Source organism: [Mycoplasma] phocae (genome assembly GCF_003332325.1).
Classification (GTDB): domain Bacteria; phylum Bacillota_I; class Bacilli_A; order Mycoplasmatales; family Metamycoplasmataceae; genus Metamycoplasma; species Metamycoplasma phocae.
Genome location: NZ_CP029295.1, coordinates 57,672 through 173,014 on the forward strand (window position 1 = coordinate 57,672; position 115,343 = coordinate 173,014).

Sequence of the window (115,343 nt, forward strand, 5' to 3'; positions counted from 1 at the left end):
TCTCCTGATAATTTACAGGATTATATCGACTCTGATCTTTATAAACAATTTGAATTAGATAATAAGAAATACATTGATAATTTCTTGAGAAACGCAATTAATTTCTACTCTAATGGTGATATTAGTAAGTGAAGAGAAAATATTAAAAGGGATCCCAAACTAATTTCAAAATATGATGAAATTGCCAGGGAACTTCACTTGGATGATTTTAATAGTGCATTATTAAAAGGTTTTGCCTTACCACAAAAAGAGGGCAATCAAAAGAAGATAAGTTTATATGATGGTCCTGAAGTACCAAAAGCTCCAGGTTGATCTGATATTGCTGGTCGTGATGTTAATAAAGCCTATGGAGTACCAAGAATTCTACCTAACCAAAAATACAAAGATTATGCTCTAGATACCTATTCGGTTACATTTACATGACCTGATGAGAAGAAAAATCAAGAGACAAATTCTAAAAATAATTTTAGACAAACCCATGGAACAATGTGGACAATGGATTTTGTTAAAAGAGATGACGGAAAATATCCAACTAAGTGATATTTTGGAACTAACATGCACGTTGCCGATACCTTTGTTGACACAACAGTTAGCATTTCATTAACGAACATAAAAAAGGAAGTGGGATTAAATACTAAATTACCACTTTTAAATGGTGATAGATTTAGAGAATTCTTTAATGTTAATAACTTAAAAATAAATGATGGTAATAAAGGGGCAGCTAACGTAATTTTTGAGGCTAAAGATTTTTTAAATATAGACCCAGCAAATTATTTAATAAAAGAACAACAAGATAAATATAAAGATTTTAAGGAAATGTTAGATTTTGCTGTTATTGAAATAGATTTTGAAAAATTTGAAAATTCTAAACCAAAAGAATTTCCTGATGTAGAGTCTTGAGTTAAAGAAATAACTCATAATTACGCAAATGAAACAAAAAGACATATTAAATTTTTATCAAAAACTTATCTGACAAATTACGATAAGGCCAAATTTAGTTTGGATGCTAAAAAAGCAATAACAGAAAATAAAGATAATTTTTACATCATCGGATATCCTATTAGTACATTTGACTGGGGACTTGATATGTATGAAGATAAAGATTATGATGTAAACACAAGAAAATTTAAACAAAGTTTATGAATTAATGGCGAATCATCATTATTTAATACAACAAATGTTACAAATCAGGATTCAACTCAAAAATTTAGACAAGAAAATGGTAATAGATTATCAAGTAATTTAGGATTTAGAACCTTTGGCGATAAACCCGGACTATTAGATGCTTTTATCGGTTTTCCAAAAATATCAAATGAAAAACGTGATGATTTTTATACAAAAACTGATAAGGATGGCAAAAAATCGTACTTTATTAATTTTGGATTAGAATATTCACCAAGACACTTTTCTCCAGAACCAGGAGCATCAGGTTCAGTTATAAGAAATCAAAATAACGAATTAGTTGCTGTTTTCCATTCAAAACACGCACTAACTAATTCGGGTCTTGCCGCAGCATTTAGATCTGAAGGGTATGATTATAAAGGATTATATGGTAGTTATAATCTCCCACAATATGATTTAATTTACGGTGGTGGAAAAAATCAAAGTAACTCATTTAGACAAACATTATTTAATAAATATAAGGGCGAAACTAATTTTAAAACTAATTTATTTGAATCTGATTCAATTCCTGATTCTTATAAATTTAACAATAATAAATAATCAACTAATTTAGTTTACATAATTTAAACACTCCAAGATAAGGGGTGTTTTTATGTTAAAATAATTTTCATTTGATAAAAAATAAATACTGCAAACTAATTGTAAAAAATCAATTTGAAATTACTTTAATTCAGTTTATTATCGATACCAAATATTGCTATTAAAAATATAAGATATGTTAGCTAGATATGAAAATAAAAAACTTTCTAGAAAAACATAACAACCAATAATCAATGTCAACTAAAATCTGCTCATTTGGCAATATGTGGTCAAAATATTTAATTGCGAATTTTCAGTAATTAAATATTTATCTTATAAAATAAAATAATTTTGATTTTGAAATCATATATAGTAAAAATGGAAAGCACATAAATTTAGGAGGAGTACAAAAAAATAGATTATAAGACTTCGAGCTATGTTTCCATTCCATGCAGTGTGAATTTAGCTTTTAAATTATTTTGCTTTCGTTACATTTTGCTAATGCTTATTTTTTATAACTCTAGGATAAAATGTGTATTTGAAATAATATAAATCAATATTTTCTTTGATAAAATCAATAAATTTATTGAAATATAATAATTATTATTAATAATTCCTAATGATCTAAAATCTTATAAAAATCAAAATATTGAAATCTCAAAGTAATTTAAATGTATAAATGAGAATTTAAAACGAATTATTAATTAAAAAGTTATTGTAAAAAATATAAAATTTAAATATAAGGAAATAAGGGATAAATATGAGAAAAATATCAATAATAGTTAGTAAATATGACATGGAAGATATTAATAGCTTCATAAAAAAATATCATTCTTCAATGATGGAGTATAGTGACAATAAATGATATTTCATGAGTAAATTTAAAGATAATCCTGAAGAAATAAATTTTAATATACAGGTTTTAGACTTTAATCAATTAAATGAAGAAGACATTTTAAAACATATGGAAATTAATATTTTAAAAGCAACTGAAATTGCGAAAAAAATTTCAACTAATCAAAAATATAGCGATGATTTTATTTTAGTTAATGAAGATCATGCTGTTATCGATAAAATTAGAAATCATTTAATTAAATTTCAATATGAGAAAAATTGGAGCATTATTGACTATTATGCCGATATATTTTCAACATTATTAATGTCACATCTATTCAAAAATGGAAATAAGCGATTTGCTTATTCTTTTCTTAGGGTATTAATGAATAGATCTGGTTTTTATGTTAAATGAACATATTATCCTTATAACATTGATTTACTTGACAAAATGAATAATTCTATAGAAGAAAAAATTGCTTGTTTTGAAGTTTGTTTGTCAAATAGATCAACTCAAGACTCAATTTGTACGCTAGAACAACAACAATTAGAAGAAAATGAAACCAATAGAGAGTATTGTTTAAGCAAATTACAAAAATATAAAAATGAAGATATAAAAACTCGTAAGGAAATGGTTAAAAACGAAATAAAAGAATGAATTAAAGAATTAATATGTATTAGTTATTAATTAAAAAAAAAAAAAAATAATGTATAATAATAGGAAATTTAGAAGGAAATAATATGAAAAATAAAATTACTTTTATTAAATGAAGCGAAAAACCATTAATTAGTGATGCTGAACTTGCAAAACGTGAAAAAAGATGAAAAAAAGAATATCCTGAAAGTGAAGCAATTTTTGTTAATACAATGAAAGCCTTAGCAAAAATGTAATCATATGCTAATAATTAATTAAATCTCTAGATTAACCTTTAGAGATTTTTTTAATATAAAAAACAAGTAGTTTAATTTAATTTAACTGACTTATTTTAATTATGAATGAAAAGTTTTTTTCTAGTAATGCTGTCGACTTTTGTCTGCATAATGGTAATTGATTTTGAATTTTCTAAATAGCTAAAATCTAATTTAATCATATAAAAAAATTAAATTATATCCTACGCTATGCTTTCATGTAATGTGAAATTAATGTTTAAATTACTTCGCCTAAGTTTCATCCCCAAGATGTAATTTTTATCAAAAAAATGAAATTAAATTAATTTAATGTTAGTTAAAAATAGCTAATATTTTGAGAATATAATATTTTTAGGAATTTTATATTAAAATATTATTTATTTTTTGATTAATTTAGATATATTTGACATTTTTATTTAAATAAATAAATGCGTAATTATTATCAAAAACTATTTTTGGCATTTTTTTGCTAATAAATTACTAATATTTTTGCAATTTTTATTTATTTTAAAAGAAAATAAAAAAAAATACTTAAATTAGTCAATAATAGAAGTAATAAGATAAAAGTAAAGAGGAATCTATGAAATTTTTTAAAAAGAGAAAAAACAAAATCTTATTTGGAGTTTTTGCGTCAACTATTGCAGCATCTGTCGTTTTAGGTGCGGGATTATATTATTTAAATTCGGATTCTAGAAGCAAACTTAGAAGTTTTTCTTCTACAACTGTAAATCCAAATTTAATAAATAATAATAATTTAGATCTAAGGGGCGTAGATTCCTCAATTACCGACCAAAATTTAAAAGAACTTGATAAAAAAGAAGAACAAAAAACCGAAGATAATGAAATAAATACTAAAACCGAACAAAAACCGGACGAAAAAGATTCTAAAAAACCAGAAAATGATACTACTGATAAAAATCAAAATGCAAATGGTGGATCTCAAAATACGAATGAAAATGTTGAAATTGGTAAACAAAATAATGACAAAAAAGATAACATTATCGCAAACAATGATGATAAAGTTGATATAGCTAAGATAATAAGTGAAGATTTCTATTTTAAAGGTCTAAAATTTAAAATAAAAGTTAATAAATTACCTCAAAATAATCAAAACCCATCTAGTCGTGGTCAAAGTGGTAATCCATCGATTAAATTAATTGATATTGAAGTAACCGATCAATTAAGAGAATTAAACAGACAAAATATTAAAAGCGCTTTCGAAAGAAAATCCCCAAAAGACGTATTAGAGGAATTAAATCATCGTGATGAACAAGAAGAAGCAAATTATATTCAAGATAATAAAATTTTCTTCAATGATTTGTTTGATAAATATCACCGCTTATTTGATGCCCCTAATGATAAGGTAAAAGAATTTTTAAATGAAGATGGTCAAAAAATCTACGATTCTCAAATTAGAGATCACTACAGCAATACTATTAAGTCACTTGAAATATCCGAAAAAAACACTAGAAATAGCGAACGACTACAAGATATCCAAAGAAAAAAGGTTAATGCTAAAAATCACAAATATATTCAATTGCTTAAATATTTAGATTACTCAAAATTTAAGGTAACAGAAAAAGTTCAAGAAAATTTAAGAAAAGGCATTTTAATCGATGAAAACGAGCAAAATGTTTATGTTAATGAAAATGGAGAATTAGAATCTAATTCTACCTCTTCATCACTTTTAAAAAATATAGAATCAGGAAATAATAAACAATAATCTACCTATTAATTTAAAATAAAATGCTACAAAATTCTCCTATTAATTAGAAGTTGATGTAGCATTTTTATTTTTTAAATTTGCATATTATTTAAATAATCATTAAGTATGAAATTAAAATTTTTATTTTACAAATATTTTTTATATTTCAATATTTTCAATGATTTATTCAACCTTTTTAATATTTATCATTAAATAATTTGTTTAGCAGAACATTAAATTATTATCATGACACAGAATTTTAGATGATAATAAGCCTTAATACCGCATAAAATTCTAAATTGGCCCTTAAATTTTTTAATTTATTCTATTATTTTCCATAAATTTTTTTGAAATATGCTAATAACCACTAAATTTTATAAAAATTTTGTTTTTACAAATAAAATCATTATTTTTTTATTTTTTATTTAAAATTCCTTATTTTCTATGTAATTTGTATTTATTTTTTAGAAAAAAATAAAAAAAATGGTTAAATATATTAATCAATGATATAAGTAATTGTGCAAAACAAAGGAGGGTCTATGGGATTTATTAAAAAAAGAAAAAATAAAATTTTGTTAGGTGTTTTTGCGACCGTTATTGCAACATCTATTACCGTAGGAACAGGATTATATTTTTTGAACTCAGATTCTAGAAATAAGTTTATAAGCGTTGCATCAGCAAGTGTTAATCCAAATTTAATAAACAATAATAATTTGGATATTAGAAATGCCAATTCCTCAAGCGTTGATCAAAATCTAAAAGAGAATAACAAAAAAGAAGAGCAAAAAGAAAACAAAAAAGTTGAAAAACCAGATAAAAATATTGAAATTAAAAATGAAGATAAAAATAAAAAAGATGAAAACAAAAGAAATAACGATATAGCTAGCGATTCAGAAAAAATTGTTGAGGAATACATCGATTTTAATGGATTAAAAGTAAAGGTAAGAATTAAAAAAATAATCAGAAATATTGATCCAAAATATAAACATTTAGCAAATCGGGACCCATATATTAATAACACTCTTGGTAAACTAGTTAGTGTTGAAGTTACTGATGAGCTTAGAGAATTAAATAAAAATAATGTTCAAAATTCTTTTAAAAATAAAATTCCAGAAAATGTTTTATCAGAACTTGCTAATAGTACCGAAAGCCAAAATAAAGCTTATATTCGCCAAAATACATTTTATTTCGAAAATTTATTTGATAAATACCGTCGTTTATTTGATGCGCCTAATGACAAAGTTAAACAATTTTTAACTGCACATGGTAAAAGCATTTATGATGTAGAAATTAAAGGTCATTATGAAAAAACCATTGCTGAACTTAATAACAAAATAGCAGAAATAGAAAAAAAACTTTCAGAGCATGAAAATAAATTTAAAGGAAATGATGATCCTGGTTTTGATGAATATTCAAAAGAATTTCAAAGAATATATAACGAAAAGAAAGAACTTGAAAATCAAAAAATTGATGCCAAAAATCATAAATATGTTCAATTAATTAAAAATCTAGATTATACAAAATTTAATGTAAGCTCACAAATTCAGCAAAATTTAAGCAAAGGTTTAGTTATTGATCAAAAAGAGCAAAACGTTTATGTTAATGAAAACGGCGAACTTGAATCATATGCAACATCACCACTTCTAAATGAAGTTGTCGCTAGAAATTCTCGTGATAATGCACAGAAAAGAGTTTTCGGTATACCCGGTCCTTTTGGGAGAACTCCTGATTCTATAGCAGAAGGAAATTATGAGGGATGAATTAAAAATGATGTAACGACATCACCGGAATTTAATTTCTTAAATATTAAATCAGGCGAGGGAATTAAAATCGAACAATTAACTAAAGATCCAAATTCAAAAGTTGAAACTAAAATAAAAAGTGGTTATGTAGTTACTATTGATGCTTCAAATCCAGTGGCATATAACAAAACCTTAAAAGTCATTCAAGATTTAATTGCAAATAAAAAAGAAATTACTTCTTACCGTATTAAAAATATCGGTTTAACCAATAAAAATCAAGAATTTTTTGAAATATTCAAAGCGTTACCTGAACATTTACCACAATTAGAATTGTTTTTTGAAAGCACAAATACTTCAGCGCTTTTAGCACTTGAAAGTAAAAAAATTGATGAGTTAAGTATTTATACAACTGGTAACTCACTTTTAGATGATTGAGTTTTAAATCCTTATGCATTTTTAGGTGTTGCGTGATATAACAACTTAGACTATAACGTTAGCAAAGATTTCCAACGAAATATAAAAATTACTACAAGAGTAACCTTTAATAGTATTGGATTTGAGGAAAGTGATTATAAACCAGATTTAAAAAGAATTAATGATGGTCTAAAAATTGCATATTGAATTAGAAATAATGAACCCCTATATCAAGGTAGTCTTGGTCCTGGATTAGATCCTGATACTAATGAAAGAGGAAATAGCTACCCAACTGGTTTAGATTTAACTAGAGTAACTTCTATGAAATCGCTACGGGGCTTAGAATTTAAAAAAGAACCTACCGATCCTGAGAATACTCGTCGTCGTCTAAGAAGAATTGGACTATATAATGATAGTAGCGTTTTCACAATTGACGCTGATGAATTAAACGAAGCTCAATTTGATATTTTGGATACTAATCCCGATCTTAAACCAAAATCAAAAATATTCTTTAGCAATGGTTTTGAAACTAGAAGAATTAAAGTAACAAATTTAAAGAACACACAATTAACATCTACTGGTAGAACTAATTTAAATATATTACTAAACTTTAGTGAAGATAATTTCTCTAGAGACACCGAAATTGAAATTGATACAAATGATACTAATTTAGTTAATTCGCTAACTGGATTTAAGATTTCACAAGACAAAATAGAAATAGCCTAATATACAAAGGAATATAGATGATGAAAAAGCGTAATTTTAAAAAATATTTATTTGCCCCAATAGTACTACTCTCTCCATTTGCTTTAATTGCTTGCAAAGTGGAGAGCAACAAAGCTGGCGATAAAACTCAAATTCAGCTTAATGAAAGTTTAAATGCTGATCAAATTAGAGAAAAACTTAATAGTATTGAAGATTTTGATTTTGTACAATTTGATCAATATCAAAGCAAAAAAAGAGATCTTAAACCTTCAGATATTATAAGTTATGTTGATGTAATTGCTAAACCACAAGATGCTTCGTTAAGGGATAAGGTTAAAGTTGAAGTTAGCGAAATTAAAGAAGTTAACGATAGAGATGGTGAATTAACATTTAACTTGAAACTTTCATACAATGAAACATCAATTAATAAAGATATTAGAGTATCTGGTTTTAAAAAATATGTAAGTAATATTATCGATCTTCGCCACGAAGAGAGATTTGCTCCCAATTCTAATAAACTACAAGACTATATAAATTCAGATTTGTATTCACAATTTAAATTAGATAATCAAAAATATCTTGATAATTTCCTAAAAAGGTATATTGATTATGCAACTGATAAAAAACCTGAAAATTGAAGAAAAGACATTGCACGCGACAGCGAATTTATTGAGGAGTATAATAAGCTTGCTGAAAAACTTCACTTAGATGATTTTAATAGCGCTTTATATAAAGGATTTGCTTTACCACAAAATGAAGATGGTAAGAAAAAATTAAGTCTATATGAAGGCACCGAGGTTGCAAAAGCTCCTGGCTGATCTGATATTGCCGGCCGTGATGTTAATAAGGCCTATGGTGTTCCAAGAATTTTACCAAATGATACTTATAGAAAATATGCCTTAGATACTTATTCGGTTTCATTCCAATGACCAGATGAGAAAAAAAACAAAGAAGAGAAAACATTAAATAAATATTTAAGACAAGCACACGGAACAATGTGAACAATGGACTTTGCTAAAGAAGAAGGCAAATCTTATCCAACCAAATGATATTTTGGAACTAACATGCATGTGGCTGATGCCTTTAATAATAATGTCATATCGTTGTCCTTATCTAATATTAAAGATAGTGTAGGAATAAATACAAAATTACCATTACTAGGTGGAGATAGATATGCCGATTTCTTTAATTCTTATTATATAAATGGTGACATTAAAGACGCTGTAAATGTAATTTTTGAAGCTAAAGATTTTCTAGATATTAGTCCTGCTAATTATTTAATTAAGTCACAACGAGATAAATACAAAGACTATCAAGAAATGCTAGATTTTGCTATTATTGAAATTGATTTTGAAAAATTAATAAAATCGAAACCAAATGAATTTCCTAATGCGGAATCTTGAGCTAAGAAAATTACCCATGACTATGCTAATCAATCGGACAGACATGTTAAATTTTTATCTGAAACTTACTTAAAAAATTACGATAAAGCTAAATTTAGCTTGGATACCGAAATAGCTAAAAAAGAAAAGAAAGATAATTTTTATATTATTGGTTACCCTATCAGTACAAATGACTGGGGACTTGATAGATATGAAGATAAAGATTTTGATCCTAAAACAAGACCTTATAAACAAAGTCTATGAATTAATGGCGAATCATCATTTTTCAATGCTAAAAATATAAAAATTAATCCTGACAAAAATAATCTTACTACTCAAGAATTTAGACAATTAAATGGTGATAGATTTTCAAGTAATTTAGGTTTCAGAACTTTTGCTGATAAACCTGGTCTATTAGATGCCTTTATCGGTTTTCCAAAAATTTCTAATCAGGAAAAGAATCAATTCTATACTAAAAATAACAGTGATGGAACTAAATCTTATTTCATTAATTTTGGACTTGAATATTCACCAAGACACTTTTCTCCAGAACCCGGAGCATCAGGTTCAGTTATAAGAAATCAAAAAAATGAATTAGTCGGTGTATTCCATTCTAAAAATGGTGCAACTAATTCAGGTCTTGCTGCCGCATTTAGATCTGAAGGATATGATTATGAAGGTTTATATGGTGATTATAAATTACCACAATATGATCTAATTTATGGTGGCGCAACAGGTCAAAAAAATTCTTATTTAGATGAATTGAAGAAAAAATATACCGGATCATTCAAAACCAACTTATTTAAAAATGGGTTCACCATACCTGAAGAATTTAAATTTAATAAATAGAATCACATTTTTTGTGATTTTTTTATATAAATTTTTCTAATATTTTATTTAATTATTCTTATTATATTTCTTTGTTTTAAAGAAAAATTAAATAAATTTATTGAAATTAAAGATTATATTAGCAAACTAAAATTCATAAAATTACTCTCATGCTCTTGTTATTTAATACTTATTATTAGCATTATTTTATATTTAAATAAGAATGCTTTTTCTAATAAATAATTAAAACATAATATTTTTTAAATAATTAAGTAATTCAAAGATTAATTTTCTTTAAAATCTATTAATTTTTCAACAAAAAACAAATTTATAATAATAATTATTTTAGATACTTAACTGCTAATATTTGCTATTTATTTGATATTTAGACACCAAAATTACAAATATTTTGCTAAAAATATGCAAAAACTACATATATATAGATAAAATTTTAAAAAAAATTATATTTTTTAAAAATAACTATATAATTTCATAATCATTAAATTAAGGCAAAATCTAATAATAATGAAAGAAAAAAACATTGAATTTCTTTGGAAAGGAGATCTATTATGTCATTTATAAAGAAAAGAAAAAATAAGATTTTAATAGGGATTTTTTCTACCATTAGTGTAGCATCAATTGCTATTGGAACATCATTATATTTCTTAAACTCAAATTCAAGGAATAAATTTAATAGTATTTCATCATCTGAATTGAATGCTAATTTAATTAATAAAAATAATCTAGATATTAGAAATGCCGCTGATTCTAATGTTGATAGAAATTTAAAAGAAATTAAAAACGAAAAAACTCCTGAAAAAATTTCTAAAAAACCTAATATCGATTCTAGAGAACCGCAAATTATCAAACCAAAGAAACCAAAAGAAGAAATTTTGCCTAAACCAAAACCTAAAAATGAAGATAAAAAAACTCCACCAACTCCTACTCCCCGTCCAATTCAACCAGACCCTTCACCTAGACCTCAGAAACGAATTGAAAAAAGAAAAGTTAAAGTTAATGGAATAGAAGTTGATGCATTAGTGGAAGTTTACCCAGAGCGAACTTATTCGGAATATGATAAACGAAACAGATTAACAAACTTAGATCCATACGTTAATCATATGGCTGGAGATGTTATTAGCATTGAAGTTACTCAAGAACTTATAGATAAAACTACTGATCAATTAATTACTGGAGGATTAATTAATTCTACTGAAAGAAAAGGATTAATTGATATATATGAAAACACTCCAGAGGATAAAGTCGCGGAGCTTTATGCAAGAAGTCAGAACCGAGATCCATGAGAGAGATTACTTTACAGATTTCATAGATTAATCGATTCTGGTAATTTTCGTAAGTTTCTAAAAGAAGGAAAAGAAGCAGAATATGATAAAAAAGATAGAGCCAAGGAATGAAAATCCGATGAACATAGGCGTTATTGAATAATAAAACACCTAGACCAAAGCAAATTTTCAAAATTATCAGCTAACGCTTCTTCTTATTTGAAAAAGGGTTTTACTCCTACATCTAATAATCTTTATGTTGATGAAGAAGGAAATTTAGATTCACATACCTATGATCCGCCAAAAGGGTTTAATCACGTTACTTCAAGAATCCAAAATGATAACTTAAATCGTCGAGCTTTCTCTTTTGATTCAATTTATCCAAGAACTTCTATTGATGTTGAAGCAGGAAATTACCCAGGATGAACAAAACGAGATGTTACTAATGATTTTTCTAAATACGGTATTTCACCTGGTTATGGCATTAAAGTGACCGAACTAACAAATGACAAAGGTATTAAAAGAAAAAAAGGTATTGTAATTGATATTGACGCTTCAAATCGTGATGGTTATAATCATACAAAAGAAATCATTGAAAAATTAAAAGCAGAAAATGTTGATATAACTGGTTATCGAATTCATAACATGGGTAAAGGTGATGCATCTCAAAGCTTTAAAGATATTCTTAAAGCCCTACCAAATAAGTTGCCACTATTAGAATTATTTTTTGACGCAAGTTCAACAAATACTTCTTCTCTTATCGGATTACAAGATAAAGAAATTGACGAACTATCATTATATACACTCGGAAATTCACATTTAGATAGTTGATCTATAAATCCGAACTCTCTAAGAAGTGTTAAATGAGTTAATACTAATGATTATAATGTTAGCTTCGAATATCCCGCTAATTCAAAAATTGCAACAAGAATTGTATTTAATTCATTAGGATTTGATCCTGAAGATTATGTCAAAGATGCAACTACATTAGAAGAAAAGCTTAAGAAAATTAACGATGGTTTAAGAATTGCCTATTGAGTTAGAAATAATGAACCATTTTTCCAAGGGAGTTATGGACCTGGACTTAAACCAGATCATAATGAACAAGGCAATAGCTATCACCAAGGCTTGGATTTAAGTAGAATTCCTGAAATCAGATCATTAAAAGGTTTTATCTTCTATGATAAAGAAAAACAAGCAAACTCAATTCAAAGAAAAATTCGAAGATTGAAGTTTTATAGTAGTGGATCTGTTTTTGAAATTTCAGGTGATGAATTATCAGATGCTGGCTTTGACAGAAATATTGTAATGGGTGAACCTGGATCTAAATCTAAAATTTTATTCAGTGATCCGACAACAAATAAAGTTAAAATCAAGGGTACGGATAAATTATCATCTGGAGCAGTTAATAATTTAAAAGTTTTATACGAACTTGCTGAAGATTTATATAAAAAGGAAATAATTGTACAACCAGGAGCAAGTGAACTTAAAAAACAACTACAAGATTTAGGCTACGTTGTTGAAGAATCAAATGACAGTGGTACCATATTTGTTTAAATTTAAGGTTAGAAATTAAAGGAGGCACAATGAAAAAAAATACGAAAATACTTTTAGCATTTGCATCGGTATCAATTTTACCCATTTTACCGTTAGTAGCGGCAAGTTGTAGCAATGACAGAAAACAAGATGATAAAAAAAGTGAAGATAAAACCGGTGGCAATGAAAAATCTAAAGGTAAAAACCAAGTACCTATTGATAATAAATTTTCAAAAGAAGAAGAATTAAGCGCGGAATTTAAAGAAATTATTAATAATTCTAAATTAGGTGAAACATTTGAGTTAAAGTTTAAAGACTCTCTGTTATCTAAACGAAATATTTCTGATATCTTTCCAACTGAAGTAGCAAATAATAGCCAAATTGCCTACATTGAAGTTGGCGATAAATATAAAGATAAAATTAGGATTCAGTTATATAGCGCTGAATTTCCAAACGGAAAAAGAGACGCTAATGTTACTGGAAAATTTTCACTTAGCCTAGCATTTTCGGATAAAAAAACTGGAAAATTATTTCAAAAAACTATTGCAGTTGAAGGTTTTAAGAAGAATCCGCTAGGAATTGATGAAAATGGTGTTTTCCTTGACGGACCAACCAATAGTTTTAAACCAGCGGCATCTGAATTAGAAAAATATTATAAAGAATACAATCAAAACACTCGTTTTGAGAAAGATAACGAAAAATACGTTGGTCGTCTAAATATAGAAAATAAAAAATGAAATGAAGTTAGAAGCGAAGTTAAAGCCGATGAATCTAAAATCAATGAATATAATGAAAAGGCTAAAGAATTAAATCTTGATACATTCGAAAATTCAGCACACAAAGGTTTTACTTTACCAAGTTATAAAGAAGATGGAACTCTTGATGGACTTAGTTTATTTGAAGGTCAAGAGCGAAGAGGACCATCATGAGTTGACGCACTTGGCAGAGATGAATATAAAACCGATGGGTTAGCAAGACTTTTACCAAATGAAAATTATAGAAGATCTGCACGACAATCATTTAGTGTTTCATTTAGTAATAAAGGCGATGAACCAAATACTTATTCAACAACATCAGGTACCATGTGAATTATGGATTACCAATTAAATCAAGGTATTGATAAGAAATATCCAACCAAATGATATTTTGGAACTAATGCCCATGTTGCCGATGCATTGACAAACAAGACTCATCGATTTGGAATTATTAAATTACTAGATTCGGCAAAAATTTTAACAAAATTTAGATTAGCTGGATTAGATGACAATTTTGTTAACTTAACCTTTAAATCAAAAAAGAATAATGATAATGTCAAGGACAATGGAATCAAAACTGTTTTTAGTGGAAAAGAATTTCTCTCAAAAAACCCAGTTGAATACTTAACTCCAACTCAAAAAGAAAAATACAAAAATGCTAAAGATTTTATTGATTTTGCCGTGCTTGAAATTGATTTTGAAAACATAGAACTTGTATCAGCTTTAACAAGTGATACTAGCGTAACTTCAAAATACCCTCTAACTGGAGAAAAATTAGCAAAATTCATAACAAATGACTATGCCGACGATGTAAAACAACAAATTAAATTTAAAGCAAATTCGTATTTAAGTGATGAAAATTACAAAAAAATTGATTTTCCACTTTCAATTGATGCCAAAAACGCAAATGATTGGTGAAACGGTTATGATGAGTTATTTATCACTGGTTATCCTAGTGCTAGAAATGATTACTTTTTGAAACCTTACGTTGATGATGATCAAAGAAAAAGAGCAAAATTTGATTTCTCATTATGAACAAATTCAGATTACCGCTTTTATGATGGGCTAGTGCCAAATGATTCTGGCGTGCCTTCAATTCCAACATCTAGAACAGATCGGGGAAATTTCTTATCATATAATATTGGTTACCGTACCTTTAATAATAAACCAGGTTTAACTGATTCATTTATTTCTGCTAATCGTTTTGGCTCAAAATTATATGCCGATAATGAAGGAAAAGAATATATAGCAATGGGTTTGGAATATAGTATGCGTCATTATGCACCAATTGGTGGGGCATCTGGTTCAAGTGTAAGAACACAAAATAATGAACTAGTAGCAGTTTATCACGTATCTAATACCTTCGCTCATACAGGTTTAGCAGCCGCATTTAGATCAGAAGGATTTGATTACAAAGGATTATTTGGACAATACAATTTACCACAATACGATTTAATCTATGGTGGTGGTAAAGATCAAAAAAATTCATATCGTAAATCTCTAAAAAAATTGTATAAGGATCAAGGAATTAAAACTAATTTATTTAAAGATGGATTAGATGATGATAAAATTCCTCCACAATTTAAATTTACACAGACACCTACAAATACTAATAAGTAATATTGACTAATTAGTTACACGCTTTTTTAGCAAAATTGTAGTTTTTTCACTAAAAAACTGAATAATTTCTTTTTGTTGTAACTAAAAAAAACATTTTTCAATTTACTATATATAATTATTTTGTCTTATTAAAAAAAGGAGAGCATGATATGCAAAAACAAATAGTTGAAAAGCAAGAAATCTTTGATGATTATAATGGCTTTTCATTAACCAAAAAAATTAATAGAACTGCAAAAATTCTTAAAATAGTAACATTTGCTTTATTTATTACCATGAGTGCTTTGTTGTTATTTTTTGCGCCACGAGCACTTTTTGCCCAAAGTCTATTACCGTTTCAATCGTTACGATTTTTCTTTAATTTTGACAGTTTTGGAATTCAACAGCTTAATATCTTAATTCTATTTCGGTTGTTTCTATTAGGTTTTGTTTTTATTTTCAGTTTTTATAAAAACTTTATAAACCTAAGTCTCAATCAGCATTATATAAAAAAATATTCTTTATGATACACAGCTTATCTACTACTATCAATGGCAAGTTTTTTCTCATTCTTTTTATACTTTGAAAGACTACCAATTAATCTTGTACATTTATCACTTATTTTAGTGTTCGTATACTTAATTAATTTAGGTTACTCAATTCAAAATATTCACACTAAAATGAAAAGTGAACCATTAGTTTATAAAAACAAAAATATTTTAATTATTACTTCAGTATCACAATTAATTAGTTTAGGAATATTCCTTGGAATTGCTTATGGATGAACTTATTCATCAAGAGTTCCCAACTTATTATTTCAAGGTAATAGCTTCTATACTAGAATGATAAACTTATTTACAGTTAGAAGTTTTGTTAATCTTATATCGATTATTGGGATTTCATTATTAATTGCAGTTTTATTAGTTGGCAATAATTTTGAAAGAATAAATCTATTAACACAAAAAGGAAACGCCAAAATTTATCTAAAGAATTTAATAATTTTAAATTTAGGATTAGTTTTTGTTGCTTTTCTATGATTAATTAGAATGTTTGCATTAACATTAGATGATACAAATGTTCTAAAGCTTGAATTACAAAGAAACTATTTATATTTACTTCAAATCATAATTCCATTATCGGTTGTTGGAGTATATTCATATCTAGTCTACTCGAAAAACAAAAAAATTCAGGGAGTGCTAAAACATAATTTATTTTTAGCTATTGCCCAAGTAACAATTTGATTCTCATTACTAATTGTTAATATTAGCAGTCAAGATGAAAAAATTAATATTATTAACTTATTCTTTTCTGGTTTGGGTGCTATTGTTGTAATTACTCTATATTTTATTAGAATTAAATTAGCAAATAATTTTAGTAACATTTTTGTAATTATTCTACTAGTATCAATTATTACCACATTATTAATTTTTTCAACTAATCATTTACTAATTGAAAAGAATAATGCTAATTATCTATTCTATGTAATAAATAGTAACATTACGATTCATGCGATTATGATCATGGTAACATTTATTATTTCATTAATATTCTTATTAGCAAATATCTCTTATCTAATCTACATTATTTTTAAAGTAAAAAATAATCAACTTTTAAATCAAAGTGAAATAAAAATTTCGAAGGAGTTTACAAATGAAAAATAAGGCACAACAAATAAAAAACGAAGAAATATTCAACTTCTATGCTGAATATGAGAAACTTACTCAAAGTGAAAAATTTATTTCATTTGACAAATTTTATGCGACAATTCTTTTAAAAATTAATGAAAATTTTGAGTCAGAATTATTCGAAAAATTTAAACGCGATTTTCAATTAGCATTAACAAATAAATATGAATTAATTTTTGAAAAATTTGTTATCGGATTTAATATTGATTTGAAATTTAGTGTTAGTGCCTTGATTCCGATTCTTACTGATAAAGAATCTTCTGCAACATTAGCGATTAATTTTGCTAAAGCTGACAATCCTACTTATCAAGAATTTCTTAATTTACTAAATGAAAAATTATTTGCGTTAATTGAGAAAGGATTTTATGTTGAACTATTTCCAAATTTAGTTATGTTTTTAGCAGATAATACCAAAACACTAAAATTATTCTTTAGTAAAAAATGAGTAACAACATTACCTTCAAAAGCAGGAAATAATGCACATTAAAAAACTGCAACAAAAACTTTCTAGTTTACAAAATATTTCACTAAAAGTAAATAATGAAAAGAATATTTACTTAATAAATATCATTAAACTAAATCAAAAATTATCATTTTTTATTAATAATTCATTAAGCAATAAAAATAACATTGTTTTAATGAGACAAAAATTTGGAATTAAAAACGAATTGACATCGAATATCTTTTTACCTAAAGGTTTTCAGCGATTAGCGAGATTCTTTCAAACTCATCGTGAGCTATGAATTTATCTAACTGAAGAGCAAAAATATGGAACTGATTCATACACTCGTTATGAAAAAACTATTTTAGCTTCTGCTAGACGTAATGTTTCAGATTTTATTGTTATTGGCAAACGTGCGAAACAATTTTGCGAAGAAAATAAATTTAATATCGTTAAAAGCTTTTCAGAAGAAGAATGTGATGATCATTTAGCTGAACATATTGCTAGAATAATCAAAATTCTTTATCATCAAAATAATTACAAAAATGTTTTCTTTGTCATTAATTCAAATAAAAGTTACGATAGACCATTTCAAATTTTACCAATTGAAAAATTTAGTTTAGGCGAAATTATTCATGAGTTTAGAGGCAATTTAAATACTGAAAAAGATTTTGAAAATTTTAGAATTTATCCTAATATTTCCAATTATTTTGAAACTGAAATTAATATATTTTTAGAAAATGCTCTTAATTCCCTAATTGTTGAATCAAATTTCTACAAAGCAAAAATTGGTTTAGTTACAACTAACCGAATGATTAAAGAAATAGATGAAGAATTAGTAAAAATTAATAAAAAAATTCTTAAATCAAAACGTGAAAAAGAAATTGAAGAAATTGTACTTATTACACGTAATAATAAAAACTTTAGTGTATAAGGGAATGGAAAATTAATATGAAAAAAAATAATTACAAGATATTAATTAATTTTCTTAAGAATCAACCGATAGAGATTGCTTTAGGAAATCTATATATTAACATCTCTGATGATGAAGATTGGGTAATGTTGAGCAATAATTCCATTTCTAACTTTGAACATAGTATTATTAAAATTTATGATGTTTTAGACAAAAAAGAATTTTTTATGTTTTTAGCAAATGCATCAATCACCATCAAAAACAATATTGCTCATGTTAATACCTTTTCTAATTCAAGAATTTTTATTAGAGATTTAAAGAAGGTTAATTATAAAGAACAAATTCAAGCAGTTAATAAAAAAATTGGTGATTTGGAATTGCTAAAAAACATTGGTATGGGAATTGATGATTTCATTACTTTAGAGAAATATAAATCAGAATTATATGAGCTAAAAATGATGCAATTTCTTAACTTAGTGGAGGAGAATAAATATGAGTAAAAAAATATTATCTTTGATTTTATCACCAATTTCAGTTTTACCAGTTGTTGTTGCTAGTGCGACCGTTAATCGTCCTGATGATGAAAAAAATCAAACTAAGCCACAAGATCCAAATAATCAAACTCAAACACCACCAGCAAAACCTGAGGATAAAAAGGATAAACCAAAAGAAATTTCACCAGCCTTCTCTGATTTCAAGGAATTAGCTAATAAAGAAATTGAACTTGCGGTTTCAAATGTTATTAAAGAAGGTAAAAAAATTCTACAAGCATTACATGATACCGCTAAAAAAGAAGAAAATCCTAAAGATTTTAAAGCAAATCTAAGAAAAATTATTTACTTAAAAGAATTAATTAAATATTTAAGTAAGGAAGATAATATTAAAAAAAATCGTTTTGATAATGGTCTTCCACTAATCTTTCCAAAAGTAATTGGTGAAAATAAAGATCTAATTACATCTGAAGCTGATTTTAATAAAAATGTTTACAACAATTTTTGAACCGGAAAAGAAGATTACACTGACTATAAAGAAGCAATTACTGGTGCTGGAAATAAAATAAATTTTTCAGAAAAAAATAAAAAATTTATTACCGATACTAAGGGAACTATTAAAACCGATGCTAAAAAATCTGAGAAAAATGTTTTCACAAAAGAAGAATTTACAAAACTTATTAAAAAATATAGTTCTGATTTATTAAAAGAAAGTCGAAAATTATTTTACGATGAAAAAGATATTCCTGAATTTGAATTAAATTATGATAATTTAGAAAATCTAACTTGGGGAAATCCAAAAAATTTTGCAAGTTGAAGCGATTATATTTTTACAAAACTATATCCAAGAATTCTAGATTTTGACTTAAAACAAAATCAACAAGCTGTTCAAGAGAAAAATCAACAACAAAATAAGAAAAATCCAGTTAACCCTCCTAACATACCACCATTGGTTCCAGGTAAACCAAATAATAAACCAATCTTTGATGATAGCACTGAATTAGAAAAAGCTATTCCATCTCTACCACCATTTGTTAGCCCTGAATATGCAATAAGAAGTTCATCACAATTGAGCAGCTTATTTAGAAGCGCGAAAGAAGAAGATAAACAAAAAATATTCTTCTTTAATAACCCTATTAATACAAGATATGAATATAAAGTTGTAAGCTTTGATTCTGGCGCTAGTGATGAAATTAAAAATATCAAAATATACATAAGTGATAGAGTAGTTAAAAATTTATCAAGAAGTTATACAATTGAAACAACTAAATTACTTACCTTAAGTGAATCAACTTTGAAAAAAGCTGAAGTGGAAAGCTTAAGTAAAATATTTCAAGGAGTATCAAGATCAGTTGGATACGATGAAAAATTAGACTATGGACAAATTAACAACGCGACACTCCAACTTGCGATGTTTAATATGGTTAAAGCTGCTAATGAAAGAATTTTAAATAATGAATCTCCAAGTTTCAGAGAATCACAAGATAAGTTACAAAACTCTTATTTAAATCTTTGAAAAGAAGGTAATGATAATGGTGATTTAGTTGAATCATATAAATATTTAACTGAACTTAATTTCTTAGGCGAGCTTTCAGCTACTAAAATCGACAAAGGAATTTTTTGAGCACATTTAGCTGATGCTTATGTTGAAGTTCTTGAAGATCTAAAAACCGTTATTGAAGGCAATAAAAAAATTATTGAAGAAAATATTGATGAAATTAAGGGCGATAAAATTTTAATTAATCAATTATTTAATATGTCAAGACAAGAATCATTTAAGTTCAAATCATTATCAAATCAAATTCCTATTGATAGAAGTAAATGATATAAATCATATATTTCTCTTTCGACAAGTATTAAAAATAATATTAGCTTACTAAGTTCATTAATTGATCGTGAATTAATCAAAGGTAAAGAAGAAAATAAGAAAAAATATTTAGAAAATTACAATAAAGCTCAAGAAGTAATTAATCTAAATCAACAACAAAAAAACGGTGTTAAAAATATTATTTCATATGTAATTGTGGCAATTGGTGTTTTAATTGTTGCTATCAACACTGTGGCTTTAATCATGAAGCGTAAAAATTTAAAAAATAAACAAATCTTAGCATTAATAATAATTATTTATTTATGCTCATTAGTTTTAATAGGTGCTGGAATTGCCTTATTATTGATATAAAGTGAAAGGAAAATAAAATATGGATAAAAATATTACAAATCCAAAAGTTTCCGCAGTGTTTGATTACATAGTCAAAGTTGAAGGAAAACATAATTATGAACAAAGGAAAGTGTTTCATTTAGAAGATAATAAGAATATAAAATTGTTCTTATTTAACGCAACCGAGGACGAAGCTTATTTAATTTCAAATGCAAATCCAGGCGAAATTCAAATTGGAGCATCAATCATCGAAGATAGTGAAAAACAATCAGTTTTTAGTTCAAAAGATCATTTTGGCAAAATTATTGATATTCATGGCAATACCTACTATCCTAAAAAAGTTGATATTAAGAAAAAACCCGAAGATTTGGAAAGACCAATTTTTGGACTTACTCACAATTTAATGACTGTTAAAAAATTAAATGAACAACTTTATACTGGAATTACTGTCATTGACCTATTAATTCCAATCGGAAAAGGACAAAGAGAGTTAATTATTGGTGATCGTCAAACTGGTAAAACTCATATTGCAATTAACACAATTATTAATGCGGCAAAAAAAGGTGTTAAATGTGTTTATGTAGCTATTGGTCAAAAACGTGAAAATATTACTAGCATTTATAATAACTTAGTTAAATATGATGCTATGAAAAACACAATTATTATTGATGCTTCTGCTACAAGTGTGTATGAACAGTATTTAGCACCATATGTTGGAATGGCCCATGCTGAAAATATCTCTGAAAAAGATGATGTTTTAATTGTTTTTGATGACTTAACAAAACATGCTAATATTTTTAGAGAAATTGCGCTATTAACTGATAAACCAGTTGGTAAAGAAGCGATGCCCGGTGATATGTTCTTTGCTCACTCATCACTTCTTGAAAGAGCCGGATCATTTGTTAATCGTAAAACCATTACTGCTCTTCCAATTCTACAAACAATTGATGGTGATATTACCTCGCTAATTTCATCGAATATTATTTCAATTACCGATGGACAAATCGTAACAAGTACTGATCTATTCTCAGCTGGAAAATTACCTGCGATTAATATTGACCTGTCAGTTTCGAGAACAGGTTCTTCAGTTCAAAGCCGTTTATTAACTAAAGCAGCTGGAGAAATAGGAAAAATTTTCAGAGCTTATAAAAGACATTTAAAATTGGCCATGCTAGATTATGAACTTAATAAAGAAACATCAGTTCTATTGTATAAAGGTAAAATGATTGATAAATTGTTTAATCAAATTGGATTTTCAATTCACTCTGAAACCATCACTATTTTCATGACAAAAATAATTTCATGAGGAATTTTGAGAAATATCAAAGATGAACAAAAGGCTTTAAAATTCTTAGATGCTTTAATTGAAGATAGTTTAGAAGCTAAAAGTATTTTTGAACACATTAAAAATAACGAAAAATATGATGATAAAATTAGCAAAAACTTTTTTGCATATGCTTTAAAACAATATTCTGATTATATGAATTTAAATTGAAAAGTTGAATATGAACACGGTTTTATTCCGTTTACCAAAGATATATTAGAATCAATTGCTAAAAGAATAGGAGATAAATAATGACTGGAGTTGTTAAAAAAATCTGATCAGATATTATTGAAATTAAATTTCCCAAAAAATCGCTACCTACAATAAACTCGCTTCTAACTTTGCACAAAGGTGAAACATTTTTATTGGTAAAAAGAATTATTGATGAGGAAACTATTCGAGCAATTATTGTTTATAGTGCTAAGGATATCGCTATTAATGAAAAAGTTGAAGATACTAAAAAAACATTTTTAGTTCCAGTTGGAAAAGAATCGAAAAATAATATTTATAATTTTTGAGGTAATCCGTTACTTGAAACTAAAGTTAAACCCAAATATGTTGAAATGAATTCAACTTTAAATTCAACAAGATTTTTAGATTCAAAAATTGAAATTATTGAAACCGGAATTAAAGCAATAGATTTCTTTATGCCAATTATTAATGGGTATAAATTAGGAATTTTTGGTGGTGCCGGAGTTGGTAAAACCGTTTTAATGAAAGAAATTATCTTCAATGTTAACCGTCATAAAAAATCAACTGCTAACATTTTTATCGGTTCAGGTGAAAGATCACGGGAAGCTATTGAATTATATGATGAGCTTAAATCATCTAATTTAATGGGAAACTCAGCAATGTATATTTCTAAAATGAATGAATCACCAGGCGCGAGAACTTCAATTGTTCCAATCGGAATTACTGCCGCTGAGTATTTACGAGATGTTGAAAAAGAAGATGTTTTATTATTTGTTGATAACATCTATCGTTTTATTCAGGCTGAAAATGAAGTTAGTGCATCACTTGGAAAAAAACCATCTGTTGGTGGATATCAATCAACTCTTGAAAGTGATGTTGCTAAAATTGAAGATCGTTTATTTAAGAATCAAAATGGTTCAATTACCTCATTTCAAACAATTTTTCTACCAATGGATGATTTAAGTGACCCTTCTGCTGTTGCTGTTTTCAATCACTTAGATGGTAATTTAGTGCTTTCTCGTGAACAAACCGCAAAAAATATTTTTCCCGCTTTTGATCCACTAGCCAGTTCATCAAACTCAATTAGTAGCGATATCATTGGTAAACGTCACTATGATGCTATTGTTGAAACAAAGAGAATTCTAAAAGCATACAAAGATCTTGAAGATGTTATTTTGATTTTAGGTTTTGATGAACTTGATAAAGAAAATAAAATCATTGTTAAAAAAGCACTACAACTTGAAAACTTCTTTACTCAAAACTTCTTTATGACTGAACAGTTTACTAAGGCTTTTGGAGTTTATGTACCACTAAAAGATACCGTAGAAAGTGTTATTAGAATTTTAGAAGGTAAATACATTAATCAAAGTCCTGAAATCTTCTCATATGTTGGATCTAATTTAGATATTCCAACTGATGAAGAACTTGCTAAAAACAATTAATGAAATAAAATGAGCCGTTAAAGGCTTTATTTTTATTCCTTTCATGATTAATGCTTTATAATATTTAAATTATGAAATTTGAAAAAACCATGTGTAAAAAAATTGTTGATAAAAAAAATCCATATTATTCAGCAGCATTAGTTTTTGGACTTCTTCTTCTCTTAACTAATGCCTGCATTTTATGTTATTATTTTTATTCTTATGGAATTCAACCATTATTAAAAAAATATAGCAACCCTGAAATTCGTGACATTGTTCTAAAAAATGGAATTTTTCCTGATGCCCTAGCTGCAATGTGAAAACAAGCTGGTTCATTTACGATGTTAAGTAATTTTATTTTATCATTTGCTTTTATTGTATTTGCTTTACATCATAAATCACAACGTGTTCAATATTTCTTCTTTTTTGCAGTTGTAAATATTTCAATAACATTTTTAATTTACTGAACATTAATTTTCTTTACTATTTTAAAAAGAGGTGGATGAAATAACCTAGGAAGTGCGATTCCAAGTTTTATTCTTCATGCCATTAATCCAGCCATTGGAATGATCTTTTTAATAATTGGAAGAAAAGAAATTCGTTTAAAAACATCAGATTTATGATTATCTAACATAATGGGACTAGTTTACTTCTTTTTTGCCCTAATAACATTTTTTATGGGAAGTCAATTATTACCTGATAAAAATAATTCAGAAGCTTATATTCAATATAATATAGTTGTTTACAAATTTTTAAACTTTATTCAACCATTCTTTTACACCGGAAGAAATCTTGGAATTATTATTACCCTAGATGTGCTACTATTTGTTTTAGGAGCATCACTTCCAATCGCTATTGCTTGATTTTGGAAAGGTGTTCTTAGAATTAAAAAAGCAGAAGCTATAGTAAAATTTAAACATTACGATTAAATATAAACCCGGGTGGTTTATTTTTTATTACTAAATTTTTAGAATAGTATAATTAGAATAGACGTCAATTTTTTTAAGGAGAACATATAATAATGAAAAAATGAAAATTTATATTAGGAGCAATGTCGCCATTGGCAGCATTGCCACTAATTGTCGCATCATGCACAAATAAAACAACAAGCAACGAATCAATCGAAGATATCAAGAAAAAATTAGAAGATAACATTAGCCAATTAAGTAAAGAACAAAAATTAGATTTGATTAACAAAATCGACATTAATCAAACTCTTGATGCTGATCAAAAAGCTGAATTAATCAGCAAATTTAATAGTGGTGCTGGAATTGTAGCTTCAATTGTATGATTTATGAATTCAGCTGAAGCAAGAATTGCCCAAATTCAAGCATATCAACTAGCAACTATAGCCTTTGATAATTTAAAGAAAAAAGCTGCTAATGATAAAATGGATTATAGCGCTTTAAATAGTGACGGAACAGTTAAAAATCCCGAAACTGGCAAATTTGTTCCTGTAGTATTTATGGATATTGATGAAACTATATTCGTCAATGAATATACTGAAAGTTGGTCGGTTGTAGAAAATGGCGGAAGATTTTCAGAAGATAAAAAAGATTCAATTGATGCCATTGGTAAAAGAAGAGCAATTCCCGGATCAATTGATTTCATAAATCACGTATTTAAAGAAGGTGGAATTGTTATGTTTAATTCCGGAATTAGACAATTAAGACCTTCAATTGATGGAATTAAGAAAAATTTAATTTCAGCTGGTATTGATAAAAAATATATACAAGATTGAATGTTTTGAACATCAGGAGTAAATCCACTAAAAGAAGATGGAAAAACCTATGATCCTACTCCATGAATAACCGGAACCAAAAATTCAGCTTCAGAAGTGGATAAAAATTTCTGAAAAGTAACTTCTAAAAATCAAAGAATGAATGGTGTTAGTGATAATCCAAATGGTTGAGATTTCTCAAAATCACAAGCCGGTTCTGGAAATGCCGTTAAAACTAGAGTTATTATGAAAATCGGTGATGACTTTAATGATTTCTTTGATGATGCTTATAAAAGTGAAAGAAATAATGCTAAAAATATTGAATTTTTCAAAAAACCAGAAATTGAAAAATTATTTAAAGATGTTACAGGTGCTACTGGCATAAAAGTTGTTAAAGAAAAAAACTCTAAAGAAATTAAAATTGAAAATTTAGCATGACATCAATTTAATTTGCAAGTTCCAGGCAATGCAATGTATGGCGGTTGAAGCAGTGGTTATGGATATGCTAACTACAAAAAATTATGAGATGCTTTGAAGCAAATAAATCAAAATTCTAATGATAATAAAGTCCAATAAAAAAGATTATTATTTAAACTCAAAAATGAACCGCACGGTTTGTTTTTATTTATATTAAAATATGCTTATCTATCTAAAATTAGGTTGTTTAAGTAAAAAATTATTGTATAATTTTAACGTGTTTAAAACACTTAATTAATATAATATATGTGTATACATTTATTACTATTTTTAAAAAAGGAGAGCAAAAAATGCCAATGAATTTAAAAGGGCGTAGTTTAGATACCGCCTTAAATTTCACAACAGATGAAATTAATTATCTATTAAACTTATCTCTAGACTTAAAGAGATCAAAAATGCAAGGATTACACGTAAACAGTCGTCCTTTAGTTGGAAAAAATATTGTTATTTTATTCCAGAAAGACTCAACAAGAACACGTTGTTCATTTGAAGTAGCTGCTGCTGATTTAGGAGCAAGTTGTACATATATCGGACCATCTGGTTCAAACTTTGGAAAGAAAGAATCAGTTGAAGATACTGCAATGGTTTTAGGAGAAATCTATGACGGTATTGAATTTCGTGGTTTTAAACAAAGCGATGTTGACGCTTTAGTTAAATATTCAGGTGTTCCAGTATGAAACGGATTAACCGACGCTGAGCACCCAACTCAAATGTTAGCTGACTATATGACAGTTATGGAACACAAAGGAACAGACCTAAAAGGTAAAAAGATTGTTTTTGCCGGTGACATCAAAAATAACGTTGCTCGTTCATTAATGATCGGTGCCGCATTTGTTGGTATGGACATTGTTTTATGTGGACCAAAATCTCAATGAGACATTGTTAAAAAAGCCCCAACTCACAAACCAGTTTATGATGCAGTTCAAAAATTATTTGAACGTAATGGTGGTTCAGTTTCATTTTCAGATAATAAATTAACAGCTGCTAAAAATGCTGACGTAATTTACACCGACGTTTGAGTATCATTAGGAGAAGATTTCTCATTATTTGAATCAAGAATCGCTGAATTAGGTGCTTTCCAAGTTGATATGCCTATGATTAAAGCTGCTAAAGAAGATGTAATTTTCTTACACTGCTTACCAGCATTCCACGATGACCACACATTATTCTCAGCAGAAATCAAAGAAAAATTTGGTGAAAAATTCCCAGTTGTTTCAACCGGTGCAATGGAAGTAACTGATGAAGTGTTTAATTCAAAATACAACAAATCAATTCAACAAGCTGGAAACCGTATGCATACAATTAAAGCTGTTATTCTAGCTACAATGGGATACTAATTATGAGTAGAATTGTTATTGCTTTAGGCGGTAATGCCTTAGGAAATAATCCACAAGAACAAAAAGAACTTGTTAAAGTTCCTGCTAAAAAAATTGCTGAATTAGTTAAAGCAGGACATGAAGTTATCGTAGGTCATGGTAACGGTCCACAAGTAGGAATGATTTTTAACGGTTTTGTTAGTGCTCACTCAGTGAATGCTAAATCACCATTAGTTCCTTTACCAGAAGCTGGAGCAATGAGTCAAGGATATATCGGATATCATATGGTATCAGCAATCTCTAATGCTTTTGTTGATGAAGGTTTAACTGAAAATGAAGTTTTATACATTTTAACTCAAACTTTAGTTGATCCTAAAGATCCAGCTTTCAAAAATCCAACCAAACCAATTGGTCCATTCTTCAGTTCAAAAGAAGAAGCAGAAGCTGCAAATCCAAATAGTGTTATTGTTGAAGATGCTGGTCGTGGATACCGTAAAGTAGTTGCTTCACCTAAACCAATTAACTTTGTTGGAATTAATCAAATTAAAAAAGCGATTGAATCAGGCGCAACAGTTATCGTTGGTGGTGGAGGGGGAATCCCAACCGTTAAAGGTACTGATGGTTATATTGATGGTGTTGATGGAGTTATTGATAAAGACTTTGCTTTAGCAAAAATGGCTGCTTTAGCAAAAGCTGATTACTTTATCGTTCTAACAGCCGTTGACTATGTTAAAGTTAACTATGGTAAACCAGATCAAAAAGATCTAAAAGCTGTTAATAAAGCTGAATTAGAAAAATACATTTCAGAAAATCAATTTGCTCCAGGAAGTATGCTTCCAAAAGTACAAGCTGCAATTAAATTCGTTGAAGAAGGCGGAAAAGCAGCTTTCATCGGTGATTTAAAAGACTTAGAAAATATCATTGCTGAAAAAATTGGAACAAAAGTTACATTAAATTAATCAATAATAAAAAAAGTCCAGAATTAAGTTTCTGGATTTTATTTTTTTGTTATCTCATATAATAAAATGCTAGTAGCGGCAGCCACATTAAGTGATTGAACAGAGTCTTCACTTTGTTGAATATAGACAAGTTCATCGGTATGTTTAATTAGTGTATTTGATACTCCTGTTTCTTCATTGCCAACAATTAAGCAAGTTGGTTTAGCAAAGTTAATTTTATGAAGTGCTTTTGCTTTATCGTTTAGCACCGAAGCATAAACTCAAAAATTATTTTTTTTAAGTGTTTGAATTGCTTCGAATAATGAGGCCACCTTAATAACTTTAAGGTCTTTAAATCCACCTGATGAAATTTTTAAAACAGTTGCAGTTACTTCACAAGCTCGATTTTTAGGAATGATAAGATGTTTTATTCCAAAAACACTAGCTGATCGCATAATGGCTCCAAAATTTTGCGGGTCTTGGATATGATCTAACATTAGCACAATTTCTGGCTTATCTTTTAGTACAGTTCCCAGATCATAGTATTGATAGTCATTAATTTCAGCAATATAACCTTGATGATTACCCTTTACCATTTTATTCATTTCGACCATATCTAAATAAATAATATTTTTAAATTTTATTTCTCGATTTACTAGGCCTTTTTGGAGATAAAGTTTTTTAATAGGAAAATGGTTTTTTAAAGCTTCAAGCACAGAATTTTTACCAAAAATAAAATTTTTCACTAGATAATCCTTTTCTTCTTTAGCTCATCTCTCATTGAATCAGCTTCTTGATAGTGCTTGTTTTGAACAGCATCTTTTCAACTATTGTATAGTTTTTTATCTTCATGACTAAGCTTATTAAGCGGAAAAATAAAACCTAAAAGTTCAGCAATTTTAATAAAATTACCATAACTATTTTGACTTTTGGCTAATTTAATTCATTCACTATATCCATTTGCAAAATCAAGATTAGCAAATAACTTAATGATTTTATTAATTATTTCACTGTCATAATTTAAGTTGATTTCTTCTAGTTGAATCTTATTAGCAATTAATCTAAATTTATTGATTTGTATTTGATTGTTATTAAGTAGTTCATCAGTAATATTGATTGGCTTACTATAGTTTGTTGTTAGAATTAAAATTCGATAAGTGTCAGCATCATATTTTTCTAAAAATGTGTGAGGATAAATAATATTACCTAATGATTTTGACATTTTTTGATTCTTATAATTAAGAGTTCCGAAATGCAATCAATCCTTAGCGATGGGTTTGTTGTGTAGAGCGAAATGTTGAATATTTTCATTTTCATGATGTGGAAAAATTAAATCAATTCCGCCGCCATGAATATCAATTGTTTCACCATTAAAGAAACTATCAATAAAACAACTACATTCCGTATGTCACCCTGGACGTCCCTCACCAAATGGACTATTGTATTTAACTCCTTGATTAGTCTCTTTTCATAAAGCAAAATCTAAAATATTTTTTTTACCATAGTCATTACCTTCACTCGCAATTAAATTGGCAATTTTTTGATTACTAATGCTACCATATTCATTTTTAAATTTCATTACATCAAAAAAAACATTTTTATTAACTTGATAAGCCGCATTAACATCGATTAATCTTTGAATATAGCGATACATTTGATCAAGCGAATCGGTTACTCTAATTCATTTATCAGGTGATTCTAAATTAAATTTTTGATACTGTTGTCGATAATAATTTTCATAGAATTGTGAGATTTCGAGCTCACTTTTTTTCTCTTCAATTGCTTTTTGGATAATTTTGTCATCAATGTCAGTAATATTTTGAAGAAAAAAGATTTCTTCTCCTAAATATCTTTGGGTTCTAATCATGATATCAAAAGTCATTGCCGGTCTTAAATTTCCGATGTGTGGGTAATTATAAACGGTGGGACCACATAAATATATTCTTTTCATAGTATGAATATTATATTAAAAATAGCAAATATATTATAATTTTAAGTATGAACATGACAAAAGATATTATTATAGCTTCAATTGAAGAAGCTCTAAAAAAAATGAACATTAAAAAGCCAATAATTTTGACAGAATCCAAAAGTTATGGAGACTACTCAACAAATATTGCTTTAACTTTACAGAGGGAGATTGGCAAAAAAGCAATTGATATTGCAAACGAAATTAATCAAAATATTGATTTAAAAAATTATCCAGAAATTAAGGAAATCAAGGTTTCAGAGCCTGGTTTTATCAATTTCTGAGTATCAAATTCTGTCTTTGGAGACACAGTTAATCAAATTAATAAATTGGGAAATGACTACGGTAGTATTAAAGATAAAAATCGTGGTCCAATTAATGTCGAATTTGTATCAGCAAACCCAACTGGATATTTACACATCGGACATGCTAGAAATGCCGCAATTGGTGCTACATTATGTAACATTTTAGAAAAAGGTGGTTATAAGGTTACTCGTGAATATTTAGTTAATGACTACGGAAATCAAATGAACAGATTGGCAATTTCGGTTTTCTCAAGATATCAACAAATTTTTGATAAAGATTACCAAATGCCTGAAGATGCTTACCGTGGCGGAGATATTATTCAATTTGCAGAAGAATTTCATAGGCAAAATCAAGACAAATATAAAGGTGTTGAATACACAGAAGAAATGGAGGCATTATTCAAAGAATTTGGTAGAAAATTTGCCTTGAAAAACATTGAAAGTGATTTAAAACGTTTTGGCGTATGATTTGATTTATACACCTCTGAAGCTGAACAGTATAAAAAGAATTTAGTTTGACCTACTATTAAGAGGTTAAAAACTACTTATGTAAAAGATGGAGCCACATGACTTGCAACCACTAAAGGTGGCAAGGACGATAAAGACCGTGTTATTATTAAAAGTAATGGCGATTCAACTTATTTATGTGCTGATATTGCCTACCACGAACAAAAGTTTTTACAATTAAATGATAAAGAAAAAGGAATTATCATCGACGTATGAGGAGCAGATCACTCAGGTTACGTTGAAAGGGTTAAATTTTCATTTGAGGACTTAGGTTGAAGAAGAGACCAATTAGAAATTATTTTATTCCAATTACTAAGAGTTGTGAAAAATGGTAAAGAGATAAAAATGTCTAAACGTTTAGGAACTTCACTAACATTAAAAGAATTACTTGATTTAGTAGGTAAAGATGCAATTCGTTTCTTCTTAATTGAAAGATCATATAATTCAAAAATTGATTTTGATATTGCAAAAGTTAACAAACCAGATGAAACAAACCCAATGTATATTATTAAATATGCCCATGCTCGTTGTGTTCAATTACTAGAAAAATCGGCAAATAAAAATCCAATTGCCAAAACATTAGATAATGAATATGCTCAAAAATTAGTTAATGAATTAAAAGAATACCCTGACTTAATTGCTACTATGGCAAAAAATTACAAAGTTAATTTACTTCCACCATTTTTAGTAAAATTAGCTGGAGCATTTAACTCATTTTATTCAAATACTAAAGTTCTAGGATCAGAAAATGAAGAGTCATACTTGGCATTAGTTAAGGCAACTAAAATTGTTTTAGCAAATGGTATGCAATTAATGGATCTAGATATTCCAGATAGAATGTAAAATCAATACAAAAAAGTAAAAATTATTAGCTTTTTTAACTAAGTTAATAATTTTTTTAATAACCCGTTATTTTTTTGTTATAATAAAGTTGCTATTTAATTGATTAAATAGCATTAATTTTTTAAAATACATAATATTTTATAAATTAAACTTTTCTTTCTTACAATACAAACAGGAAAATAAAAAAGGCAGGATAAAACACCTGCTTTTCATTTTTTATTCTTCAAAATTTTTATTTATTTATTGTCATTATAGAGATTCAATCATCGCTTTAAGTTTAGTTATTTGCTCTGTGCTTAATGACTTCTTTTTAGAAATTACATCTTTGAAAATTGTTACTATAGCTTCAGCCTGAGTTTTTTTGGCTCCATCATTTTCCTTTAATTGAGTGTATTCTTCTAGTAAATCATTAATGTAAAATAATGACCAGTAATCGTATTTTGATTTACTTAATAAAGTTCAATAAACTTTAGCTATTTCAAGATGATTAGCCGGTAGTGGTTGATTTTCTTTAATACTTCTAAATGAAGAATTTATATCAATTAATAAGTATAAATATTTCTCGTATTTTTTAGCATTTAGTAATGCTAGTGAATCAAGATAATCTTTAGGGAAATTTTTAGAGCCTTGGTCTTTTGCGATATATTTTGTGTAATCGTTAATGAATAAAATTCCGTTTTCAATTTCCTCTTTATTTTTTGTAGATGATGCTAAAAATTTTTCAAGAATTTGCTTTGTCTCATCCGCATAAGCAAATTTTGATTTATCTGTTAGTTTGTTAAATTCAACTCTACTTAAGTAATATAGCGATAAATATATGGCTCTTTCATCATAATTTGATATATCTATTGGAGTTTTATCCTTTTGATTAGATCCACCATTCATACCTCCCTGATTTTTGCCCTCGTTTTGATCTTTACCTTGGTTTTGACCATTGCCGTTCATGTCATCTTTTTTCATCATGTTGCCGCCTTGGTTTTGACCATTACCTCCTTTATCAGTGGTTGTACAAGCAGCCGCTAGTGGCAGTGGTATTACACTTAGTGCTCCAATAGCAAATAGAATGATTTTTTTATTTGGTTTTAAACTTTTCATAATTTCTCTCCTTAACAAATATTTTAATTTATAAGCAATGAAAAAACAAAATTAAATATATTTTTGTATATAAAAAATCGCTAATTTTAATAATGTTTTAACAATAAAATTAATGTGAGCGTTTTGAATAAATTTAAATTGTTACGTGTTTAATTAGTCTTTTTAAGATTTTTCCATCCAATTTGAATTTAAAAAACTAAAATAATTTCATTTCTATAATAATAAATTAATGATAATTAATTTACATAAATATAGAAATTTTAGTTAATTTTTTTTGTTTTTTTCTATTTTAATTATAATTTAGATATGTCATCAAATAAAAGGCGTAAATAGTACTTTTATTTTTGAAATAAATCTATTATTTTAAAGAAAGTGTGACATGTAAAACATTATGTTTATAAATTAAAAAAATGAATTTTATATAACAAATAAGGAAAAAATATGAAAAAATCTACAAAATTAATGATTTCTTTAGGATCAATTTCATCTGTTGTGGTTTTACCACTAGTTGCTGCAGCTTGTGGCAATTCAACTGATAGAGCAAACAGAAAAACTAATCAATCAATAGATTTTACTAAGTATGGAGTTGAATCTGCCACTCTTAAAAAAGAAAGAGTGTTAATTCACCCAGCTGCTAGAGACGCCAATAAATTGGATGATAATGGCGTGTTTACATTTAGTTTACATCTTGAACCAACAAGAGGAGTAACTGGAGAATGATTAGGTTTTGCTTCTGAAGTTAGATCACTAAATGACAATACTTTAGTTGAACCAGAAACAGTTAAAGTTGCTACAACTCAAGCTGATACAACTGCGGATCCAGAAAAAGGCTTTCCATTAGTATTTAAATGAGATGGTAATAATAAATTAACTGAAGGAAAATACTATACATTCGTGTTCTGGAAAAAAGACGGAACAGAAAAAATTGTTTTCAAACAAGAATTTATTAACTCAAGTCAAGATACTTTTAGAGCAGAAAAAAGAAGAAAAACCAATCAAACATTAGACTTTACAAAATACGGTATTACTAAAGCCGCTACTGTTAAAGATAGAGTTTTAATTCACCCAGCTGCTAGAGATGCAAATAAATTAGACCAAGACGGAGTATTCAAATTTAGTCTACACCTTGCTCCAACAAAAGGAGTAACAGGAACATGAATAGGTGTTGCTTCTGAAGTTAAATCATTAGAAGATAATACTTTAGTTGAACCAGAAAGTGTTAAAGTTGCTGAAACTGAAGCTGATACAGCTGCTGATTCAGAAACAGGATTCCCATTAATTTTTAAATGAGATAAAGAAAACAACAAATTAACTGAAGGTAAAGCATACACATTTGTATTTTGAAAAAAAGACGGAACAGAAAGAATTGTTTTCAAACAAGAATTTATAGATTCAAGCAGAGACACATTTTTAGCAGAAAAAGCTAGAAGAACTAATCAAACTATTGATTTTACTAAATACGGTGTTGCTAAAGATTTTCCAGAAGGTAGAGTTTTAACAAGAACTTTAATTCACCCGGCGGATAGAAGATCAAATAAATTTAATGCACAGGGAAATTTTAGATTTGCTCTACATTTAAAACCTGTGGAAGGAGCTACCGGAGAATGAATAGCACTTGCAACTGAAGTAAATTCATTATCAGATAATACCTTAAAACTTGATTCTAATGGTAATCCAATTGTTAAAAAAGCGACAACTATTGCAAAACCAACTGAATCATTCCCATTAGAATTTATTTGAAGTGAAAATGGTCAAAAATTAGAGGCAGGGAAATTCTATACATTTATTTTTTGAAAAAAAGATGGTTCAGAAAAAATTGTATTTAAAGACGAATTTATTAAAACTAGTCAAGATACATTTAAGGCAGAATAAAAATCAAATTTTTAAAAGTCAAACACTAGCTAATGTGTCTGACTTTTTTAATTTAAAAAATAAAAAAAATGGCGGGTAAGAGAGGATTTGAACCTCCGCGGGTGTTTTATCACCCCTACAGTCTTAGCAGGACCGCCTCTTCGACCACTTGAGTACTTACCCATTTTGCCATTAAGCAAAAAAATTATATAATAAAAATTAATATTTTGGTAAATATGATTGTTATTTAAAAAAAATAATCAAACTAAAAAAGTTTTATTAATTTTTTTATAAATATTATCACCTTAAACTAAGAGTATATTTTTAATAATTGGAAATTTATTAATTAAAATAAAAACATACTATTTTTTAAAAAAGTATGTTTGATTATTTAATTATTTATTTGGATAAATCTCAGCAATGTCTACACTTTTTGCATAAATTCCAAGGTGATTATCAATTGCGTGTTTTTGAGCATTTTCTAAACTTTTGAAATATTCAACATTATCAGTGTAGAAAGAACTGCTCTTACTTAATGAAATATATTTCATTTTAGCATATCCATAATATACCAATTGCTCATTAAGGCAATAAATTTTACCATCGCTATCTTGATAGTAAACTATTCCAACGGTTCGACCATATCGATCAAGATATTTTTTGTCATTTTCTAGATGTTTATTGGCACTATTTTTAGTTCTTTGGGGGACAATGTAAATTTTTTTAGCTTCTTCTAAGATACGTTTTGTATAATGTTCCGCTATTTTTCCATATTTGTACTGAATTCCGGTTGTGTCATAGAATTTGCCATTTTTATGTGAATGTGTTTCAGGAGTATCAACTCCAGCAAAGCGAAGCACTATTTTAGAATCTGGCAAATCTTTTTTATTTTCAGAAAAGGCTTCTAAAGTATCACCATCTCTTACGCGGATATTTCAGCTTTTTATTTCTCTAGCTTTATTAATTTTAAATTCTCCTTCGATTATTTCGAATTTAAAATCACTCGCATTTAAATTGTTATTTTCGTATTTCTCTAATGTTTGTCTAATTTCATCAATTTTTTCTTGAATTGATTTGTCATTAAGATTTTGGCTTTTAATTTGAGATTCAAGAATATTAATATCGTTTTGAATATTTTCATAATTTGGAATATAAGATTTTTGTTTGGCTATTTTTTGCTTAAGTTCTGAAATTTGATCTTGGTATGCAGATTTTTGCTCAAAGGTACATGAAATAGCGGCTATTGGGATAAAGATAGAACTTAAAGCAAGTGCCGGGATTATTATTTTTTTATTTCTCATAATAATAATTTTATTCTTTTAAAATAAAAAAAAGTTAGCATTGATACTACTAACCTTTAATTTCTGGTCTTAGAGCTGTTCATGTGCCATCTTCATTGTGAAAAAATCTTCCATCAACTGTTAATAGCCGAAACAACTCGCCGCGTTTTGCTTCTAACATCTTTTCATCGGATATTTCTAATGGTGTTTCAGAGCGTCATCTATCGAAAATTTTTTTTGTCACCCCATCAAAAATTTCTCTAAATTCCATTCCTTCACTATTTCCTAGTGTCTCCTTAGCAATATCAACAAGAGTTTTGTATTCCATATTATTCTCCTTTATATGATGATCTTAAAATTATTTCTAAAGCTAAATTTAGATATAACTTAATTAAACATTTAAATCTAACTACAAAAATCACTTTTATCCACTAGACTTACATAAAAAAGTATAACAAAATAGTATAATAGAAGTGTATAAATAATATTAATTTGTAATTATATTTTTCTTATTTAAAAGGAATTCAATTATAACCAAAAAGAAACCTATTTATACGCTTAAATATAACATCTTAATTTGAAAGGAATAAAAATGTCTGTATTTGACAGTAAATTTAAGGGAATTCATGTATATTCAGAAATTGGAGAACTAGAATCAGTTTTAGTACATGAACCAGGGCGTGAAATTGAATATATAACTCCAGCCCGACTAGATGAGTTATTATTCTCAGCAATCCTAGAAAGCCACGATGCTCGTAAAGAACATCAAGAATTTGTTGCTGAACTAAAGAAAAACAATATTAATGTAGTTGAGCTAACAGATCTAGTATCTGAAACATATGATATGGTTTCGAAAGAAAAACAAGAAAAATTAATCGAAGAATTCTTAGAAGATTCTGAACCAGTTCTATCTAAAGAACACAAAGAATTAGTAAGAAAATTCTTAATGGGATTAAAATCTTCAAAAGAACTAATTCAGTACATGATGGCAGGAATCACTAAACACGATTTAATGATTGAATCAGAACATGAGTTAATCGTTGACCCAATGCCAAACTTATACTTCACTCGTGACCCATTTGCATCAGTGGGAAATGGTGTAACCATTCACTACATGAGATATAAAGTTAGACAGCGTGAAACATTATTCTCAAGATTTGTTTTCGCAAATCACCCTAAACTAATGAAAACACCACTATACTACAACCCAGAAATGAAATTATCAATCGAAGGTGGGGACGTATTTATTTACAACAATGATACCCTAGTAGTTGGTGTTTCAGAAAGAACTGATTTAGAAACAATCACCCTATTAGCAAAAAATATTCGTGCAAACAAAGAATGTGAATTCAAGCGTATCGTTGCTATCAATGTTCCTAAGTGAACTAACCTAATGCACTTAGATACATGACTAACAATGTTAGATAAAGATAAATTCTTATATTCACCAATTGCTAACGATGTATTTAAATTCTGAGATTATGATCTAGTTAATGATGGAGATGAACCACAACCAAAAGTTAATGGTTTACCACTAGAAGAATTATTGGAATCAATCATTCACAAGAAACCTGTTTTAATTCCTATTGCTGGAACTTCAGCTTCAGATATCGATGTTGAAAGAGAAACTCACTTTGATGGAACAAACTACCTAGCTATTGCTCCTGGAGTTGTTATTGGATATTCACGTAATGAGAAAACCAATAAAGCTTTAGAAGATGCTGGAATCAAAGTTCTACCATTTAAGGGAAATCAATTATCACTTGGTATGGGAAATGCACGTTGTATGTCAATGCCTCTATCACGTAAAGATGTTAAATGATAATTTAAATATTCATTAAAGAATATGGTCAAGTGTAAAGCACTTGACTTTTTATATTTTCTAATTGCATTTTAATACTACACGGCGACATAATGTTAATTAAATTCTTTTTTAATGTTTTTCATTTGATTAAAAAATTAATTTCAATTTTTGTAACCTAGATTTAATATGTTAATTACATAAGATTATTCAACATATGATCAACGCAAGTATATTATGAATATTTAATTTTTATTTAAGCTTCTACTTTTATATAAATAATCAAAAAATCATATTACAAAAACACTCCATTTTGGAGTGCGAATTTTGTACAAATTGAAAGTTTGAACTATTAATATAATTCTTAAACTTTATAATTTGAAATTATCAATTAAGATTTTTGTTCATTATAAACTATTCTTTTATTGATTTTTCTGGGAACACAAATATTGGTATAAAAGCATGTAAATATTTAATTTTGCTTTTTTCTTTTCTCATTACAATTAAAACAGTAATAAATTTTCCAATATAGAAAATTGGAATTGTAAACAAGGTTGCATATTCTAATGAAACTATTCCAAATATTGAATATTGATTAAATGCGGCAAAGTAGCTGATTAATAATAGGATACTTCCGAAAAATACAAGATAAATAAAAATGTATAAATAGTTAATAAAATTACCTAATTCGGCATTAATTTTGTATTTACTTTCTTTACCAAAAATGTTGATATTAATAATATACGAGCATAATAGATCAATTATAAGTAGTTTAGATAAAAATACTATGCTGTAATTGTATACAATGCTCAATAAATCACCACTTAAATTTTGCCTTCAAATGAATGGTATAACTGATAAAAACAAATAAGCTGAAATTAATAGCATATTTAAAATCTTATTTATAACATAACTTCTACTTAATTTTTGTTTATTGATATAGCGATTAATTAAATAATATCCTTCGCAATTACAATAAGAAAAATCTTGATTTGTGCACCGGTTAAGTTTCTTTGCTAATATTCGATTAACTTGAAATTTATTAAACATAAAAATGCTAAAAACTAATAATATCTTGATTAATAATTGTCAAGTAAATGCATCAATATTTAGCTGTGTAGATAAATAAAATATAATATCGGATATTAGAATTCCAATAAAGGAAATAATGCTAATAATATTAATGGCTAAAAAAACTTTTATTGTCACATCTTTTTTTCAATTTTCGCTGCGACTTAATCTAAATAGAATTTTAAAGTTATCAGCCACTGTAAAATTAGGTGTCATATAAAATCCTTATCATAATTTTAAAGCAACAATATAGTATTTGACACCTATAGCATCAATACTATTAATTGCTTTTAAAATTAGTGTTATTTAGCTTATAGTTTATTTGCTTAACTATTCAATTTATAAATAACTTTTTCACAAATTGTTGTAAGTTCTTACATTTGATTTCATGATTAAGTTATTTTCATTATTGAATGTTTTAAATACAATTTGTTAAGCAAAATTTAATTTTTCAGCAGTTTTAAATTTAGATAAATTTTGAAAAATTGTAAATAAATTTTCTAAATTGGAAAATAGTAAAGGGTTTTAAATAAAATCTAAGTAACGATCAAAGATGACAACATTTTTCTAGTTTTCACCATAAGGAATATATATTTTAAACTTTTAAATTGACTAAAAATAATATTCAGTTTACCATAAAATAATGCTGTAATTTTATGGTAATTTGAGATTTAGCTAATTTTTAAAATTAATGTTATTGATATAAAATAACTGCTAAATTCAAAATCAAAAGAACAATTTTTAGAATTTTAAAAAAATGTAGAAAAAAAATTAGGTTATTTTTTACCTAATATTTCTATTTTTTTAATTCCTTTGCCAAAATAAAATATCAAATTCATTTTAAATAATTTGTAATTTATTTTGTCGCTATTAAATTGGAAATTAGAAATAACTAAATTTTGATTGATATTTTTTAGACAGTGTCAAAAACTAGTTTCAAGATCATAATTGTAGTCATTTACATTCGATTTTATTTTATTTTGCAAAAACAAATAAGCGCTATTTAATGAATTATTTTTTTCATTAAGCGACACATCACTTATTTTGTCTATCCATTGCAATATTTTTTTCATATTTTCCATAATAATTATAAATCAACAATAACATAGTCATACCAGGAACAATAAAAAATATTAACTTATTAATAATCTAAATAAAAATTAGGCGCTAGCAAATTGCATCTAATTAAATTGAATAGATGACAAACGTTTATAAAATTTGAAAAAACCTTAAATTTGTTTATTTAATTTTACTTTCATTAAGGAATTCATCAAACTTTTTTCTGCCATATTTTTCAATATATTTAAATATGGTTTATCAACATTATTTATATCATCTTCAAAAGTAGCACTATCAGCTAATTCTAAATCGAAAGGGTTTTTATTCTTGGACAATGATTTAATATATCATTATAGTTTTTTAGCCATTTACTTAATAGTTTTGTACTAGTACAAAAGACAAACCTTATTGATGTAGTAGCAGTTGCAACAACTAAGAGAATAGTAAGATTTTTTCATCATTATTTCTTTCCTTAGTATTTAAAACACTAAACTAATGTATTCTATTTATAGAACAACACAACCTCTTATATAAGCGTATAATAATTACTTTTACATAAAGAAATCCAAAAAAATATAATTAGTGAATTTGTGTAGACAATTAAATTCAATTAAATTTAAATTGATTTTAAAATATGAAATCATATAAAATCATAAAAGTATTTAATAAATACTTCTATTAACTAAGGGTACTACGCATATTGTTTTTGCAAATTTTAGGGGCATAAGATTTATTTAATAATTTTAATTAATTTCAACATTGCTTCTCTAGATTTGAAATACTTTATTATAGTATTTATTATTTTATTTTTGTGCGAAATATGTTTATTATTAAATGATTATTTAAAACTCAATTAAGTTTAATAAAATCAAACAATTAAAAAATACAAGTTTACCTTAGATCACTTGCTATTTTCTTAAAATTACTTTAATTTAAGTTAATAATTATTTTTAATTCTTTCGAAATTTTTTTGATTTTTCTTATTATAAGATTCAATAATATCATCATATGAAATTTTCATAATTTGACCAAGACCTAAGTAAGCTCCATAAGCTTTTTTAATATTTGATTTTTTCTCTGATTTAAATAATTTTGTAAAACATTGGTATGTATAAATAAGCTGCATATTAAAATCTTGATGTTTTATAATAATGGGAATTTCAGGATCTAAATGGTTGCGGTAGGCAATACTTGTTAGAAAATGAATACCATCAGCAAATTCCTCTAACATGGCGTCATGGTTAATTTTAATTTGTTTTTTTCAATATTTGAATGTCATGACTTCATTAGCGAATTCGCCAAGCTCAACAAGCAAAGCGATAACTCTTTTTTTATCAATATTGTTAGGATTAACTAACGAATTACTAATTTCCTCATCTAATTTAATTTGAGTATCAAAGATATATTTTAAATTCATAATGTTATTATAGAACTTTATTCGCCTTAAATTTTTAATTTTGTAAAAAAATATATATAATAATAATTGTATCTGCTCCAGTGGCGAAATGGTATACGCAGTTGACTCAAAATCAACCGATGAAAGTCATGCTGGTTCAAGTCCAGTCTGGAGCACCATATGATCATAATCACTAATTTAAGGACTTAATTATTTAAGTTACTTTTTTATTTATAATTATAAGGTATAGGAGGAGCATGAATAATCGAAAAAACGAGCTTAAAAAGCTTAAAACAATAGAAATTCATTCCATTTGATATCGCGCACTTTGAATTGCGGCAATTACCATTGCCTTAGTTTTCTTAATTTATATTAGTGCGGTATTTCAAAATAAATATGAAAATGTTCTAAGAATTGTTAACGATGTTATTGTCAGCTGCCTAGTTGGACTTCTTTCGGCTATTTTGCTAATTTTAGCTGCCTTCATTTTCTTAGATCTTTATAAACGCCGAAAAATCAAAGATTTCTTTGAATACTATGCGTATCTTAATTCTCTAAGATCACAACAAAAACAATTTATTTTAAAAGAAAAACGTATTAAAGAGGTCTTTGATTTAAAATCGGCAATGACTAAAACTCAGTTTATTGCTTTTGTTGCTTCATTACTTGAATATTCAGAAGCGTCAATTGATTACGCTAATTTAATTAATGAAATTAATGCTGATTTTGCAAAACATAGCTTTTTAGATCCTGATTTTAACATTCAAAGAAAAAACGCACTCATAAGAACAACTCTTTTCAATATTGTTATTCCAACAGTAATTAATGCTTTTATTATTCTTGCGATATTAATCTTTTCTAATGATCCAACTGAGGATTTAAGAGCAGTTGTTAGATTATTTATAGTTTTAATGGTCACAATTTATGGAGTTAATATTTCAGTTTTTGTTTATGAGCTTTATATTTTAAATCGCGTTAAGAATTATGAATCTTTTAATAATTTTTATATGCTTTCGTTCAATAATTACAATTACAAATTTTTGAACTCAGCATTAGTAAAAAAATAATTCTCTAAATTCATTGCTTAAAATGTTTTATTTTGTATTCATAAACACAAAAAAATACATTTTTAAGCATTTTTTAATTTAATTAGTTTTATTTCTATGTTTACTATTGGTTTTTAGTTTTAAAAAAGCCAAAAAGAAAAATATTTATAAAAATATATTAAAATATTATTGTGAAAAAATTAGATTATTTTAATAATTTCATAGTATTATAACAAACCAATTTAGCATGGTGCTATTTTGGTTTGTTTTTATTTAAATAAAGAATTTCAAAACAAAGAAAGGATTCTTAAAACTATATATGAAAAAGATAAATAAAATTATATTAGGAGTTGTTCCGTTTGCTTCTGCTCTAGCAGTTCTTCCAATTGCTGCAGCATGTAATAGTAGCAGAAGGTATGATCAAACCGAACAATCAAAACTTAGAATTGCCTCTGGTTTCTCAACAAGCAATTCACAAGGACAAGCCCTACAAGGTATTGTTGACACTTACAATGAATGAGTAAAAAAGAACAATAAAACAGCTGAGGGGCATAAAGAAGTTGAAGTTGTAGTTCTACCAAATGGTTATAACACCGACGTGCTTTCTTCAAAACTTCAAGCACAAGATACAGAAAAATTCTGAAACTTAGTTGTTAACTATCCATCAGCAGCTTCATTAATTGCTAAATATGAAATGAATTTAGCGGTTCCTGAAGAAGATTATAATTCTTTTGGAATTTCAAAAGCATTTAAAGATGTTAACAAGCTAATTGCTGGTAACTTCCAAAATGAAAAATGAGTTGTACCTCTATCATGTTCATCAGAAATGGCAGCGATTGCAAAACCTCTATTGGGAAAACTTTTAAGTGAATTAACTACTGAAATGGGCGTTACAATAGATGCTAACAATAGTAAACAAATTAAAGCATATATGGAATATTTCAAAAAAGCAGATGCTAAACAAAAAGATTACATAAATGGCCTATGAAATGGTGGAAAAGTTAAAGCTGAAAATAAAGATAAAGTTAAAGAAGAAATTCTTAAATTAACTCCAACTATTTCTGATAGTATGTTTGAAAATTATGAAGATTTAATTAATTTGGCAATTTCACTGAAGAAATTATACCCATCTTCTGTTACAAATTATGTTTTAGGTTTTGATTCATTACCAACCGCTATTAATATTATGGCAAGTTCACTTGCAAATGGTGATTTAAAAGAAAACTACATTAACCCAGATCCTAGCGTTACGATTACTGGTGGTTGAGACTTTTCTTCATTTATAAAAGAAGGAACAAAACAATATAACCTTTTCAAAAAAATTTCTGATTTGTTAATTAGGGGAATTGATGAAGGTGCTATTTGAGTTGGTGGTGGTGGTAGATATGGATCATCTGCGTTAGTTAACTACCAATTAGCAATAAGCATTGGTTCAACCGCTGGTTATTTTCATACTTATATACGGAATTCGAATGATCGTAAAAGATACTTTGTTAAAGGAACAAAAATTACATTAGAGGATAATTCACTTGAACTAGTGGCTGAAAATGATAAGGACAAAAATGCCGACACAACTGCATTTTGATTTAAAGCATTAAATAATTCAAATGTAAATAGTGTTAAATTAAGCACTCTAGAGAAAGTTGGTAGTAGATTTGATAAACAACTAAAAGATGCGGCAGCTGACGAAAAAGCTAAACAAATCAAAGGTAAAGATGGTTGATTAGTTTCTGGACCTGCATGATCATTTAAGAGCAATAAAGTTGTATTTAAATATGCTGACGAAAACAAACAAGAAAAAACCATTGAATTTGAAGGTATGAATTTAGGAGATTTATTTAAAGACAATAATAGCGACGATAAAAATGTTTACTTTTTAGAAAAAGGAGCTATAGATGTTAAAAGTGTTGATAAATCTACTGTTGTTGGTAAAAATGATGCTGCTTGAATTTCTGCACCAGAAATATTTGATAAAAATAGCAAAAAACACGGCATATTTTCACAAGGCCCTTCTTTAGTTGGGATTCATGCTAATGAAAAAGAAGATAATGCTACAAGATTATTTATAAAATGATTATTTACTAAATATGAAGATGAAATTTCATTAAAAACCGTAATTGGCCGTAAAGAAACAATAGATAAATATACAAATGTTAGTCCATTAGATGCATTTAACTTTACAGCTAACTATGTTTCTCCAACAGAAGAATACTTCACAAAAGATATTAACTCTGAAGAAATTAAAAAATTAAATCCAGCAAATAAACTTGCTTTCGAAAACTTTAAGAAAACAGATTCAGATCCAAGTAAATATATTGCTGTTGAAGATGTTGCCGCCGCAGAATCAGATGCGCTAAGAAGAGCAATTACAACAGCAGCTGGTGGTTTAGTAACAGCTGCTCAATCAAGCAAAGAAATCACATTTAAAACATTCTTAGACGGTATTTTAAAATCATTCAAGATTTAGAAAAATAAACAATGAAAAAGAAAATAATTTTCGGAATAGCAGCCCCTATCGCAATGATAGGGTTTCCTATTTTTGCGATTTCTTGTGCATCAAATAAACTAAATAGTGAAATAATAAAATTAAATACCAAGGATAATCTTTATCAAAAATTTGATGTTACCGATTTTCATAATGTTGGCAAAATTTTTGACACAAAAGTTAAATACAATATTAGAAAAGATGGAATTAGAGTTCCTGTGGAACAAACTTTATGGGAATATTTCAATTATGCTGAAGGTGAAATTGTTAATTTAGCTGATGGTGACACAATGACGGTTAGAATAACTCAACAACCAAAAATATTACCTAATGGTTCAACTATTACTTTATCTAACACTATAAAAATAAGAATACCACTAATTGATACTCTTGAGGAGAATACTTCAAACGTTGGAGAAGAAGAAAAACGACTTGCGCATATAGATAGTGAATATGCTAGAAGTATGCTTCCAGTAGGAGCAAAAGTTAGAATGATATCAAAAAATTGAAACGATAAATCTTATGATAGAGTTGTAGCATCTGTATTTTTTGGAGAAAATTTCACAAGAAATTTTGCTATTGAAATGCTAGCAGCCGGGTACACTTTGGCGAAAATAGAGAAAGTAAACGTTATTGATTTTTTAGCCGATTATAACAAACCAGAAGATGAAGCAAGAGAACTTTATTCATACACAATACCATATGCCGCTTATGCAATCAACTACGGTATCTTAAATAAAAAAGGTTTTTATGGGGAACCACATAATTTTAAAGATCCATATGTTTTAGCATCTAAATATTTAGAACATGGAGAAGCCCTAATTAATTCGTCATTGTTTATTTTGCATCCATCATTATGAGCTAAAAATGCTATAAAATCAAATTCAGAAAATAATATTTACAAATTTTTAGAATCAAAAAATCAAAATAAGGAATAACTATGAAAAAAAATATTACAACGAATTCATTATCACAAGAAGATATTCATAGTTTCTCTAAAAAACGTTATGAAATGAAGAAAAACATTCATGCCATTGAAATAAAAGATTTAGTAATTGACTTCGGTGAATCACTAGCAGTGGATAATGCTTCATTTACCATAGAGAGAGGAGAATTGGTTACCTTACTGGGGCCTTCAGGTTCGGGAAAAACTACAACTTTAAATGCTATTTCAGGACTTTTAAGACCAACAAGTGGAAAAATATTTTTCTCAGGTCTAGATGTTACTAAATTTTCTCCGCAACAAAGAGAATTAGGACTAGTTTTCCAAAATTACGCATTGTATCCTCACATGACTGTTTATGATAATATTGCCTTTCCACTTTCGAATGATAAACATTGGAAAGAGGAAGTATTAGAAAAAACAAGGACATCGCAACATAAAATTTTTGAAATTATTTTAAAACATTATGGTGTTGATGGTTCATCTATAGAATTATTCAATAAAAAGTTTTACTATTTGATTGACAATCCAAAAGAAACTATTAAATATCTAAATGAACTTATCGCTGAGAATAATAACGTTATTGATAACGAAGTAAATAATTATAATTTTTTGGTTACTAAAAGTATCGCCGAAGGTTCATCACTAACCAAGAAAGTTCTAAAAGATCTAAAACATCTAAAAGAACAAAAATATGCCGATATTAAAGAAGCTGAAATTCAAATTGCTCACGAAAAAGCAGTGATTAAAGTTGAACATGATAATAATGCACTTAAAAATGGTGGCAAATACGATTATAGTTTTGTTAATCCGGTTATTTCAAAAAGTAAAGAAAATATTTCTAAACTAGAAGAAAAAATCGAGGAAATTAAAAATAATTATAAAACTCAATATGCCTTAATTAAATCAGAATATGAAAGTAAGTATAAAGAAGCAAAATCAAGAAACGCAATGGCATTAAAAAATGCCAAAGAAGAATTAAAATACAAGAAAAAAATTCAAAAGTTATCTCCTCTTTATGCAAAATTACTTGAAATTGAACTTAATAGAAATAAAGAACTTCAGAAAAATCAACTTGAATATAAAAAATTCCTTAATGATTCCAAATTAAGTGCTGATGAATCTGCTAAACAAAAAATGCAAGCAGAATTCTTAGCTAAAAAAGAAGAAATTCTTAAAAAAGAAGTTTATGAAAGCAATTTAGTTAAAGAAGAAATTTCAAAATTAGAAAATTATTCTAAAGTATCACCATTGCTTCAAAAAATTGCTGAAATCAAAGCTAGATACAAAATGACTTTGAAAGTTACAAAAAGAGATTATCGTGAAGAGTGTCTAAAATTGTTTGAACCTCTATTCGAAAAAAATCAAATTACAAAGGGATCATTTAGCAAGAAAATTCAAATTTTAATTTCAACATTACCAAATGATTTACAAGAAAAAGTAAAAGTCTTATCAAAAGATGTACTAACTATTCAAGAGGCAATTATTAGAGATGTTCTTGAAGTTGCAAAGAGAGTTGAAATTACCAAAAATTTAGCAAAAAGACCAACACAACTTTCTGGTGGTCAACAACAACGGGTAGCTATTGCTAGAGCCATTGTTAAAAAACCAAAAATTCTTTTATTAGATGAACCGTTATCGAACTTGGATGCAAAATTACGTATTTCAACTAGAAAATGAATACGTTCAATCCAACAAGAACTTGGTATTACAACAGTCTTTGTTACCCATGACCAAGAAGAAGCTATGTCAATTAGTGATAAAGTTGTATGTATGTCAACTGCTAAAGTACAACAAATTGGTAGTCCAATTGAATTGTATTCAAAACCTAAAAATGAATTTGTTGCTAAATTTCTAGGTGTACCAGAAATGACCATTTTTGAAGCTAAGGTTGATAGCAAAGGTTATGTTAAATACAATGGCAAGAATTTATTAAAAGTACCTTCAACCTACAAAAAATCAACAATAGACGTTGGTTTTAGAGGTGAAGCTTTAACAGAAAGTGATATGGGTACTTTTGAAGGAGAAATTAGAGTAGTTGAATATCTTGGAAAAGAAATTCAAGCTCAAATATACATTAAAGAAATGGACAAAATTTCAAATGTATTTCTATCATCAAAATTAAAATACGACATTGGAGAAATGGTTAAATTAAATATTAAAAATAATGATTTATATCATTTATTTGATGTTGATACAAAAGAGCGAGTATAAATTATGAAAACTTATTTTTGAAGAAAATACCGTCTTAAAAATACTGGTTTAGCTCTAAGTGTTTTAAATAGTAGAATATCGTTTTGAAAACCTTTTCTATTAATGGTACCGTCACTAATTACGATTCTTCTACTAACGGTGATTCCATTTATATTAGTTATAATTGGTTCATTTAGAGTTCAAGTTGGATTTACAAGAAATGCTGTTATCTTTGGATTTGGAAATTTTCAAAAACTTTTTACAGATAATACATTTATCATAGCAATTAGAAACTCACTTGTTTTTGCTTTAGTAGCACTACCAATTAGCTTGTCAATTTCGCTACTTATAAGTTCGGCGATTAGTCAAGTTATTAAAAAATGAGCTAGAGGATTCTGACAAACAGTATTTTTCTTACCATATGTAACATCAGCTATTGCGGTATCATTAGCATTTGCCTTTATATTTAAATCTCAAGGCGGATTAATTAATAAAATTTTATTGGATTTAGGTTTAACTAAAAATCCGATTAACTTCTTAGATGATGGAAGTTCTGGCAGTTGAAATGCATTCTTCGTTATTTTAATAAGAGGTATTTGAGGAAACTTAGCATTTCAAGTTCTACTTCTAACAACCGCTATGTTATCAGTTAATCAAGATTTGTATAAATCAGCATCAATTGACGGTGCATCATCTACAAAACAATTCTTTACCATTACACTTCCTGCTATTAGCAAAACAATTTCATTTTTATTCACAATTGGAATTATCGGAGGAATAAAAGTCTTTCCATTAGCGCTATTTAACAATGATCCAGCGCAAGCATTACAATACAATGGTCAATCTATTATTCTTTATATATTCAATTATGCAAGACTTGATTTTGCTAGAGCTGGAGCAGCATCGATTATATTATTTTTAATGGGATTTGCATTATCATTTGGCTTAAGAAAATTAGTATTTGTGACTTTCAGAGTTACAAGAAAATTAGGAGAAAAAAATGTCGTTAATAAAATTAAAAACGCGTCAATCGTGAGAAAATCGCTATTTAAAATCTAAACAAGATTTAATTTCTAAGCCATATTCTTCAACAAGCATTGGTTCTAAAGCTGCTTCTTGAATATTCAAAATAATAGTTTTGGGATTTTTCTCATTACTTATCATTTTCCCATTTTACTTCATGATAACTCAATCATTAACTGATAAGTTATGACAAACAAGGCAAACTACAGTTGTACTATTTCCAATTCCATTTGAAGAAGGTGGCAAAGCATTTCATTGAAATAACTTTGTGGCCGCTTTAGAGCAAGGTTATTTACAATCACTTGTATTTACCCTAGGTATAACCTTCATTTCTATTTTAATTAGATTATTCTTTTCAATTACTCTAGGATATGCCCTATCACTTAAAAATTGAAGAGGAAAAGCCGCATTTTTTGGATTCTTTTTATCATTATTAATTCTTCCAGAAATTGCGCTACTAACAGGACAATATACTGTTATTGTTAGAATGGGATGACATGTTGGGGCATGAACAATTATTGCCTTAATTATTCCATTCGCTGCATCAATCTTTTTCTCATATATGTATAAAAACGCATTTGAGGCTATTCCTAATTCAGTTAAAGAATCATCAATGTTAGATGGTGCTAACGGATTTAAATACTTCTTTAATGTAGCTCTACCAATGGTTAAATCAACAACATGAACGGTGGCAATTCTAACCGCCTTTGCTTCATGAAACTCATATACTTGACCAGCATTAATTTTAGCGGGATCAAATTCATTATGACAACCAATGAACTTATGAGTATTTACAACTGGTAAAGATGCTAGTGCTGAACTTCAAATACTTTATACAAGTATTCGTATGGCAGCTACAATCTTAGCAATTCTACCTATGCTAATTATTTACTTTATTTTAAGAAAGAGAATCATGAGTGCAATTTCTAGAAATGGAAATGCAACAAAAGGATAAAATTATGGATAATAATAACGAAATCACATTATTAAAAATACAAAAAAGCCAAAGAAAAATTGCCATTTTAAAAATTCTTGGAATTGTTGGAATTTCTTTGTCTGTTGTTGCAGGATTAATATTGGCAATTTTAGGAGCTATGGGATTAATTTTAGTTCCAATAAGAATTGCTGAAAGAGGATTATAATACATAACATTAACACTATATGTTATATTGTTATAATTAAAAATTTTATATTTATATAAAAAAAACTATGAAAGTGATAAGTCATAGTTTTTTTCTTTATAATTTATAGTTATCATGAAGCCTTTTGATAAATATAAGATTATTTCTATTGTTCCGGTTATTTCACTTCCTATTACAATGATTAGTTGCATAAACAATAAGGATAAAGACACTTTAATCTTTAAAATTCCATATTATAAAAATAATGATATTAAACCATTTTATAATGTTATTGAAGTGTATAATACATATTTAGAATCAAAAAACGATCCCCATTTACCCGTAGCAATTGAAGAATCTAAAAATCGTAATTTAATTTACCAGAAAATTAATTTAGATTTAAGTTCACAAAATGAATTTATTCCTAACTTAATTTTATACTACCCGAGTTTAGCTAATATTTTAAATAGTTATCATCGAAGTTTGAATTTTCACGAAATTATTGATGATAGTAATATTGATAAAAATTTTTTAATTACTGAAAAACAAGTAAATACTTCAAAAGATGAAAACATTTTACTACCATTTTCCGTGAGTGGTGAATCACTTGTAATTAATAATATATTATTTGGAATGTTTTTAGATCAAGCGCTAACTTTTTTAAATAATGAAAATGAGCAGCAAATCTCGCTAGATTATTACAAACACCGAATTTTTATTAATGCTCTAAACTGTTACCAAAAAGCTAGTGGACCACTAAAAAACACAACCGAAAAATTCTGAAAATCTCAAAAAATAGTTTTTAATAAAAATAAATTACTGGATTTATTTGCCACTATAAATGATCAACAATTTCGGAGTAATTTTGGATTAATTAATTTAGCTAAAAAAATATCGGATACTTTTAGCCAAGAAGAAAATAAAATTTCAATTGAAACATTACACATTCGAAGCATTAATAATTTTGTTTATTCACTACTTTTCAATTATAGTAAAACTTCATATGATAATTATTTTCTTAAAAGAAAGCCAAATGGACTTCTAGACTATGACAAAATTTTTGAAATTGGGAGTGAAGAGAATAATCAACTTAAATGAGTTTTTGAATATATCAAGTCAAGTCTTATGAATTCAAAAATTTCATTATACAATAGTGCCAATGATAGTAGTCCATTCATTAGCACAAAAATGTTTGCTTTAACTTCAACTCGTTTTTATCAACTAATAGAAAATGATAAAAATAAAAAAATTAAGGAATTTCAATTTCTACCAGCTCCTACTAAAAATGATATTAATGATAAAGTCGGTTCTTTTTTAGTTCAGGGCAACAATCTTATCGGAATTAAAAAAAGTAAAGTTCAGGATGAGAGTACAATTAATTTTGTTAACTGAATGTACAATAAGAATAACATTATTAATTGAAAAATTGGTCCCAAAATTTTAAAACTAACACCTGTAGAGTATATTGCCTATAGTTTGGGATATATTTTTCCAAGCGAAAATTTTATAAAAGAATTTCCAAAGATGAATAAAATAAATTTAGCTAACCAAAAGTTTTTAGTAAATGCAAAACGCAAAGATCTTTCACCATTTCAAGAACCTGTTGACAAACAAAGTGATTCATTGAGAAAGAATATTGCACTTGTCTTTAGTAATTATTTGTATAATAATCTTGAAACAGCAAATTTTTCAGAGTTTCTGTTTAATCTAAAAAAAGGAATATTTGGTGAATAAATGATTGATTTTAAACAGTGAGAGATTTATTTTATGAAAAATAAAAAAGTCTTAAAGACTATTAATAATCTCTATAGAGAAGATAAGAATTTTTTAAATTCATTTTCGTATATTAACAATAGTTTTGTTGCAACTTTGGGATTTGGAAATTATAAATTCAATGAACTTACTATTAAATTATGAGCGCAGGCATTAGCTGATGAACTTAAAGGACAAAATTTAAAAATTTTAATTGCTCATGATGGTTCTAATGATAATTTTAGTAGTTATACAAATAGCATATCTAATATATTTAAAGCAAATAAAATGCAACCTTTTGTTTTCTTTAAACAAGCACCAATATCAAAAAATTTTATTAAATTTGTTTTAAATAAAATTGATGGCATTAATTTAGTTATTTATCTTTCAAAATATACCTATGATAATAATTATGCTATTTCTATTTTTGATGGACGAGGAATGCCAGTGGCTTTTAAATTTCTTGAAAAAATTGTCAATAGGTTAGATTCAACTACTCTTAATGATATTAATGAATTTGAGGATGAAGCTAATTTTCTTGATTTTAATAAATTGTTAAACGAATATGTGGCTGAAATTATTAAATACAACCATACTCAAAGCGGTAATAAATTGATTACAATTGGGATTGTTTTAGATAATCTAAGTGAGAGCTTTATTAAACGGATAATGGGTAAAAATGATATTGGATATCAATTTGTCAAAAATAAATTTTTAGAGGATAAACCAAAAGTTATTAATTTACCACTAACATCAACGGCTAAATTTAAAAACATTAATTACATATTTAAATTCTCATATGATTTTCAAAAATTGTATATATACAAAAAAATTCGAAGATTTTCATTTGTTCCACGCTACGAATTAATTGATATTAATGAACTAATCGCAAATTATTTAATTTTCATTAATAGCATTTTAAAGACAAATGATCTTGCTAAGAATATTCAAGCCATTAAATCAACACTATTTACTAAAAATAATTTATTTGAATCTATTGCTAAAAAATATGACCTATCATATAATGTCGGATTTTTCTATGAAGGATCACAAGATTCGGAGATAATTAATTTATTTTTTAACGAGAATTATGAAATCAACTTAGGATTTTCACATTCTCGTTATGGCGATGCTTTTTTAGCGGCCTCTATCTTTACTGATATGTTTAACTACTATGAAACTCAACATATGAAATTTGATGATATTAAAAATCATAATTTGATACAAATTGATGATTTATTAATTAGTAATTTTAGTTTTGTTTGTGACCCTAAAAACTTAGAATCATTTGAAACTAAAATTTTCTCTCAAGTGACATTAAACCAAATTCCTGTAACCAAAGTTGATGACTTACGTGAGAATATTTTTAACAAGGAAAAATATTTGGCAAAAATTCACTTTGAAAGTAACGAATGAATTGGCATTAAATATTCATATGAACTTAAACGACTATTATTTGTTTGCCAAGAAAACAAAAAAACTCGTGGAAATTTATCGCAAAATTTAAAAAAATATTTTGCGACAACATTACGAAATTATGTAAAACCAATTATTCCTGAATTAGATGAAAGTGAATAATTATTGCAACATTAAAATTTATTTTAATAAATAGGGTAAAATAATAAACGCATTGACACAGCATTATAATATTTTACAAACCGCTTTTATTTTGTTTTAAATTTGAAAGTAAGGAAGCTGTTATTCCGAAATCATTAGAATAAAAACCTTGTAAGAGAATTATATAAATTGTCTTTGCATATTGAAAGGAAAAATATGTCAAGATTTACCGGTTCTATTTTTAAGAAAAGTAGAAGATATGGCATTTCATTGCTAGAAAATAATAAAGAATTCACCAAAGGCAAAAAACGTACTACTGCCCCAGGTCAACATGGAGCAAAAAGATCAAAACCATCTGATTACCAAATTCACATGTACGAAAAACAAAAAGTTAGATATATGTACGGAATTAATGAACGTCAATTCAAAACATTGTTTATGGTTGCTTCAAAAAAATCAGGTGTTACAGGTACAAATTTACTTCAATTAGTTGAAACAAGATTAGATAATCTAGTTTTTAGAGCTGGTTGAGCACGTACAAGAGCACAAGCTCGTCAATTCGTTAACCACGGTCATTTTACATTAGATGGTCACAAAGCAAATATTCCATCAATGCTTATTAAAGTAGGATCAGTTATTGAAATGAAACCATCATTACAAAATAACAAAGATGTTAAAGAAGCAATTGAAATTATGACTACTGCTGACTGATTGAAAAAGGATAACTTTAAAGTTACATTAACAAGATTGCCAGAAAGAAATGAATTTGCTAAAGATATTAACGAATCACTAATTGTTGAATACTACAACCGTTAATTAGCACAAAAAAAGACCTTGAAATTAGGTCTTTTTTTAATTAATATTTTGTAATTTTTCTTCAAGTATCTTAATATTTTTTTCAGCATATAGACCAATTTGATTAGTTAAGTATAAATGCGAAAGATCGTTTGGGTCAAAAAACTTTTTATTTGCAATTGGTAGCTCTTCAAATAATACAGATGATGCATTAATTAGCAGTGCATCACGTTTAGAAAAAAATTCAAATAAATAATCAAGCTCCTCTTTAGCAATTTTGGGGTCACAGTATACATAATACGGTTTTGCTTGATGGGGTTGTATGTCCATAATAATTAAAGTGGCATTTTCCAGTTTTTTACGGTTAATAATGGCTTGAAAATCTTTTAATGTATTTAAAATAAAATTACTTGGTTGATAATTTAGTTCATCATTTTGATAATTTCAATGGGAATAAGCATTTTCGGTGAACTCATCAAATTCACTAGTTCTGACAAGATAGAATTCATGCTCTTCGAAGTATAAATTTTCAAAAAAATCACGATCATATTTACTTGGCTGTTCAATATTTTCTAAGCATTTTATTGCATTGCGAAATGGTTTTTTTGATAATTTAATATAAACTGTCATATCAAGTGTTCTTAAAATTGGAAATGCGATCATATCATTGAAATTATCAATCGGCATTAAAAGGCGTGAGCAAAACATTTATTTACCTCCATAATAATAAAAAACCACAAGACACAACACTTCTCGATATGGCTGCTATATTTCTATCCTGACCAAATTACAAGGTTGTCGTTCTCATGGCAATAATATTATATAATAATTTAAATGATATTTGTGATATAAATAAAAATTCAAATCAATATCGGAACTTAAAATTATCTCCCTTACTTTGGTATAATTTTCATACTAAGTAATTGTGAGGTTGTTATGGAAAAAAAATATTATATCTTTAGCTATGATAGTATGCAAGATCCAATTTTTTTTGAAAATTTATTTGCTAAAGATACAAAAAGAATGGCCGCTACTTTAAATGGCTATGTAAAATGTGTTGATGAGTCACGCTATTTTCTTTTAAAAAAGGATTTATCAAGTCAAGTGCGGGGAACTGTTTTTGAAATTACTAAAGAGGAATTATTTATGGTTGATAGATGAAAAATGTTTCCTCAATATCAAAGATTTACCGCCAATGTACATCTAAATGATAAAAATGAAATTTTGGAAAATGTTTTTGTTTATACTAAATTAGAATTAGGAAAATATTATCTCGCATCAGATGATATGGGATTTTTTAAAGATCCGAGTTCTTCAGAGGATAATCTTCGAGCATTTATTGAACTTGAAAAACAGTCAAAAAAAATGCCAATCAGCGATGCAATATTTTTATATGAAGTTGATGAAAAAAATTATGAACTAATTAGAAATTTCACACATCCATATGTAGCTTTAATTTTAGAAGACAAAGAAAATAAATTGTTCTCGATTCAATCGTGTGCATTATTTGCTATTCATGAAAATAATAAATACTACGCCGCATTGACATCATTTGGAAACAAAGTTGGAATGAATAGTATTATGTACTATGAAGTTTTTAATGATAAAATTCCTAATTCACATTCTGAAATTACTATTAAAACTTTATACGATATGGATATTGCGTTTTTAAATAATAAAAAACCCGCTTTTTATTTAACACATCGTGAAGATAGTGAAGAAAAAAATGGCAAAATGGGATGATATAAAGACGTTGCTTTTGAACTTGTAACACCTGATTTTAATTTAGATCCAATGCTACGTTTTGATCAACTCCTAACAGCTTTCTTTCGAAGTGTAAAATAATATGATAAGTAGAGATTTAATTAAAGATGTTCCGGCTAAACCCGGTGTTTATTTGTGAAAGGATAAAGACGGCAAGGTCATTTACGTCGGTAAGGCTAAAAATCTAAAAGCAAGAATGAGTCAGTATTTTGACAAAAAAATGCTCAACTCCTATAAAACACCAAAAATGCTAGAAAAAATAGCCTCATTTTCAACTATTATTCTTGAAAGTGATCGAGAGGCTTTTATTCAAGAAAGAAAATTAATTGATCAATATCGACCTTTTTATAATGTTTTATTTCCAGTAAGAAATTCTTTTCCATATATTAGAGTCAAGTTGCAAAATAGTGGACATTTAGAAATAAGCATTAAAAATAAATATGAAAAAGAAAAAAATGCTATATATTATGGTCCACTACCCAACAATAAAGATTTCAAACCACTCATTCGCTATTTAAATCATCTTCTTTTATCTGAAAATGGATTAATTGTGACAAAACAAAGTAAGGAATTTGCTGAAGCAAAATTTCAAGAAGCTAAAAAAATCATGAATTTTGGAAGACAATTTAAAAATTTATTAGATAACAAAATTTTGATTGCAATTGAAAATAACATGTTTGAGCAAGCTAAATTTTACAATGATATTTTAGAGTTATTAAACTATAATTCACAAGATCAACACATCTTCATTAAATCACAAAAAGCAATTGATGTTTTTGGATTTTATCAACATGAGGATATCATTTTAATTCATGCAATGCTATATCGAAATGGTGTTTTGATTAATCAAGAAGATTTTTCATTTCAAATTAAAACCTCATTTGAAAATGCAATTAATGAGTTTTTTTCGGATTTTTACATTCATCAATTAATTCCTGATCAAATTATTCTTCCCGAACAATATGCAAATATGAATTTAGAATTTTTTGATTTAATTTCTTTTAATGACAAGGAATTGAGTATTAAAGCTGAACAAAATGCTAAAAATAACACCACTATTAAAATTCAAAACTACAATAATCTAATTTCAAGAACTTCGATTGCACAAGAATCCTTGAGTATGTTTTTTAAATGTCCAACAAATAAAATTGTGATTTTCGATAATTCTTTTTTAAAAGGTACAAATGAAGTAATTGGCGGCGGAATTTTATTTATTAATGGTCAACCCTCTAAAAAAAGTTACCGATTTTATAATTTGGATAATTCTAAATCACGGCATGCTGATGTTGAATACATGAGGCAAACTTCATTACATTATCTAAAAGAATTTGGTTCTGAAATTGATGTTATTCTAGCTGATGGAGCCATTGCTCAAATAAAAGAAATAAAAATTTCATTAGAATCTCTTGATTTGAATGTACCAATTTTTGGATTAATTAAAGATGAAAAACATGAAACGAAACATATAATTGATGAGCATGGTAATTTAATTTTAATCACTGACAAGAATGCTTTCGATTTATTAGCTAGAATGCAAACCGAAATTGATCGTTTTGTTAAAACCATGTATAACAAAAAGCATTTAAAAACTCTAATTAATAACCCACTTCTGAAAATAAATGGTATTGGCAAAGCAACCTTACAAAAACTTTTGACAAGTTTTGGCACTTATCAAAATATTTTAGGTGCATCATTTGAAGAATTAAGCGAAATTGTAAGTCCTAAAATTGCAAAAAAAATTATTGAAGAAAAATGGTAAATATTTGATTTTAGAGCTTTTTTATTTTGGCTAAAAAAAATAATAATAAATAATACATTTTTTCATATTATTGGCAAATATATGCTAAAATATTAATAGTGATGGTCGTGTAGCTCAGGGGATAGAGTACGTGCCTTCTAAGCATGTGGTCGCAGGTTCGAATCCTGCCACGATCGCCATTTTTTTTATTTTATTTTTGACTAATCATAATTTATTACTTCGGTAAAACCTAGAGCATAAATTAATGAAAAAATATTGATTATTTTTTGTTGTTTCTATATATTTATTAATAATCTCAAATTTATTCATTTGAAATAACAATTTTATTATTAACTTATCTTCAAAATATATTTTCTGTGATTTTGTTTATAATTTATGGGTCATTATAATAATTGCATCAATTCGTTCAAAAAATATATTTCTTTTTTGCATAACATTTTTAAAAAAAATTTAAACATTTTTTGGTTTAATAGTATAATAATAAAGCACGTAAGAACACAAAAGCGAGTGTAGTTTAATGGTAGAACATCAGCCTTCCAAGCTGAATACGTGGGTCCGATTCCCATCACTTGCACCATGCGGATGTAGTTCAATGGTAGAACATCAGGTTGCCAATCTGAATACGAGGGTCCGATTCCCTTCATCCGCACCATTTGCACTAAGTTAAACTAAGGCAAAATGCCTTTTAATTGCGCCAATTAAAACTTAATGTCATAGTTAAGTTTTTTTATTAACAATTTTTAAAATCAATAAAAATATTTAAACCAATTTATTAACCTATAAGTTAATTGAAACAACTTGTTTTTATTTTTTGCTTTATAATATGAAACATAAAAAAATAATGTAAGGAGGCCTCTTGGCAAAATTATTAGTTTTAAATGGTTCGCCAATACCAAAATCAGACTCAAATTCTTATAGATTATTAGAATTTTTTGTAAATGAATACCGTAAAAATAATCCTAATGATGAAATTATAGATTTGGATTTAAATGATCTAGAAATGTCAACTATAAGTTTGACATCAAAAAATATTGGTGAATTTTTTAATGAAAAAAATTCAGCTCAATATATTAGATTATTAAAAGAAGTTAATAAAATTGTAATATCAGCTCCGATGATTAACTTATCTATTCCAACTATTGTAAAAAACTTTTTTGATCGAATTATTGTTGCTAATGAAACATTTACTCACAAAGAATCTTCAAATGGCAAAGCAAAAGGATTATTAAAAAATTTAAAAATTCAAATTATCGCAACCCAAGGTTCACCAACAACACTAGAACCCAAACATATTCAAATGATGGAAATGATATGAAAATTTTTAGGTGCTGAAATTAGTCCAAGTTTTCTTGCAGCCGGAATAAATATAGCACCGCTCAACAGTATGACAAAAGATGAATTAGTTAATTATTTTAAAGATGAATTAATTACAAAAGCAAAAGCATTTTAATCAAGAGTAGCCAATTAGGCTATTTTTAATTTGATAATGCTATAATAAAACTATGATTTTACAAAATTAGGAGGATAATGTCAAAAATAATTGTAATTTATGGGTCACCAATTGAAGAAAACTTATCAATATCAACAATGCTAACAAAACGTTATGTTGAAGAGTATAAAAAAGCACACCCTATGGATGAAATTCAAGAACTTAATTTAAATGATCTTGATATGTCGACAAATCTATTAACATCAAAGAATAAAGTAAATTTTTTTAATGAAAAAGATTCTGATTTTTATATAGAATTATTAAAAAAAGCTGATAAAGTTATCATGAACAGCCCAATGATAAACTTTAATGTACCAGCAACTATTAAAACTTTCTTTGATCGAATTGCTGTGGCCAACAAAACTTTTTCATATAAATATGCAAAAAAAGGCGCAGCAATTGGACTTTTGGACAATTTAAAAATTCAAATTATTGCAACCCAAGGGGCACCACTTGGCTGATATCCATGGGCAAGTCATATTAATTATCTTGAAGGAATATGAAAATTTTTGGGAGCAGAAGTTAGTGAAACTATTATTTTAGCCGGAGTTAAAGCCAATCCACTTAAAAACTATACTATGGAAGAGCTACTAGAATCAAAATTAAGCGAAATTATAGAAAAGGCAAGCAATTTTTAGTTTCTGATAAATTATTGAAATCACAAATTGATGTGATTTTTTATTTATAAAAAAATCTTTGCTATAATAGTTAATGCAATATTAAATTGCCTCTTGCAAGTGGGAGAATTTATAAAAATTCATTTGCACCACAATAATCGAAAGGATTTTATAATGGCAAAAAAAATTGTTAAAAAAGCCAAGTTACAATTTAATGCTGGGCAAGCTAAACCCGGACCATCTTTGGCTGGTGTTGGAATCAACATGCCAGAGTTTACAAAAGCATTTAATGACAAAACTAAAGACAGAGGATCTGAACCAGTTCCTGTTTTAATTACTGTATATGAAGATAAATCATTTACATTTAAATTATTTACTGCACCAACTGCTTATAAATTAATCGAAGCAGCAAAAATCAAAAAAGGTAGTGGTAAACCTAATAAAGAAAAAGTTGGTTCAATTACTCTTGATCAACTTAAAGAAATTGCTGAATACAAATTACCTGATTTAAATTCATCAAAAATTGAATCAGCAATGAAACAAATTGCTGGAACAGCTAAAAATATGGGAATCACAGTTGAAGGCTATGAAGAATGACTAAAAGGCGGTGCTAACTAATGGCAAAAAGAATTTCTAAAAATGTTAAATCGGTAAAAAGCCTAGTTAACAAAAAAGATGTTTATCCTTTAGTGGAAGCAATTAATTTAGCAAAAAAAGCTTCATTCGCTAAATTTGATGAATCACTTGATATAGCTATCAAATTAAACCTAGATACCAGAAAATCAGAACAACAATTACGTGGATCGGTTCTACTGCCACACGGAACTGGTAAAACTGTTAAAGTTTTAGTTGCAACTGATGAAACTTCAGCACAAAAAGCAGCATTAGAAGCTGGAGCTGATTATGTATACTCAGCTTCTGAATTACCAGAAGTTTTAAACAAAGATAAATATGATTTTGATGTTATAGTTGCGGATCCAAAAATGATGTTAGTATTAGGAAAATATGGTAAAAAATTAGGACCTAAAGGTTTAATGCCTAACCCTAAAACTGGAACTGTTACAACAAATCCCGCTAAAGCAGTTGAAGAACTTAAAAAAGGTAAAGCTAATTACCGTGCTGATAAAGGTGGAATTATTCATGCTTCTGTTGGTAAAAAATCAATGGATTCACAAATTCTAGCTGAAAATGCCGAAACTTTAATCAATACTGTTAAAAGATTAAAACCACAAACTGTTAAAGGTGTATACGTTTTAAATATTACTGTATCAACATCAATGGGTGCATCAGTAAGAGTAAAAATAGATTAATAAAATAAACATTATCAATAGCGATAATGTTTTTTATTGCAATTTTTAATTATTTATAAATAATGTAATAAAAAAGCATTGATGTTAAACACACAATGCTTCCTTTATTATTTTAAATTATGAAATGCGTCAATACCTTCGTATTTTGCATTTTTATCTAATTCCATTTCAATTTTTAATAGTCGGTTATATTTTGCAACTCTATCAGTTCTTGACATTGATCCAGTTTTAATTTCGCCTGTGTTGAATCCAACAGCTAAATCAGCAATAAATGTATCTTCAGTTTCACCTGAACGATGTGAAATGATTGGCACTAAATTTGCTTCCTGTGACATTTTAATAGCAGCAATGGTTTCTGTTAGCGAACCAATTTGATTAATTTTAATTAATGATGCATTAATAGCTTTTTTATCAATTGCCATTTTGATGTATTTTGGATTAGTTACAATCAAATCATCTCCAACAAGTTGAACTTTTTTACCATATTTTTTATTCATTTGTTCAAATCCAACTCAATCGTTTTCATCATGTGAATCCTCGATTGAAATAATTGGATATTTGGCAATTAGTGTTCCATAGTAATCAACAAATTCCTCTGTTGTAAATGAGTATTTAAGATTTGAATATTTCTCAAATCCTGCTCTTTTTTCATCAATAGCTTTTTTAAATTTCTTGAAAACGTATGTTTGTGTTTCTTTATTATAAAGCTCTGAACTTGCAGCATCTAAACAAATTGCTATTGCTTTCTCTCCAGATGTTGCAGCTTTAAATCCTGCTTTTTCAATAGCCTTAACTAAAAAGTCTAAAGCTTCTTCATGAGTGTGGAGATTTGGAGCAAATCCACCTTCATCACCAACTTGAGTTCCATGACCCGCTTCTTTTAATAATTTAGCAAGTGTATGGAATACCATGTTTGCCATTTGCATGCTTTCTTTAAAACTTTTAGCTCCCAATGGCATTATCATAAATTCTTGGAAATCAATAGTGTTTGAAGCATGCTCTCCACCATTAATGACATTAAGCATTGGAACTGGTAATTTGTATGCTTTACGCTTGTCAAGTGATGCCAAGTATTCATACAATGGCAATTTAAGTTCTTTAGCAGCTGCACGTGCCACTGCGAGTGAAACAGCTAGAATTGCATTCGCTCCTAATTTTGATTTAATTGGTGTTCCATCAAGTTCAATCATCATTTGATCAATTTTTTCTTGGTTTAGAACATCCTCATTAATTAATTTGGGTGCGATAATGTTATTAACATTATCGCATGCGGTTTGAACACCCTTGCCGCCATATCAATTTTTTTCATATTTAGTATTTTTGTCCCTTAATTCAACAGCTTCTTTAGAACCGGTTGAAGCTCCCGAAGGAACTAAAGCTTCTGAATATGCTTTTTCGGTATTTAATTCTACTTTAACTGTTGGGTTTCCACGACTATCTAAAACTTCATATGCATTAAGTTTTATTATTTTTGACATATTTACACCTCAATTATTAATTATATATATAAATAAAAATAAGTATAAAAATATAGAACCTTTATATTTATTTGTAGCATTATTTATTTATTTTTTTAATCTTAATTTTTGTAATTTTTAACATAAATATTTTATTAAATTAGGTTTTTTAAAATATTAGATCTCTTACAAAACATATAAATATTAAACTTACATAAAACTATTTATATATAATATGTAAAATAAATTAGCAAATTTATCGGTGCAATATTAGCAAAATAGTTTTTAAAAATTTATTAGTAATATCCCCTGAACAAGAGTTATTGTGAGATTTTGTTAAATAAAAATTCTAGAATATAATTTTATTGATTTTCTAAACTTTAATTTATTTAATATGTGAAATTTAATAAAATTAACCTATAAATTAATATTACTGAAGTTATGTAAATATAGCAATGAAAAAGCAGGGTAATTAATCCTGCCTTTTTTATTATATGTTTTTAATGTAATTTTATGTTTTCCTGTTTGTTTACAAAAATGAATAATCCTATAAAAAAATCTTATGTTTCCTTAAAAAAATAATGTTTGTTTATTGCTATTTAATAATTTAAATAGCAATTAAATTATATAAAAAAAATAGCAAAATTTTTTATTTTTTTAAAAAAAATTATGAGATATCTAAAAAATTACATTTTTTTTAAAAATTAAACTTAATTTAATGTGGATTTTTATTTTTTAATTTTTATATATTTTTTAAATAATTTTAGATTCTTCTATATTTGAATATAAATTAGTTAAATTTACCTTAGTAAAATAATAAAAATTCCCTTATAAGATTGTTTATGAATTAAAATAAATTATTTTTTAAAAATATATGTCTCATTTTTTACTCTAAAATTTTTTATTTGAATAGTAAATATGTTAAATAAAAATTATTTTTAAATTATAATATATTTGTTATATATGCGCTCTTAGCTCAGCTGGCAGAGCAAAGGACTCTTAATCCTTGGGTCGTGGGTTCGATCCCCACAGGGCGTACCAAATAAAATAATCAGGTGATGAGCCTGATTATTTTTTATTAACTATTGACTAATAATTTCAATTTGATTGTTTTCATTTAGAGATATTTGAATAGCTTGATTTTCATATATGTGTTCACTAATCATAAAAATTGCTAATTTATTCTCTACATTTTTTTGAATGTATCTTTTAATTGGTCTTGCTCCAAAAGCTGAATCATAAGCATTTACGGCGATATATTTTATAAGATTATTTGTGTATGAAAGACGAATTGGGTGATTGTTTTCGACACGTTTAATTAATTTATTTAATTCTAACTTAACAATTTCCTCAATTATATTTTCATCTAAAGCATTAAAAATTACAATTTCATCAATTCTGTTAATAAATTCAGGTTTTAAACTTTTTAGCAACAAAGGACGAATATTATTTTCATTAACTTTCTTTTCTATAATTTCTGTACTTCCTAAATTTGAGGTCATAATAATAATTGTATTTTTGAAATTAATTTTTTTACCATGACTATCTGTAACTTGACCATTATCAAGAATTTGAAGTAATAAATTAAGAACATCAGTATGAGCTTTTTCAATCTCGTCAAATAATACTATTGAATAAGGGTTTTGTCTAATTCTTTCAGTTAATTGACCACCTTCATCGAAGCCAACATATCCTGGAGGCGATCCAATTAATTTTGAAACCGCATGTTTTTCCATGTACTCTGACATATCAATTCGAACAATTCGGTTATCATCATCAAATAGTGCTTCTGCTAATGCTTTAGCCATTTCGGTTTTACCAACCCCTGTTGGACCTAGAAATAGAAATGAACCAATTGGTCGGTTTGGGTCATTAATATTAGCTTTTGATCTTTGAATTGCTTCAGAGACTAATTTAATTGCATTATTTTGTCCCTTTACCCGTTTTTCTAGTGTTTGTTCTAAATTAAGAATTTTGTCCTTTTCACTTTGTAATAATTTTGAAACTGGAATTTTAGTTCATTTACTTACAATGCTTGCAACTTCTTCTGCATCGACAGAATCTTTAATAAGTCGTTCTTTTCTTGCTAAAATTTTGTTCTCCAATTGGTCACGAGTTTTAGTAAGTTCTGGCATTAGTACATACATAATTTTTGACGCTTCGGTATAATTACCTTCACTTTGTAGAATTGGTAATTGGCGATTCAATTCTTCAATATGTTCCTTTGTTACTGCCAATTTTTTAACATCAGATTTTTCTGAAATTCAGTTATTTTCAATAGTTATTTTATTTTCTCTTAACTCTTTTAGTGCTTTTTCAATTTCTTCTAGACGTAGCGCATTTTTTTTGGTATTTGCTTTATCTGTATTTTTTAAAGCTGCTTTTTCAATCTCTAATTTAGTAATTTCATTAATAATTTTTTCAAGAGATTCAGGTAAATAATTCATTTCGGTTTTGATATTTGATGCTGCTTCATCAATTAAATCTATTGCCTTATCAGGTAAAAATCGATCAGAAATATATCTATTTGATAAATTAGCTGCCGCCACCAAAGCATTATCCTCAATTTTTACTTGGTGAAATGATTCAAATCTTTCTTTAATTCCTCTCAAGATGTTGATAGTATCTTCAACTGAAGGTTCAGAAATCATTACCTTTTGCATTCTTCTTTCAAGAGCTGAGTCTTTTTCAATGTATTTGCGATATTCGTCTAATGTTGTTGCACCAATTAAATGAAGTTGTCCTCTAGCCATCATAGGTTTTAGTATATTGGCTGCGTCCATACTTCCTTCACCAGTTGCTCCTGCTCCAACGATGGTGTGAATTTCATCGATGAATAGAATTATTTCACCATTAGATTTTTCAACGCGTTTAACTAATGATTTTAGTCTTTCTTCAAATTGTCCACGATATTGTGTGCCCGCTACTAGCGATGCTAAATCAATTTCAATTAGTTGTTTGTTTTTCAAATTTTCGGGAACTTGATTTTCAACAATTTTACGAGCAAGTCCCTCTACAATTGCTGTTTTACCAGTGCCGGGCTCTCCCACTAAAACCGGATTATTTTTGGTCTTACGACTTAAAATTCTAACTAATGATCTAATTTCCTCATCACGATTAATAACTGGTTCTAGCTTATTTTGTTGTGCCAATTCGGTAAGGTCTCTTCCATAAGCCTTTAGCGGATCTTTAATTTCTTCATTTGGTGTAAATGATGCTTGCATTTTATTCCCTCCTTAACCTATTTTTCTAAAATCATTATAGCACTTTTTTAGCACTCTCACTCGTCAAGTGATAAAAATATTACTTTTTTCTTAATTTATTAAGAAACACCTCAATAAAAACTCTAGAAAATTATTGAAAATTCTAAATCTTTAAAAAAATATAATTATTTACCTTTATTAAAAAAAGTCATATAATAATTATGGTTATTTGATTAACCGATTTAAGTAAAATGAAAGAAATATTGAATAGAAGATTTTGAATAATCAATATCACACTTAATGCCGCAATGATGATGATGTATTTGGCATTTTCATTTATAAGATATGATTTAGCATTAGGCCATATTGTTGGGATAATTAGTTTTTGTCTGTTTTTGACATCAATTTATTTGCCTATTAAGGTAATAGCTAGCAAAAAACCACAAAAACAAATTACAAAAGTTAGGACATTAGGCGTCGTGCTTTTTTTAATTATAGAGTTTTGCAATTTTTTGGTAATTATCTTATTTGCAATATTCAATTATCTATTCAAATTAAAGTATGGATGAAATAATGTTGGGCAACAGCCTTTTAATATTTTTACCATTGTTAGTCCGTATTTAATTTTTATGATTCAATCAATCACAACAGTGTTAGTTGAATATTTTAAAAATAAAAAAAATCTTGGAAAGGGGGGATATGGACAAAATACTCAAACTTAATTGATGAGGAGCTCCTGAAAATGGCAAGGCATATGCTAACAATAATTTAATATTTAGCATGATTGTTTTAATATTTATAACATTAGTTTTATCAATATTAATTTATATTGCTATTCGTCGTCAAAAAACAATAAAAGCTCCTAATGCTCCACTTATGTTAGTTGAAACAATAATTATTTCAAGTGATGATTTCATTAGTGAAACTCACGAAAGAAAATTTGATCGCGCAAATCCTTATTTGATTTCATTATTTGTCTTTTTCTTTTTTGGAAATGTTGTTTCATTATTTGGGTTTGCCCCTATCGGTTCAAGTATCTCTGCGGTTTTAGCGGCCACAGCAGTTACCTGATTAGGAACATTAACGGTTGGTTTTATTTACAATAAATTTAGACACTTAGCAAAACTACTAAACCCATTAGAAATAGTCTCAACTATTTCGCCAATTATTAGTTTAACCTTCCGTATGTTCGGAAATATTTTAGGTGGTCTTGTGCTAATAACCTTATCGAGTCTTTTCTTAAATAATATTTGATCAAAAATTTTAGGAGTGCCTTCTGATTCAGCAGCTGCTGAAATTAATCCATTTGGAGTCTTGATATTACCATCATTTAATTTATATTTTGATTTATTTGATGATTTAATTCAAGCAGGGGTATTTATGATATTGACAATATCTTATTGACAAGGCGCCTCTGAGGTCGAAGTAAAAGAAAAACATAAGAAAAAAATAAAAGAACTAAAAGAATTAATTGTGGAAAATAACAATCAAGAAAATCAAGTTGATACAAAAATAAATCTTACAACTTAAAGGAGAAGAAAACATGAATGAAAAATTTAACTTATTAATTAACGCTTTTAATAAAGATACAGCCAGTGCAGGAAATGGTAATTACCCATTCGCTTATGGATTAACAATGTTAGGAGCTGGTCTTGCCATTGCTGGAGCTGGTCTTGTTTCAATAGGACAAGGTGTGGCCGTTGCTAAAGCTTGTGAGGCGATTGGAAGAAATCCTGAATCAGTTTCTAAAGTGCGTGGTGTTTTAATTCTAGGATTAGCAATTGTTGAAACTGCTTCAATTTACTGTTTAATTATTGCCCTATTATTAATATTTGTATAATATGGAAAATTTAATAGCTAACTATTCTGAAGTTAGAAGAGCTGATGTCAGCGAAGAATTAAATAAGGCATTTTCTGGATTAAGTTTTAACTGACCATATTTTGTCTTCTCATTAATCACATTATGTATTATTGTTTTAATTATTACCTTTTTGGTTTATAAACCACTTAAAAAAATGGTGCAAAAACGTCAAAAATTTATTCAAAATAATATTGACGACTCAATCAAGGCAAAAGAAGATGCTTTAAAAATTCGTGAAAAGAATGATAAGGCAATCATTGATGCTGATTTACAAGCTAATAACATTATTTCACTTGCAAAAATTGAAGGTGAAAAAATTATAGATAATAGTACAATACAAGCTAAACGAAAAGCGGAAATAATTATTTCCCAAGCTGACATTTTAATCAACAAAAAACAATCCGAATTTGAAAAAAAACAAAAGAAACTAATTATTGAAAGTGCTGTAGCATTATCGGAAAAAATTTTAGGCAGAGAAATCAAAAACAAAGATAATCTAAAAATGATTAAAGATGTTTTGGATGAAAAATAGATTATGACTAATTTAAATGAACTAATTTACAATTGATCATTTGCCCTATTTGATTTGGCAAGAAGTAGTGATAATTTACCTGAAATAGCTAACCAAGCCGCCGAAATTGTTAAAGTAGTTAAAAAAAATAAATCATATTTATCATTTTTAAACTCATATGATATTAGTGATGAAGAAAAATTTAAATTAATTGATAAAGCCTTTGGACAATATCATGAATATTTAATTAATATCATTAAACTTGCATCCAAACAACATACGATTAAGTATTTAATCGAAATTCTTAACAAATTTGTTGAACTTGCAAACGAAAAATTAAATATTAAATATGGAACGATTTTCACTGTTAAACCATTGACCGATGCTGAAATTAGAAAATTCGAAATTAAAATTTCAAAAAAATTAAATTCAGATGTTCATTTAATGAATGAAGTTACACCAGAAATTATTGGTGGAATTAAAATTAAAGTTGATGACTTTTTAATTGATAATTCAGTATTGGGTCAATTAAACAAAATAAAAAAACAAATTAATTAAATGAAAGGAGAAATATGCCATTAAAACCAACTGATTTGTCAGCCATTATTAAATCACAAATTAAAAATTTTACTCAAGACATTTCATATGAACAAATTGGTAAGGTTATCACTGTTGGAGATGGAATTGCTCTAGTTAGTGGACTAACTAATGTTGAACATGGTGAACTTGTTAAATTTGAGTGTGGAATATTTGGTATGGCTTTAAATCTTGAAGAAGATTTAGTCGGAATCGTTGTTATGGGGGACGATAGAAATATCGTTGAAAATAGTTTGGTAACTAGAACCAAAGAAGTTATCTCATCTCCTGTCGGTGATAATTTATTGGGGAGAGTTGTAAATGCGTTAGCTGAGCCAATTGATGGAAAAGGCAAAATAGTATATGAAATAAGACGCCCAATATTTAAAATAGCACCTGGTGTTATGACCCGTCAAGAAGTAACTGAATCTCTTCAAACTGGTATTTTAGCAATTGATGCAATGATTCCAATCGGAAAAGGACAAAGAGAATTAATTATTGGTGATCGTCAAACCGGAAAAACCGCAATAGCGATCGATACCATCCTAAATCAAAAAGATAAAAATGTATATTGTATATATGTTGCTATTGGTCAAAAAAATTCAACAATTACTCAAATAGTTGATCAATTAGATAAACATAATGCGCTAAAATATACAACAATAATTGCCGCATCAGCTGCCGAAAGTGCTCCGCTTCAATATGTTGCACCATATACTGGAGTTACTATTGCTGAAGAGTGAATGTCTAAAGGTCGAGATGTTTTAATTGTTTATGATGATTTGTCAAAACATGCTGTTGCATATAGAACATTATCACTTCTACTAAGACGTCCACCAGGTCGTGAAGCATATCCAGGTGATGTTTTCTACCTTCATTCACAATTGCTAGAAAGAGCTGCACGTTTAAATGCGAATAATGGAGGTGGTTCAATTACCGCTTTACCAATTATTGAAACACAAGCTGAAGATATTGCTGCATATATTCCTACAAACGTTATTTCAATTACTGATGGACAAATTTTTACCAAGGAATCTCTATTTAACTCTGGACAAAGACCAGCTATTGATATTGGATATTCAGTTAGCCGGGTAGGGTCAGCTGCTCAAACTAAAATGATGAAAAAAATTGTTTCTAGTTTGAAATTAGAATTAGCACAATATAATGAAATGTTATCATTCGCGCAATTTGGTTCTGATCTAGACCAGGCCACAAGAATTGTTTTAGATCATGGGGCAAAAGTTTTTGAATTGTTAAAACAACCTCAGTACTCGCCTTATTCATCTTTCGAACAAATTATTATCTTATTCTGCACCAAATATAGATTAATTAATGTAATCCCTAAAAACCAATTAAGCAAATATGTTTCTAGTGTTGTTAATTATTTTAAAAATAATGCCGAAGCAATTAATATTGCCAGAGATGTTCAAGCAGCAAGTGATTGAAATAACGAATTAATTGAAAAACTATACAATAAAATTATTGAATTTAACAATGATTTTGTAAAAAATATCCCGCTTTATAATAAAGAACTTTATTCACCAGTTCCAGAATTGCCATGGAAAGCTTACAAAAAATAAAGCACCGGATTAATTCAATTAATTCTACTAAGAAAATAACAAAAGCAATGCAACTTGTTGCTACTGCAAAATTTTCAAAAATCAAAAATAAATCAGAAAATGTTGATATTTATTATCAAAATGTCCAAAAATTATTTATTAATTTAATTCAAAATTCAGATCAAAATATAGACAAGTTATTGAATACAAATTCCTGAGATTTTCACCATAAACGCAACTTATACATTGTTTTCGGAAGTGATTTAGGTCTTTGTGGAGCATTTAATTCAGAAATGTTTAAAACCATTAAAAGAGAAGTTCAACCTGAAGATATGTTAATAGTTATTGGAAGCAAGCTACTAAGCATCATCGGTAGAGATAAATCATTTCGAATAATTCAAGCTATTACTCAAGTTGGTGATGATCCTGGATATGATATTGCTAAATTGATATCAAAAAAAGTTTATGACGTATTAGAAATTTCATTACTTAAATCAGTTAAACTAATATACACAAATTATGTAAACCCCATTAAATCAGATCCAGTAGTTCAAGAAATATTCCCAATTTCAAAAGAAACAATTTTAAAATTAAATTCATCACATATGATTGAGGAAATTGATTCAGATAGTTTTGAAACCAAACCAGAAGAAATCTTAAAAAATTCTTTTTCATTATTTTTCGAAGCATCTATGTATCACGCTTTGACAAGTTCTAAATTATCAGAAGTAAGCGAAAGAAGAACAGCAATGGAACAAGCTAGTGACAATGCAGAAGATTTAATTGATAATCTTAAAGTTGAATACAATAGTTCAAGACAAGCAAAAATTACTCAAGAGTTGACAGAAATTGTTAATGGAGCAAGCTAAAAAAAGAAAGGTTAGAAATATGCCAAGAAAAAAAGTTAATATTAGTGAATCTGAAACAATTATTTCTAGTAAAAGTAATAAAAAAAATTATGGAGTTATTACCCAAATACTAGGTTCAGTTGTTGATGTTAGATTCGAAGAAGGAAAGAGTCCTAAAATCTTAAATGCTTTAAAAATTGTTGATGAAGAATTAAAAGACAAATTTCAAGGGGAACAAATTCTAGAAGTTGCTCAACATATTGGAAATGATACAGTTCGAACTATTGCTATGAATTTAACAATCGGACTAAGAAGGGGAATGAAAGTACTTGATCTTAATTCACCTATTATGGCCCCAGTTGGTAAAAATGTTTTATCAAGAATGTTTAATGTTTTAGGAGAACCAATTGATCTACTCGGTGGAACATTTACCGATAAACTCCCAATCCACCGTTCTGCACCAAGTTATGAAGAACAAAAATCTACTTTAGAAATTTTCGAAACAGGTATAAAAGTTATTGACCTTTTAATTCCTTATATAAAAGGTGGAAAAATTGGGTTATTTGGTGGTGCCGGAGTTGGGAAAACCGTTCTAATTCAAGAACTAATTAACAATATTGCTAAACAGCATGGTGGGTTGTCTGTTTTCGCCGGAGTTGGTGAAAGAACTCGTGAAGGAAATGACTTATATCACGAAATGAAAGCTAGCGGCGTTTTAGATAAAACTGCTTTGGTGTTTGGTCAGATGAATGAACCTCCAGGAGCCAGAATGCGTGCTCCTTATACCGCACTAACTATGGCTGAATATTTTAGAGATTCAATGGGACAAGATGTGCTATTATTTATTGATAACATATTTAGATTTACACAAGCTGGATCAGAAGTATCTGCTTTGTTGGGACGTATGCCTTCAGCAGTTGGATATCAACCAACATTAGCTGTTGAAATGGGTCAATTGCAAGAAAGAATAACTTCTACTAATAAAGGGGCAATTACTTCAGTTCAAGCGGTTTATGTGCCAGCTGATGACTTAACTGACCCGGCCCCTGCAACAACATTTACTCACCTAGATGCTAAAACAGTTTTAGATCGTGATATTGCCGCACTTGGAATTTATCCAGCAATTGATCCATTAGGCTCAAATTCAAGAATGATGGACCCTAATATTATTGGATTAGAACATTATAATACTGCTCGATCAGTTCAAAATATTCTACAACGCTTTAAGGAACTTCAAGATATTATTGCAATTCTTGGGATGCATGAACTTAGTGAAGATGATAAAAGAACTGTCGCAAGAGCAAGAAGAATTAGAAATTTCTTGTCACAACCATTTTTTGTGGCGGAAAAATTCTCTGGTATTCAAGGTAAATATATTAAATTAGAGGATACTATTAACTCATTTAAAGAAATACTTAGTGGTAAATATGATGAATTACCCGAAGAAGCATTTTTATATGTTGGAACCATTGAAGATGTTGTTGAAAAAGCTAAAAAACTTGGAGTAATTTATAAAGGATAATGACAAATAACAAAATTAGGGTTATTATCACCACTCCACACGGAATATTTCTTGATGTGAACACTGATATTTGTACTTTTAGAACAACTGAAGGGGAAGTTGGTTTAATGGCAAATGCTACACAATTCATTTCTTCATTAATCCCTTCTATGATTTACATAAATTATAAATCGTCGCCTAACCTTAAAACTTATTATGTTGATAAAGGAATAGTTTATTTTAAGGATAACACATTATCAATGATAGTTAATGAGATTGATAGTAAACCATTAGTTCATAACGAAACCTTTGTTCAAGAAGATCAAACTAAATATCGCTTAATTGAAGAGTTATATCTAAAGAAAAAACTTACTGAAAATAACAAATAATTATGCTAGAAATTATCTCTAGCATTTTTTATTAAAGTTTGTAATTTTTTTTGATAAATTATTATATTATTTATATTATCTTATATAACTACACTTAATCAAATGATAATTAAAATAAGATAAGGAGAAAAAGTAATGTTAGAAATTAGTAATTTAAGCAAAATATTTCCAGACAAAAAATTATTTACCAATGTAAATTTGAAATTTTTGCCAGGCAACGTTTATGGAATTATTGGTGCCAATGGGGTTGGAAAATCAACATTTTTAAAAATTATTAGTGGAGAAATTGAAGCTTCTGGTGGTCAAATTATCAAAGAAAAAAATGCGAGAATGTCAGTTTTAAGTCAAAATCAAAACGAATATGATGATTTTGTTGTAACTGAAGTTGTAATTATGGGAAATAAGGAATTATATGATTTGAATATCGAAAAAAATAATATATACCTTGACCCTAATGCTACTGACAAAGATTATGAGCGTGCAAGTCATTTAGAACAAAAATATGGCGAAATGGGTGGTTGAAGTTCAGAAAATGACGCACAGATTTTACTTTCAAATTTAGGTATAGGTCCAGAAAAATGAGAAATGAAAATGAGTGATCTGAAAGCTAATGACAAAGTAAAGGTTCTACTTGCTAAAGCCTTATTTGGAAATCCTGATATTTTAATTATGGATGAGCCAACAAATAGATTAGATTTAAAAACTATTAAATGACTTGAAAATTTCTTAGTTAATTACGATAATATTGTCATCGTTGTTAGTCATGACAGTGATTTCTTAGATGAAATTTGTACTCATATTGTTGATATTGATTTTTCAGAAGCAAAACTATTTGTCGGAAATTATACCTTTTGAAAAACATCATCACAATTGATTTTAGATATGCAACAAAAACAAAATTTAAGAAAAGAAGAACAAGCACAAAAATTAAAAGAATTTATCGCAAGATTCTCAGCCAATGCCTCTAAATCTAAACAAGCAACAAGCCGTAAGAAGCTACTTGATAAGCTAGTAATTGACGAAATTAAGCCATCTTCAAGGAAATATCCTTTTATTAAATTTGAATTAAATCGTTTACCTGGTAAACAAATTCTGTCTGTGGAAAATCTAACATATATTAATGATGCTGGCGAAGTCTTGTTCGAAGATGTATCTTTTAATCTAAGAGCTAATGATAAAATGGTAATTATTGGTAATGATGATATCGCCAAAACTCGTTTTCTAGAAATATTGGCTGGGAAAAGACAGCCAACTAGAGGAACAGTTAATTGAGGAATTACTATCAAACCAAATTATTTTCCTACTAATAATAGTGAATACTTTCAAAATGATGAAACTATTCTAGAATGAATTAGTAAATGACCATTAAATAATAGCACTCAAGAGACCAAGGATAATAGCGATTCTCGTATGCGTGCCTTTCTCGGAAGAATGTTATTTTCAAATGATAGTGTGTTTAAAAATGTTACTGTAACAAGTGGTGGTGAAAAGGTTCGGTTAATGATGTCAAAATTAATGTTAGAAGAAAGTAATTTTTTAATTTTTGACCAACCACTTGACCATCTTGATTCTGAATCGATTGACAGTTTAATTGATGCTATAAAATCATATAAAAGTTCTTGTATTTTTACAACATATAATCGAGCAATGATTAAAGAATGTGCGTCGGTAATCTTAGAAATAAAACCACAAGCTAGCTATTTATTCTATGGCAATTTAGAAGAATACGAAGAAGCAATGGGTTATTAATTATTGAAAAAAGCACAAATTTGAGTTTGTGCTTTTATAATTTATTAAAATGACATTTGCGGCATCTAGCTTGATATTCATCACTATCGCCAAGTAGATGCTCTTGATTTGATTTAATAATTCGATAACTAGTAGAAGCAGCATGTTGACATATGACACAAATTGCTTGTAATTTTATAATTTTTTCAGCTATGGCCATTAATTCAGGCATTGGTCCAAATGGTTCACGAAGATAATTTTGATCCAATCCAGCAATTACTACCAAATAACCTCTATTGGCTAAATCATCAGCAATTTTTACTAAACTTTTATCAAAAAAGTGAGCTTCATCAATTAATACTGCCTTATATTCTTCTCTAGTTAGTAATTCATAAATTTCTTTCGGTTCTTTTATTGTAAATGTTTTATTTTTAATTCCTGCGCGACTAATAATTTCATTATCAGAAAAGCGGCTATCAAAAATTGGTTTTATAACAAGTGGTTTTAGCTTTGCATATTCTAATATTCGTATCTTTTTTAATAGTTCTTCACTTTTACCCGAGAACATTGGTCCGGTAATAATTTCAATCATCCCATCATTAAAATTTTTATACATATAACCTCCTTATTTAATGCATATTATTTTATATGAAAAAATTAATCTAGGTACTGATTAATATTTTTTTTAATATCAAAATTTTATGGCTAAAAAAATTAAAAATTTCTATTATTAATTTAATAAATTCAGTTATATAAATTGTCAATAATATCCATAAAAAATTAACAATATATTTATATTTTTTTATTGAAGGTATAGAGTAAATGAATTTTTGAATATATAGATGGCAATTTATAAACATTAATACACATAAATTAATCACTTTTTATTCTAAAAAAAATTCATTTATTAGAAAATAACTAATTTTAAGTAATAAAAAATATTTTAGTGATATACTAAGAAGTTAATAATTTATTTATTATTCTTGAATAATAATTATTTTTTACGTTAATAATATAAATTATTTTAATTTATTTTTTTTAGAATATTTAGACGTTGTTTATGTTTTTTATTTTTGCCTGTTTGTAAAGTAAAAAGCTCATGAACTCTGTTTATTTTTTTGTGAAAGAATAAACTTTAAAACTATGATTTAAAAAATTAGGAGCTATAAATGACAAAATCAAAACTCAAGAAAATATTGTGATCTGGAACTATTGTGGTTGGCGCTATGTCAATTGCAACAACAGTGCTTTTATTACTTAATAATAAACAAAAAGCCAATAAAAGAAGAGTTATTAATCTTTTCAATAAATTGAATGATGATGAAAACATCAAATATTTTTATGGTACGAAATTAAATGATGCCAATCAACTTATTAATCAACTTAATGAAAAATATGACGCCAACTTATTAACTAAGGTTGAAAAAGAATTAAATTCATTAGATGAAACATCACAATTAATTCAAAAAGATTCAGATATTAAAGGAGAAGCATTAACCCCTGAGCAAATAACTAAATTAGAACTTTATTGAGATAAAGAATATGCTAATGCTGTTGAATCAGTAAAGAGTGAAAATGGATATTGATTCGGCTTAGAAGAAAAACATCAAAATAGAATTAATGAATTAATCTTATCGGAAAAAAATGCTAAGGGTAAAGAAAAAGTTAATGCTCGTGAAGCCTTTAAAAAAGAATTAATAAATGATTCAGACTTAGCAAAAGCTTTAGTAGAATTGAAATCAAAAGTAAATGAATATAAATCTAAAATTCAAGATACCATTAAACCTTTAAAAGATGAGTCTAAAGTTAAAAAAGATTTAGTTGTTAGATTAAACACCAACAATATTAAAAAGCTAATGGATCTGCTAAAAGATTCTGAAAATCATAAAAACACCTATGATAGAATTTTAAAAACTGACTATGATTTAAATGTTAATATTCAAGATGCAAACGTTGAGTCATGAGCTGATAAATTGCAAACTGCTAATACCATCGAAAAGCAATATCCTTATTTAATAAAAAATGAGCTAAATACAAATAACTTTAAAATCTTACAAATTAGCATTATTGAAAAATCACAACTTGATACTAACGAAGTTGCTTATATTGAAAAAGACGAAAATCTAAAAATTAAAAAAGATAATCAATTTTGATTAAGATTTACTTATCAAGTCACATTTAAAGAGTATGCTGTTGACAAAGAAGTTCAAAATAAGATTTATTCATTGGACTATAGCGTTTCAAATGAACAACAAACAAACTTTAATGATTTTAAAAATAACTTTAAACCATACTACGATTCGCTAAATATTGAAGAACAATATTTTACCGTTAATAATAAAAGATACTACAAAAAGCATTGAATGGATCAAACATTACCACTTATTCAAAACCAATGAGTTGCTTCTAAAACAAAAATAGCAAATGATTGAAATGAATTTAAAAAGGAAATTATCGAGAGCGATAATTATAAAGAGCATTCAAAAGACACTTTGAAATCCCTAGCTGAATATATTGATAAAACATCAAATCGTTTCACACTTGATCAAAATGAATGAAAAGATGATAAAAATTGAACTTATAAGAAATATGCTTCAAATGAAAAACTAGTTAAAGATTTTACTAAAAGCTATGACACATGAAAAAATCTATTACTTAATGAAAAAGAATTAAAAGAAAAATATGAAGCTAGAAAAAATGATTTCAAAATCGACGACATTAAAGATGAAGAATGAAAAAAGACTGCTAATGATTATGTAAATAGTACCAACAATAAATATGAAGTTAATGACAAACTATTCTACTATGATAGGGATCAACAGATAGATAACAAATCAGTTTTAGCATATGACCTGAATGTTGATCAAATTAACAATAGTAATAATTTTTCAAAAAGTATTGAAAATCAAAGTTTTTTAAAGGTGTTAAGTGAATTTGTTAAGAGCTATGATGAATGAATAATGTTCTATGAAAAATCCGCTGATAAGAAATTAATTAAAAAATATTTTGAAACAGAATCACTGTTTATGTGAGCTACAAATTCAAGAGAAAAAATTGACCGTAGCGAAGACGTTTTAAATAAGTTTGTTAAAGCAATTTATACAGGAACTGATTTTAAAAATCTAGAAGAGAAAATAACTATATTTTTAAGAAAACGTAAAGATATTATTGATTATATTCAAAAACTTGACAAAACCTTTGAAGAATCAAAACCACAAATGTCTGAATTTGTTTTAGGTGATATAACAAAGGATATTAGCGCAGATGAATGGGAAAACAAAAAGCAAATAATTAATAGTTATATCAGCTTATACAAATTAGGTGAAGCAAAATATAACGCAGAATTTAAAAGACTTTCAGACCAAGATTTAGACAGTTCTAAAATTGAATCATTGAAAAATAAAAATAAATATACTTTTGATTTTAATTCTTTTTTAGAAATATCAAAACAAAAGGAAAACCAAAGTGATAAATTAGACTTATTAAATGCTAAATATAAAACACTTTATAAAAATATTCAAACCTTTATAGATAATAAAAAAATAGCTAGGGAATTTAAAAATTCAAATTATAAAGAAATAAATTATATTCATAAGCATAGCGATGATTGAACACTTGATTATGCTAAAAAATATACAACTATTAGTGATGTAGAAATTGACACAAATAACGAAAATCTAGTAGCTAACGGCACTAATAAATATCAAGTAAAAGATCAAAATGGCTTATTATGAGATATTGTTAACGAAGAAGTAATATCAAACAATTTAACTATTTCTTATGAATTAATTAGAAAATTTGATAATGATGATCAAGATCTTGCTTTTGTTGAAAATGTAAAAAACAATGTAGCAATTGAATCGAAATTTGCGAATTTTGATAGTAGATTATCATTATTAAAGAGTAATATTGAACTTTTAGAAAACTTTATTAATCCAAATAATTATATTTATTATGGCACTGATAATGAAGATGAATTTTTTAAAGATATATTTGAAAATTATCCTATTGAAAATCTAAATAAATGAAAAGGAAATGAAAGTTCAAGTTCAAGATATTTTAATGATAGTAATCTATTTGGATCTATAAGAAATATAAAAGAAAAGATTATTGATAGAAAAGATGATAGCGAGTATTTTTATGGTATTTTTAACAATAAATCAGATTTAGATACTTTTAACAATAATTTTAAATCTTGAGTTTTAAAGCTACAGGAAAATCAAAATAATAAATGACAAAAAGAATTCAGTGAAAGAATATTTAATATTTTAGAAAATACAAACAAAGATCAATTAATTTCTAATGTTCAAGATGATTATATAGAATTTGATGAAGCAATTGTGGATAAGACAGTTGATTCATTTATTACTGATAAGGTAAAAGCATTAGATTCGATAAAAGAAAAATATAATCATAAATATTCTGATGTAAATAATGCTATTAAATATGATGAATATAAATCATTACTTAATTTTAAAATGAATTCAGAATTTGATTATGATAGAAATGTTATTAATGTAACTTTATTAAATAAGAAAAATGAAAAAATTGAAATGAAAATTTCGTATAGACAAGCCTTGGAAAATAGTAAACAAGGACAAATGGTATATAAAAGACTTGTTCGTGAATTAAATAGATTGTCATTTTTAATGCACAGAGTATTTTGACATAACCGTCCAATAAATGATCAAACAAATAAAAATAATCAAAACAATAATTATTATGATGTGAATGATGCGAAATTACCTATTTTCGGAAAATATAAATTTATTTATTCTAATGATTTTAAATATCATCCGGATTTTGATCAAATTCCATTCAGCTTTATAATGCCATATCAATTTATTGAAAGTCCTAAACAATTTTATCGTGATGACAAAAATCAAGGATTTTATGATAATGGAATTCGTGAATATTTAAAATTTAAAGAAAATGATTGAAAAAAACAAATAGATTTTAGAAAAAAATTACAGGAAAGATATAATAAGGCAAAAAATAGATTACAAAATTTTAATTATGATTTAATTATTAATAATGATTTGTGAGATTCGAATTGAGAAACATCACCACTTCCCTTTGGAAAAATAAAAGAAGAATGAGATTATAGCCATAAAGGACTTAAATCATATTCCTTAATACCTCATTCAAATGGATGAGAAAGTTCAATAATTCCAATATTTGATGGATATGGTAAACCTCTTACAATTGAGAATTTAGTCTTGCATGGAGATAGTCCAAGATATTATTTATATATTTTAAGAACTGGTTTAACATTAGATGGTGAAATCGATAAATGAGATTCAACGGTTTATAAATTCAATCAAAAATATGAAGATGCAATAAAGAAAAATAATTCAATTTAAAATAAATAATTTAAAGAGGAGATAATATGGCACTAAAAGCAGGAATAGTAGGGTTACCTAATGTTGGTAAAAGCAGTCTTTTTTCCGCACTAACTTTAGTTGAAGCTGAAGCTTCTAACTATGCTTTCACCACGATTGAACCAAATGTTGCTATTGTTAATTTACATGACTATCGTTTAAAAGAATTAGCAAGAATAGTTAACACTAAAAAAATAGTTGAAGCAACATTTCAATTTGTGGATATTGCTGGATTAGTGGCCGGAGCCTCAAAAGGTGAAGGACTAGGGAATAAATTTTTAGCTAATATTCGAGAAGTTGATGCGGTTGTTCACGTTATTAGATGTTTTGAAAATCAAGACATTCTTCATGTTAGTGACAAAATATCACCAATTGATGATTTAAATGTTATAAATTTAGAGCTTATTTTAGCTGATTTACAAACTGTTGAGAATATCATAGCTCGAATGTCAAAAAAAGTTCATAATACTAATGATAAAGAGCTTAAATTTGAATTTGATGTCTTACAGAAGATTCGTAAATCATTAGAATCTGAAATAATGATTAAAAATCTTGATTTAAATCATGAAGAAAAATCTGCTATTGCAAAATATCAATTGCTTACAGATAAACCAACGATTTATGTTGCCAATTTATCTGTTGATGATTTTAAAGACATTAAAAATGCCAAACATTTTCAAACATTAAATGATCATTTAGCTAAGCAAAATGAAATACTTATTCCAATTTGTATTAAATTAGAATATGAAATATCTCAATTTGATGATGAAGAGAAAGCAGTGTTTCTTGCCGAATATAATGTCGAAGAATCAGGAATTGATAGCATTATTAAAAAAAGCTTTTATTTATTAAATCAAGCAACTTATTTTACGGCTGGCGAAATTGAAGCTCGGGCATGAACTTTTAAAAAAGGAATGAATGCTGCTGAATGTGCCGGAATTATTCATACCGATTTTGAAAAGAAATTTGTTAAAGCCGAGATTATTAAATTTGATGATTATGTTAAATTTAATGGTGAAAAAGGTTGTCGAGAAGCTGGGAAAATTAGTTTAGAAGGTCGCAACTACCAAATGCAAGATGGTGACATTTGCTTATTTAAAGTTGCTAAATAGAAAATTTTATTTAAAAATATAAGATAATATTTTCTTATATGGGGGTTTAGTATAATGGTAGTACCGCAGTCTCCAAAACTGCTCGTAAGGGTTCGATTCCTTTAACCCCTGCCATATCATTTAAAAATGAAATAAATCGGTTTGTTTTAAACACAGACACTAAAAATTAACATTTATCGGAAGTGTTAATTTTTTTGTACACTACTATTAAGCAATGTGTGGCTATAAAAAAATTAAAGAGGAAAATTATGCCAAAACATTTAAAAATGGAAGTTTAATATATCAAGCCTTCAAAGAAGGTTGAATATGAAAAGCATCAAGAGTTTTTTATATTATTTCACCGGATACTCAATTCACAAAAAGAAATTCTTTGTCGGGTAGAATTATAAAAATAATTAAGAATTATAATTTAGGCACGCAAATAAGAGGGAGCACTAATAGAAAAAAAGGAAATGGCGCACCTGGAAGGCCCAAGAAGCAAAGGGAATTAGATAGGGATATTTTTAGTAGAAAAGATTTAATTGAAATAGCTAAAAGATATTATGAAATAACTAAAGAAAATTCCAAAAAAGGGAATAAAAACGAAGCTAAAAACCTAAACATATTCCCTGTTTTTTACTTTTCTAGACAAACCATATCTGCTAATAAAACTACATAAAATCTCTAAAGTGCCATTTTAAATTCAGAAATTATCATTCAAACATTTAATGAAAATAAAGCAAGATTTGGCAAAAAAATTAAGTATGAAAATGCTTAAAAATGTATAAACGATTGTACTTTGAGGTGATATTTAGCGCAATTAGATCTTAGATGCAAAGTCAGACAAAAGCAAAAAAACTAAAGAAATCAAAGATACAAAAAGTAAGATCCAAAACATTGTTTAAAGAGATTAAAATGATGTTGATAATAGGAATATTTATGCCACCGATGTTTCATATATCAATGCTCCAAAAGATGTTAATAATAACCACGTTTTCTTATCTGTAATTATTAGCCATAAAACTAAAAAATCATTGGGCATGATTAAATAAATCAAATGATATGAATTTTATTTTAGAAAATGTACAAGATATCAAAAAGCAAAATCAAAAAAATTTTATTATTTATTTTGACCATGGATTCCAGCACACACATACCAATTACATCGAAAATATTAGTAATTTTTAGAGAACAGTTTCACTATCAACAATAGGAAATTCCTGGATAATAGAGAAATTGAATACTGATTTGAAATAATTAAAACTGAATTATTAAACGATTTAAATGAAAAAATTAACGAATATGTTTTATGCTATAACAATAATAGAATGCAATCAAATTTAAATTGAAAAACACCACAGCAATATGCTAGATGTTTAATAATAAAGAATGTTAAGTTTTATTGTCCATGTTTATATGTTAGCCATTTTTTTATTTAATAAAAATATACTAATTTTTAAAATAATTTTGTATATCAACAATTTTATTTAGTTTCTCTCATGGCAGATCTAAATCATTTCGTCCAAAATGTCCAAATGTAGCCGTTTGAAGATAAATTGGTCTTAGTAAATCTAGAGTTTTTATAATTCCTGACACACTTAAATCAAACAAGTTATTAATCATATTAATAATTTCGGGTTCAGAAAATTTTGAGCTGTTAAAAGTATTGACATAAATTGATTGTGGTCTTGGTAAACCGATGGCATATGAAAGTTGAATTTCGCATTTTTTAGCAATTCCAGAAGCAACAATATTTTTAGCAATATATCGTGCCATATATGCAGCAGAACGATCAATCTTTGTTGGATCCTTACCAGAGAAAGCGCCTCCACCATGATGAGCAAAACCACCGTATGTATCAACAATAATTTTTCTTCCGGTTAATCCAGTATCACCAACCGGACCGCCAATTACAAATCTACCAGTTGGATTTATTAAAATTTCATAATCTAGATTAAAATTATTTTCTTTTAAAACAACATCAATGATTTGTTCTTTAATAAATTTCTTAAACTTTTCTTCTTGGTAATCTTCTTGATGTTGAATTGACATTAATACCTTTATAACTTTAATAGTGTTATTTTCATCATCATATTCAACAGTTACCTGACTTTTCATATCACTCTTAGCATATAAAAAACTTTTGCCTCTTCGAAGTTTTTCAGCGCGTTTAACAAGTTCATGACTTAAAACAATAGGTCATGGCATAAAATATTTATTTTCATTAGTTGCATAACCAAAAAGTATTCCTTGATCTCCGGCTCCAAGCTCATGATTTTCTGATTGATTGACTCCCATGGCAATATCAGCACTTTGTGGATAAATTTTATTAATAATAGTAAAATCACTTTCTTTATATCCAAGTGGTTTTAAAATTTTTCAAGTTTCCTTAATTGTATCTACATATGATGATGTAGTAATTTGACCGCCTATGTATATTACGTCATTATTTGCCAAAACATCACAAGCAACTCTAGCATGAGGATCTTTTTTTAGTAATCCATCTAATATTGCGTCACTTATTTGGTCACAAATTTTATCAGGGTGGCCAGCACCAACGCTTTCAGATGTTAAAATTCTTTTCATATAAAAAACCTTTCTAGCATAAGAGCTGAGAAAGGTTTTATTAAATCAAACTAATATACATGTTAGATTAAAAATCCCTCACAGTCCACCTTACATAATTAGCAGGTTGGCATGCCTCATCGCTTGTTAAGCTGAGCAACTCTATATGCATTAGTTATAATTATATCTAATCTTTTAAAATGTAAATTATTTATCTTGAATTATTTCAATTCCAGGAAGTTTATTGCCTTGTACAAATTCAATTGAAGCTCCGCCACCAGTTGAAATGAATGAAAATTTATCTTCATATCCCAATTTCTTAATTGCGGCAATTGAATCTCCCCCACCAACAACTGAATATGCGTCTTGATTTTTAGCAATAGCAATAGCAATTCCTTTGGTTCCGGCTTCAAAATTTTTGAATTCAGTAACTCCGGCTGGTCCATTTCAAAAAATTGTTTTAGCTGAAGAAATAATTTTGGCGAATTCTTCTACACTCTCAGGACCAATGTCTAGTCCCATGAAACCATCAGGAATATTTGTGTCTTTTGATGATGTATATTGTGGCATTTTGTCAGCATATTCATCAACATAGGCATTGTCAATTGGTAAGACAATTTTATCTTTATATTCATCTAAATATTTTTTAGCGATTTCAACTTTGTCTTCTTCATATAATGAAGTTCCCACTTTAAAACCAAGAGCCTTATTAAAAGTGTATGCCATAGCCCCAACAACCAATACTCTGTCAGCAACTTCAAATAATTTTTCTAGAACTTTGATTTTATCACTAACTTTTGCTCCCCCAATAATTGCAACAAATGGTCGTTTAAAACCGTGGATAATTTTTTCAAGGTGCATAACTTCATCGTTCATTAAAAAACCCAATGCTGATTCTTTGACAAATTGAGCAATTCCATAAGTTGAAGCATGAGCACGGTGTGATGTTCCAAATGCATCATTTACAAACACATCTCCCAAGCTTGCTCAATACTTAGCTAATTCTTCACTATTTTTAGATTCAGCTTGATTATTTAAATCTTCAAACCGAGTATTTTCTAGCATTAAGATTTGTCCAATTTCTAAATTTTGGGCAGCTTCAGTTACTTTTTCGCTCCGAGTTTCATTAATAAAAGTTACATCTTTATTAATTAATTCAGATAATTTTTTAGCAACAATCTCCAATGATTTATTTTTTTTGTCTTCCTCAGTTTTAATTCTACCTAGGTGAGATAAAATAATAATCGCAGCTTGTTGTTCTAAAAGATATTTAATTGTTGGTAATGCTGCTTCAATTCTTTTTGTATTTGTGATTTCACCATTCATAATTGGAACATTAAAATCAACTCTTAAAATAACTTTTCTATTTTTTAATTCGATGTCTTTAATAGTTTTTTTCATATTTCTCCCTTATCTAATATAATTGTATTAATTATAAACTAATTATGTTGTTTTTTTAGTTTGTAGGAGTATTATAATTAACATATGGAGATAACATGGCAAAAATATTAAATGCACAAAAACAAAAAGATACAAGAACATTATCATATGATCCCGAAAAAGATAGCTTGTCGCTTTTAATAAATGAATTTCATGCCTTTAAAAAGAATGCAAAATTCTCAAAAGATTATTCAGAGGCAGAATTATATGCAATTTTTCAAAAAATTCGTTGAATGAAAATTATGGATGAAAAAAACGAATCAATTAGAAAAGTTATATCAAAACGACAATATAAAATTACTTCGAAATATGAAAACTATGTCGATTTTAAGCAATGATCAGATTCACCTTTAGCACAAAAAGCTCGCCCACTATCAGTAAGAACTCGAATTTTTATCATTTTCGGAATTGCTGCTATAGTTATTCTTATGCTACTTATCATTGTCGGCTTGAATAGATGGTTCTAAACTTATGGTTATTGCTGTTTTAGTTATTGTAATTTTAATTGCAATTATTATTGCTACAAATTACATCGTTATTTTAATAAAGTCTTTAAATAAAAATAAGACTGCTAAAAAATCATTAGGTGAATCGACAAAAATTCGTATTATTTACCAATTAAAAGAAGCTATTGAATATTTATCAAAAAACAAAACTGGGGCAATTATTACAATTGAAAATAAAGATAATCTTGATTTGCTAAGAACAGATGGAGTAATTGTTGATGCCAATATTTCTTCATCTTTGATTATTTCGATTTTTAACAAACACAGTCCATTGCATGATGGTGCTATCATTATTCGAAATAATAAAATTTATTATGCTGCTACATACTACAAAATTACTAAGAAGTCGATTGACAACCGTTACGGCGCAAGACATAGAGCAGCTATGGGAATTAGTGAATTGTGTGATGCGATAACTATTGTTGTTAGTGAAGAAAATGGTGGTGTAACCCTAGCTAGAAACGGATTATTTACACCAATTCCAATTAGTAATCTACAAGAATCATTAGTTGATATTTTTAAAGATTCAGAATAAACACACAAAAAAGATAAATTTTATTAAAATTTAATATTTTAGGATTATAATAGTAGAGCAAGATATTAATGAATATTGAGCATTATGTATTTCTTAAGTTTGTGATATATTTTATGATTTCTTGTATTAGCAAAAGTCATTACTTGTAAAAATAATTTTAGTCCTAAATTTATCGACTTATACTGTTTTTAATATCTGTTTTTTTTATGTTCTCATCCATTTAACATTTATAAATTGTTAATTATTGTTTTTGTTCATTTTTATACAGAGTTTGTTTTAACTAAAAATTTTTAAACATAATGTAATGTTGTCCTTTTATTTTAAATTTTGGTTTTATTAAAAAATAATAATTTTAAACATAATACTAAACTAATATTCCAGTGTAAATTATCCTTTTTACCTTTTTTATTACATCCTATTTCCTTGTTTGTTTAACGAGTAGTTTTTACTCAATAATGATAATTTAGGTAATGACTATTGCTACCGTTCTATTTATTTATTGTAAGAAAAGTAAGGGTAACCTTATTTTTTTTGTTTATAATTAAATTTATATTAAGATAATTAAATCAATATTTTTGTTTTTGCAAAAATTAATTAGAATAAAATTATTAATTAGTTATTATTAATTGCTTAAAAAATTTTTTTTTGTTAAAATTAATATTGCTATTATTATATTTAGAGCGCAATTGGACAGGACATAGATGGAAGGCTATGCTTTAGGTTGGTTAAACGCGTTTAATCTAAGATATAAAATCTTAATAAAAATTATTACTAAAAATAACATTAGAAATGAAAGGAATAATATGGCAAAATTAGATTTCGACCGTTCAAAACCACACGTAAATATTGGTACAATTGGACACGTCGATCACGGTAAAACTACTTTAACAGCTGCTATTGCTACAGTTTTATCTAAAAAAGGTTTATCAGAAGCTAGAGACTATGCTTCTATCGATAATGCTCCAGAAGAAAAAGCACGTGGAATTACAATTAATACTTCACACATTGAATATCAAACAGAAAAACGTCACTATGCTCACGTTGACTGTCCAGGTCACGCTGACTATGTTAAAAACATGATTACTGGTGCCGCTCAAATGGATGGAGCAATCCTTGTTGTTGCCGCAACAGATGGACCTATGCCACAAACTCGTGAACACATTCTTCTTGCAAAACAAGTTGGTGTTCCAAAAATCGTTGTTTTCTTAAACAAAATTGATATGTTTAAAGAAGATGAAAGAGAAGAAATGGTTGGACTAGTAGATCTAGACATCCGTGGATTACTATCAGAATATGGTTTTGATGGTGACAATGCTCCAGTTATTGCTGGTTCTGCTCTAAAAGCTTTAGAAGGCGATGCACAATACGAAGAACAAATTATGGAATTAATGAATAGTATTGATGAATACATCGATGAACCAAAAAGAGAAACAGATAAACCATTTTTAATGGCTATCGAAGACGTATTTACTATTACTGGTAGAGGAACAGTTGCAACAGGTAGAGTTGAACGTGGAGTTCTACAATTAAACGAAGAAGTTGAAATTGTTGGATTACACCCAACCAAGAAAACTGTTGTTACCGGAATTGAAATGTTCCGTAAGAACCTAAAAGAAGCTCGTGCTGGAGATAATGCTGGTTTATTACTACGTGGTGTTGAAAGAAGCGAAATTGAACGTGGACAAGTTTTAGCTAAACCAAAAACAATCGTTCCACATACCGAATTTGAAGCTACAGTTTATGTTCTTAAAAAAGAAGAAGGTGGACGTCACACACCATTCTTCCAAAACTATAAACCTCAATTCTACTTCCGTACAACAGACGTTACTGGTGGAGTTCAATTTAAACCTGGACGTGAAATGGTTATGCCAGGAGATAACGTTGAATTAAATGTTACTTTAATAGCTCCAATCGCTGTTGAAGAAGGAACCAAGTTCTCAATCCGTGAAGGCGGAAGAACTGTTGGAGCTGGATCAGTAACCAAAATTATTAAATAATTTTACTCTTTTAAAATATCGCAACATATTGCGGTATTTTTTTTCTAAATTTTAGTAGTAAAAATTTTTAAATTGATTTTTATTGTGTATAATTTTCTTACTATTTTTTCATACCACTTTTTTTGTTAAAAACATGAAAAAATTATCTTTAAGAAAAATTTTTTTTTATTATAATTTTGGCAAGAAAATAAAAACTCGAAAAGGAAGCGGTTATGAAGATTAAGAAAAATAAAAGATTTATAGCATCTGGATTTTTTGCTATATCAGTTATGTCAACAACAATTCCACTAGTAGCAATTAGTTGTACAACAGAATCAGAAAATTTCGTGATTAGAACATCAGGATATTCAGATTCAATGACAAAATTAGCTAATAAGTCGATATCATTAGCAGGAGCTTGAGCTGATGCAAGATTTTATGCTGGTGAATTCGAAAAAGACCTTGTAGCAGTTGGTGCAACTGATTACATTTCAAATGATGGAATTCAAGCACGTGATGGACTAAAAAAAGGTGATATTGAAGCTCTTCAAGAATTATTTATTAAGACAATTGAAGAAGCTGAAAAACAAGCTAAAGAAAATAAAGTTAGTTCATTAACTTATGAAAATAAAGGAAAAATTAGCAGTATTTTCAAAATTTATAACCACGACGGTTATTCAAAAGTTGCTTTAGATAGTGAAATTTCATATAACTCAGTTGGAAATAAGAAAAAGGCTTATCCAAAAGCCTTAACTGAAGGAAGTGACTATTTAGAAATCAAGGATAATCAAATTGTTCAAAAAGCGAACGCAAAAAGAATTAAAGTTGCCTTCATTCCATCTTCAGATGCTACTTTAGTATCTCAAGCAACCGGAAAATTGCAAGCATATTTTAACAACACATTAAAACTAAATTTTGATATTACCGTTGCAACAGATTACAATGCGGCAGCAGAATCACTTGCGTCAGGTTCATATGATTTGGCATTTTTACCAGTTGATACTTGAGCGCAACATTCAGGAAATTCTAGTTTCATTTTACAAGCTGGACGGGATGTTCAAATTATAGATCCATATATTTCGACATCTAATCCTTCAACACCAAAATTTACTTCTAATGACGAAAAATTACTTATCGAAGCGATTAACAGTTATAAAGTTTTTAATGCCAACAATAAAGACAGAGCAATTTATATTAATAGCGACCCAACTAAAAACCCAACTGCAACAGTAGATGGATATCCACAAGAACTTAAGAGTGCCGTTGATGCTTTAGCACAAGAAAAAAAATTACCAAAAGTTGGATATTACCGTGCATATATTTTCGCTAATAAAGACTCAGAGATTTACAAGAAAATTGAAAAGGCATTAACAGAACAAGGGTCAAATTGAAAATTAAATTGAAGCGATGTTAAAGGGGACATAATCTACGGTTACACATCAACAACATCGTCAGCCTCTTTTACCTATCCGGAGCAATGATTTAAAAAACATTTTGAAGGGTTTGAATCATTTTTAAAATAGCTTATGAATAAAAAAATAACAACTAAAGAAAATATGGAAAATTGGGATATAGTGTGAGATGGTGTTGGAAAAATTTATCCTAATGGTACAAAAGGATTAACCGATATCAATTTAACAATTAAACAGGGCGAATTTGTTGCAATCATCGGTTTGTCTGGAGCTGGTAAAACTACATTAATTAAAACAGTGAATAAAATCAATTCAATTTCATCAGGAACTTTAAAAGTTGGACCGTATAATGTTAACACGTTAAAAGGGAAAGCCCTTCGTTTGTTTCGTACAAAAATTGGAATGATTTTTCAAAACTACAATTTAATTGAAAATGTCTCAGTTCTTCAAAATGTTTTGGCTGCACGTTTACCACAAATGAATTGATTTAGAGCTTTGTTTGGAATGTATGCCAAAAAAGATGTTGACATTGCCTATGAATCTTTAGCTCGAGTAAACATTCTAGAAAATGCTTATGATTTAGCAAATAATTTAAGTGGTGGACAAATGCAGCGGGTAGCATTAGCAAGAACACTAGCTCAGAAACCAAAAATTATCTTGGCTGATGAACCAGTCGGTGCTCTTGATCCAATCATGGCGAAAAACGTTATGGATGGTTTTCTAGTCGCAAATAAGCATGATAAAATCACTATTTTAGCAAATTTACACCATGTTGATTTAGCGTTGCAATATGCTGATCGAATTATTGGTGTTAAAAAGGGAAAAATTATTTTCAATGACACTTGGGATAAAGTTAATTTAAGTAAATTAAAAGAAATTTATGGTAATAAATTAGAACAATTTGATAAAGAACAATTTACCGAAAATGAGCGAAAAAGAAAAATAATTCATAGTGAAATTATGAAAAAAATTAAAAAATTATCAAGAGGTATGAATGAAAAACAATCAAAAAATTAAGTATAAAACTTCACTTAATTTTGAGAAATTTGTTAATTATTTTCAACCTAAATTTATTGATATTAATGGTCAGAAAGTAACCAAGAAATTTCCATGAAATAGAATTTTTTGAAGTTTAATTGTTTTAGTCTTAATTGCTTTAATTATCAGTCTAATTAAACCGGATTTTCAAAATTGAACAATTTTTTGAAAATCAATTGGAAATTTTTTCGAAGTAAATAAGGTTATTGAAATTGGCTCAACAAAAATTACACCTTATCAAACGTTTGTAAAATCGCTTCAACTATTGTGGCGGACAGTTTCCTATTCGATTCTAGGAACAATTTTAGGAATTGCCATTTCAATTCCCGTTTCACTACTTAGTTCAAAAAACTTTATTAAAAATAAATACGTTTATTATCCTTTTCGTTTTATTATGTCAGTAATTAGAGCTGTTCCACCAATTGTCTTTGCTTTCATTTTTTGATTTCTATTTTCATCAAGTTTGGCAGCAACACTTTCAATTGCCATCTTTGTAACCTCAATTATGTCAAAATGATTGTATGAGGATTTGGATACCTATGATGTTTCGGCTTATACAGGTATTCAATCAATTGGGAACGGTAAAGTTATTGCTTTCAAAGTGTCAATCTTCCCATATTTAATTAAACGGATCTTTTCATATGGATTCTATTCATTTGAAATGGTGGTAAGATTCGCAGCTATTCTATCAATTGTTGGGATATCGACAATCGGTGAATTATTAGCTGATAATTATGCTACAATCAATAATTATTCTCATATGTCAATTGTGATATGAATTTTAGTTTCTTTCATGATTATATTAGAATTTATTAATTATCTAATTAAAAAATATTTTCTAGAATTTTCGGCTAAACACCCTAACATTGACGAACAATTATCATATGAAGATAAACTTAAATCACTTAAAAAACAAAAACCAAAAATTTACATTTGAAAAATTGTTTTTGGAATAGCCTTGTTAGCGTTGATATGTGCTTCATTGGTTCAAGTTAATTGAGCAATTGGTAATTCCATTAAGATAAGTCAATTTAAAACGGGTATTTCGAAACTATTTAATCCTGATTGAACACTTTTTCAAACTTGAACTAATTCCAAAACCAATCCAGTTGTTTTAGGTTTTGAAGCGCTATTAGTAGCTTTTGCGGCAACATTAATTGGTTTTATCCTAGCATTTATTTTTGGGATCTTAGCCTCTAAAAATGTCAATAAATATTTTGCATATCCTTTTAAATTAATTATTATTACTATTCGGGCAATTCCACCATTTACTTTTGCACTACTATTTCTAATTCTTTCTAAGGATTCAAAAATTTTTGCTGGCGTTTTAGCTCTAGGAATACATTCAATTGGAATGTTGGGAAAATTAGTTATGGAATCAGTTGAAAAAATTCCGAATAAGGTTTTCCAATCCCTTGATTCACTTGGATCATCTTGGTTTCAAAAAGTTTACTATGGTGTAGTTAAGGCAATCTTACCACAAGCATTATCGAATTTCTTATATCGTGCTGAACTTAATTTTAAATCAACAGTTGTTATTGGTGCCGTCGGAGCAAGTAATTTTGGTTTTCAAATCTCAATTTATTCAGCTCAATTTCAAGACTGAGATAAACTAAGTTCATATTTGATTTTTACAATTGTTATCGTTTTAATTATTGAACAAATTTCAAATCTAATTCGAAATAAATTAATCAAAGGATATTTCTTTGCAGAAAATTCTTGAATTACTCAACGCATCAATAAAGTTACTTTCTTAAAAGCCTTAGCAGTTAATCAAATCACTGAAGAAAATTTTGTACATGATATAAAATATGCTAGATATTTAATTGCTAAATTTAATTACGATAAACTAAAATTTATAGAGGATTTTAATAAAAATCAATACCAAAACATACAAAATTATCATTCCATTCTGCTTCAAAAAAAGGAATTAAATTCTATCTTTAAGCAGAAATACCATGAACTCGCGAACAATCTTAAAAAAATTAAAAGCGATGTTTATAAACAAACAAAAGCAAGTATTTCAACTGAAGTAAAAAAAATTCAGTTTATTAAGCGCCATAAAATTGCTTTGAAATCAGCAAATATTGCTTGTGATAAATATATTGAATCATTCTCAGGAGTATAAAATGAAAGAACAATTTGAAAAATTTTGAAGTTATGTACAATCTTCAAAGTATATTACTTTATGTACACATATTGAACCAGATGGAGACACTTTAGGCTGTGCTATTGCCTTAAAAGAGTTAATAAAATTAAATAGTGATGTTAAAGAAGTAAAAATCTCAGGTGGTGATTATCCAAGAAATTTACAATTTATTATCGATGAGCCAATTGCTTTAGTTGATGATGAATTTTTTAGTAAATCTTTAAAAATAGTTGTTGATACTTCAACTAAATCAAGAATTTTTGACCAACGTGTAATTACAGAAGAATCACTAAAATTAGACCATCATCCTCATGAAAATAAATGACTTTTTGAAATTGGTGGTGATAACTGGCCAGCGACAGGGCAGTTAATTGTTAATTTAGTAAAAGCCTTAAATCTAAAAGTTAATGAAAAATGTTTAGAAGGATTAGCTATGTCAATTATTACTGATACTGAATATTTCAAAGAAAGAAATATAAGTGAAGAAACATTTTATAATATCGGATTTTTACTTGAAAAAGGATTAAACTACAATAAATTGTTAATGGCAATGCATCCAAATGAACAAGAGAATAGTCAAATTCTTAAAGCAATTAAAAATATGCAAGAAAAAGGAATTGTAACATATACAATATTAGACCAAGTTGTCAAAAATGATGTCGTTAGACCACTTGTTGCTAGGGTAACTGATTTAAGTAACACAGAAGTTACCATTGCCTTTCTGAGAAAAGAAGATGGAAATGTTAGATGTTCAATTCGTTCAAAATCATATATTAATGTTTCTGAAATTGCTAAGCATTTCGGTGGCGGTGGTCACTTTAATTCATCAGGTTTCATTATTGAAAATTTGGAAAAAATTGAAGAAGTTATAAATTACATTAATTTAAAGAAATAAATAACAAGTAGTAAGCAACGTTCAAAAATTTTAGATGCAAATTTATAAGTTTGCATCTTTTATTATTAAATTCCATATTTTTTAAATTCCAAAAACATCTTAAAAAATATGAAATTTTTAAGGTTAAATAATAATTTAAAAGATAATATATTGTTTAATTTTCACAAATATCTTTATTATTAAATTCTTATCTAGTAAAATATTAAGATAATTATGATAAGAAAAAATAAGCTTCTTTTAGGAATTATGACGGCAACGACAATTACTGCTGTAACACCAATAGTGGTATCTTGTGCCAAAGATCCAAATATGGTTTCTATTCCTAACGAAAATCGAGATAAATACCAACAAATTATTAAATGGTTTAATGAAATTGCGTTATCGGATTTGGATATTCAAAAATTTCCACAAGAGTTATCGAATTTTAAACAAGATGAATATTATGATACATATTTAAAAAAATGAAATTTTGGAGCTGATGACTTTAATTTAGCTAAAGAAATTGACGAAGAATTCATTTTTAATAAAAATAAGGGTTTCTATAAAAAAATTCAAGATAATAACTTATTAAATTTTTTTAATAGAAATTTCAAAATTAGATTAAGAGTAGCAAAACAAAATCTTAACATTTTACTAAATATTAGTTTGATTCCAATTTCAGAGTATGAAAGAGTTAAGAATTTTAATAATCGTGATTATTTTTTAGTTAAATACTATGATAATAAAAGCATATTTTTATCTCTTGGATTATTTAATTTGGAAATTAAGGAAAAATCAAAAGAATTGACAACGTTTGAATTACTATCATATATTATTCCGCCACTTGCTATAATTGCGGTCATAATTTATATAGTTGTTGCAATTCAAATTAAAAAAAGAAAACAAAAAAGGAGATAACAATGAAGAATACAAATAATAAAAAACCAATAATATTTTCAGACGTGGATGGAACAATTTATAGTGATTTTAATTTGCAAACAAACACTATAGAAGATGTTAATTTTGCTATTGAAAATGGTGCTGATTTTAATATTTGCACGGGGAATCCAGTTGAAGAGCGAATGCTATCATTATGCGCAGCCTTAAACGCCCAATATTTAATTGGATCATCTGGTGCACAAATATATGATATTAACTCAAAACAAATTGTGAAATCATGAACTATTTCATTTGATTCTTTAACAAAATTAATTGAGTTAGCTAAAAAAATAAAATGTCAAGTTTTATTTTGGGATAATAAAAATTATTACTATTTGTTTGATGATTTTTCGGTTGTGAAAAAAATATCTACTTACCATTTTATTACTGAAGAAAAATTAAATAACACCCCTAAACTTTATAACAATGAATTTATTGAACCAGTGAAAATTGAATTTTATTCAACTGAAAGCACAGAAGATGAATCATATGCGAAAAATATATATGAACATATCAAAGCAATCGATACAGTTTCTATGGTTCAAACTTCATCTAATGTGGAAATTTCACCAAAAAATGTTAACAAAGGATTTGCCATTAAATGAATGATGGAAAATATTTATTCAAAAGCGGAAATTAAAGATATTATGACTATTGGCGATAGCAATAATGATCTATCAATGATGCCAATAACTAATTATTCATATGCAATGGCTAATTCTTCTCAAAAATTATTAAATATAGCTCACTTTTTTACTAGTGCTGTTGAACAGAATGGGTTAGGTGAAGCGATATTGGATTATCTATATCGTTTAAAAAATATAGTTAAAAAATATATGTTACATAATTTTAGTAATAGCAAGGGAGATAAATAATGATTACAAATAGATTAGGAAAAAATTATTTACTAAAAATATCAAATGGAAATAAGGTAATTGACCCATTTGATTTTAGTATTGTTGATGTTAAACCGGCTTTTAAATTTAAAAGCGATTTGGAAATGGTATTAAGTGATAATCTTACTTTTACTGATTTGGCTAATTTCTTGGATTTTGTTTTTGGATTGAATAAAATGAAATTGGAGAGTTGATTTTCAATTGGCAAACAAAAAATTGTTATGTTTAATAAAAATGTTTCATTTGAAAATTATGGTGATTATAGTTTTATTTATGAATATGAACCTTTAATTTTAATATTTAAATTTATAGCAGAAAAAAATGTTGACGATTTTAGATACAACGTTATTCTTAAAAATGGGAACATTTTTTCATTAAATATTTCAGCGAGTTTATTCAAAGGCAATATTAAAGAAATTTACGATCATATTACAACATATTTTTGAATTGCTGGCATCGAATTTAATAAAGATAACATTAATTTAGAAAATGAATATGCTGACATACTATTAACTAAATTTAACAAGAAAAAAAGTGATATCCCAGCTAAGTTGCCGAGAATTGGTAAAATTGAAAATTTCGATAATTTCCTTGAAACTGTAAATGATCATCAGATTGGTGATTTAATTTTTCCAATTGAATATCGAACTGATTTAGATGACAATCTTTGATTTAAAGATGTTGAAGATTCAGAAAAATACTACTATGAAACTCCACAAAATAAACAAGTTAAGAATCAAGAACATAAAAATGAAAATGAATTTGAAAATATGTTTAATGATAAAAATATTTTTGAAGATCCAATGGGTTCATTAGAAAAAATGGTTGGTGATTTATACAATGCTGCTAAGTCTATGGGAATAAGTGATTCGGAAATGGAAGATTATTTCAAAAAAACTTTTGAAGAATTTAAATCATTTACACTTCCATCATTTGACACTCCAAATAATATGGAGAAATCACTTATGGATGCCTTACATAAAATCATGAATAAAAATGTTAAAAATAAACCAGAGACAAAAATTAATGTAAAAACTGAAATAAAAGAGGAGTCTAAATCAACTTTGGAATCAGAGACAAAAACTAAAAATGAAAAAAACGAATCTGAAATTAACTAATTAAAATGAATGATAAAAAATACTATTTAAAATATAAAGATGAAGTTTGTTTGGAATTTATTTATGATTACTATAATAAAAAAATAAAAATAACAAACATTATTAATGAATATGCCTTTATTCCTAAAAATCTTCGAGAATTCTCGCAAGAGGATTTAAAGGATTTTTTGTTGTTTCATAATTTTATTCCAAAAACTAGATCAAATTATTTGAAACTACATAAAAATGTCACTGACAAATTTGAATTTTATGATAAATTATTAGGTTTAAATTTAAATAATTGCTTATGGATATGTTCTGAAGAATCTAATCTAAAGTGAAGTGATATTAATTATTTTGACCATTTTAGAAATGAATTATTTCCAAAAATATTAAATGATGATGCTACAATATTCAATCCCTTAAATTACTGGTCGCCTGATTGATTTACCAATGGTGAAGCATTAAAGTCATGATATCAGGAAAATAATCAAATTTATTTATTAAAATCTCCAATTATGTTTTTTAATAAGCCACTTTATAATAATTTTTCAGAATATTTTGCTTCACAAATAGGCGAACTTTTGCTTTCAAATGCTGTTAAATATGATTTTTTTAATTTTGAAAATCAACTATTAACAAAATCTCATAATTTTTGTTCTAGTACAATTAATTATTTTTCTTTTTCACAACTAATATTTAGTCACGAAAATATTGAAAAACATTTAATTGAATTATATGGTGAGAATAATTACGAAGATTTGATGGTTTTTGATGCTTTAATTTTTAACGCTGATCGTAATTTAGGAAACTTCGGTCTTTTATACAATGCTGAGTCTAAAAAATTTGTTGGACCTGCTCCTATTTTTGATTTTAATAAAAGTTTAGCATATGATTTTCCGATTTATCAAAACAAAATTGGTAAACAACAATTAGAAAATTATTCCAAGAGATTAACCTCATTTTATGAATCATTTGATTTACAACTGGAAAAATTTGCTAAACCTCGACATAAAGTTTGAGTTGAAAAATTAGAAAAATTCAAATTTAAAAATACTAGTTATGTTAAAGATAAAAAATATATAAAATTTATAAAAGCAATAATTAAAAATCAAACTAAAAAGCTTAAAAAAATTTTAGAAGGGAGTAATAGTAAAGATATTTAACTTTGCTAGAAATTAAGATATGAATGAAAAAATTGTAATTAAGGGTGCAAAAGAAAACAATTTAAAAAATATTAGTTTAGAAATTCCTAGAAATAAATTTGTTGTATTTACTGGCTTAAGTGGTTCTGGCAAAAGTTCACTTGCCTTTAATACAATATATGAAGAAGGACGAAGAAGATATGTTGACAGTTTATCAAATTATGCTAAGCAATTTTTAGGTGGAGCAAGAAAGCCAGATGTAGAAAGCATTGAAGGGTTAAGTCCAGCGATTTCTATTGAGCAAAAAACTACGCATAATAACCCTCGAAGTATTGTTGGAACAGTCACCGAAATATATGATTACCTTCGTTTATTATATGCACGAATAGGTAAACCATATTGTCCTAAACATAAAATTGAAATAACTGCTCAAAAATCAAAAGATATACTAGAAAGTATCTACAAATATCCTGAAGGTGAAAAAATTTATATTTTATCACCACTAGTTATTAATCAAAAAGGGTCACATCAAACATTATTGGCAAAATTAAAAAGAGAAGGATTTTTAAGGGTAAAAATAAATGATGAAATTTTAACTTTGGATACTGAAATTAATTTAAACAAAAATCAACATTGAACTATTGAACTAATTATTGATAGAATTGTTTTGTCAAATGATATTCGTTCGCGAGTAGCTGAAGCTATTGAAATGGCATTAGAACATAGCCACGGAATTGTTACAGTTGAGGCAGTGGGCAAAGAAAAAAATATGTATTCAATAAATCATAGTTGTGAATACGGTGATTTTGATATGCCTAAGATTGAACCTAGATTATTTTCCTTTAATTCACCAAATGGAATGTGTCCTGAATGTAAAGGTCTAGGAGTTATTAGAAAAGCAGATTTTCGTTTAATATGTCCTGATGACAATTTATCAATAAATGAGGGAGCGTTAAAATATTACAAAAATTTTATGAATACCTCAAATTTAGAATGACAAGAATTTGAGAATTTGCTTCGATTTTATAAGATTGACAAAGATAAACCTATTAATGAATTTAGTGAATTTGAGTTAGATATTATTAAATATGGTTCACAAGAAGAAGTTCATTATGTAATGATTTCAGAAAGTGGTAATCGCTTTGAAAGAAATAAATATATTGAAGGTGTTGTAAGCAAAATTGAGAGAAAGTATTGAGAAACGAATTCCAATGATGCTAGAACATATTATGGTAAATATTTGGGAGATGTTTCATGCTCGTTGTGTAATTCCAAAAGATTAAACAAACATGCTTTGGCAGTTAAAATTGCTAATTTAGATATATATGAAATGTGTAATAAATCTATTGAAGAATTATTTGTAATTTTAAATTCACTAGAGCTAAATATTATTGAAAAGGAAATTAGTCAATTAATTTTAAATGAACTGAAACACCGAGTTAATTTTTTGATTAATGTTGGTTTGCAGTATTTAACATTAAATCGAAAAGCTGAAACATTAAGTGGAGGAGAAGCCCAAAGAATTAGATTGGCCACCCAAATTGGAGCAAATTTGACAGGGGTTTTATATGTGCTTGATGAACCATCAATAGGCTTGCATCAAAAAGATAATGAAAAACTATTAAAATCACTAAGAAAAATGGTTGATTTAGGAAATAGCTTAATTGTAGTTGAACATGATGAGGATACTATTAGAGAAGCTGATTTTATTGTTGATATTGGACCTAAGGCAGGCGAGCACGGGGGTGAAATTGTTGAGGCTGGTAACATTGATAAAATAATTGCAAATTCTAACAGTATCACTGGCCAATATTTATCAGGAGCATTAAAGATTAAAACTCCGAAATCTCGCCGATCAGGAAATGGGAAGGTCTTAAAAATTAAGAATGCAACAGCTAATAATTTAAATAAAATTACTGCTACTTTTCCATTAGGTAAATTTATTGCAATCACTGGTGTTAGTGGTTCTGGTAAATCTAGTTTAATAAATGAAGAATTAGTATTTAACTTAAATAAATATTTGAACAATCCATCTTATGATATTCGAAGAGAAGAAAAAATTTCTGGACAAATTAATATTGATAAATTAATTCAAATTGATCAAAATCCAATTGGGAGAACTCCAAGATCTAATCCGGCTACATATACAAGCGTATTTGATGATATTAGAGACATTTTTGCTTTAGTTGAAGAAAGTAAAATTCGTGGATATACTCGTTCGAGATTTTCATTCAATGTTCCTGGCGGTAGATGTGATAAATGCCAAGGTGATGGACTTATAAAAATTGAAATGCATTTTCTCCCTGATGTTTATGTAACTTGTGATCACTGTGATGGTAAAAGATATAATTTGGAAACATTAGAAATAAAATATCATAATAAAACCATTAACGATGTACTTGAAATGACTGTTGAGCAGGCATTTAACTTTTTTGAAAGTAGAACAAATATCAAACAAAAACTGCAGATTTTAATGGACGTTGGTTTAGGTTATATTAAGTTAGGACAAAATGCTGTTACCTTAAGTGGTGGTGAAGCACAAAGAGTTAAATTAGCAACTTATTTACAAAAGAAACCAACTGGCAAATCTATCTATGTTTTAGACGAGCCAACAACTGGTCTTCATCCATATGATGTTCAAAATTTATTAAATGTTTTGAATCGTATTGTTGATAATGGAGACACGGTCATTGTTATTGAGCATAATTTAGATGTTATAAAATGTGCTGATTATATAATTGATCTTGGTCCTGATGGTGGTTCTGGTGGAGGAAGAATTGTCGCTTCAGGAACCCCTGAACAAGTGGCTGAAAATGAATTATCATATACAGGAAATTATTTAAAAATGATATTAAATTAGTTTTTTGAATTAATTATATAATTTAAGTGGCCAATATTATAAATTTAAAAGGAGAAAATATGCCAAAAGATTTTGCAGGCGTTCAATTAAGAATTGGCTTGCTAAATGTGTACTCATTATTAATCATGATGGGTATGCTTGCGTCTATATTAACGGTTTACTATTTTTGAAGACGAGAAAAATATTCGTTTGAAAAATTCTCAATACTAGTTTTTATAGCACTGCCAACAGCAATAGCTGGCGCTAGAACTGTTTTTGTAATTCAACAGTTAATTGAACACGGAAGATGAGTTGATGGGCCTTGATATAATGCTTTTGCAGTATGAAGGGGTGGCCTTTCAATTCACGGGGGAGTAACAACTGCTACTATTTGTTGTGTTATGTACATAATTTTTTCAAAAAAAGGTGAAAAAATTGATTTAAGAAAGGCCTTTTCAATTATTTTACCAGCCGTATTGATTGGACAAGCGATAGGTCGTTGAGGAAATTTCGCAAACCATGAAGTATTTGGCGGAATTATGGAGCCAGGCTCATTAGCATTTAGAATTTTACCTAAAATTATTAGAGACCATATGTTTATTAATGGTCAATACCGTTTACCATTATTTTTATATGAATCAATTGCGAACTTAGTTGCATATATAATTCTTGTTTGAATTTTAAACAAATGAAACTTCTTAAGACCAGGAACAACCGGAGCTCTATACATTCTATACTATGGAATTATACGTTCAGGAATGGAACCATTACGGGATGGAAGTTATGGTATTTATAAAGTAATTTCAGCATTGTATATTGTTGTTGGATTAGCTTTAACTGTATTATTTGAATTTGTAATAAAATTAAATTACAATGTATTTAAGATTCCTGTTTATGCAAATGAAAAAACCCACCGTTATTTCTATTTTATAGTTTATGAACCAAAAAATAAAAAAAGAACTACAATTAAATCATTTAAAGAATATTCACAAAACGATGCTGCTACTGCTAGTGTAGAATAGTGATAAAAAGGTTGAAAATTATATGGAAAAATTTGATGTTATTATTATAGGAGCAGGTCCTGCTGGATTAACTGCTGCTATATATCTTGGAAGAAATAATGCTTCTGTGGCCTTTATAGAGGGAAAAGTACCTGGTGGAAAAATGCCAGAACAATCAAAAATTGAAAATTACCCAGGTTTTGATTTAATATCTGGAGTTGAGCTTTCGAATAGAATGCTAATGCAGGCTAGAGAAAATAAGGCAAAATTTATCTTTGGTAATGTTTCACATATTGAAAATATTAGTGATCATGAAAAAGAAGTTACGTTAGAGAATGGCAATAAATACTTAGCAAAAGTTATTATTATTGCATCAGGAATGAAAAATGTTGTGCCATTAGATGTTGTCAATATTGAAAAATTTAATGGTAGGGGAGTTTCTTATTGTGCTATTTGTGATGGAGCAATTTATTTAAGCAAACCTTGTGCAATCATCGGTGGTGGTAATTCAGCGTTTGATGAAGCACCATTTCTAGCATCGGTTGCTTCTGAAGTTCACATTTTTGTCCGTGATGGAATAATTGCTGAAAAGAAATTAGTTGATGATGTTAAAAAAATCAAAAATATTACTATTCATGAAAATTCAAAAATTCTTGAATTAAAAGGTGATAATAAGGTTGAATCTATAATAGCTAATATTGATGGAAAGGTTCAAGAAATGGATATTAAAGGTGTCTTTCCTTATGTAGGATTTAAACCAGCAACAAGCTTTATAACTAATAAAGAAATAATGAATAGTCGTGGTTTTATTCAAGTTGATAAAAATATGGAAACTAAAATAAAAAATATTTTTGCTATTGGCGATGTTGTTGAAAAAGACATTCGCCAAATTACTACAGCAACAAGTGATGGAACAATTGCCGCTAAGGTTATTGGTTCTAGAATAAATATGGACTAAATCAATTATCATTATGTTTTAAAAAACAAGTTCTCAAACATTTCAAGATAAACTTGTTTTTTTTACATTTATTAATATTTTAAAAATGTATTTTTAAAATGAAATAATTTACAAACTATGTTTTGCAAAATATAAACTTTTTTAAATTAAAATTATCTATATATAAAAAGGAATAATTTATGAAAAAGAAGAATTTTAAGTGATGAATTGCCTTACCTGGAGTGATATTTACTTTACCATTAGTGGCCGCTGCCTGTGGAAACACCAATAACAAAGAAATGGATAGAAAACCAGATCAAGGTAATGGTCAAATGGACGAAAACAAAAAACCAGACAATGGTAATAACCAAATGAATAATGAAAATAAACCAGATCAAGGTAATGGTCAAATGAATGGGAACAAAAAACCAGACAATGGTAATAATCAAATGAATGATGGAAAAAAACCAGACCAAGAAAAAGATAAAATGGATGGAAATAATAAACCTGACCAAAATAATGGTCAAATGGATGATAATAAGATACCAAAACCTACCCCTCCTGAAAAGAAAAATGATTTAGAAAAATATTCAGATGAGATAATTTATTTAAATTTATATGTTTTAAATTTTATAAAAATAGGTGAATTTTTAATGGACCAAAATGAAGAAAAGTTATTAAAAGTTCTTAATAACTCAAAATCAATATTAACTGATTTATTAGATAAAAAAATTAAAGATAAAAAAGAAATTAATTTGGGATTGCAACTAATTGACTCAATGACAGATAATTTAGCAAAAGGCACCATTAAAAATTTTATTCAACAGGATTATGTTCAATCATTACGAGATTCTAATGGTCAATACAGCAATTATTTAAAATTAGTTAGCGCTAAATTTTCTAATTTTGCACTAGATTTTAAAGGTTCAACAAAGAATATAAATTTATTATTAGAATATTGAAAAAAATTAAACGAGGAATCCAAAAATAGCATTAGTTATAAAACCATAATTTTTCTAGAATATCTTTTGAGCGAAATAAAAAACAATAAAAATAAGGATATTGTTGATAAGATTTTGCCAATAGTTATGGAATCTATAGATAAAAAAACTGAACTAGATGCGACCAAGATTAAGCAAATTGATGAAGAAATAAAGAAATTAAATCAAGCCAAATAAATGATTTGATTTTTATTTATTTCATTCATTTACAATTTTTTATTTTAATAATAAGTTGCCTCAATAAAAACATAATATAAAAATTATTGTTAGATAAAATATATAAAAAATTGAAAATAAGGTATACAGAGCAAATGAAATAGTTGAATGATTCACTTAATTAGAAGGATTATAAAATATCATAGATGAAATACTAAAAACTTGAAAAAGTAAAAATATTGATAAAAATTTAAATTTATTAAAATTATTAATTCATTCGTTAAATATAAGATTAAAAACAACCTAAGTTCATTGCTAAAAAGACAAAAAAATATGAGTTAAAATTTAGCTTTTCTATTAATAATAAGATTGATTTAGAATTAAAATGTATTTGAAATTAATGAATTCCCAATATGTTTTAAGAAATATATATTTTTTAAAATAAAATATATTACATATAAAAAGTTAAAAAAAGGAATAATTTATGAAAAAGAAAAGTTTTAAGTGATGAATTGCTTTACCTGGAGTGATATTTACTTTACCACTAGTGGCTGCTGCTTGCGGAACTACCAACGGCAAAGAAATAGATAAAAAACCAGATCAAGGTAATAGCCAAATGGATGAAAACAAGAAACCAGATAATGGTAATAACCAAATGAATGATGGAAAAAAACCAGATCAAGAAAAAGATAAAATGGATGGAAATAAAACACCAAACCCAACTCCGCCTGAAAAGAAAAATGATTTAGAAAAATATTCAAATGAAATAATTTATTTAAATTTATATGTTTTAAATTTAGTAAAAGTAGGTTATTTTAGAATGGATCCTAATAAAGAAGAATTATTGAAAGCACTTAATGATTCAAAAGCAATATTAATTGATTTATTAGATAAAAAAACTTCAAATGAAAAAGAAATTAATTCAGGATTGCAACTAATTAATTTAATGATAAATAAAATAAAGGATAATACGATCAAAGAATTTATTGATAAAGATTATATGGAGTCTATAACCAATATCGGAAGACCATATAATAGCTATTTAGTATTAATCAGTGGTCAATTTTCTAATTTTTCTAAAGAGTTCAATACTGAATCGAACAACATGAAAAAAACTGCCAAAATGTTATTAAAATATTGAGATAAATTAAAGAATGAATCAAAGGGTAAAATTAATTATAAAATGTTATCTTTTATAGAATATCTTGTAAATGAATTGAAGGACCCAATAAATGAAATAGCCGAAACCCTCTTAGCAATTCAAAAAACAATGAATGAAAAATCTGAATTAGGTGAAGAAGAAATCGCAAAAATTGATAATTATATAAAAGAAATTCAAAAAGTAAATCAAGTTAATTAAATGAGATATTAGGTCACATAAATTAAACACTCGAAGATGAGGAGTGTTTTTTCATTTAATAAAAAACAAAATACTACAAACTAATTGCAAAAAGCAGTCTGAAATTGATTTAATTTATTTTATTATTGATGATTAATATAATATAAATATCATCGCCTTGATATGCTAGTTAGATACAGAGAAAACTACCGTCAAAATTGGTATATTATATATAATTCTAATGTTATGAATTTAAAGCCAAAACCAAAAAAAATTATCAAAAAGCAAATTAACTTTTTCTAAAAATCAAAAAATTAGTGATTTAAATAACGAAGAAATTAAATTTATTTTTGAAGTTCTTATTGATTCACTAAAAGCAAGTGGATTTACTCAAGAACAAATAGATAAAATTATTCAGAAAAAATTAGAAGAAATAAGGAATAAAACCTAAAAGAAAAAAGTAATACTAAGATCGCATCGGTTGAGAGAAATATTTATTAATTAAAACTTAATATTTATTATCAATATGCTTATAAAAAAATAATACGTATTATGAAATCATCGAATGAATAAATAACATTGAAATATCTGAAAAACTACATTAAAAGAAAACTAAATTTAAGCATATTTCTCAGAAGTTCATTAAGTATAAATTTTGTAAATGTTATAGAAGTTATAAATACAATCAAAAGCATATGTCAAAGAAAAGGTATACATCAAATCATAAATAGATAATAAAATTAAGGGTTTTGATGTTATCAATTTTAATAAGTATAAAAGCAAATATTAAATATATTAAATGGTTAAATAAATGACAGTGTCTGCATGTAGTTGCGGTCATCACGTAAATTTAATTTTTACTTTAAATCTTAGTGATAAACGAACTACTGAAAATACAATAAATTTGATTAACAATGCTATAAAGAAATTAAACTATTTACTATTTTTTTATATTGAGTGTGAAATTAAGTATGCAAATAATTATCTAAAAAACTTTTTAGAAAAATATAACTGTCAGCAATCAATATCAACTAAAAGATGTCATTAAAAAATAGAAAATTAGAATATTTATTTGTTAATCTGTGACAATGAAATATCGACCTTATAAAATACAACAACTCAAATCTCAAAATAATATATAGCGAAAATAGCAGTACAATAAAGTGCTTTAAACCGAAAAAAGTACAAAAAAATTAGATTATAAAACCCCACACTATTTTTGTACAATGTGAAGTGAATACTTAAATTGTTTTACATAAGTTAAGTCAATTAAATGGCTTGATTTTTATTTATTTTATTGATTTTAAAATTATTTATCATAGAAGGAAAAACTATAAATCATCTTAATTTATAAACTAAAATATATTCTCGGCTTTTTCTTTGATAAAAAAATAGCAAAGCAAATGCTATATAATTTTATTATTAGATTTTATAAATGGGAGAAATATGAAGAAAAAATTTAAAATGTTATCAACGATTATTGGATTAAGTTCAATAACTCCAATTTTTGCTATTTCAGCAATAAGTTGCACCAATGCAAATAAAGATATTCAAACTGGCACTGAGAAAAATATACAAAAAATTAGAGATGAGTATAAAGAAGCTAAAAATGCCTACAACACTCTTATTAATGAGCTTGCCAAAGAATATAAAAGTATTAGAGAAGAAATGTCAAAAATTTCTACCGGTAAAGATGCTAATAAAGAAAATAAATTAAAATCTCTAAAATCAAGAATTTACTCTGTTAATAATAAAGCAAGAAGACGTTTAAATCCATTGCTAAAAAGACAAAATTATCTTTTTGATTCTTTAAAAGAATTAGAAAAAAATTCTGATATAAAGACAATCAAAATATTTCATACAAATGATGAACATGGTAGATTAGAATACGATGATGGCAGATTTAGCAATTTTTCGGGAATGGAACGAACTTCAAAATATATTAAAGATAAAAATTATGACCTATTAATATCCGCTGGAGATTTAATTCAAGGACTTCCACTTTCAGATGTTGATAAGGGTGAAACCATAACAAAAATAGCCAAATATATGGGTTATGATTCAATTGCTATTGGTAACCATGAATTTGATTTTGGATTAGAGCATATTCTAAAATTAAACGCACTTTCAGCAAAAGAGGAAGATGGTTGAAGTACTCCTTTTATTTCAGCAAATATCTATTGACATGATTTTTCAAAAGAAACCAATAAGCCAGATGGATATGATCAATCAAAAGTTAATACCAGAGTATTTAAACCATATATTATTAAAACGTTAGAAAATAATGTTAAAGTAGCAATAATGGGACTAACAACTCCAGATACAAAATATACATCTCACCCAAGAAATTCCGTACTAGTTGATTTTAGAGATCCAGCAACTTCAGCTAGAGAAACTATTCAAGAAATTAAAAGAGATAATCCAGATGTAAATTTCATAATCGCGTCAACACACCTAGGAACTGGTAGAAATATTCGAGAATGAACTTCAGAGTATTTAGCAGAAAATGTTTCTGATATTGATTTAATTATTGATGGTCATAGTCATACATATGTTCCAATTCATAAAAATAATGAATCATACGTTACTCAAACAGAAGCATATACAAAATATTTGGGTGATATTGAAATTGAATTTAATGCGAAAACTGGAAAAATTAATGCAGTTACTCAACAATTGCGTGATATAAACCAAATTACAGTGGCAACTAATGATTCAAGTGATTTATATATTTCTGATCTTAAAAAAGATTTTGATAAGGAATATTCTGTTGAAGTATTTACGAACCCAAAACCATTTGAACACACCACATCAGTTGAAATTGATGGAACACCATATTGAAAAGGAAGAATTCAAGCAACTGAACTTGGAGTACTTGTTAGTGATTCATTATCTTGAGAATTTGTTCAAGGCAAACCATGAGAACAAATTGATTTACCTAGCAAGGAAGCGGGCACATTAGATAATGTTGTAGGTTTGACAAATGGTGGTGGAATTAGAACTGATTTAAAATCAGGAAAAATTTTAAAAAAAGATTTATTAGCACTAAGTCCATTTGGAAATAGAATTACCGCTGTCCATTTAAGAGGAGATGTTTTATTAAAAGCATTTGAACACGGAATTGGTAAGGGAAGATCTGGTGGATTTAGCCAATGATCATCAAACGTTGAATATAAAGCTAAAGCAACAAAACAGCCAAGTCCAAGATCTAATAAAGATGAATACATTTGATCACTTGTCCCAGACTCAGTTAAAATTAATGGCAAACCAATTTCTCCAGATAAATATTACTACTTGGTTACAAATGATTTTCTAATAGTTGGTGGTGATGGATATTCAATGTTAGAAACTAAAAATCCTAACGTTAAATTGGCATATGAAGGAGGCAAATATATTGATACTTTAGAAAAATACTTAATTATGATTGCAAATCCAAGTTTTGTAGAAACAGATGCAAATCTATTTGCTAAACCAATTTCTAAATATTCAGATAAAAATATAATTTCAAAACAAACTTTAGATATACCAAAAGAAGCATTTACAAATAAACTAAAAGAACCTGAAAATAAATAATTATTAATAGTAGAAAATATTAATCATATTTAACAAACTATATTCATTACCTTAGGGAAAATGAATGTAGTTTTTAGTTTTATTAAATATTAGCGCAAAAAATTTAAAATATTTTACTCAAAAAATATTAAATATATATTATAATTGCATTTGCATTTATATGGAGGGGTAGCGAAGCGGCCAAACGCGGGTGGCTGTAACCCACTTCCTAACGGTTCGGGGGTTCGAATCCCTCCCCCTCCACCATATTGCCCTTTAGCCAAGTGGTAAGGCAGCGGTTTTTGGTACCGCCATCCGTTAGTTCGAATCTAACAAGGGCAGCCAAATCACAAAGTGTATATTAGACAGCATATCTGCTGTTTTTTATTTATTTTTTTATTTAACTTTTAAGGTAAAATTATTTTTATGTATAACCATCAAAAAATTGAAAAAAAATGACAAGCATATTGAGAAAAAAATAAATCATTTAAAACCCAAGAAAAAAGCTATAAAAAAGCTTACATACTAGATATGTTTCCATATCCATCAGGTGCTGGCCTTCATGTCGGACATTTAGAGGGGTACACTGCAACTGATATTATTAGTCGATATAAAAGATTGAATAATTTTGATGTACTACATCCTATTGGATGAGATGCATTTGGGTTACCGGCTGAACAATATGCCTTAAAAACTGGAAATCATCCTGCTACATTTACTTTAAAAAATATTGATAATTTTCGCCGCCAATTAAAACTACTTGGTTTTTCTTATGATTATGATAAAGAAATCAATACTACAGATCCAAATTTTTATGTCTGGACACAATGAATATTTAAAGAAATGTATAAGCAGGGCTTGGCATCAATTGAAAATGTTGATGTTAATTGATGCGAAGGTTTAGGCACTGTATTAGCGAATGAAGAAATTATTGAAGTTAACGGTATTAGAGTAAGTGAACGGGGCAATTTTCCTGTTGTTAGAAAACCAATGAAACAGTGAGTTCTTAAGATCACTGCATATGCTGATAAATTACTAGAAGGATTAGATGAGCTTGATTGGCCAGAAAATTTAAAATCATTGCAAAGAAATTGAATTGGTAAAAATATTGGTCATGAGGTTGTGTGAAAAATTCACAATAGTAATGAGAAAATTTCTACCTTTACAACTCGTTTAGACACAATTTATGGAGTTTCAGCAATTATTATTAATCCTGAACATCCTTTAATTAAAAAAATAACTAATCGTAAAAATTTGGAAGATGTTTTATATTTTATTGAAAACTATAAATTAAAAAGTGATCGTAAATTACTTCAAAATGCAAAAGAACAATCAGGTATTGAATTGGGATGTTATGTTGAACATCCATTAACAAAAAAAATGATTCCAGTTTGAGTTTCGGATTATGTTTTACCCGGATATGGTACTGGGGCAATTATGGCTGTTCCTGCTCATGATGAAAGAGATTATGAATTTGCTAAAAAATATAATTTGGAAATCATTTCAGTGATTGATATTGCTGATAAGAATTTACCATATTCAGGCAACGGCATTCATAAAAATAGTTCTATCGCTAACAATTTAGATAATCAAGAGGCTGCCGAAAAAATATATGAGGAACTAAAAATTCAAAAAACGATTAATAAAAAAATTAACTATAAATTACGTGATTGAATTTTTTCTCGTCAAAGATATTGAGGCGAACCATTTCCTATTTTATTCGACGAAGATGATAATATTTATTTAGTAAAAGAATTAGTTAAATTACCTGAAACCAAAAATATTAAGCCTTCTGGTTCAACTGAAGGACCTTTAGCAAATGTTAAAGAATGAAATAATGTTGAAATTAATGGCAAAAAGTTTCGTCATGATAATAATGTTATGCCACAATGAGCTGGTTCAAGTTGATATTATTTAGCTTATGTGCTAAAAAATCCTGATGGTTCTTACGTTCCTTTAAATTCAGAAGAAGCTAAAAAACGATTTGAAAATTGACTTCCAGTTGATTTATATATTGGTGGACAAGAACATGCGGTATTACACCTTTTGTATGCTCGTTTTTGACATCGCTTTTTATATGACATTGGTATTGTAACCACTAAAGAACCATTTGCTAAATTAATTAATCAAGGTATCATTTTAGGAACAGATGGTCAAAAAATGTCAAAATCACTTGGTAATGTTATCAATCCTGATGAATTAATTGAAAATCAGGGGGCAGATGCTTTACGGGTATATGAGATGTTTATGGGGCCAATCACTGATTCTAAATCTTGAAATGTAGATTCATTAAATGGTATTCGTCGTTGACTTGAAAAAATTTATAATACATTTTTAAAATTAATAGATCAAAAAATTAAAATTTCCTATGATATGGCTGAATTAGATAGCCTTATCAACGAGTTAATTATTGATGTAACTGAAAATATAGAAAACACAAAATTTAATATCGCTATTAGCAAAATGATGGTTTTCATTAATTATTTGGCTTCACAAAAAGAAATTCATTCACACTATCCATTAAAAATTTTTGCAATTTTGCTAAATCCTTTTGCTCCACATTTATCAGAAGAATTACTTCATCTTCTAAAAGAACGTCCTGCTGAATTTCAAAGTTGGCCATTCCCTGATAAATCAAAGATTATTAAAAAGAACAAAATTATTGGAATTCAAATTAATGGAAAAACTCGGGGACAAATTGAAATTTTATCTGATTGAGATGAAAAAACAGTTGTAGCCGAAGCCAAAAAAATTCCTACAATCACAAAATGATTAGCAGAAAAAGAAATAGTTAAAGTAATTTATTTAAAAGACAAAATTTTGAATTTAATAATTAAATAATTTAATTTTTCACTTTTTATTTTTTCATAAAAGTGGAAAACCTATAACTTTAGAGTAAAATAACATACATATTATTTGAAAGGGCAAATATTTATGCAAGATAAAAAAGACTATAAAAATACTTTATTAATGCCTTCGACAGATTTTTCAATGAAGGCTAATTTATCTGAAAAAGAGCCAGAATACATTTCTAAATGACTTAATGATGGAATTTATCAGAAAATTTTAAAAAGAAATAGAACCAATGAACCATTTGTATTACATGACGGTCCACCTTATGCGAATGGTAATATTCACGTTGGCCATGCACTAAACAAAATTTTAAAAGACATTATTATTAGATTTAGAAGTATGCAAGGTTACTATTCACCATATGTTGCTGGTTGAGATACACATGGATTACCAATTGAACATAAAATGTTGCTAGAATCTAAAAAGCAAGCTAAAGATTTTTCACCAATTGAACTTAGAAAAGCAGCAACTAATTATGCTATAAGTCAAATAGAAATACAAAAAGCACAATTTCAAAAACTTTCATTATTAACTGATTTTAAAGACATATATGTTACTCTAGATAAAAAAATTGAAGCTAATCAATTAAGATTATTCAAGAAAATGGTTAATGATGGCTTAATTTATAAAGATCTTAAACCAGTTTATTGGTCACCATCTTCACAATCTGCTTTAGCTGAGGCCGAAGTTGAGTATGCAGACCATATTTCACCTTCAATGTATGTTGCTTTTAAAGTTGTTGAAGGAAGCGCTAATATCAAAAAAAATGATTATCTTTTAATTTGAACTACTACGCCGTGAACATTAATTGCTAATAGTGGTGTGGCAATAAGTGAAAAATTTAAATACCTAAGAGTTAGTTATGACAATCACAACTATGTTATTGCAAAAGAACTGTTAAATTCATTTGCTGAAACTGCTAAATGAGAAAATTTTAAAATTTTATCTGAATTTGATGGTAAAGATTTATTATCAATTAAATATCAAAGCCCAATTAATAATTTAATTTGTCCAGTAGTATCAGGTCATCACGTTACTCTAGAATCTGGAACAGGGCTTGTTCATATGGCACCTTTATTCGGAGAAGATGACTTTATCATCGGTACTAAACATAATTTAGAAAAAATTATGCATGTTGAAGATGATGGAATGCTAAATGAAAAGGCCTTACAATTTAAAGATATTTTTTATGATGATGCTAATCCGCTAATTGGAAAATTTTTAGAAGAGCAAGCCTTATTAAAAGCATTTAAGAAAATTAAACACTCATATCCACATGATTGAAGAACTCATAAACCGATTATGTATAGAGCAACTCCACAATGATTTGTATCACTTAAACCAATTAAAAATAAAATTGCTTTAGCTTTAGACGGTGTTAAAACCTATAATGATTGAAGTAAAAAAAGATTAGGATTGATGCTTGAAAATCGAGAAACTTGATGTATTTCTCGTCAAAGAATTTGAGGTGTACCTATTATAATTTTTTATGATAAAAATAAAAAGCCTGTTATTAACGATGAAATTTTTGACTATGTTATTAATTTAGTTGAAGAATATGGAACTGATGTTTGATATGAAAGAGAAGTTGATGCCCTTTTACCTGAAAAATATCGTAAATTAGGTTATAGTAAAGAAAAAGATATAATGGATGTTTGATTTGATTCGGGTTCAACTTCGATGAGTGTTAAAATTGATGGTGTTAAAGCTCCATATGATCTATATTTAGAAGGCTCTGATCAATATCGTGGTTGATTTAATAGCTCACTTATAAATTCAATTGCTTGAAATAATACTAGTCCTTTTAAAACATTACTGTCACATGGTTTTGTTTTAGATGGCAAGGGTCAAAAAATGTCAAAATCTAAAGCAAATGTAATTGACCCAATTGTGGTTATTTCAAAATATGGCGCCGATATTCTTAGATTGTGAGCCGCAAATTCTGAATACACTGGAGATGTTACCATTGATGATAAAATTCTAGATCAGACAGTTGAAATATATCGTAAATTAAGAAATACTGTGAAGTTTATGTTGGGAGCACTTTCCGATTATGATTTCAAGGATGTTGAAGTTAAATCAATTCATGCCCTTATGCTTGAAAGAATTACTAATTTAGAATCTAGTCTTTTAGATTATTATGAAAATTATCGTTTTGTCAACATAATTAAGGATATTAATAATTTTATTATTGATTTTAGTAGTTACTACATTTCAATTACAAAAGATATTTTATATTTAAATAAAGAAGATGATTCAGAAAGAAGACAGGTTCAATTTATTTTTTCAAAAATGATTTATTTACTAATTAGAGCATTAGCTCCAATTATGCCAGTAACATGTGAAGAGATATATAAATATTATAATGTTCCAAACAAATTAGAATCAGTACACATGCTACCATTTTTAGAAAAGAAATCATTTAGTTATGAACTTGAACAAAAATGAAAAGATTTCTTTGAAATTAAAAATGAAATATATAAATTAATTGAGGATAAAATAAAAAATCAGGTTATTAAGAGACAAAATGAATCATTTGTAACTATTAAAACTGATATAAAATGAATTAAATCACTTCCACTTGCCCAACTCCTAATGGTTGCCAAAGTAGACTTGGGAAATGAAAATAAAGTCGAGAAACGTGATTCTAAAAAATGTTTAAGATGTTGAAATCACTTTGAAGATAAAAATTTTGATAATAATTTAGATATATGTTTAAGATGTAAAGAGGTTATCGGTGAAAAATAAAAAGAAAATGCCTGTATTTTTTACTAAAAAATATTGAGTAGAAAACTGAAAAACAAGCTTAATTAATTTAGCAATTTACTTTGCGGTATTTATAGCTTTATCATTGGTAGATTTATTAACAAAAGAATATATTTTTAATAATAGAGCCAAGGATTTAGATATTACCGATCATTATGCAGTTTACAAAAGTAACTTTATAATATTTTGATCAATATTCCATAGGGGAACAACAATCTCACTTGGATTGCCGGATTGGACTCTTCACTTTGTTAGTGTTCTAATATTTCTCACTACGTTAACAGTTACACTTTTCTTCAAGGATAAAAGTTTTAGATGAACAGTTGTAGCTTTTGCAATGGTTTCGGCCGGAGCATTTGGAAATATGTATGATCGAATAGCTCACGGTGGAGTAAGAGATATAATACATCTTCCATGAGCAAATGGTGGAACATTTAACTTTGCTGATGCTTGATTAGTCTTAGGTGGTATTGCTTCATTACTATCAATTATTATAGTTACATTTTGAGTACTTCCGCAAAAACATAATAAAGAGAGCAATACTCAACTAAATTTAAATGATTATAATGAAGTTAATTTCGAATCTCAAACTTAGAATAATTTTATAAATGTCGTTTTCAATCGGCATTTTTATTATTTTTTTCGCAAATATTTACAATTATCAAATTATTTTTTTAATATTCAATTGGGAGGTTACACATGAATAATTTTAAAACTATGGATA

General features: G+C 27.4%; 87 protein-coding genes, 9 tRNA genes and 1 other RNA gene (2 of these 97 cut by a window edge). 80 read left to right on the top strand and 17 right to left on the bottom strand.

Features of this window, described 5'->3' with window-relative positions; genetic code table 4:
* From mip (DA803_RS00215) to arcC, 19 genes are all read left to right on the top strand, one after another.
* Window positions 1–1,722, top strand: partial view of an Ig-specific serine endopeptidase MIP gene (mip, locus tag DA803_RS00215; RefSeq protein WP_114190646.1) — the 3' portion only. It extends 450 nt beyond the left edge of the window; only the last 1,722 of its 2,172 coding nucleotides appear in the window; the start codon falls outside the window, past its left edge; it ends in the stop codon at window positions 1,720–1,722.
* 739 nt (window positions 1,723–2,461) lie between these two features.
* The gene (locus tag DA803_RS00220; protein ID WP_114190647.1) at window positions 2,462–3,223 is read left to right on the top strand and encodes a type II toxin-antitoxin system death-on-curing family toxin; all 762 of its coding nucleotides are present in this window, start codon (window positions 2,462–2,464) and stop codon (window positions 3,221–3,223) included.
* Window positions 3,224–3,276: 53 nt separating this feature from the next.
* Window positions 3,277–3,426 (top strand): hypothetical protein, encoded by a 150-nt coding sequence (locus DA803_RS05825; RefSeq protein ID WP_170120253.1) that lies wholly within the window; start codon window positions 3,277–3,279, stop codon window positions 3,424–3,426.
* Between the two features lie 598 nt (window positions 3,427–4,024).
* Window positions 4,025–5,167: a hypothetical protein gene (locus tag DA803_RS00225; RefSeq protein ID WP_114190648.1), complete on the top strand. Its 1,143-nt coding sequence runs from the start codon at window positions 4,025–4,027 to the stop codon at window positions 5,165–5,167.
* 521 nt (window positions 5,168–5,688) lie between these two features.
* Window positions 5,689–8,031, top strand: coding sequence for a putative immunoglobulin-blocking virulence protein (locus tag DA803_RS00230; protein ID WP_114190649.1), 2,343 nt, complete (start codon window positions 5,689–5,691; stop codon window positions 8,029–8,031).
* A gap of 20 nt (window positions 8,032–8,051) precedes the next feature.
* A complete protein-coding gene (gene mip / locus DA803_RS00235) occupies window positions 8,052–10,241 on the top strand; it encodes an Ig-specific serine endopeptidase MIP (RefSeq protein ID WP_170120254.1) in 2,190 nt (729 codons plus the stop codon).
* A 548-nt stretch (window positions 10,242–10,789) separates the two neighbouring features.
* Window positions 10,790–13,060 carry a putative immunoglobulin-blocking virulence protein gene (locus DA803_RS05830; RefSeq protein ID WP_277869736.1) on the top strand — a complete coding sequence of 757 codons (2,271 nt, stop codon included), beginning with the start codon at window positions 10,790–10,792 and terminating at the stop codon, window positions 13,058–13,060.
* A gap of 29 nt (window positions 13,061–13,089) precedes the next feature.
* A complete protein-coding gene (gene mip, locus DA803_RS00245) occupies window positions 13,090–15,414 on the top strand; it encodes an Ig-specific serine endopeptidase MIP (protein WP_114190651.1) in 2,325 nt (774 codons plus the stop codon).
* A 149-nt stretch (window positions 15,415–15,563) separates the two neighbouring features.
* A complete protein-coding gene (locus tag DA803_RS05835; protein ID WP_114190652.1) occupies window positions 15,564–17,051 on the top strand; it encodes an MSC_0624 family F1-like ATPase-associated membrane protein in 1,488 nt (495 codons plus the stop codon).
* Window positions 17,041–17,562 (top strand): DUF2714 domain-containing protein, encoded by a 522-nt coding sequence (locus DA803_RS00255; RefSeq protein WP_114190653.1) that lies wholly within the window; start codon window positions 17,041–17,043, stop codon window positions 17,560–17,562. The genes DA803_RS05835 and DA803_RS00255 overlap by 11 nt, the downstream gene beginning before the upstream one ends.
* Window positions 17,552–18,451: an MSC_0622 family F1-like ATPase gamma subunit gene (locus DA803_RS05840; protein WP_114190654.1), complete on the top strand. Its 900-nt coding sequence runs from the start codon at window positions 17,552–17,554 to the stop codon at window positions 18,449–18,451. Before DA803_RS00255 ends, DA803_RS05840 begins: the two co-directional genes overlap by 11 nt.
* A gap of 17 nt (window positions 18,452–18,468) precedes the next feature.
* Complete coding sequence (locus DA803_RS00265) at window positions 18,469–18,930, top strand: MSC_0621 family F1-like ATPase epsilon subunit (RefSeq protein ID WP_114190655.1); 462 nt, start codon at window positions 18,469–18,471, stop codon at window positions 18,928–18,930.
* The gene (locus DA803_RS05845; RefSeq protein ID WP_114190656.1) at window positions 18,923–21,100 is read left to right on the top strand and encodes an MSC_0620 family F1-like ATPase-associated subunit; all 2,178 of its coding nucleotides are present in this window, start codon (window positions 18,923–18,925) and stop codon (window positions 21,098–21,100) included. The genes DA803_RS00265 and DA803_RS05845 overlap by 8 nt, the downstream gene beginning before the upstream one ends.
* Before the next feature lie 19 nt (window positions 21,101–21,119).
* Entirely contained in the window at window positions 21,120–22,655 is a 1,536-nt protein-coding gene (locus DA803_RS00275) for an MSC_0619 family F1-like ATPase alpha subunit (protein ID WP_114190657.1), read from the top strand.
* A complete protein-coding gene (locus DA803_RS00280) occupies window positions 22,655–24,037 on the top strand; it encodes an MSC_0618 family F1-like ATPase beta subunit (protein WP_114190658.1) in 1,383 nt (460 codons plus the stop codon). Before DA803_RS00275 ends, DA803_RS00280 begins: the two co-directional genes overlap by 1 nt.
* A 71-nt stretch (window positions 24,038–24,108) precedes the next feature.
* Window positions 24,109–24,945, top strand: a complete 837-nt coding sequence (locus DA803_RS05850) for an MAGa3780 family membrane protein (protein ID WP_114190659.1) — start codon at window positions 24,109–24,111, stop codon at window positions 24,943–24,945.
* Between the two features lie 92 nt (window positions 24,946–25,037).
* Entirely contained in the window at window positions 25,038–26,312 is a 1,275-nt protein-coding gene (locus DA803_RS00290; protein WP_277869737.1) for an HAD family acid phosphatase, read from the top strand.
* Between the two features lie 191 nt (window positions 26,313–26,503).
* Entirely contained in the window at window positions 26,504–27,550 is a 1,047-nt protein-coding gene (argF, locus tag DA803_RS00295; RefSeq protein WP_114190661.1) for an ornithine carbamoyltransferase, read from the top strand.
* A 2-nt stretch (window positions 27,551–27,552) separates the two neighbouring features.
* Entirely contained in the window at window positions 27,553–28,488 is a 936-nt protein-coding gene (arcC, locus tag DA803_RS00300; protein ID WP_114190662.1) for a carbamate kinase, read from the top strand.
* A 38-nt stretch (window positions 28,489–28,526) separates the two neighbouring features.
* On the opposite strand, the gene rlmB is transcribed toward arcC, so the two are convergent.
* Both rlmB and cysS read right to left on the bottom strand, forming a co-directional pair.
* On the bottom strand, window positions 28,527–29,213 hold the full coding sequence (gene rlmB / locus DA803_RS00305) for a 23S rRNA (guanosine(2251)-2'-O)-methyltransferase RlmB (RefSeq protein ID WP_114190663.1): 687 nt from the start codon (window positions 29,211–29,213) through the stop codon (window positions 28,527–28,529).
* The gene (gene cysS, locus DA803_RS00310) at window positions 29,213–30,418 is read right to left on the bottom strand and encodes a cysteine--tRNA ligase (RefSeq protein ID WP_114190664.1); all 1,206 of its coding nucleotides are present in this window, start codon (window positions 30,416–30,418) and stop codon (window positions 29,213–29,215) included. The genes rlmB and cysS overlap by 1 nt, the downstream gene beginning before the upstream one ends.
* A 47-nt stretch (window positions 30,419–30,465) precedes the next feature.
* Between cysS and argS the strand changes: the two genes are divergently transcribed.
* The gene (gene argS / locus DA803_RS05855) at window positions 30,466–32,091 is read left to right on the top strand and encodes an arginine--tRNA ligase (RefSeq protein WP_114190665.1); all 1,626 of its coding nucleotides are present in this window, start codon (window positions 30,466–30,468) and stop codon (window positions 32,089–32,091) included.
* 249 nt (window positions 32,092–32,340) lie between these two features.
* Here argS and DA803_RS00320 read toward each other — a convergent pair whose 3' ends face one another.
* Window positions 32,341–33,186 carry a hypothetical protein gene (locus DA803_RS00320; protein WP_114190666.1) on the bottom strand — a complete coding sequence of 282 codons (846 nt, stop codon included), beginning with the start codon at window positions 33,184–33,186 and terminating at the stop codon, window positions 32,341–32,343.
* Between the two features lie 441 nt (window positions 33,187–33,627).
* On the opposite strand from DA803_RS00320, the gene DA803_RS00325 reads away from it, so the two are divergent.
* Window positions 33,628–35,058, top strand: coding sequence for a variable surface lipoprotein (locus DA803_RS00325; protein WP_114190667.1), 1,431 nt, complete (start codon window positions 33,628–33,630; stop codon window positions 35,056–35,058).
* A 69-nt stretch (window positions 35,059–35,127) separates the two neighbouring features.
* Here DA803_RS00325 and DA803_RS00330 read toward each other — a convergent pair.
* The 3 genes from DA803_RS00330 to rpoE form a co-directional block, all read right to left on the bottom strand.
* A tRNA-Ser gene (locus DA803_RS00330) sits at window positions 35,128–35,220 on the bottom strand.
* Between the two features lie 212 nt (window positions 35,221–35,432).
* Complete coding sequence (locus tag DA803_RS00335; protein ID WP_114190668.1) at window positions 35,433–36,338, bottom strand: thermonuclease family protein; 906 nt, start codon at window positions 36,336–36,338, stop codon at window positions 35,433–35,435.
* A gap of 49 nt (window positions 36,339–36,387) precedes the next feature.
* Entirely contained in the window at window positions 36,388–36,645 is a 258-nt protein-coding gene (gene rpoE, locus DA803_RS05860) for a DNA-directed RNA polymerase subunit delta (protein WP_114190669.1), read from the bottom strand.
* Window positions 36,646–36,909: 264 nt separating this feature from the next.
* Between rpoE and arcA the strand changes: the two genes are divergently transcribed.
* Window positions 36,910–38,142, top strand: a complete 1,233-nt coding sequence (gene arcA / locus DA803_RS00345) for an arginine deiminase (RefSeq protein ID WP_114190670.1) — start codon at window positions 36,910–36,912, stop codon at window positions 38,140–38,142.
* 390 nt (window positions 38,143–38,532) lie between these two features.
* Here arcA and DA803_RS05865 read toward each other — a convergent pair whose 3' ends face one another.
* The 4 genes from DA803_RS05865 to DA803_RS00360 all read right to left on the bottom strand — a co-directional run bounded on the left by DA803_RS05865 (window position 38,533) and on the right by DA803_RS00360 (window position 41,665).
* Entirely contained in the window at window positions 38,533–39,405 is an 873-nt protein-coding gene (locus DA803_RS05865; RefSeq protein ID WP_114190671.1) for a hypothetical protein, read from the bottom strand.
* A gap of 560 nt (window positions 39,406–39,965) precedes the next feature.
* Window positions 39,966–40,262 (bottom strand): hypothetical protein, encoded by a 297-nt coding sequence (locus tag DA803_RS05870; protein ID WP_114190672.1) that lies wholly within the window; start codon window positions 40,260–40,262, stop codon window positions 39,966–39,968.
* 156 nt (window positions 40,263–40,418) lie between these two features.
* Window positions 40,419–40,583, bottom strand: coding sequence for a hypothetical protein (locus DA803_RS03305; protein WP_170120255.1), 165 nt, complete (start codon window positions 40,581–40,583; stop codon window positions 40,419–40,421).
* A 602-nt stretch (window positions 40,584–41,185) separates the two neighbouring features.
* Window positions 41,186–41,665 carry a dUTP diphosphatase gene (locus tag DA803_RS00360; protein WP_114190673.1) on the bottom strand — a complete coding sequence of 160 codons (480 nt, stop codon included), beginning with the start codon at window positions 41,663–41,665 and terminating at the stop codon, window positions 41,186–41,188.
* 74 nt (window positions 41,666–41,739) lie between these two features.
* Here DA803_RS00360 and DA803_RS00365 point away from each other — a divergent pair.
* From DA803_RS00365 to rpsD, 11 genes are all read left to right on the top strand, one after another.
* A tRNA-Leu gene (locus DA803_RS00365) sits at window positions 41,740–41,823 on the top strand.
* 78 nt (window positions 41,824–41,901) lie between these two features.
* Entirely contained in the window at window positions 41,902–42,711 is an 810-nt protein-coding gene (locus DA803_RS00370) for a hypothetical protein (protein WP_114190674.1), read from the top strand.
* 298 nt (window positions 42,712–43,009) lie between these two features.
* The gene (locus DA803_RS05875) at window positions 43,010–45,157 is read left to right on the top strand and encodes a P68 family surface lipoprotein (RefSeq protein ID WP_114190675.1); all 2,148 of its coding nucleotides are present in this window, start codon (window positions 43,010–43,012) and stop codon (window positions 45,155–45,157) included.
* 11 nt (window positions 45,158–45,168) lie between these two features.
* Window positions 45,169–46,113 carry a thermonuclease family protein gene (locus DA803_RS05880; RefSeq protein ID WP_114190676.1) on the top strand — a complete coding sequence of 315 codons (945 nt, stop codon included), beginning with the start codon at window positions 45,169–45,171 and terminating at the stop codon, window positions 46,111–46,113.
* Window positions 46,114–46,115: 2 nt separating this feature from the next.
* Entirely contained in the window at window positions 46,116–48,332 is a 2,217-nt protein-coding gene (locus DA803_RS00385) for an ATP-binding cassette domain-containing protein (RefSeq protein WP_114190677.1), read from the top strand.
* Window positions 48,333–48,335: 3 nt separating this feature from the next.
* Window positions 48,336–49,370, top strand: coding sequence for a carbohydrate ABC transporter permease (locus tag DA803_RS05885; RefSeq protein WP_114190678.1), 1,035 nt, complete (start codon window positions 48,336–48,338; stop codon window positions 49,368–49,370).
* Window positions 49,312–50,289: a carbohydrate ABC transporter permease gene (locus DA803_RS05890; protein WP_114190679.1), complete on the top strand. Its 978-nt coding sequence runs from the start codon at window positions 49,312–49,314 to the stop codon at window positions 50,287–50,289. The genes DA803_RS05885 and DA803_RS05890 overlap by 59 nt, the downstream gene beginning before the upstream one ends.
* A 4-nt stretch (window positions 50,290–50,293) precedes the next feature.
* Window positions 50,294–50,476, top strand: coding sequence for a hypothetical protein (locus tag DA803_RS00400; RefSeq protein ID WP_145960812.1), 183 nt, complete (start codon window positions 50,294–50,296; stop codon window positions 50,474–50,476).
* Window positions 50,477–50,590: 114 nt separating this feature from the next.
* Window positions 50,591–52,189 (top strand): hypothetical protein, encoded by a 1,599-nt coding sequence (locus DA803_RS05895; RefSeq protein ID WP_114190681.1) that lies wholly within the window; start codon window positions 50,591–50,593, stop codon window positions 52,187–52,189.
* 33 nt (window positions 52,190–52,222) lie between these two features.
* A complete protein-coding gene (locus DA803_RS00410; RefSeq protein WP_145960813.1) occupies window positions 52,223–53,785 on the top strand; it encodes a hypothetical protein in 1,563 nt (520 codons plus the stop codon).
* A 195-nt stretch (window positions 53,786–53,980) separates the two neighbouring features.
* On the top strand, window positions 53,981–54,580 hold the full coding sequence (gene rpsD, locus DA803_RS00415) for a 30S ribosomal protein S4 (RefSeq protein WP_114190683.1): 600 nt from the start codon (window positions 53,981–53,983) through the stop codon (window positions 54,578–54,580).
* Between the two features lie 36 nt (window positions 54,581–54,616).
* Here the strand turns inward: rpsD and DA803_RS05900 are convergent, their stop codons facing one another.
* Together DA803_RS05900 and ffs are read right to left on the bottom strand one after the other, a co-directional pair.
* Entirely contained in the window at window positions 54,617–55,267 is a 651-nt protein-coding gene (locus tag DA803_RS05900) for a hypothetical protein (protein WP_145960814.1), read from the bottom strand.
* A 13-nt stretch (window positions 55,268–55,280) separates the two neighbouring features.
* Window positions 55,281–55,377: signal recognition particle sRNA small type (ffs, locus tag DA803_RS00425), an RNA gene on the bottom strand.
* A 118-nt stretch (window positions 55,378–55,495) separates the two neighbouring features.
* Here ffs and DA803_RS05905 point away from each other — a divergent pair.
* The 9 genes from DA803_RS05905 (at window position 55,496) to rplA (ending at window position 61,498) form a co-directional block, all read left to right on the top strand.
* Complete coding sequence (locus tag DA803_RS05905) at window positions 55,496–56,404, top strand: gamma-glutamylcyclotransferase family protein (protein WP_277869738.1); 909 nt, start codon at window positions 55,496–55,498, stop codon at window positions 56,402–56,404.
* Window position 56,405: 1 nt separating this feature from the next.
* Window positions 56,406–58,082 carry a GIY-YIG nuclease family protein gene (locus DA803_RS00435; protein WP_114190685.1) on the top strand — a complete coding sequence of 559 codons (1,677 nt, stop codon included), beginning with the start codon at window positions 56,406–56,408 and terminating at the stop codon, window positions 58,080–58,082.
* A gap of 103 nt (window positions 58,083–58,185) precedes the next feature.
* Window positions 58,186–58,261 (top strand) — tRNA-Arg (locus tag DA803_RS00440).
* Between the two features lie 324 nt (window positions 58,262–58,585).
* Window positions 58,586–58,659, top strand: a tRNA-Gly gene (locus tag DA803_RS00445).
* Between the two features lies 1 nt (window position 58,660).
* Window positions 58,661–58,734, top strand: a tRNA-Gly gene (locus tag DA803_RS00450).
* 204 nt (window positions 58,735–58,938) lie between these two features.
* Window positions 58,939–59,532 carry an FMN-dependent NADH-azoreductase gene (locus DA803_RS00455; protein WP_114190686.1) on the top strand — a complete coding sequence of 198 codons (594 nt, stop codon included), beginning with the start codon at window positions 58,939–58,941 and terminating at the stop codon, window positions 59,530–59,532.
* A 77-nt stretch (window positions 59,533–59,609) separates the two neighbouring features.
* On the top strand, window positions 59,610–60,209 hold the full coding sequence (locus tag DA803_RS05910) for an FMN-dependent NADH-azoreductase (RefSeq protein WP_114190687.1): 600 nt from the start codon (window positions 59,610–59,612) through the stop codon (window positions 60,207–60,209).
* A 153-nt stretch (window positions 60,210–60,362) separates the two neighbouring features.
* The gene (gene rplK, locus DA803_RS00465; RefSeq protein ID WP_114190688.1) at window positions 60,363–60,806 is read left to right on the top strand and encodes a 50S ribosomal protein L11; all 444 of its coding nucleotides are present in this window, start codon (window positions 60,363–60,365) and stop codon (window positions 60,804–60,806) included.
* On the top strand, window positions 60,806–61,498 hold the full coding sequence (gene rplA, locus DA803_RS00470; RefSeq protein WP_114190689.1) for a 50S ribosomal protein L1: 693 nt from the start codon (window positions 60,806–60,808) through the stop codon (window positions 61,496–61,498). Before rplK ends, rplA begins: the two co-directional genes overlap by 1 nt.
* A 107-nt stretch (window positions 61,499–61,605) precedes the next feature.
* Here rplA and eno read toward each other — a convergent pair whose 3' ends face one another.
* Window positions 61,606–62,976 carry a phosphopyruvate hydratase gene (gene eno / locus DA803_RS00475; RefSeq protein ID WP_114190690.1) on the bottom strand — a complete coding sequence of 457 codons (1,371 nt, stop codon included), beginning with the start codon at window positions 62,974–62,976 and terminating at the stop codon, window positions 61,606–61,608.
* A 944-nt stretch (window positions 62,977–63,920) separates the two neighbouring features.
* Here eno and DA803_RS00480 point away from each other — a divergent pair.
* Window positions 63,921–63,996 (top strand) — tRNA-Lys (locus tag DA803_RS00480).
* 41 nt (window positions 63,997–64,037) lie between these two features.
* On the opposite strand, the gene DA803_RS00485 is transcribed toward DA803_RS00480, so the two are convergent.
* Window positions 64,038–66,179 (bottom strand): ATP-dependent Clp protease ATP-binding subunit, encoded by a 2,142-nt coding sequence (locus DA803_RS00485; protein WP_114190691.1) that lies wholly within the window; start codon window positions 66,177–66,179, stop codon window positions 64,038–64,040.
* Window positions 66,180–66,421: 242 nt separating this feature from the next.
* Here DA803_RS00485 and DA803_RS05915 point away from each other — a divergent pair, with 242 nt between their 5' ends.
* From DA803_RS05915 to DA803_RS05920, 10 genes are all read left to right on the top strand, one after another.
* On the top strand, window positions 66,422–66,880 hold the full coding sequence (locus tag DA803_RS05915; protein WP_145960815.1) for a hypothetical protein: 459 nt from the start codon (window positions 66,422–66,424) through the stop codon (window positions 66,878–66,880).
* Entirely contained in the window at window positions 66,858–67,688 is an 831-nt protein-coding gene (locus DA803_RS00495; RefSeq protein ID WP_114190693.1) for a F0F1 ATP synthase subunit A, read from the top strand. Before DA803_RS05915 ends, DA803_RS00495 begins: the two co-directional genes overlap by 23 nt.
* Window positions 67,689–67,701: 13 nt before the next feature.
* Window positions 67,702–67,998, top strand: a complete 297-nt coding sequence (locus DA803_RS00500; RefSeq protein WP_114190694.1) for an ATP synthase subunit C-like protein — start codon at window positions 67,702–67,704, stop codon at window positions 67,996–67,998.
* Window position 67,999: 1 nt separating this feature from the next.
* On the top strand, window positions 68,000–68,551 hold the full coding sequence (locus tag DA803_RS00505) for a F0F1 ATP synthase subunit B (protein WP_114190695.1): 552 nt from the start codon (window positions 68,000–68,002) through the stop codon (window positions 68,549–68,551).
* Between the two features lie 3 nt (window positions 68,552–68,554).
* On the top strand, window positions 68,555–69,088 hold the full coding sequence (locus DA803_RS00510; RefSeq protein WP_114190696.1) for a F0F1 ATP synthase subunit delta: 534 nt from the start codon (window positions 68,555–68,557) through the stop codon (window positions 69,086–69,088).
* Between the two features lie 14 nt (window positions 69,089–69,102).
* On the top strand, window positions 69,103–70,686 hold the full coding sequence (gene atpA, locus DA803_RS00515; protein WP_114190697.1) for a F0F1 ATP synthase subunit alpha: 1,584 nt from the start codon (window positions 69,103–69,105) through the stop codon (window positions 70,684–70,686).
* Entirely contained in the window at window positions 70,665–71,534 is an 870-nt protein-coding gene (gene atpG, locus DA803_RS00520; protein ID WP_114190698.1) for an ATP synthase F1 subunit gamma, read from the top strand. The genes atpA and atpG overlap by 22 nt, the downstream gene beginning before the upstream one ends.
* A 19-nt stretch (window positions 71,535–71,553) precedes the next feature.
* Window positions 71,554–73,035: a F0F1 ATP synthase subunit beta gene (gene atpD, locus DA803_RS00525; RefSeq protein WP_114191188.1), complete on the top strand. Its 1,482-nt coding sequence runs from the start codon at window positions 71,554–71,556 to the stop codon at window positions 73,033–73,035.
* A complete protein-coding gene (locus DA803_RS00530; protein WP_114190699.1) occupies window positions 73,035–73,403 on the top strand; it encodes a F0F1 ATP synthase subunit epsilon in 369 nt (122 codons plus the stop codon). Before atpD ends, DA803_RS00530 begins: the two co-directional genes overlap by 1 nt.
* Before the next feature lie 135 nt (window positions 73,404–73,538).
* Window positions 73,539–75,152, top strand: a complete 1,614-nt coding sequence (locus DA803_RS05920; RefSeq protein ID WP_114190700.1) for an ABC-F family ATP-binding cassette domain-containing protein — start codon at window positions 73,539–73,541, stop codon at window positions 75,150–75,152.
* A 34-nt stretch (window positions 75,153–75,186) separates the two neighbouring features.
* Here the strand turns inward: DA803_RS05920 and DA803_RS00540 are convergent, their stop codons facing one another.
* Window positions 75,187–75,747, bottom strand: coding sequence for a thymidine kinase (locus DA803_RS00540; RefSeq protein ID WP_114190701.1), 561 nt, complete (start codon window positions 75,745–75,747; stop codon window positions 75,187–75,189).
* A 553-nt stretch (window positions 75,748–76,300) separates the two neighbouring features.
* Here DA803_RS00540 and DA803_RS05925 point away from each other — a divergent pair.
* From DA803_RS05925 to DA803_RS05930, 4 genes are all read left to right on the top strand, one after another.
* Window positions 76,301–80,494 carry a hypothetical protein gene (locus DA803_RS05925; protein ID WP_114190702.1) on the top strand — a complete coding sequence of 1,398 codons (4,194 nt, stop codon included), beginning with the start codon at window positions 76,301–76,303 and terminating at the stop codon, window positions 80,492–80,494.
* Between the two features lie 26 nt (window positions 80,495–80,520).
* Window positions 80,521–81,624, top strand: a complete 1,104-nt coding sequence (ychF, locus tag DA803_RS00550; RefSeq protein ID WP_114190703.1) for a redox-regulated ATPase YchF — start codon at window positions 80,521–80,523, stop codon at window positions 81,622–81,624.
* Window positions 81,625–81,664: 40 nt separating this feature from the next.
* Window positions 81,665–81,738, top strand: a tRNA-Trp gene (locus DA803_RS00555).
* Between the two features lie 100 nt (window positions 81,739–81,838).
* Window positions 81,839–82,282, top strand: a complete 444-nt coding sequence (locus DA803_RS05930) for a transposase (protein ID WP_114190704.1) — start codon at window positions 81,839–81,841, stop codon at window positions 82,280–82,282.
* A 770-nt stretch (window positions 82,283–83,052) separates the two neighbouring features.
* Here DA803_RS05930 and metK read toward each other — a convergent pair.
* Both metK and DA803_RS00570 read right to left on the bottom strand, forming a co-directional pair.
* A complete protein-coding gene (metK, locus tag DA803_RS00565; protein ID WP_114190705.1) occupies window positions 83,053–84,189 on the bottom strand; it encodes a methionine adenosyltransferase in 1,137 nt (378 codons plus the stop codon).
* A 186-nt stretch (window positions 84,190–84,375) separates the two neighbouring features.
* Window positions 84,376–85,569: a phosphoglycerate kinase gene (locus DA803_RS00570; protein WP_114190706.1), complete on the bottom strand. Its 1,194-nt coding sequence runs from the start codon at window positions 85,567–85,569 to the stop codon at window positions 84,376–84,378.
* 95 nt (window positions 85,570–85,664) lie between these two features.
* Between DA803_RS00570 and DA803_RS05935 the strand changes: the two genes are divergently transcribed.
* The 23 genes from DA803_RS05935 to DA803_RS00685 all read left to right on the top strand — a co-directional run.
* Window positions 85,665–86,075 carry a hypothetical protein gene (locus tag DA803_RS05935; protein WP_114190707.1) on the top strand — a complete coding sequence of 137 codons (411 nt, stop codon included), beginning with the start codon at window positions 85,665–85,667 and terminating at the stop codon, window positions 86,073–86,075.
* Window positions 86,076–86,079: 4 nt separating this feature from the next.
* Window positions 86,080–86,649 (top strand): diadenylate cyclase, encoded by a 570-nt coding sequence (locus DA803_RS00580; protein ID WP_114190708.1) that lies wholly within the window; start codon window positions 86,080–86,082, stop codon window positions 86,647–86,649.
* Between the two features lie 803 nt (window positions 86,650–87,452).
* Window positions 87,453–88,646, top strand: coding sequence for an elongation factor Tu (gene tuf, locus DA803_RS00585; RefSeq protein ID WP_114190709.1), 1,194 nt, complete (start codon window positions 87,453–87,455; stop codon window positions 88,644–88,646).
* A gap of 212 nt (window positions 88,647–88,858) precedes the next feature.
* Window positions 88,859–90,148 (top strand): PhnD/SsuA/transferrin family substrate-binding protein, encoded by a 1,290-nt coding sequence (locus tag DA803_RS00590; protein WP_114190710.1) that lies wholly within the window; start codon window positions 88,859–88,861, stop codon window positions 90,146–90,148.
* Between the two features lie 3 nt (window positions 90,149–90,151).
* Window positions 90,152–91,054 carry a phosphonate ABC transporter ATP-binding protein gene (gene phnC, locus DA803_RS05940; protein ID WP_114190711.1) on the top strand — a complete coding sequence of 301 codons (903 nt, stop codon included), beginning with the start codon at window positions 90,152–90,154 and terminating at the stop codon, window positions 91,052–91,054.
* Window positions 91,032–93,203, top strand: coding sequence for a PhnE/PtxC family ABC transporter permease (locus DA803_RS05945; protein ID WP_114191189.1), 2,172 nt, complete (start codon window positions 91,032–91,034; stop codon window positions 93,201–93,203). The genes phnC and DA803_RS05945 overlap by 23 nt, the downstream gene beginning before the upstream one ends.
* Window position 93,204: 1 nt before the next feature.
* Window positions 93,205–94,119, top strand: coding sequence for a DHH family phosphoesterase (locus tag DA803_RS05950; RefSeq protein ID WP_114190712.1), 915 nt, complete (start codon window positions 93,205–93,207; stop codon window positions 94,117–94,119).
* A gap of 213 nt (window positions 94,120–94,332) precedes the next feature.
* Window positions 94,333–95,016: a hypothetical protein gene (locus DA803_RS05955; protein WP_145960816.1), complete on the top strand. Its 684-nt coding sequence runs from the start codon at window positions 94,333–94,335 to the stop codon at window positions 95,014–95,016.
* A gap of 2 nt (window positions 95,017–95,018) precedes the next feature.
* Entirely contained in the window at window positions 95,019–95,912 is an 894-nt protein-coding gene (locus tag DA803_RS00615) for an HAD-IIB family hydrolase (RefSeq protein WP_114190714.1), read from the top strand.
* Window positions 95,912–97,051, top strand: coding sequence for a hypothetical protein (locus DA803_RS05960; RefSeq protein ID WP_114190715.1), 1,140 nt, complete (start codon window positions 95,912–95,914; stop codon window positions 97,049–97,051). The genes DA803_RS00615 and DA803_RS05960 overlap by 1 nt, the downstream gene beginning before the upstream one ends.
* Before the next feature lie 5 nt (window positions 97,052–97,056).
* The gene (locus DA803_RS05965) at window positions 97,057–98,196 is read left to right on the top strand and encodes a HipA family kinase (RefSeq protein WP_114190716.1); all 1,140 of its coding nucleotides are present in this window, start codon (window positions 97,057–97,059) and stop codon (window positions 98,194–98,196) included.
* 19 nt (window positions 98,197–98,215) lie between these two features.
* Window positions 98,216–101,035: an excinuclease ABC subunit UvrA gene (uvrA, locus tag DA803_RS05970; RefSeq protein ID WP_114190717.1), complete on the top strand. Its 2,820-nt coding sequence runs from the start codon at window positions 98,216–98,218 to the stop codon at window positions 101,033–101,035.
* Window positions 101,036–101,094: 59 nt separating this feature from the next.
* Complete coding sequence (lgt, locus tag DA803_RS05975) at window positions 101,095–102,036, top strand: prolipoprotein diacylglyceryl transferase (RefSeq protein ID WP_114190718.1); 942 nt, start codon at window positions 101,095–101,097, stop codon at window positions 102,034–102,036.
* A gap of 22 nt (window positions 102,037–102,058) precedes the next feature.
* Complete coding sequence (locus tag DA803_RS00640; protein ID WP_114190719.1) at window positions 102,059–102,973, top strand: NAD(P)/FAD-dependent oxidoreductase; 915 nt, start codon at window positions 102,059–102,061, stop codon at window positions 102,971–102,973.
* A 179-nt stretch (window positions 102,974–103,152) separates the two neighbouring features.
* Entirely contained in the window at window positions 103,153–104,130 is a 978-nt protein-coding gene (locus DA803_RS00645; protein WP_114190720.1) for a hypothetical protein, read from the top strand.
* A gap of 463 nt (window positions 104,131–104,593) precedes the next feature.
* Window positions 104,594–105,469, top strand: a complete 876-nt coding sequence (locus tag DA803_RS00650) for a hypothetical protein (RefSeq protein ID WP_114190721.1) — start codon at window positions 104,594–104,596, stop codon at window positions 105,467–105,469.
* 1,425 nt (window positions 105,470–106,894) lie between these two features.
* Window positions 106,895–109,021, top strand: a complete 2,127-nt coding sequence (locus DA803_RS00655; protein WP_114190722.1) for a bifunctional metallophosphatase/5'-nucleotidase — start codon at window positions 106,895–106,897, stop codon at window positions 109,019–109,021.
* 162 nt (window positions 109,022–109,183) lie between these two features.
* Window positions 109,184–109,267 (top strand) — tRNA-Tyr (locus DA803_RS00660).
* Between the two features lie 3 nt (window positions 109,268–109,270).
* Window positions 109,271–109,345, top strand: a tRNA-Gln gene (locus tag DA803_RS00665).
* A gap of 81 nt (window positions 109,346–109,426) precedes the next feature.
* On the top strand, window positions 109,427–111,841 hold the full coding sequence (leuS, locus tag DA803_RS00670; protein ID WP_114190723.1) for a leucine--tRNA ligase: 2,415 nt from the start codon (window positions 109,427–109,429) through the stop codon (window positions 111,839–111,841).
* Between the two features lie 93 nt (window positions 111,842–111,934).
* The gene (gene ileS, locus DA803_RS00675; RefSeq protein WP_114190724.1) at window positions 111,935–114,601 is read left to right on the top strand and encodes an isoleucine--tRNA ligase; all 2,667 of its coding nucleotides are present in this window, start codon (window positions 111,935–111,937) and stop codon (window positions 114,599–114,601) included.
* Window positions 114,591–115,214 carry a signal peptidase II gene (locus DA803_RS05980; protein ID WP_114190725.1) on the top strand — a complete coding sequence of 208 codons (624 nt, stop codon included), beginning with the start codon at window positions 114,591–114,593 and terminating at the stop codon, window positions 115,212–115,214. Before ileS ends, DA803_RS05980 begins: the two co-directional genes overlap by 11 nt.
* A gap of 104 nt (window positions 115,215–115,318) precedes the next feature.
* Window positions 115,319–115,343: the 5' portion of a hypothetical protein gene (locus tag DA803_RS00685; protein WP_114190726.1), read on the top strand. 227 nt of this gene lie beyond the right edge of the window; 25 of the gene's 252 nt are visible here — the first part of the coding sequence; the start codon lies at window positions 115,319–115,321; its stop codon lies off the right edge, out of view.